General features: G+C 67.4%; 104 protein-coding genes and 1 tRNA gene (2 of these 105 running past the window's edge). 42 read left to right on the top strand and 63 right to left on the bottom strand.

Features of this window, described 5'->3' with window-relative positions; translation table 11 throughout:
- A protein-coding gene (locus DK26_RS26670; RefSeq protein ID WP_066479376.1) for an ABC transporter substrate-binding protein crosses the window boundary here: on the top strand, positions 1 to 297 show its 3' end. Its footprint begins 1,290 nt before the window's first position; only the last 297 of its 1,587 coding nucleotides appear in the window; its start codon lies beyond the left edge, outside the window; the stop codon is at positions 295 to 297.
- Positions 298 to 495: 198 nt separating this feature from the next.
- Here the strand turns inward: DK26_RS26670 and DK26_RS26665 are convergent, their stop codons facing one another.
- The 10 genes from DK26_RS26665 to DK26_RS26620 all read right to left on the bottom strand — a co-directional run bounded on the left by DK26_RS26665 (position 496) and on the right by DK26_RS26620 (position 11,918).
- Positions 496 to 2,097 (bottom strand): gamma-glutamyltransferase, encoded by a 1,602-nt coding sequence (locus tag DK26_RS26665; protein WP_066479374.1) that lies wholly within the window; start codon positions 2,095 to 2,097, stop codon positions 496 to 498.
- Between the two features lie 86 nt (positions 2,098 to 2,183).
- Complete coding sequence (locus DK26_RS26660; RefSeq protein ID WP_066479373.1) at positions 2,184 to 3,887, bottom strand: AMP-binding protein; 1,704 nt, start codon at positions 3,885 to 3,887, stop codon at positions 2,184 to 2,186.
- A 123-nt stretch (positions 3,888 to 4,010) separates the two neighbouring features.
- On the bottom strand, positions 4,011 to 5,297 hold the full coding sequence (locus tag DK26_RS26655) for a TRAP transporter large permease (protein ID WP_066479372.1): 1,287 nt from the start codon (positions 5,295 to 5,297) through the stop codon (positions 4,011 to 4,013).
- Positions 5,294 to 5,791, bottom strand: coding sequence for a TRAP transporter small permease (locus DK26_RS26650; protein WP_066479367.1), 498 nt, complete (start codon positions 5,789 to 5,791; stop codon positions 5,294 to 5,296). Before DK26_RS26650 ends, DK26_RS26655 begins: the two co-directional genes overlap by 4 nt.
- 158 nt (positions 5,792 to 5,949) lie before the next feature.
- Entirely contained in the window at positions 5,950 to 6,942 is a 993-nt protein-coding gene (locus tag DK26_RS26645) for a sialic acid TRAP transporter substrate-binding protein SiaP (protein WP_066479366.1), read from the bottom strand.
- Between the two features lie 72 nt (positions 6,943 to 7,014).
- Positions 7,015 to 7,692, bottom strand: coding sequence for a GntR family transcriptional regulator (locus DK26_RS26640; protein WP_066479364.1), 678 nt, complete (start codon positions 7,690 to 7,692; stop codon positions 7,015 to 7,017).
- A 10-nt stretch (positions 7,693 to 7,702) separates the two neighbouring features.
- Positions 7,703 to 8,599, bottom strand: coding sequence for a dihydrodipicolinate synthase family protein (locus tag DK26_RS26635; protein ID WP_066479361.1), 897 nt, complete (start codon positions 8,597 to 8,599; stop codon positions 7,703 to 7,705).
- Between the two features lie 79 nt (positions 8,600 to 8,678).
- A complete protein-coding gene (locus DK26_RS26630) occupies positions 8,679 to 9,497 on the bottom strand; it encodes a carbohydrate ABC transporter permease (protein ID WP_066479359.1) in 819 nt (272 codons plus the stop codon).
- A complete protein-coding gene (locus DK26_RS26625; RefSeq protein WP_066479357.1) occupies positions 9,497 to 10,426 on the bottom strand; it encodes a sugar ABC transporter permease in 930 nt (309 codons plus the stop codon). Before DK26_RS26625 ends, DK26_RS26630 begins: the two co-directional genes overlap by 1 nt.
- 139 nt (positions 10,427 to 10,565) lie before the next feature.
- Positions 10,566 to 11,918: a sugar ABC transporter substrate-binding protein gene (locus DK26_RS26620; RefSeq protein ID WP_066479355.1), complete on the bottom strand. Its 1,353-nt coding sequence runs from the start codon at positions 11,916 to 11,918 to the stop codon at positions 10,566 to 10,568.
- Positions 11,919 to 12,101: 183 nt separating this feature from the next.
- Here DK26_RS26620 and DK26_RS26615 point away from each other — a divergent pair, with 183 nt between their 5' ends.
- The 4 genes from DK26_RS26615 to DK26_RS26600 all read left to right on the top strand — a co-directional run bounded on the left by DK26_RS26615 (position 12,102) and on the right by DK26_RS26600 (position 14,728).
- Positions 12,102 to 13,124: an aldo/keto reductase gene (locus DK26_RS26615; protein ID WP_066479353.1), complete on the top strand. Its 1,023-nt coding sequence runs from the start codon at positions 12,102 to 12,104 to the stop codon at positions 13,122 to 13,124.
- Positions 13,125 to 13,128: 4 nt separating this feature from the next.
- Entirely contained in the window at positions 13,129 to 13,968 is an 840-nt protein-coding gene (locus DK26_RS26610; RefSeq protein WP_066479638.1) for an amidohydrolase family protein, read from the top strand.
- 1 nt (position 13,969) lies between these two features.
- On the top strand, positions 13,970 to 14,425 hold the full coding sequence (locus tag DK26_RS26605; protein WP_066479349.1) for an RbsD/FucU domain-containing protein: 456 nt from the start codon (positions 13,970 to 13,972) through the stop codon (positions 14,423 to 14,425).
- Positions 14,426 to 14,539: 114 nt separating this feature from the next.
- A complete protein-coding gene (locus DK26_RS26600) occupies positions 14,540 to 14,728 on the top strand; it encodes a hypothetical protein (protein WP_066479345.1) in 189 nt (62 codons plus the stop codon).
- Between the two features lie 91 nt (positions 14,729 to 14,819).
- On the opposite strand, the gene DK26_RS26595 is transcribed toward DK26_RS26600, so the two are convergent.
- Both DK26_RS26595 and DK26_RS26590 read right to left on the bottom strand, forming a co-directional pair.
- Positions 14,820 to 15,512 (bottom strand): methyltransferase domain-containing protein, encoded by a 693-nt coding sequence (locus tag DK26_RS26595; protein ID WP_184231729.1) that lies wholly within the window; start codon positions 15,510 to 15,512, stop codon positions 14,820 to 14,822.
- 530 nt (positions 15,513 to 16,042) lie between these two features.
- Positions 16,043 to 16,127: transfer RNA gene (locus tag DK26_RS26590), tRNA-Leu, on the bottom strand.
- Between the two features lie 178 nt (positions 16,128 to 16,305).
- Here DK26_RS26590 and DK26_RS26585 point away from each other — a divergent pair.
- Positions 16,306 to 16,971: a YqaA family protein gene (locus DK26_RS26585; RefSeq protein ID WP_066479339.1), complete on the top strand. Its 666-nt coding sequence runs from the start codon at positions 16,306 to 16,308 to the stop codon at positions 16,969 to 16,971.
- A 7-nt stretch (positions 16,972 to 16,978) separates the two neighbouring features.
- Positions 16,979 to 17,512: a disulfide bond formation protein B gene (locus DK26_RS26580; RefSeq protein WP_066479337.1), complete on the top strand. Its 534-nt coding sequence runs from the start codon at positions 16,979 to 16,981 to the stop codon at positions 17,510 to 17,512.
- A 111-nt stretch (positions 17,513 to 17,623) separates the two neighbouring features.
- On the opposite strand, the gene DK26_RS26575 is transcribed toward DK26_RS26580, so the two are convergent.
- From DK26_RS26575 to DK26_RS26545, 7 genes are all read right to left on the bottom strand, one after another.
- A complete protein-coding gene (locus DK26_RS26575; protein WP_066479631.1) occupies positions 17,624 to 18,181 on the bottom strand; it encodes an HNH endonuclease in 558 nt (185 codons plus the stop codon).
- Positions 18,182 to 18,406: 225 nt separating this feature from the next.
- The gene (locus tag DK26_RS26570; protein ID WP_066479335.1) at positions 18,407 to 19,288 is read right to left on the bottom strand and encodes a 3-hydroxybutyryl-CoA dehydrogenase; all 882 of its coding nucleotides are present in this window, start codon (positions 19,286 to 19,288) and stop codon (positions 18,407 to 18,409) included.
- A 183-nt stretch (positions 19,289 to 19,471) separates the two neighbouring features.
- Positions 19,472 to 20,419, bottom strand: coding sequence for an FAD-binding protein (locus DK26_RS26565; protein WP_066479333.1), 948 nt, complete (start codon positions 20,417 to 20,419; stop codon positions 19,472 to 19,474).
- Between the two features lie 3 nt (positions 20,420 to 20,422).
- Positions 20,423 to 21,172: an electron transfer flavoprotein subunit beta/FixA family protein gene (locus tag DK26_RS26560; RefSeq protein ID WP_066479331.1), complete on the bottom strand. Its 750-nt coding sequence runs from the start codon at positions 21,170 to 21,172 to the stop codon at positions 20,423 to 20,425.
- Between the two features lie 147 nt (positions 21,173 to 21,319).
- Positions 21,320 to 22,009, bottom strand: a complete 690-nt coding sequence (locus tag DK26_RS26555) for a rhomboid family intramembrane serine protease (RefSeq protein ID WP_066479329.1) — start codon at positions 22,007 to 22,009, stop codon at positions 21,320 to 21,322.
- 4 nt (positions 22,010 to 22,013) lie between these two features.
- The gene (locus DK26_RS26550) at positions 22,014 to 22,595 is read right to left on the bottom strand and encodes a cob(I)yrinic acid a,c-diamide adenosyltransferase (protein WP_066479327.1); all 582 of its coding nucleotides are present in this window, start codon (positions 22,593 to 22,595) and stop codon (positions 22,014 to 22,016) included.
- 66 nt (positions 22,596 to 22,661) lie between these two features.
- Complete coding sequence (locus DK26_RS26545; RefSeq protein ID WP_066479324.1) at positions 22,662 to 23,132, bottom strand: Lrp/AsnC family transcriptional regulator; 471 nt, start codon at positions 23,130 to 23,132, stop codon at positions 22,662 to 22,664.
- Between the two features lie 130 nt (positions 23,133 to 23,262).
- Between DK26_RS26545 and hppD the strand changes: the two genes are divergently transcribed.
- On the top strand, positions 23,263 to 24,396 hold the full coding sequence (hppD, locus tag DK26_RS26540) for a 4-hydroxyphenylpyruvate dioxygenase (protein ID WP_066479322.1): 1,134 nt from the start codon (positions 23,263 to 23,265) through the stop codon (positions 24,394 to 24,396).
- A gap of 122 nt (positions 24,397 to 24,518) precedes the next feature.
- Here the strand turns inward: hppD and DK26_RS26535 are convergent, their stop codons facing one another.
- Positions 24,519 to 25,385: a LysR substrate-binding domain-containing protein gene (locus tag DK26_RS26535; protein WP_066479320.1), complete on the bottom strand. Its 867-nt coding sequence runs from the start codon at positions 25,383 to 25,385 to the stop codon at positions 24,519 to 24,521.
- Positions 25,386 to 25,549: 164 nt separating this feature from the next.
- Between DK26_RS26535 and DK26_RS26530 the strand changes: the two genes are divergently transcribed.
- A complete protein-coding gene (locus DK26_RS26530) occupies positions 25,550 to 26,455 on the top strand; it encodes a DMT family transporter (RefSeq protein ID WP_157089864.1) in 906 nt (301 codons plus the stop codon).
- Between the two features lie 87 nt (positions 26,456 to 26,542).
- Positions 26,543 to 27,067, top strand: coding sequence for a hypothetical protein (locus DK26_RS26525; RefSeq protein ID WP_157089863.1), 525 nt, complete (start codon positions 26,543 to 26,545; stop codon positions 27,065 to 27,067).
- A 43-nt stretch (positions 27,068 to 27,110) separates the two neighbouring features.
- Here DK26_RS26525 and DK26_RS26520 read toward each other — a convergent pair whose 3' ends face one another.
- The 3 genes from DK26_RS26520 to DK26_RS29795 are packed head-to-tail and all read right to left on the bottom strand — an operon-like array spanning position 27,111 to position 32,475.
- Complete coding sequence (locus DK26_RS26520; protein WP_066479312.1) at positions 27,111 to 30,272, bottom strand: efflux RND transporter permease subunit; 3,162 nt, start codon at positions 30,270 to 30,272, stop codon at positions 27,111 to 27,113.
- A gap of 11 nt (positions 30,273 to 30,283) precedes the next feature.
- Positions 30,284 to 31,465 (bottom strand): efflux RND transporter periplasmic adaptor subunit, encoded by a 1,182-nt coding sequence (locus tag DK26_RS26515; RefSeq protein WP_066479310.1) that lies wholly within the window; start codon positions 31,463 to 31,465, stop codon positions 30,284 to 30,286.
- 20 nt (positions 31,466 to 31,485) lie between these two features.
- Positions 31,486 to 32,475 (bottom strand): TetR/AcrR family transcriptional regulator, encoded by a 990-nt coding sequence (locus tag DK26_RS29795; RefSeq protein WP_248310114.1) that lies wholly within the window; start codon positions 32,473 to 32,475, stop codon positions 31,486 to 31,488.
- Here DK26_RS29795 and DK26_RS26505 point away from each other — a divergent pair.
- Both DK26_RS26505 and DK26_RS26500 read left to right on the top strand, forming a co-directional pair.
- On the top strand, positions 32,437 to 33,174 hold the full coding sequence (locus DK26_RS26505; RefSeq protein ID WP_066479629.1) for a glutamine amidotransferase: 738 nt from the start codon (positions 32,437 to 32,439) through the stop codon (positions 33,172 to 33,174). The two genes, DK26_RS29795 and DK26_RS26505, sit on opposite strands and share 39 nt — an antisense overlap.
- Positions 33,171 to 34,409 (top strand): FAD-dependent oxidoreductase, encoded by a 1,239-nt coding sequence (locus tag DK26_RS26500; RefSeq protein WP_066479302.1) that lies wholly within the window; start codon positions 33,171 to 33,173, stop codon positions 34,407 to 34,409. The genes DK26_RS26505 and DK26_RS26500 overlap by 4 nt, the downstream gene beginning before the upstream one ends.
- Positions 34,410 to 34,557: 148 nt before the next feature.
- Here DK26_RS26500 and DK26_RS26495 read toward each other — a convergent pair whose 3' ends face one another.
- The 5 genes from DK26_RS26495 to DK26_RS26475 all read right to left on the bottom strand — a co-directional run bounded on the left by DK26_RS26495 (position 34,558) and on the right by DK26_RS26475 (position 39,242).
- Positions 34,558 to 35,343 (bottom strand): succinate dehydrogenase iron-sulfur subunit, encoded by a 786-nt coding sequence (locus tag DK26_RS26495; protein ID WP_066479300.1) that lies wholly within the window; start codon positions 35,341 to 35,343, stop codon positions 34,558 to 34,560.
- A 14-nt stretch (positions 35,344 to 35,357) separates the two neighbouring features.
- Complete coding sequence (gene sdhA, locus DK26_RS26490; RefSeq protein ID WP_066479298.1) at positions 35,358 to 37,190, bottom strand: succinate dehydrogenase flavoprotein subunit; 1,833 nt, start codon at positions 37,188 to 37,190, stop codon at positions 35,358 to 35,360.
- Between the two features lie 3 nt (positions 37,191 to 37,193).
- Positions 37,194 to 37,586 carry a succinate dehydrogenase, hydrophobic membrane anchor protein gene (gene sdhD, locus DK26_RS26485; RefSeq protein WP_066479296.1) on the bottom strand — a complete coding sequence of 131 codons (393 nt, stop codon included), beginning with the start codon at positions 37,584 to 37,586 and terminating at the stop codon, positions 37,194 to 37,196.
- A gap of 10 nt (positions 37,587 to 37,596) precedes the next feature.
- Positions 37,597 to 37,992: a succinate dehydrogenase, cytochrome b556 subunit gene (sdhC, locus tag DK26_RS26480; RefSeq protein WP_066479294.1), complete on the bottom strand. Its 396-nt coding sequence runs from the start codon at positions 37,990 to 37,992 to the stop codon at positions 37,597 to 37,599.
- Between the two features lie 188 nt (positions 37,993 to 38,180).
- On the bottom strand, positions 38,181 to 39,242 hold the full coding sequence (locus DK26_RS26475; protein ID WP_066479292.1) for a MaoC family dehydratase: 1,062 nt from the start codon (positions 39,240 to 39,242) through the stop codon (positions 38,181 to 38,183).
- A gap of 136 nt (positions 39,243 to 39,378) precedes the next feature.
- Between DK26_RS26475 and DK26_RS26470 the strand changes: the two genes are divergently transcribed.
- Positions 39,379 to 39,834, top strand: a complete 456-nt coding sequence (locus DK26_RS26470) for a hypothetical protein (RefSeq protein ID WP_157089861.1) — start codon at positions 39,379 to 39,381, stop codon at positions 39,832 to 39,834.
- A gap of 65 nt (positions 39,835 to 39,899) precedes the next feature.
- On the opposite strand, the gene DK26_RS30000 is transcribed toward DK26_RS26470, so the two are convergent.
- Positions 39,900 to 41,612: a serine/threonine dehydratase gene (locus tag DK26_RS30000; protein ID WP_083533624.1), complete on the bottom strand. Its 1,713-nt coding sequence runs from the start codon at positions 41,610 to 41,612 to the stop codon at positions 39,900 to 39,902.
- 84 nt (positions 41,613 to 41,696) lie between these two features.
- Between DK26_RS30000 and DK26_RS26460 the strand changes: the two genes are divergently transcribed.
- Entirely contained in the window at positions 41,697 to 42,566 is an 870-nt protein-coding gene (locus tag DK26_RS26460; protein WP_066479287.1) for a CoA ester lyase, read from the top strand.
- A 206-nt stretch (positions 42,567 to 42,772) separates the two neighbouring features.
- On the top strand, positions 42,773 to 44,533 hold the full coding sequence (locus tag DK26_RS26455; protein WP_083533623.1) for a methyl-accepting chemotaxis protein: 1,761 nt from the start codon (positions 42,773 to 42,775) through the stop codon (positions 44,531 to 44,533).
- Positions 44,534 to 44,635: 102 nt separating this feature from the next.
- Here DK26_RS26455 and DK26_RS26450 read toward each other — a convergent pair whose 3' ends face one another.
- The 6 genes from DK26_RS26450 to DK26_RS26425 form a co-directional block, all read right to left on the bottom strand.
- A complete protein-coding gene (locus DK26_RS26450; protein WP_066479281.1) occupies positions 44,636 to 45,049 on the bottom strand; it encodes a F0F1 ATP synthase subunit epsilon in 414 nt (137 codons plus the stop codon).
- A gap of 139 nt (positions 45,050 to 45,188) precedes the next feature.
- Positions 45,189 to 46,652, bottom strand: coding sequence for a F0F1 ATP synthase subunit beta (gene atpD / locus DK26_RS26445; protein WP_066479275.1), 1,464 nt, complete (start codon positions 46,650 to 46,652; stop codon positions 45,189 to 45,191).
- A 65-nt stretch (positions 46,653 to 46,717) separates the two neighbouring features.
- The gene (locus DK26_RS26440; RefSeq protein ID WP_066479270.1) at positions 46,718 to 47,587 is read right to left on the bottom strand and encodes a F0F1 ATP synthase subunit gamma; all 870 of its coding nucleotides are present in this window, start codon (positions 47,585 to 47,587) and stop codon (positions 46,718 to 46,720) included.
- 104 nt (positions 47,588 to 47,691) lie between these two features.
- Positions 47,692 to 49,221 carry a F0F1 ATP synthase subunit alpha gene (gene atpA, locus DK26_RS26435; protein WP_066479269.1) on the bottom strand — a complete coding sequence of 510 codons (1,530 nt, stop codon included), beginning with the start codon at positions 49,219 to 49,221 and terminating at the stop codon, positions 47,692 to 47,694.
- A complete protein-coding gene (locus tag DK26_RS26430) occupies positions 49,221 to 49,793 on the bottom strand; it encodes a F0F1 ATP synthase subunit delta (RefSeq protein ID WP_066479267.1) in 573 nt (190 codons plus the stop codon). The genes atpA and DK26_RS26430 overlap by 1 nt, the downstream gene beginning before the upstream one ends.
- Before the next feature lie 242 nt (positions 49,794 to 50,035).
- The gene (locus tag DK26_RS26425) at positions 50,036 to 51,427 is read right to left on the bottom strand and encodes a hypothetical protein (protein WP_157089860.1); all 1,392 of its coding nucleotides are present in this window, start codon (positions 51,425 to 51,427) and stop codon (positions 50,036 to 50,038) included.
- A gap of 406 nt (positions 51,428 to 51,833) precedes the next feature.
- Here DK26_RS26425 and DK26_RS26420 point away from each other — a divergent pair, with 406 nt between their 5' ends.
- Complete coding sequence (locus DK26_RS26420) at positions 51,834 to 52,205, top strand: hypothetical protein (protein ID WP_066479263.1); 372 nt, start codon at positions 51,834 to 51,836, stop codon at positions 52,203 to 52,205.
- A 12-nt stretch (positions 52,206 to 52,217) separates the two neighbouring features.
- Here the strand turns inward: DK26_RS26420 and DK26_RS26415 are convergent, their stop codons facing one another.
- The 5 genes from DK26_RS26415 to DK26_RS26395 all read right to left on the bottom strand — a co-directional run bounded on the left by DK26_RS26415 (position 52,218) and on the right by DK26_RS26395 (position 59,192).
- Positions 52,218 to 54,404, bottom strand: a complete 2,187-nt coding sequence (locus DK26_RS26415) for a primosomal protein N' (RefSeq protein ID WP_066479261.1) — start codon at positions 54,402 to 54,404, stop codon at positions 52,218 to 52,220.
- A gap of 166 nt (positions 54,405 to 54,570) precedes the next feature.
- Entirely contained in the window at positions 54,571 to 56,076 is a 1,506-nt protein-coding gene (locus DK26_RS26410) for a tripartite tricarboxylate transporter permease (protein ID WP_066479259.1), read from the bottom strand.
- Between the two features lie 4 nt (positions 56,077 to 56,080).
- Positions 56,081 to 56,575, bottom strand: coding sequence for a tripartite tricarboxylate transporter TctB family protein (locus DK26_RS26405; protein ID WP_248310113.1), 495 nt, complete (start codon positions 56,573 to 56,575; stop codon positions 56,081 to 56,083).
- An 85-nt stretch (positions 56,576 to 56,660) separates the two neighbouring features.
- Positions 56,661 to 57,593, bottom strand: a complete 933-nt coding sequence (locus DK26_RS26400; protein ID WP_248310119.1) for a tripartite tricarboxylate transporter substrate binding protein — start codon at positions 57,591 to 57,593, stop codon at positions 56,661 to 56,663.
- Between the two features lie 210 nt (positions 57,594 to 57,803).
- Positions 57,804 to 59,192 carry a trypsin-like peptidase domain-containing protein gene (locus DK26_RS26395; RefSeq protein WP_157089859.1) on the bottom strand — a complete coding sequence of 463 codons (1,389 nt, stop codon included), beginning with the start codon at positions 59,190 to 59,192 and terminating at the stop codon, positions 57,804 to 57,806.
- A 293-nt stretch (positions 59,193 to 59,485) separates the two neighbouring features.
- Here DK26_RS26395 and DK26_RS26390 point away from each other — a divergent pair, with 293 nt between their 5' ends.
- A complete protein-coding gene (locus DK26_RS26390) occupies positions 59,486 to 64,726 on the top strand; it encodes an alpha-2-macroglobulin (RefSeq protein ID WP_066479249.1) in 5,241 nt (1,746 codons plus the stop codon).
- 7 nt (positions 64,727 to 64,733) lie between these two features.
- A complete protein-coding gene (gene pbpC, locus DK26_RS26385; RefSeq protein WP_083533622.1) occupies positions 64,734 to 66,974 on the top strand; it encodes a penicillin-binding protein 1C in 2,241 nt (746 codons plus the stop codon).
- 77 nt (positions 66,975 to 67,051) lie between these two features.
- Here pbpC and DK26_RS26380 read toward each other — a convergent pair whose 3' ends face one another.
- Positions 67,052 to 70,135 carry an efflux RND transporter permease subunit gene (locus DK26_RS26380; RefSeq protein ID WP_066479246.1) on the bottom strand — a complete coding sequence of 1,028 codons (3,084 nt, stop codon included), beginning with the start codon at positions 70,133 to 70,135 and terminating at the stop codon, positions 67,052 to 67,054.
- Positions 70,132 to 71,244: an efflux RND transporter periplasmic adaptor subunit gene (locus DK26_RS26375; RefSeq protein WP_066479244.1), complete on the bottom strand. Its 1,113-nt coding sequence runs from the start codon at positions 71,242 to 71,244 to the stop codon at positions 70,132 to 70,134. Before DK26_RS26375 ends, DK26_RS26380 begins: the two co-directional genes overlap by 4 nt.
- Positions 71,245 to 71,379: 135 nt before the next feature.
- On the opposite strand from DK26_RS26375, the gene DK26_RS26370 reads away from it, so the two are divergent.
- The 5 genes from DK26_RS26370 to phnE (DK26_RS26350) all read left to right on the top strand — a co-directional run bounded on the left by DK26_RS26370 (position 71,380) and on the right by phnE (DK26_RS26350) (position 75,772).
- Positions 71,380 to 71,994, top strand: coding sequence for a TetR/AcrR family transcriptional regulator (locus DK26_RS26370; protein WP_066479242.1), 615 nt, complete (start codon positions 71,380 to 71,382; stop codon positions 71,992 to 71,994).
- 78 nt (positions 71,995 to 72,072) lie between these two features.
- Positions 72,073 to 72,891, top strand: coding sequence for a phosphonate ABC transporter ATP-binding protein (gene phnC / locus DK26_RS26365; protein WP_066479240.1), 819 nt, complete (start codon positions 72,073 to 72,075; stop codon positions 72,889 to 72,891).
- Positions 72,892 to 72,961: 70 nt separating this feature from the next.
- Positions 72,962 to 73,876 (top strand): phosphonate ABC transporter substrate-binding protein, encoded by a 915-nt coding sequence (gene phnD, locus DK26_RS26360; RefSeq protein WP_066479238.1) that lies wholly within the window; start codon positions 72,962 to 72,964, stop codon positions 73,874 to 73,876.
- Positions 73,877 to 74,039: 163 nt separating this feature from the next.
- The gene (gene phnE, locus DK26_RS26355) at positions 74,040 to 74,921 is read left to right on the top strand and encodes a phosphonate ABC transporter, permease protein PhnE (protein ID WP_066479620.1); all 882 of its coding nucleotides are present in this window, start codon (positions 74,040 to 74,042) and stop codon (positions 74,919 to 74,921) included.
- Positions 74,918 to 75,772, top strand: a complete 855-nt coding sequence (phnE, locus tag DK26_RS26350; protein WP_066479235.1) for a phosphonate ABC transporter, permease protein PhnE — start codon at positions 74,918 to 74,920, stop codon at positions 75,770 to 75,772. The genes phnE (DK26_RS26355) and phnE (DK26_RS26350) overlap by 4 nt, the downstream gene beginning before the upstream one ends.
- 128 nt (positions 75,773 to 75,900) lie before the next feature.
- On the opposite strand, the gene phnF is transcribed toward phnE (DK26_RS26350), so the two are convergent.
- Positions 75,901 to 76,650 carry a phosphonate metabolism transcriptional regulator PhnF gene (phnF, locus tag DK26_RS26345; protein WP_066479233.1) on the bottom strand — a complete coding sequence of 250 codons (750 nt, stop codon included), beginning with the start codon at positions 76,648 to 76,650 and terminating at the stop codon, positions 75,901 to 75,903.
- Positions 76,651 to 76,737: 87 nt separating this feature from the next.
- Between phnF and phnG the strand changes: the two genes are divergently transcribed.
- The 8 genes from phnG (at position 76,738) to DK26_RS26305 (ending at position 83,379) form a co-directional block, all read left to right on the top strand.
- Positions 76,738 to 77,178, top strand: a complete 441-nt coding sequence (gene phnG / locus DK26_RS26340) for a phosphonate C-P lyase system protein PhnG (protein ID WP_083533620.1) — start codon at positions 76,738 to 76,740, stop codon at positions 77,176 to 77,178.
- Positions 77,178 to 77,783 carry a phosphonate C-P lyase system protein PhnH gene (gene phnH / locus DK26_RS26335; protein ID WP_066479229.1) on the top strand — a complete coding sequence of 202 codons (606 nt, stop codon included), beginning with the start codon at positions 77,178 to 77,180 and terminating at the stop codon, positions 77,781 to 77,783. The genes phnG and phnH overlap by 1 nt, the downstream gene beginning before the upstream one ends.
- Before the next feature lie 37 nt (positions 77,784 to 77,820).
- Positions 77,821 to 78,951, top strand: coding sequence for a carbon-phosphorus lyase complex subunit PhnI (locus tag DK26_RS26330; protein ID WP_066479227.1), 1,131 nt, complete (start codon positions 77,821 to 77,823; stop codon positions 78,949 to 78,951).
- Positions 78,948 to 79,874 (top strand): alpha-D-ribose 1-methylphosphonate 5-phosphate C-P-lyase PhnJ, encoded by a 927-nt coding sequence (locus DK26_RS26325; RefSeq protein WP_066479225.1) that lies wholly within the window; start codon positions 78,948 to 78,950, stop codon positions 79,872 to 79,874. Before DK26_RS26330 ends, DK26_RS26325 begins: the two co-directional genes overlap by 4 nt.
- The gene (gene phnK / locus DK26_RS26320) at positions 79,871 to 80,677 is read left to right on the top strand and encodes a phosphonate C-P lyase system protein PhnK (protein WP_157089858.1); all 807 of its coding nucleotides are present in this window, start codon (positions 79,871 to 79,873) and stop codon (positions 80,675 to 80,677) included. Before DK26_RS26325 ends, phnK begins: the two co-directional genes overlap by 4 nt.
- A gap of 166 nt (positions 80,678 to 80,843) precedes the next feature.
- The gene (gene phnL, locus DK26_RS26315; RefSeq protein ID WP_066479224.1) at positions 80,844 to 81,542 is read left to right on the top strand and encodes a phosphonate C-P lyase system protein PhnL; all 699 of its coding nucleotides are present in this window, start codon (positions 80,844 to 80,846) and stop codon (positions 81,540 to 81,542) included.
- Positions 81,542 to 82,681 (top strand): alpha-D-ribose 1-methylphosphonate 5-triphosphate diphosphatase, encoded by a 1,140-nt coding sequence (locus DK26_RS26310; protein ID WP_066479223.1) that lies wholly within the window; start codon positions 81,542 to 81,544, stop codon positions 82,679 to 82,681. The genes phnL and DK26_RS26310 overlap by 1 nt, the downstream gene beginning before the upstream one ends.
- Positions 82,678 to 83,379: a DUF1045 domain-containing protein gene (locus tag DK26_RS26305; protein WP_066479221.1), complete on the top strand. Its 702-nt coding sequence runs from the start codon at positions 82,678 to 82,680 to the stop codon at positions 83,377 to 83,379. The genes DK26_RS26310 and DK26_RS26305 overlap by 4 nt, the downstream gene beginning before the upstream one ends.
- 18 nt (positions 83,380 to 83,397) lie before the next feature.
- On the opposite strand, the gene phnN is transcribed toward DK26_RS26305, so the two are convergent.
- Positions 83,398 to 83,997 carry a phosphonate metabolism protein/1,5-bisphosphokinase (PRPP-forming) PhnN gene (gene phnN, locus DK26_RS26300; RefSeq protein WP_248310112.1) on the bottom strand — a complete coding sequence of 200 codons (600 nt, stop codon included), beginning with the start codon at positions 83,995 to 83,997 and terminating at the stop codon, positions 83,398 to 83,400.
- Here phnN and DK26_RS26295 point away from each other — a divergent pair.
- Positions 83,996 to 84,616 carry a DapH/DapD/GlmU-related protein gene (locus tag DK26_RS26295; protein ID WP_066479219.1) on the top strand — a complete coding sequence of 207 codons (621 nt, stop codon included), beginning with the start codon at positions 83,996 to 83,998 and terminating at the stop codon, positions 84,614 to 84,616. The genes phnN and DK26_RS26295 overlap by 2 nt on opposite strands.
- 58 nt (positions 84,617 to 84,674) lie before the next feature.
- Here DK26_RS26295 and ppa read toward each other — a convergent pair whose 3' ends face one another.
- Complete coding sequence (gene ppa / locus DK26_RS26290) at positions 84,675 to 85,217, bottom strand: inorganic diphosphatase (RefSeq protein WP_066479218.1); 543 nt, start codon at positions 85,215 to 85,217, stop codon at positions 84,675 to 84,677.
- Positions 85,218 to 85,394: 177 nt separating this feature from the next.
- Between ppa and DK26_RS26280 the strand changes: the two genes are divergently transcribed.
- Positions 85,395 to 86,117 carry a sulfur transferase domain-containing protein gene (locus DK26_RS26280; RefSeq protein WP_066479212.1) on the top strand — a complete coding sequence of 241 codons (723 nt, stop codon included), beginning with the start codon at positions 85,395 to 85,397 and terminating at the stop codon, positions 86,115 to 86,117.
- Between the two features lie 35 nt (positions 86,118 to 86,152).
- On the opposite strand, the gene DK26_RS26275 is transcribed toward DK26_RS26280, so the two are convergent.
- The 3 genes from DK26_RS26275 to DK26_RS26265 all read right to left on the bottom strand — a co-directional run bounded on the left by DK26_RS26275 (position 86,153) and on the right by DK26_RS26265 (position 88,831).
- Positions 86,153 to 87,499, bottom strand: a complete 1,347-nt coding sequence (locus tag DK26_RS26275; RefSeq protein ID WP_066479211.1) for a hypothetical protein — start codon at positions 87,497 to 87,499, stop codon at positions 86,153 to 86,155.
- 427 nt (positions 87,500 to 87,926) lie between these two features.
- The gene (gene hutX, locus DK26_RS26270; protein ID WP_066479613.1) at positions 87,927 to 88,412 is read right to left on the bottom strand and encodes a heme utilization cystosolic carrier protein HutX; all 486 of its coding nucleotides are present in this window, start codon (positions 88,410 to 88,412) and stop codon (positions 87,927 to 87,929) included.
- Positions 88,413 to 88,483: 71 nt separating this feature from the next.
- Entirely contained in the window at positions 88,484 to 88,831 is a 348-nt protein-coding gene (locus tag DK26_RS26265; protein WP_066479209.1) for an antibiotic biosynthesis monooxygenase, read from the bottom strand.
- Positions 88,832 to 89,072: 241 nt separating this feature from the next.
- On the opposite strand from DK26_RS26265, the gene DK26_RS26260 reads away from it, so the two are divergent.
- The 4 genes from DK26_RS26260 to serA all read left to right on the top strand — a co-directional run bounded on the left by DK26_RS26260 (position 89,073) and on the right by serA (position 93,371).
- Complete coding sequence (locus DK26_RS26260; RefSeq protein ID WP_248310111.1) at positions 89,073 to 90,068, top strand: ABC transporter substrate-binding protein; 996 nt, start codon at positions 89,073 to 89,075, stop codon at positions 90,066 to 90,068.
- Positions 90,065 to 91,183 (top strand): iron ABC transporter permease, encoded by a 1,119-nt coding sequence (locus tag DK26_RS26255; protein ID WP_083533618.1) that lies wholly within the window; start codon positions 90,065 to 90,067, stop codon positions 91,181 to 91,183. The genes DK26_RS26260 and DK26_RS26255 overlap by 4 nt, the downstream gene beginning before the upstream one ends.
- A 16-nt stretch (positions 91,184 to 91,199) precedes the next feature.
- Entirely contained in the window at positions 91,200 to 92,039 is an 840-nt protein-coding gene (locus tag DK26_RS26250; protein WP_066479208.1) for a heme ABC transporter ATP-binding protein, read from the top strand.
- Positions 92,040 to 92,114: 75 nt separating this feature from the next.
- Entirely contained in the window at positions 92,115 to 93,371 is a 1,257-nt protein-coding gene (gene serA, locus DK26_RS26245; RefSeq protein ID WP_066479205.1) for a phosphoglycerate dehydrogenase, read from the top strand.
- A gap of 11 nt (positions 93,372 to 93,382) precedes the next feature.
- On the opposite strand, the gene DK26_RS26240 is transcribed toward serA, so the two are convergent.
- Entirely contained in the window at positions 93,383 to 93,712 is a 330-nt protein-coding gene (locus DK26_RS26240) for a multidrug efflux SMR transporter (protein ID WP_066479203.1), read from the bottom strand.
- Positions 93,709 to 94,383, bottom strand: coding sequence for an NAD(P)H-dependent oxidoreductase (locus tag DK26_RS26235; RefSeq protein ID WP_066479201.1), 675 nt, complete (start codon positions 94,381 to 94,383; stop codon positions 93,709 to 93,711). The genes DK26_RS26240 and DK26_RS26235 overlap by 4 nt, the downstream gene beginning before the upstream one ends.
- 110 nt (positions 94,384 to 94,493) lie before the next feature.
- Here DK26_RS26235 and DK26_RS26230 point away from each other — a divergent pair, with 110 nt between their 5' ends.
- Positions 94,494 to 95,384, top strand: a complete 891-nt coding sequence (locus DK26_RS26230; protein ID WP_066479199.1) for a LysR family transcriptional regulator — start codon at positions 94,494 to 94,496, stop codon at positions 95,382 to 95,384.
- Here the strand turns inward: DK26_RS26230 and DK26_RS26225 are convergent.
- The gene (locus DK26_RS26225; RefSeq protein WP_066479196.1) at positions 95,381 to 96,352 is read right to left on the bottom strand and encodes a KpsF/GutQ family sugar-phosphate isomerase; all 972 of its coding nucleotides are present in this window, start codon (positions 96,350 to 96,352) and stop codon (positions 95,381 to 95,383) included. The genes DK26_RS26230 and DK26_RS26225 overlap by 4 nt on opposite strands.
- A 147-nt stretch (positions 96,353 to 96,499) precedes the next feature.
- On the opposite strand from DK26_RS26225, the gene DK26_RS26220 reads away from it, so the two are divergent.
- Entirely contained in the window at positions 96,500 to 98,068 is a 1,569-nt protein-coding gene (locus DK26_RS26220; RefSeq protein WP_066479194.1) for an outer membrane beta-barrel protein, read from the top strand.
- Positions 98,069 to 98,186: 118 nt separating this feature from the next.
- Here the strand turns inward: DK26_RS26220 and DK26_RS26215 are convergent, their stop codons facing one another.
- Entirely contained in the window at positions 98,187 to 99,065 is an 879-nt protein-coding gene (locus DK26_RS26215; RefSeq protein ID WP_066479193.1) for a UTP--glucose-1-phosphate uridylyltransferase, read from the bottom strand.
- A gap of 327 nt (positions 99,066 to 99,392) precedes the next feature.
- Here DK26_RS26215 and galE point away from each other — a divergent pair, with 327 nt between their 5' ends.
- The 3 genes from galE (at position 99,393) to DK26_RS26200 (ending at position 102,990) form a co-directional block, all read left to right on the top strand.
- Positions 99,393 to 100,382 carry a UDP-glucose 4-epimerase GalE gene (gene galE, locus DK26_RS26210; RefSeq protein ID WP_066479192.1) on the top strand — a complete coding sequence of 330 codons (990 nt, stop codon included), beginning with the start codon at positions 99,393 to 99,395 and terminating at the stop codon, positions 100,380 to 100,382.
- A gap of 93 nt (positions 100,383 to 100,475) precedes the next feature.
- The gene (locus tag DK26_RS26205) at positions 100,476 to 101,714 is read left to right on the top strand and encodes a lytic murein transglycosylase (RefSeq protein ID WP_083533615.1); all 1,239 of its coding nucleotides are present in this window, start codon (positions 100,476 to 100,478) and stop codon (positions 101,712 to 101,714) included.
- 64 nt (positions 101,715 to 101,778) lie between these two features.
- Positions 101,779 to 102,990: an SGNH family hydrolase gene (locus DK26_RS26200; RefSeq protein WP_066479191.1), complete on the top strand. Its 1,212-nt coding sequence runs from the start codon at positions 101,779 to 101,781 to the stop codon at positions 102,988 to 102,990.
- Positions 102,991 to 103,006: 16 nt separating this feature from the next.
- Here DK26_RS26200 and DK26_RS26195 read toward each other — a convergent pair whose 3' ends face one another.
- From DK26_RS26195 to DK26_RS26150, 11 genes are all read right to left on the bottom strand, one after another.
- On the bottom strand, positions 103,007 to 104,161 hold the full coding sequence (locus DK26_RS26195) for a winged helix DNA-binding domain-containing protein (protein WP_066479190.1): 1,155 nt from the start codon (positions 104,159 to 104,161) through the stop codon (positions 103,007 to 103,009).
- Between the two features lie 84 nt (positions 104,162 to 104,245).
- Positions 104,246 to 104,515: a hypothetical protein gene (locus DK26_RS26190; RefSeq protein ID WP_066479189.1), complete on the bottom strand. Its 270-nt coding sequence runs from the start codon at positions 104,513 to 104,515 to the stop codon at positions 104,246 to 104,248.
- A gap of 5 nt (positions 104,516 to 104,520) precedes the next feature.
- Positions 104,521 to 105,528, bottom strand: a complete 1,008-nt coding sequence (locus DK26_RS26185; protein ID WP_066479186.1) for a hypothetical protein — start codon at positions 105,526 to 105,528, stop codon at positions 104,521 to 104,523.
- 191 nt (positions 105,529 to 105,719) lie between these two features.
- Positions 105,720 to 106,682: a GTP-binding protein gene (locus DK26_RS26180; RefSeq protein WP_066479185.1), complete on the bottom strand. Its 963-nt coding sequence runs from the start codon at positions 106,680 to 106,682 to the stop codon at positions 105,720 to 105,722.
- Between the two features lie 183 nt (positions 106,683 to 106,865).
- A complete protein-coding gene (locus tag DK26_RS26175) occupies positions 106,866 to 107,780 on the bottom strand; it encodes a metal ABC transporter substrate-binding protein (RefSeq protein WP_066479184.1) in 915 nt (304 codons plus the stop codon).
- Between the two features lie 36 nt (positions 107,781 to 107,816).
- Positions 107,817 to 108,647, bottom strand: a complete 831-nt coding sequence (locus DK26_RS26170) for a metal ABC transporter permease (protein ID WP_066479604.1) — start codon at positions 108,645 to 108,647, stop codon at positions 107,817 to 107,819.
- A gap of 216 nt (positions 108,648 to 108,863) precedes the next feature.
- Positions 108,864 to 109,589: a zinc ABC transporter ATP-binding protein AztA gene (gene aztA, locus DK26_RS26165; RefSeq protein WP_066479181.1), complete on the bottom strand. Its 726-nt coding sequence runs from the start codon at positions 109,587 to 109,589 to the stop codon at positions 108,864 to 108,866.
- Positions 109,590 to 109,603: 14 nt separating this feature from the next.
- Positions 109,604 to 109,747: a hypothetical protein gene (locus DK26_RS29200; protein WP_157089857.1), complete on the bottom strand. Its 144-nt coding sequence runs from the start codon at positions 109,745 to 109,747 to the stop codon at positions 109,604 to 109,606.
- A gap of 74 nt (positions 109,748 to 109,821) precedes the next feature.
- Positions 109,822 to 110,523, bottom strand: coding sequence for a DUF2161 family putative PD-(D/E)XK-type phosphodiesterase (locus tag DK26_RS26160; RefSeq protein WP_066479178.1), 702 nt, complete (start codon positions 110,521 to 110,523; stop codon positions 109,822 to 109,824).
- A 194-nt stretch (positions 110,524 to 110,717) separates the two neighbouring features.
- Positions 110,718 to 111,584: a hypothetical protein gene (locus DK26_RS26155; protein WP_066479177.1), complete on the bottom strand. Its 867-nt coding sequence runs from the start codon at positions 111,582 to 111,584 to the stop codon at positions 110,718 to 110,720.
- Between the two features lie 168 nt (positions 111,585 to 111,752).
- Positions 111,753 to 112,949, bottom strand: the 3' portion of a protein-coding gene (locus DK26_RS26150) for a glucan biosynthesis protein D (protein WP_066479175.1). Its footprint extends 426 nt past the window's final position; the window shows 1,197 of its 1,623 coding nt (coding positions 427–1,623); its start codon lies off the right edge, out of view; it ends in the stop codon at positions 111,753 to 111,755.

Raw genomic sequence — 112,949 nt, 5'->3', positions numbered from 1 at the left:
GGCGCGGCGGTCGGCTGGGGCAACCCGGCGCTCTCCAATCTCGTCCGCGGCCCGGGCGAGAAGGGCTGGTTCGGCTGGTGGACCAATGCCAAGGCTGAGGAACTGGCCGAGGAATGGCTCTATGCGCCGGACGAGGCCGCGCAGAAGAAGGCAGCCGTCACGCTGGGCCGGCTCGCACTCGAGGAATGCGCCACCATCCCGCTCGGCCAGTTCGTCATCAAGACCGCGTATCGCAAGAACCTGACCGGCATGCTGCCGGGCTCGGCACCCTATCCCTGGGGGCTGAAGCGGGTTTGATAGGGTGGCTGACCGTGACGCGTGAAACGCGGGGAACCCTCTCCTGTAAGGAGAGGGTAGGGTGAGGTGTAGGCCGTTCGACCAGTTGCGTGAGGCCTGACCGCGCGGTCGGACTCCGGCCAACGATTCAGCTTCCGAACACCTCACCCCTACCCCTCTCCTTCCAGGAGAGGGGTTTTGTGTCGCGGTTCTCGTGCCCTACGAGGCCGCGACCGCCGCCGACCAGGGCGAGGCGGCGTCGCTGATCCCCTCCGCCGCGCCCTTCTCCGCCCGGATGATGTTCGGGCAGGCGAAATTCAGCGGCAGCACGCCGTGCTCGACCACGGTGAGCGGCCCAACCGCCGCGAGCGCGTCCAGCGTTTCCTCCGGCAGGCGGGCATCGGCGCTGGTGCCGTCCGGGCCGGAGACGTCGATGCGCGGCTGATGCGCAGCATCCTCGAGGCTCATCCCGCTATCCAGTGTGAAGGCAAGCGTCTGGTAGACGCTGGCGAGGATGCGACGCCCGCCCGAGGCACCGGCGGCATGGCGCGGCCAGCCGCCATCGGTAGGGGTCACCACCACCGGGCACATATTGCACAAGGGCCGGGCTCCTGGCGCGATCGCATTGGCGCTACCGGGGCGCGGATCGAACCACATCATGCCGTTATTCATCAGCACGCCGGTCTCGGGCAGGACATAGCGGCTGCCCATCGAGGAGAGCAGCGTCGTGGTCAGGGCGACGAGATTGCCCTCGCCATCGACCACGGTGAGATGGGTGGTGCAGGTCTCGCCCGGCTCCTTCGCCATCTGCGCTGCGCCGAGACCTTCGAGCCGGCTCGAATAGGCCTCGCGCATCACCTTGGAGAGCCTGGCGAACCAGGCGGCATCGGGCCCGCCGGCCTTAGGCCGGCTCTCCGCCATCCCCTCGACCACCGCCTGCAGGGTCGGCGCCGCCGTCAGCCCGCCGGCGGTGTGGATCCGATGCGTGCCGCGCCAGTCGATCACCGGCGCCTCGCGCACGCTGGCGGCGCAATCGGCGAGGTCCTGCGCATCGACGACGCCGCCGGCCGCCGCGATGTCGGCGGCCAGCCGCCCCGCCAGTTCGCCGCGGTAGAAATCGTCGAGCCCGGCCTTGGCGAGCTGCTCCAGCGTCGCCGCGAGATTGCCGAGCGGCCGGAAGCCCGGCACACCCTGATAGGGCGGCACCGGCGGCAAACCGTCCGGCAGATAGATCCGGGCGCTCTCCTCATAGAGCCGCAGCACCGAGGCCGAGGAGGCGATCTTCAGCGTCGTGTACCAGTCCAGCGCCAGCCCGCGCCTGGCGAGCGCGATCGCCGGCTGGAGCAGTTCGGAGACCGGCATCGTCGTGCCGAAGCGCTCCTTCAGCGTCTTGTAGCCGGCGACGGAGGACGGGATGCAGAAGGACAGCGGCCCGTGGATGTTGCGGTCGCCGACCACGCCCGGCCAGGCGAAGAAGTCGAGCTTCATCTCGCCGGTCAGCGGATAATCGGCCGGGTCGGCCCGGCGCGGGGCGACGGGACCGAAATCGACGACCTGCGCCCGGCTCTCGCCCGCCTTCAGCACGACGCCGAAGCCGATGCCGCCGAGCCCGCTGTTCCAGGGCTCGACCGCGGCCAGGGCGAAAGCGGTCGCGACCGCGGCATCGGCGGCGTTGCCGCCGGCTTCGAGGATCGCGGCACCTGCTGCCGCCGCCTCATGGTTCTGCGAGACGACGATGCCGCCACGCCCACGCGCCGCGGGCTTTTCCAGCTTCCAGTTCTGCGTGCGATAGGCCTCAGTGCGGCGCGGTTCGGCGGTCATGCTCGGTCTCTCCGGACGGTCTCGCGGCCAAGGTGGCATGGCCGCCGGCCGTGGTCATCGGCCGTCGGCGAAGGGCTGCCACGCATTCACAGCGTGCGCAGTTCCTCCTTCTTGACCTTGCCGGTCGCAGTCATCGGCAGAGCCGGGACGATGCGGATTTCCGGCACCTTGTAGGCTGCCATCCGCGCCTTGCACCAGGCGATGAGCGCAGCCTCGTCCGGCTGCTCGGACGCCGCGGGGTTGAGGCAGATATAGGCGACCGGCACCTGGCCGCGCTCGGCATCCTCGCGGCCGATCACGCCCGAACCTGCGATCGCCGGATGCTGGCCGAGCAGCGCCTCGATCTCGGCCGGGAAGACGCTCATGCCCTTGACCTTGAGCATCTCCTTGCGCCGGCCGAGGAAGTGGAGATAGCCCTCGGTGTCGATCACGCCGATATCGCCGGTGTGCAGGAAGCCGCCGCGGATAGCCTCGGCGGTCGCCTCCGGCTTGTTCCAGTAGCCCTTCATCAGCGAGGGCGAGCGCATGCAGATTTCGCCTTCCTCGCCGAGCGGCTTCAGCGCGCCGGTCTCGAAATCGCAGATCTTGAACTCGGTCCCGGCCTGCGGCAGGCCGACGAACACCGGCTGCGACAAAAGGTCGAAATCGTCCTGCTGCATGCCGACGCTGAACGAATCCATGGTGTGCGTCTCGGTCATGCCCCAGGCGGCCTCGACCATGATGCCGCCGGTCAGCTCGCGCCAGCGCCGGCGGAACTCCGGGTTGAGCTTCTTGACGAAGGACGAGACCCGCACCCGCTTCAGCGACGAGAGGTCGAAATCACGCATACGCTCGTGCTCGAGCACCTCGACCGTGTTGTCGACGAGCAGATAGGAAAAGCTCGCTTGGTAGCGCTCGACCGCCGCCATGAAGCCGACCGGGTCCCAGCGCGCCATCAGCACGACGGTCGCCCCCGCGACGATCGGGAAGAGCAGGCCGGTATCCTCGCCGGCGATCCAGAAGATCGGCACGAAATTGACGACGACATCGTCCGGCGTCAGCGCGAAGCTGGTCGCGAGCGAGGTGCCAGCCGTGTAGAGCATGTCGGCTTGCGTATGGACGCAGCCTTTCGGCATGCCGGTGGTGCCGCCGGTATAGTTCAGCGCCGCGACCGCATCGAGATCGGGGACGATTTCCGGCACCTCGCCGCGGCAGGCATCCAGTGCCGGCATCAGCTCGATCTCGCCTTCGCCGGCCGGGAGGCGCGACTGCAGCACGGCGGCAGGCGCCGGAAAGCTCGGCTCGGCCGGCATGAAATCGGCAAAGCCGGTGACGAAGACCGTCTTCACCGAGGTTTCGCCGCGGACCTTGCGCAGCACCGGCAGCAGCGCGTCCAGGCAGATGACGACTTCGGCCGCGGTATCGTTGAGCTCATAGGCAAGTTCGGCCTCGCGGAAGAGCGGGTTCACCGGCACATGCACGCATCCGAGCTTCAGGATGCCGAAAAAGGCGATCATGAATTGCGGGCAGTTCGGCAGGAAGACCGCGATCCGATCGCCGCGGCGCACGCCATGCTCGTCGAGCAGCGCGGCGAAACGGTCGCTCAGCCGGTCAAGCTCGGCATAGCTGATCTCCCGGCCGTAGAAGATGCAGGCGGGCTTTTCCGGCTGGCGCCGCGCCCATTCCCTGAGATGCTCGCTGATCGCGATCTCGCCCAGCGGATAATGCGGCTTTCGCGGCAACTCGGGCGGCCAGGCCTTGTCCCAGAGCGCGTGCAACCCAGCCAGATAGGCGGCTTCCTGCAACTGCAAGCCCTTCCTCCCACTCTCCCCTGGCGCCCTCTGGGTGGCGCTGCGATGACCTTGAGAAGAATCGATCTTTCAGGGCGCCGCAAGTGCGCAGGCGCCCGGCTGGAGCCGGGCACCACGGTTCGTTCACCTGCCCAGGACGAGATTGGGCAGCCAGGTCGTGAGCGGCGGCCAGAGCGTGATCGCGGTGAGCACGGCAAGCAGGGGAAGCAGCCAGGGCACGATCGCCCGCGACATCGCCTCGAACGAGATCTTGGCGATCTTCGAGGTGACGAAGAGTACGACCCCGACCGGCGGCGTGATCGTGCCGATCATCAGGTTGAGCACGAAGATCAGGCCGAACTGGATGGGGTCGATGCCGAACTGCGCTGCCGCCGGCACCAGGATCGGGATCAGAATCAGCATCGCCGCCAGCGCTTCCATGAAGCAGCCGACGAAGAGCAGCAACAGATTGACGATCAGCAGGAAGACCAGCGGATTGCCGGCGAGATCGACGATCATCGGCCCGACCGTCTGCGGAATGCGCGAGATCGACAGGCACCAGCCGAGCGCCGCTGCCGTCATCACCAGCGCGAGCACGACGCCGGTCGTCTCGACCGTTTGCACGACGAGTTCCGGCAGATCGTTCAGCGAGAAGCTGCGATAGACGAAGAGGCCGAGCACGATCGCATAGGCGGTCGCGACCGCCGCCGCCTCCGTCGGCGTGAAGATGCCCAGCATCATGCCGCCGAACAGGATGACCGGCGTCATCAGCGCCCAGTGTGCCTCCTTGTAGGCGACCCAGAGCTGCGCCGTTCCCGGGAATGGATGACGCGGCAGGTCGCGCTTCTTGGCGACATAGACCACCATCGCCATCAGCGCGCCGGCCATCAGCAGGCCGGGGATGACGCCGGCGAGGAAGAGCCCACCGATCGAGACGTCGGCGGAGACGCCATAGATCACCATCGGCAGCGAGGGCGGGATGATCGGGCCGATCGTCGCCGAGGCTGCGGTGATCGCAGCGGCCGTCTCGGCATCGTAGCCCTCGTCCTGCATCGCCTTGATTTCGAGCGTGCCGACGCCGCCGGCATCGGCCACGGCCGAGCCCGACATGCCGGCGAAGATCACGCTGGCGAGGATGTTGGCGTGGCAGAGGCCGCCGCGCAGCCAGCCGACGCAGGCCGTAGCGAAGGCAAAGATCCGGTCGGTGATCCCCGCCGAATTCATGATGTTGCCCATTAGGATGAAGAGCGGCGCCGCCAGCAGCGGGAAGGAATTGGCGGACTGCGCGATCTTCTGTGGCACGATGCCGAGCGGAAAGCCGCCGAGAAAGGCGAAGGCGATGGCCGCCAGCCCCATCGAGACGAAGAGCGGCACGCCGAGCAGCAGCGCGGCGAACCAGACCGGCAGGATCTGCAGCATCAGCGTGCTCATAGCGGCTGCGTCCCCGGCTCGGCGGTTTCGATCTTGCGACCGGCGATGACGTCGCCGATCTCAGCCAGCGCCTGCAGGATCAGGGCGAGCCCGGCGAGCGGCATCACCACATAGAGCGCCGCACTCGACACCGGCAGCGCGATCGATTCGACATCCCAGTTCCGCTCGATCAGCCCGAAGGAATAGCGGACCAGGATCGCCGCGAAGAGGATGATCGCGGCTTGCGTCGCGACCTCCAGCACCCGCCCTGCCGCTTTAGGCAGGAGATCGGCGAAGACGGTGATGCGGATATGCGAGCGCCGTCTCGCCGCGATGATCCAGCCGACGAAGCCGGTCCAGACCAGGAGGTATTGCGCGAGCTCGTCGGTCCAGGCCAGCGGTGCGTTGAGCTGGCGCGAGGCGACGCCGAGCAGCACCGCGACGAGCAGCGAAAGCAGGAGGCCGACGGCGGCGGCGCGGACCAGGCGGTCGGTGAGGGCGACGAGGGATTTCAAACGCGGCTTCCCCGATGTCAGAGATCCGAAAGTCCGGGTAACGCCGTCATGCTCGCCCTTGTGGCGAGCATCCACGTCTCGGGCACCGCACTCGATTGGCGGAGCGAAGGCGTGGATGGTCGGGACGAGCCCGACCATGACGGCAGGGTAAAAGACCCTTACAGCGCCGCGAGCGCGTCCCAGGTGCCCTTGCCCCATTTGCCCTCGAACTGCTTCGGCAGGCTCGCCAGAACCGGCTTGCTGAAGCTTTCGAGGTCGGGCTCGGTGACGGTCATCCCGGCCGCCTTCAGCGTCGCGACGAGGCTGCCCTCCTGGCTCGAAAGCTCGGCATCCTGCCAGGCGACGCCATTGGCGATGGCGGCTTCGAGGATCGCCCGGTCGGCGTCCTTCAACCCCTTCCAGAAATCCTGGTTGATGACGATCAGCCGCGGCGTGATGATGTGGCCGGTCAGGATCAGGTGCTTCTGCACCTCCTGCAGCTTGGCGCTGTGGATCGTCGGCAGCGGGTTCTCCTGGCCGTCGACCGCGCCCTGGCTGAGCGCGAGGTAAAGCTCGTTGAAGTTGACGGGCGTCGCCTTGGCGCCCCAGGCCTCGACCATGGCGCGGAAGGTATCGACCGGCGGCACCCTGAGTTTCAGGCCGGCGACGTCGGCGGCGCTCTTCACCGCCTTGGAACCGGTCGTGAGATGGCGCTTGCCGTAATAGGTCACCGCGGCCATGCGCATGCCGCGCTTCTTGATCAGCTCCTCGTTCATCTGGGTAAAGACCGGAGCCTTGGCGACCTTCGCCATATGGGCGGGGTCGCGCCAGAGATAGGGCGCCTCGACCACCGAGAGCTGCGGCAGGAAGGAGCCGAGCGCCGCGGCGCCGTCCGTCGTCATGGTCAGCGCGCCCGAGGCGACCGCTTCCATCATGTCCTTGCCGGAGCCGAGCTGGCCGGCAGGGAAGGACTGGATGTCGACGCGGCCGGAGGTCTTCTCCTTCACCTCCTTGGCGATGCGGTCGACCATCTGCACCTGCGGATGGGTCGTCGGCAGCATCTCGCCCCAGCGCAGCACGGTCGCTTGGGCCCGCAGGACGGTCGGCATCGCGATCGCGGCACCGGCCGCGGCGGAGCCGGCGAGAAAGGCACGCTTGGTCAGCATCGTCATGATTGTCCTCCTCCCAACGCGGCCGGTTTTCCGGCTCACTTCATCCTTTAGGCCCTGTCATTCCTCGTCGTCTCAGTAGCTCATCGCCCGGGTCCGGGCGTTGTTGATGTGCTCGCTCATCGCCGCGGCGGCCGCCTCCGGATCGCGCGTTTCGATCGCCGCGATGATCTTCAGATGGTCCTGCATCACCGGCACGATGATGCTGTTGTGGATGCGGGTCTCGTATTGCCGGATCAGCCGGATCTTCAGCCAGGTGACGCGGAAAGCCTGGCTGACGATGTCGTTGTCGAGGTGATCGATGATCGCCTCGTGCATCAGCCGGTCGACATCCTCGGCCTCCTCGATCAGCGCCTGCCCCTCTTCGCCGGCCTCGGCGCGCCGCACGATCGCCTCGTGACGCTCGCGCTGCTCGGCGATCTCGGCGTCGCTGGCATTGCGCGCATAGGCCGCCGTCGCCTCCTTTTCGAGGAAGAGCCGGAACTGGAAGGCATTGCGAATCAGGTTGAGGTCGACATGCGCGACCTGCATGCCGCGCTGCGGCACGGTCTTGATCAGCCCTTCGGCTTCCAGCCGCGGGATCAGCTCGCGGATGGCCCCGAGCGGAAAGCCCGTCATCGCGACGAGCTCGCGCTGGGTGACGAACTGGCCCGGCTTGATCTCGCGCGCGAGCAGCCGCTCGGTGAAGCTGGCATAGGCCCGCTCCCTGAGCTTCAGCGGCTCGCCTTCGCGCTCCGGCTCGGACTGGCTCATCTCATCCCTTTCACGCCGCCTTGGCGCGTGTGATCTGGTCGAAGGCCGCGAAGAGCCGCTTGCGCTGGCCCTCGTCGAGCGCCGTCAGCGGCGCCCGCATCGCGCCATAGCCGGCATCGCCATGCAGATGGCCGACCAGCGCCTTCACCGCCGGCAACACCGGATAGGAGCAGATCTCGTCGACCAGCGCATTGACGACCGGGTTCTCGATGCCCTCATAGACCAGCGGCCGCAAGAGCTGCGGCACCAGATTGGCGACGCCGCAGATCGAGCCCTGCGCCCCGGCCCTGACCGCCCGCGCCAGGAGGCGCTCATCGCCGACCAGGATGGCGAGTTCGCCATGCGCCTTCAGGAAGGCTTCTGTCGTCGGGTAGTCGCAGGAGGAATCCTTGACGCCGGTGACGACGCCCGGAAACGCCTTCTTCAGCCGCTCGACCAGACCAACCGAGATGTTGACCGCCGTCACCGAGGGGATGTGGTAGAGGATCGTGTTGCGCGCCGACGGGCCGAGCTTCTCGAAGAACTGTGAGAACCAGGCATAGAGCCCCTCGTCGCTGACGCCCTTGAAGTAGAAGGGCGGCGCGACCAGCAGCCCCTTCGCCCCGATGTTCAGCGCCGTCTGTGCCTGCTCGACCGCCTCGTGCAGCGAGGAGGCGGCGATGCCGGCATAAATCTGCGTGGCCGGGTCGATGCCCGCACCGACCAGCGCGCCCAGCATCGCGGTACGGGCCGGGGCGCCGAGCGCAGCGCCCTCGCCGGTGGTGCCGAACAGAGTAACGCTGTCGCAGCCATTGGCCAAGACGTAGCGGGCGTGATGGACGAGCCGCGGCAGGTCGACGGCGCCGCCCTCCCGCATCGGCGTGGTGATGGCGCAGGAGAGGCCGAAGCGATTGGTGTCGAGAGCCATGGAGATCGTCTTTCCCAAAGCGTGTTAAACTGACATGTTAGATAGAGGTTAGCGCGCAGACAGTCTAGCGGCAAGCGGCTCAGCCATCCTTGAGTCCTCCGGCGGAGAGGCCGGCGACGATCTCGCGCTGGGCGAGCACGGTCAGCAGCAGCACCGGCAGCGTCACCAAGAGCGCGGCGGCCGCGAGAGGTCCCCAGGAGATCTGCTCGAAGGTCAGCGAGTTGTAGACGGCCGAGGGCAGCGTCCGGCTCGCCTTGCCGCCCAGCACCACCGAGAAGATGAAATTGTTCCAGGAGAAGATGAAGGCGAGGATACCACCGACGACGATGCCGGGCCGGGCCAGTGGCAGGGCCACATGGCGGAAGGCCTGCCAGGTCGTGGCGCCGTCGATGCGTGCGGCGTCCTCGAGCTCCATCGGAACGTTCTCGAAGTACCCGATCATGATCCAGACGATGATCGGAATGGTGATCACGAGATGGGTGATGACCAGCGCGGTGATCGTGCCGACGAGGCCGGTGATCTGGAACAGCAGGAAGAGCGGGATCAGATAGGACAGCGCCGGCGTCATCCTTGCGATCAGGATCAGGATCGCAAACTTGGTCGCCTTGCCGCGCGCGATGCCGTAGCCGGCCGGCACGCCGACGAGGAGGCCGACCAGCACGGCTCCGCCTGTGACCAGGATCGAGTTCCAGAGGTAGAGCGCGAAATTGTTCTTCTCGAACACGTCGAGATAGTTCGCCAGCGTCGGCGGGTTCGGGATGAAGACCGGCGGGAAGGCGGTGTTGTCGAGCTCGTTCTTCAGCGAGAGCGAGATCATCCAGAGGAAGACCAGCACCGCCGGCGAGACCAGCACGAAGACCGAGGCGTAGAAGCCGAGCTTCTTGGCGAGCCGCTTCATCACGCGTTCCACTTCGACTTCTGGCGCGCATAGAGCAGCAGCAGCGAGAGCATGATGATGATCACGAAGAAGATCACCACGACTGCCGAGGCGTAGCCGATCTTGTAGAACTGGAAGGCCTGCAGATAGAGGAAGATGTTCAACGTCTCGGAGGCCGTGCCCGGGCCGCCCTGGGTGATCACGAAGATCGTGTCGAACGCCTTCAGCGCATCGATGGTGCGGATCACGATCGCCACCATGATGAAGGGCCAGACCAGCGGCAGCGTGATGTGGCGGAACATGTGCCAGTCATTGGCGCCGTCGATCAGCGCGGATTCGTAAGGCTCCCGCGGCAGCCCGGCGAGGCCGCCGAGCACGATCAGCATGACCAAAGGCGTCCAGTGCCAGACCTCGACCAGGACCAGCGTCGGGATCACGGTGCTGGGCGAATAGACCCAGGGCTGCGGGCCGATGCCGATAAGCGAGAGCAGATAGTTCAGCACGCCGAGCTGCGGATGGAACATCATCGTCCAGACCAGCGCCACCGCGACCGGCGTCGCCATCATCGGCATCACGAAGATGGTGCGCAGCAGTCCGCGGAACGGGAATTCGCGATGGAAGACCAGGGCCGCGGCGGTCCCGAAGACGATCGGCAGCACCACGGCGAGCACCGTGAAATAGAAGGTGTGCCCCATCGACTCGATGAAGCGCGGATCGCGCAGCAGCTCGGCATAGTTCTGCAGGCCGACGAATTCCGGCCCGCCGCCGATCTTCCAGTCCTGGCTCGACATGTAGAGCGTGAACAGCCAGGGGAAGACGATCACGCTGGCGACGATCAGCACCGCCGGCAAAGAGAACAGCCAGTAGCGCGGCGTGAAATCCTTCGAATCCGCCGCAGGTGGCTGCGCCGGGTTCGCGAGGCCGGAAGCTGGCAAGGTGGTGCTGGTCATCTGCTGCTCTGGAAACTCGCGCCGTCATGCTCGCCCTTGTGGCGAGCATCCGCGTCTTGAACATCGCCCTGCCTAAGGGGAGGCGTGGATGGTCGGGACAAGCCCGACCATGACGCGTCCCGCGGCAGGCTGTTGGCCCTCAGCCCTGCTCGCTCTTCGCCAGCACCGGCGCGAAGGCCTCGGTCGCCTTCTTCAGCTCGGCCGCAACATCGGCCCCGCCGATCATGTTGGTCAGGCCGACGCCGAAGACGTCGCGGAACTCGGTGACCGGGACGATCTGCGGCAGCGCGGCGCGGGCGATCTTCGCCGAGTTCAGCAGGCAGTCGAAATACTGCTTGCCGAACTTCGAAGACTCGATCGTCGCCTTGTCGAGATAGGCCGAGGAACGGGCCGGGGCGCCGGCGCCGGCCTTCAGCATGGCGAGCTGCTGGGCCTTGTTGGTGATGAACTGGATGTAGAGCCAGGCTGCTTCCTTCTTGGAGGAGCCGCGCGAGATGCCAATGCCGTCGCCGAACATGCCGGCATGGTGCGCCTTCGGCCCCGGCGGAGTGACGCCATAGCCGACCTTGCCGACGATGCGCGACTTCGAGGGATCCTCGAGCGGGGTCGCGAAGCCGATGCCGTCGAGCCACATCGCGGCGCGGCCCTGCATGAAGGTGGTCTGGCATTCGTTCCAGTTGAAGCCGACCGAGCCGACCGGGCCGGTGTCCTTGTTCAGCTTCTTGTAGAGCTCGCCCGCCCAGATCGCCTCCGGCGTGTCGGTCAGGAGCTTGCCGTCGGACGAGGTGGTCTCGACGCCCTGGCCGAGCAGCAGGCAGGCCCAGACCGGGACGTTGGCGTTCTTCAGCCCGCGCGAGACGAAGCCGGCGACGCCCTTGGCCGGGTCATGTAGCTTGGCCGCGGCGACCGCCATCTCGTCCATGGTCTTGGGGTAGGCGACGCCCTTCGCGTCGAAGAGCTCCTTGTTGTAGTAGACCATCCAGTAGTCGACGAAATAGGGCAGCGTATCGAGCGCCCCGTCGGCCTGACGAGCATAGGCGACCGCGCCAGCGCCGAAATCCTCGAAATTGAAGTCGGGCGAGGTCAGCGAGGCGTCCTTGATGAAGGGCGAGAGATCGGCGAACCACTTGCCCTTGGCCGCCATGCGCTTCTGCACATGCAGCGAGATCGCGCTGACGTCGAAGCTCGGCTTGCCCGAGGCGAATTCGATCACGGCCTTCTGGCGCTGCTGCTGCTCCGGCACCTGCTCGGAGGAGACCTTGATGCCGGTGAGCTCGGTGAACTCCTTCTCGGCGGCCTGGAACAGGTCGGAGCGCGGGTTCTTGACCAGCAGCACGTCGATCGACTGGCCGGAGAAGCGCTTCCAGTTGAAGGCGGCCTGGGCATGCGCCTCGCGCAGCACCAGCGGCGAGGCGACCGCCCCGGTGGCGCCGAGCGCAGCGGCGCCGCGCAGCAGGGCGCGCCGGGTCGGCTTCAGAATGCTGTCGGTCATGGTCGTCCTCCCTGTGGACTTGAGAAGGCCGCTCCGGGCCCTTTGATCCAATGCCGGCAGGCCGCGCCCGCGAAGGGCCGGCCCGTGCCGAGGCAGCGACGCTAGTCCGGTTCAAAGCCGGTTGCAAGCTGACATGTTGGCGTGCACATAGTGTTGAACCTCCAGCAGGCAAGCCTCACGCCCATGACGGTTTCGACGCTCCCCTCAAGACCGCTCGGCCGCTCCGGCCTGATGCCGAGCGCGCTCGGTTTCGGCGGTGCTCCGCTCGGCGATCTCTATGCCCATCTCGACGAGGCAACCGCCATCGCGACCGTCGAGGCGGCGCTCGCCGCCGGCGTCAGCCTGATGGATACCTCGCCGCTCTATGGGCACGGCCTGTCGGAGCACCGCATCGGCGCTGCGCTCAGGCGCTCCGGCAGGAAGGACGTCCTGATCTCGACCAAGGTCGGCCGCGTCGCGGAGCCCTTCGCCGGGCGCGGTGACGGCTCGGGCTATCTCGGCGGCCTGCCGCACGGGCTGCGCTTCGACTACTCCTATGATGGCGCGATGCGCTCGCTCGAGCAGTCTGCGCTGCGCCTCGGTGTCGACCATCTCGACATCGTCCTGATCCACGACGTCGATATTTGGACCCATGGTGCCGCGCAGATCGAAACGCGCTTCGCCGAAGCCATGGACGGTGCCTACCGCGCCCTCGACGGGCTGCGCTCGGCCGGGGCGGTGAAGGCGATCGGCGTCGGCGTCAACGAGGCCGAGATGTGCGAGCGCTTCGCCCGCGCCGGCGATTTCGACGCCATGCTGCTCGCCGGGCGCTATTCCCTCCTGGAACAGCCGGCGCTCGCCTCCTTCATGCCGCTCGCCTTGGAGAAGGGCATCGGCCTGATGCTGGGCGGCGTCTTCAACTCCGGCATCCTGGCGACCGGCCCGGTGCTGGCCGCACGTTATAATTACCGGCCGGCCCCGCCGGAAATTCTCGCCCGCGTCGCCGAAATCGAGGCCGTCTGCGCCCGCCATGGCGTGCCCTTGCGCCGCGCCGCCCTGCAGTTCCCGCTCGGCCACCCCGCAGTTTCGAGCCTGGTGATGGGCGCCGTCAAACCCGCTGAGGTCGCTGACCAGCTCACCGAGCTTTCCGCTCCCATTCCCGCCGCCCTCTGGGCCGAGCTGAAGGCAAGAGGGCTGCTCGGCGCCGATGTTCCGGTTCCGGGGTGAGGCCATGCGGATCGACGCTCATCAGCATTTCTGGAGCCTCGCCCGCGGCGATTATGGCTGGCTGACCCCAGCGCTCGGCGCAATCCATCGCGATTTCGGCCCCGACGATCTCGAGCCGCTGCTGGCCCGCCACGGCATCTGCCGCACCATCCTGGTCCAGGCCGCGCCGACCGAGGCAGAGACGGCCTATCTGCTCGATCTCGCGGCGAGCACCCCCTTCGTCGCCGGCGTGGTCGGCTGGACCGATTTCGACGCCGGCAATGCCGCGGAGCGCATCGCCTCCCTCGCCGGAAACAGCCTGCTGCTCGGCCTGCGCCCCATGGTCCACGACATCGCCGATGAGGGCTGGCTGGCGCGCGCGAGCCTCGGACCGGCCTTCCGGGCCATGGCTGAGCACGGCCTCATCTTCGACGCCCTGCTGAAGCCCCGCCACATCGCGCCGATGCTTGCCGTGCTCGAGCGCCATCCCGAGCTTTCCGTCGTCATCGACCATGGCGCCAAGCCCGATCTCGCGCGCGGTGAGATCACCGCCTGGCGCACCGGCATGACCGCGCTTGCCGCTCACCCCCAGGTCTTCTGCAAGCTCTCGGGGCTCGTCACCGAGGCCCGCACCGACTGGACCCTCGCGACGCTACGGCCTGTCGTCGAGCATCTGCTCGATGCATTCGGGCCGGCGCGCCTGATCTGGGGCAGCGACTGGCCGGTGGTGACGCTGCGGGCAAGCTATGCACAGTGGTTCGGCGCCGCGGATGCCTTGCTGGCCGCCCTGCCGGACGCACAGCGCGAAGCCATCCTCGGTGGCAATGCCCGCCGGCTCTATCTCTCGCAGCGTGGACGCAACTGAGATGCTCAGGAACTTAGACCCCGTCCTCTCCGCCGATCTGCTCTGGGTTCTCGCTGCCATGGGCCATGGCGACGACCTCGCTCTGGTCGATGCCAACCATCCCGCCGAAAAGATCGCACGCGCCACCACGAGCGGACGCTTGATCCGTCTGCCCGGCCTCACCATGGCACGGGCGGCCAGGGCGATCCTCTCGGTGCTGCCAATCGACGATTTCGAGCCGGAGCCGGCCCGCCGCATGCTGGTCGTCGGCGATGCCGACGCGATCCCGGAGGTCCAGCGCCAGGTCGCGCACGAGCTCGCCAAGGCCCTCGGCCGCCCTGAGCCGCTCGCCGGGATCGAACGCTTCGCCTTCTACGAAGCGGCCAAGGCGAGCTTCGCCGTGGTCCAGGTCGGCGATCCCCGGCCCTATGGCTGCTTCCTCTTCCGCAAGGGCGTGATCGCCGGCGAACCGGGCTAGACTTTGCTCCGACTACCCCGTTCTCTCTCGCGCACTAAAAGACATATTTACAATACATCTTTCATCGCCTAGAAGCACTTGCAGTCGGAATGTCAGTTAAGGGCAGTCGGAACGATGATCGACCGAGCACGACAGGACGCCCTCGCCGCGCCGGGCTCCGCTGGCACGACACCCGCCGCCGCAAGAGCGGTTCGACCGACCAATCATCTGCCTGCCGAAGGTGACAGCACTTTGGTACCGATGCTGGTCAGCGGCCTCGTGCTGGTCGTCATCGCCATGGTCGGCGTGATGATGTTCGCCTGACGGAGGAGCGTCCCCGCCAACCTCATATCCCCGGCCCGAAAGCGCCGATCATGCGGGCTATGGCAGCAGGCCAGAGCCGCCGTCCCGGCCGTTATCCCCGCTTGCGCGCGTCGAGCCAGACATGCTTGCGCCAGGTCGGCGGCAGCAGCCGGTCGCCGAGACCGTGCCGCTCTTCCAGCCCGATCAGGAACCGCTGCGCGGTGTTCTTGGGTCTGCGGCTCTCATAGGCGGCGTTCACTGCGAACACCTCGACCGGGTCCAGCCCGAGCATGGCCGGCAGCGCCTGGAACTCCGACAGCGTGTATTCGCGATGGTGGCCGATGAACGGATTGCCGTCATGGAAGAAGGCTGAGAAGGATTCGTGCACGGTCTTTCCGCGCAGCAGCCGCATCCGCATGTCGATGCGGGCGACATTCGGCGTCGACAGGCAGAGGCGGCCACCCGGAACCAGCGCCTCGGCCATCGCGGTCAGCACCGGCTTCGGCGAATGGTCGAAATGCTCGATCGTTTCGAAGGCGACGGCGACGTCGAAGGTCGCGGCGGGCAGCGGCGTCTGGAAGACATCCGAACGCTGAATTTCGATGCCGAGCTTGTCGAACAGCTTCAGCCGGCGTCTGACCTCCTCCGGGAAGCCCTGCATGTCGCCGTCGATATAGGGCAGGGTATCGACGATGGTCACGGCAGTGCCGAGCACATGCGCGACGACGAGATAGGCCGAGGTGCTGCCGCCGATATCGCACAGCCGCCCACCGGGATGGGAAGCCAGAGCGGCCGCGATCTGCATGCGCGCGCTGATTGCCTTCTGGTCGCCGAGCAGACGGAGGGCTTCAGTAACCGCTGCATTGAAATCGGCTGCCAAAATATTGCGACGCCGCAGAATCCGCTCGACTGTGGGATGCATGGATCTAGCTGTTAGATACGATCGACAGGCAAAAAGTAATCATGCACGTCAATTCAAGCCCCGGATTGCTCTTTACGCAGAAGAGCTGCGGACACTCATTCGAGCTGCTGGCAGCAATATTCGTCCTGTAGCCGGCCTGTCAATCGCGCCGAAGATCGTCTCCGTACCGGCGCCGAAGCTCTCTCCTGAGGACTGCAGCACAGGAACGTCCCATCGGCGCACGACGGCCCACCGGACCGCCCAGGTCTCCGCGCCGTCCAGACGGACGAAAGCGCCGAAATGCAGGAAAGGACATGGTGCGCTTGTCCGCAGCGAGATCGAACCCGAAAGGCTCGGAAGGGCGACAGCCGCGGGCCGGTCAGGCCGCCCTATCGGAGCGGTGAGCGAAGCGAATTCGCGTGAGATATGGATAATGGTGCCCCTGGCCGGGATCGAACCAGCACTCCTTGCGGAACTCGATTTTGAGTCGAGCGCGTCTACCAATTCCGCCACAGGGGCCCCTTGCGGGCGGCGCGGACTATAGCTGTCGATCCCGTCCGGTCAATCTCGCGTGAGCGGCTTTTTCGCACGGTGCTCCGCGATGGACGCGACGGGCGGAGGCGGATAGCTAGAAGCGCATCCATTCCGGCGGGCTTCCCGCCGCTGAGAACACCGGCATCGACGAAAAGGCTGGAGCATGGCTACAGCGAATACGCCTCCCGCTCCCGCCAGCGCTCTGGACAGACCGGGAGCCTTCAAGCGCCTCTATCTCTGGACCCTGTCGCTAGCCGCACGACCGGCCGCCCAGTTTTGGCTTGCCCTCGTCGCCTTCGTCGAGAGTTCCTTCTTCCTGATCCCAGCCGATGTCCTGTTCGTGCCAATGGCGCTGGCCAACCCGCGAAAGGCCTATCGCTACGCCGTGATCGCAACCGCGTTCTCGACACTTGGCGGCATCGCCGGCTACGCGCTCGGCTACTTCGCCTTCGATGCACTCGCCCGGCCGGTCCTCGCTTTTTACGGCAAACTCGCCGCCTTCGAGGCTCTGCGTGCCTGCGCCGGCCCCGACACCACGCTGCTACTGCTGACCACCTCCGGCCTCGCCCATCTGCCGCCGATCAAGGTGGTGACGATCCTCGCCGGCGCCGTGCAGGTCGGGCTCGGCTTCTTCGTGATCTCATGCGTGCTGGCGCGCGGCGCCCGCTTCTTCGCCCTCGCCTTCCTGCTGCGCCGCCATGGCCCGGCGATCCGCCATTTCATCGAGCGGCGCCTCAAGCTCATCGCCTTCGGCGGCGCCTCCCTGGCGATCCTGCTCTATTTCGGCCTCAAGCTGCTGACAGGCTCTGGCCAACTCCTTTCCTGCTGAGCGACCCATGACCACTGCGCCTCTCGCCCAAGCCTTCGCAAATCCACGCCGCGTCATCGCCCTGATCGGGCTTGCCAGCCTCGCACTGATCGCCGGCGCCTGGTTCTTCGAGCTCGTCGTGCTGTTGCGGCCCTGCAAGCTCTGCCTCGAACAGCGCGTCCCGCATTACGCCGCGATCGGGCTTGCCGCCGTCGCGCTGCTTCTCGCCCGCTCGCGCCGCGCCCAGCTCGTCGCCCTTGCCGCCCTCGCTTTGCTGATGGCCTGGAGCACAGGGCTCGGCATCTACCATTCCGGCGTCGAATGGGGCTGGTTCGCCGGCCCGAACGATTGCGGCGGCGCCCCCGCCCCGCTGGCCGCCGGCATGCAGGACTTCATGAAACAGCTGCAGACGACCCGCGTCATCTCCTGCACCGAGGCCGCCTGGCGCTTCCTCGGTCTCTCGCTCGCCGGCTGGAACGCACTGGCATCGGCAGGGCTGCTGATCGCAGCGCTGCTCGGATTGAAGAGTGCCATGAGAGTGGCTGGCGGTTCGCCAGCGTGAGCCGATTGGCGTGACCGCCGAGAACCGGCGCGCAGCGGACCTATGTCCGTGAGCGCCGGAAGCGCAGCAAGTCGCGCTAGACGGCCGCGCCAGTAGAATTTGCGGGCTGGCTCAGGGCTCGAGTTCGGAATCCCAGTAGAGATAGTCGAGCCAGCTATCGTGCAGATAGTTCGGCGGGAAGAGCTTGCCGTTGCGGTGCAGGTCGTTGATCGACGGCGCGAACGGCTTCTGCATCGGAATCATCCCGACGGCTGTCGGCATCTTGTCGCCCTTGCGCAGATTGCAGGGCGAGCAGGCCGCGACAACGTTTTCCCAGGTCGTCATGCCGCCCTTTGAGCGCGGAATCACATGGTCGAAGGTCAGCTCATCGCGCCCGAGGCAGTACTGGCAGGCGAAACGGTCGCGCAGGAAAACGTTGAAGCGGGTGAAGGCGGGGGTACGGGAGGGCTTGATGTAGGTCTTGAGCGAGACCACCGAGGGCAGCTTCATGTTGAAGCTCGGACTGCGCACCACGGTATCGTATTCGGAGACGATGTTGACCCGGTCCATGAAGACCGCCTTGATCGCGTCCTGCCAGCTCCACAACGACAGGGGGTAGTAGCTCAGCGGCCTGAAATCCGCGTTGAGCACCAAAGCCGGACAGCCGTCCGGCGAAGCCATCGGATGCATCACATGCGCCGTCACCCGTATCGCGCCTCCGCTTAATCGAGCCGGACGAATCCCGTAGCCCGACAATGTAAGCGCGAGACGACAGGATTGTGAAGCGTCCGTTAAGAAGCAGGTGCGCAAGCGCCGTCATTCCCGCGGCCAACTTGGCGCGCTGGCGGAAATGACGGCGTCAAATAGGTGATGTCGGGAAGCGCCGCCCGGGAGTGCCCGGGCAGGTCGCGCGAATCAGCGGGTCGGGACCGGCTTCTCGCCGCGATAATCGTAGAAGCCGCGCTTGGTCTTGCGACCGAGCCAACCGGCCTCGACATACTTCACCAGCAGCGGGCAGGGCCTGTACTTCGAATCCGCCAACCCGTCATGGAGCACCTGCATCACGGATAGGCAGGTGTCGAGGCCGATGAAATCGGCGAGCTGGAGCGGGCCCATCGGATGGTTGGCGCCGAGCCGCATCGCGGTGTCGATCGCCTCGACCGAGCCGACGCCCTCATAGAGCGTATAGACGGCCTCGTTGATCATCGGCAGCAGGATGCGGTTGACGATGAAGGCCGGAAAATCCTCGGAAACCGAAGCGGTCTTGTGCAGCCGGGCGACGAAGTCCTTGGCGAGCTCGAAAGTATGGTCGTCGGTCGCGATGCCGCGGATCAGCTCGACGAGCTGCATCAGCGGCACGGGATTCATGAAATGGATGCCGATGAAGCGCTCCGGACGATCCGTCGCCGCCGCGAGACGGGTAATCGAGATCGAAGAGGTATTGGAGGCGAGCAGCGCGTCCGGCCGCAGATAGGGGCAGACCGAGGTGAAGATCTTGCGCTTGATCTCCTCGCTCTCGGTCGCCGCCTCGATCACCAGATCGCAGGCACCCAGGCCTTCGAGAGACGGCGCCGCCGCAATCCGCGACATGGCGTCGCGGCGGATCTCATCGGCGATGGCGCCCTTCGAGACCTGCCGGGCCATGTTGCCGTCGATCGTCGCCAGCGCCGCCTTGATGCGGTCCTCGGCGATGTCGTGCAGCTTGACCTCGAACCCGGCGACCGACGCCACATGGGCGATGCCGTTGCCCATCTGCCCGGCACCGATGATGCCGATCGTCCTGATCTCTTGGTCCATTTGACGCTTCTGTTTCCCGGTGGCTGGAGCCGGATACCTTCAAGGGAACGCACCGCGTTTGCCCCTCAAGGCTGCATCCATCTCCCAACGTGACGTTAGAGCGGAATGCGAAAAACCGGCCCCCGACTTTTTCGCATTCCGCTCTGGCACGGGCCGCAGCACTGCGGCCCGTGGTGGTTCAGCTTACTTGCCGATCTTGGCGAGCTCGGCCTCGAGCTCCGGCATGATCGTGAAGAGATCGCCGACCAGGCCGTAATCGGCGACCTGGAAGATCGGCGCCTCCTCGTCCTTGTTGATCGCGACGATCACCTTGGAGTCCTTCATGCCGGCGAGATGCTGGATCGCGCCGGAAATGCCGACAGCGACATAGAGATCGGGCGCCACCACCTTGCCGGTCTGGCCGACCTGCCAGTCGTTCGGGGCGTAGCCGGCATCGACCGCAGCGCGCGAGGCGCCCATGGCGGCGCCGAGCTTGTCGGCGACCGGCTCGATCACCTTGCCGAAATTCTCCGCCGAGGCGAGCGCGCGCCCGCCGGAGACGATGATCTTGGCCGAGGCGAGTTCCGGACGGTCGGACTTGGCGACCTCCTCGCCCTTGAAGCTCGAAATGCCGGTGTCGGCCACCGCCGCGACGCTCTCGATCGGCGCGGTCGCCGAACCGTCGCCGGCCGCCTGGAAGGAGGCGCCGCGCACGGTGATGACCTTCTTGGCATCGCCCGACTGTACGGTCTGGATGGCGTTTCCGGCATAGATCGGCCGCTCGAAGGTATCGGCAGATACGACCTTGGTCACCTCCGAGATCTGCATCACGTCGAGCAGGGCGGCGACGCGCGGCATCACGTTCTTGCCGGTCGTGGTGCCCGGCGCGACCAGCGCGTCATAGGCGCCGGCGAGCGAGACGATCAGCGCCGCCAGCGGCTCCGCAAGGCGGTGCTCGTAGGATGCGTCCTCGGCGTGCAGCACCTTCTCGACACCGTCGAGCTTGGCCGCGGCCTCGGCGACGGCCTTGGCGTTGTGGCCGGCGACCAGGACATGCACGGGGGCGCCGAGCGCCTTGGCGGCGGTCAGGGCCTTGCAGGTCGCTTCGTTGAGGGTCTTGTTGTCGTGCTTGGCGAGCAGCAGCGTCGTCATGGTTCAGAGCACTCCCGCTTCGTTCTTCAGCTTGGAGACAAGTTCGGCGGCCGAGGAGACCTTGACGCCGGCCGAGCGGCTCGGCGGCTCGGCGGTCTTCAGCACGGTCAGGCGCGGCGCGACATCGATGCCGAGCGCTTCCGCCGTGGTCTCGTCGAGCGGCTTCTTCTTCGCCTTCATGATGTTCGGCAGCGAAGCGTAGCGCGGCTCGTTCAGGCGCAGATCGGTGGTCACGATCGCCGGCAGCTTCAACCCGACGGTCTGCAGGCCGCCATCGACCTCGCGGGTGACGTCGATCGAGCCATCGCCGACCACGACCTTCGAGGCGAAGGTGCCCTGCGGCCAGCCGAGCAGCGCCGCCAGCATCTGGCCGGTCTGGTTGGCGTCGTCGTCGATCGCCTGCTTGCCGAGGATGACGAGCTCGGGCGTCTCCTGCTCGACGACCTTCTTCAGGATCTTGGCGACGGCGAGCGGTTCGACCGTGCCATCGACCTTGACCAGGATGCCGCGGTCGGCGCCCATGGCGAGGCCGGTGCGGATCGTCTCCGCCGCCTGCGCCGGGCCGATCGAGACAACGACCACCTCGGTCGCCTTGCCGGCTTCCTTCAGCCGCAGCGCCTCTTCGACCGCGATCTCGTCGAAGGGGTTCATCGACATCTTCACATTGGCCAGCTCGACGCCCGAGCCGTCCGCCTTCACGCGGATCTTCACGTTGTAGTCGACAACCCGCTTGACGGGGACGAGGATCTTCATGGGCGCTTCACCGTTCGGGAAAGAAGGACCGTGAACCGGTGCCGAACGAAATCGCGGCAGTTCGGCATCGCGGCCCGCGACTGGAATGCGCGGGGACCGTAGCGACGGGCATTTGCCGTTGTCAACGGCGTGAAGGTCGCGCCAGGCTCATGCCGGACGCCCGAACAGCGGCTGACCGCGCCGGATCATGAGCGGCGTCAGCGCCGCGCCGGCGCCGAGCCCGCCGAGATGCGCCCACCAGCCGACCGCCCCCTGCTGGTCGAACAGCGCCGAAACTAGCTGGAACAGGATCCAGGCGCCGAGCGCGTACATCGCCGGAATGTGGATCGGAATCCATTTGAAGGCGAGCCCCCAGACGCGCACGCGCGGGTAGAGCATCAGATAGGAGGCGATCACGCCCGAGATCGCGCCGGAAGCGCCGACCAGCGGCTGCTCCGATTCCGGATTCATCAACGCATGCAGCAGCGCCCCGGCCGTGCCGCAAAGCATGAAGAAAACGAGGAAGCGCAGATGGCCCATCGCGTCCTCGACATTGTCGCCGAAGACCCAGAGGAACAGCATGTTGCCGACGAGATGAGCGAAGCTGGCATGCAGCAGGATGCCGGTGATCAGCGTCAGCCAGGGCGGTGCCTTGAGCAGTTCCGGCGGCAGTTGCGCCTCGCCGAACAGAACGGCGGGGATCGTGCCGAAACCGGCGAGGACCGCGATCTCGCTCGCCTCGCTGGTCCAGTGCATCAGCACGACCCGCAGCAGGACGCAGATCGCGATCAGCGCATAGGTGACATAGGCGACGCGGATGAAACGCATCGGCACGCCATCATGCAGCGGCACGAACATCGGTTCAGCGGTTCTGCCCGGGCGTCCAGAGCACGTCGCCCCCGGCCCTGGCGTTGAGATAGCGGGAGGCGACGAAGAGGAAGTCGGAGAGCCGGTTGATGAACTTCAGCGCCGGCTTCGCCACGCTCTCGCCCTCGATACCGGCGAGCTCGACCATCAGCCGCTCCGCCCGCCGGCTGACGGTGCGCGCGAGATGCAGATGGGCGGCGGCCGGTGTGCCGCCAGGCAGCACGAAGGAGCGCAGCGTGCCGAGTCCCTTGTTCAGCGTGTCGATCTCGGCCTCGAGCCGGTCGACCTGCGCCTGCACGATGCGCAGCGGTTCCCATTCCAGCTTCTCGCCGGTATCGGGCGAGGCGAGTTCGGCACCGAGGTCGAACAGATCGTTCTGGATGCGGCCCAGCATCGCATCGACCGTCGCATCCTCGGAGGCGCAGTGCAGCCGCGCCATGCCGATGCAGGCATTTGTCTCGTCGGTGGTGCCATAGGCGGCGATGCGCAGGTCGAATTTCGGCCGGCGAGCCCCGGTGGCGAGCGCCGTGGTGCCGTCGTCGCCCGTGCGCGTGTAGATGCGGTTGAGAATGACCATGGCAGCTTTATAGCGCGCCGCCGCGCCGGCGGAAGGGGAGGTTTCGCTCGGTCATGACGAACCGGCTCAGCCGAGCCGCAGCGGCAGCAGCCCCGGCTCCTTCAGCGTCTCCAGCGCGATCTCGGAGCGCACCCGGGCGACGCTCTCATGCGGCAGCAGGACCTCATTCACCAGTCGAGACAGCTCCTTGAGATCGCCGACCGCGACTTTCAGCATGTAGTCGGCCTCGCCGGTCAGGGCATGGGCCTCGAGCACGGCCGGGGTGAGCTTCACCAGATCGCGGAAGCGCCGGGCATTGTCGCGCGAATGGGTGTTCAGCGCGACATGGATGAAGACGGTGACGGACAGCCCGATCGCCTCCGGGTCGATCAGGGCGCGATAGCCGCGCACTACCCCATCCTGCTCCAGCCGCTGGCGCCGACGCGAGACCTGGCTCGCCGACAGGCCGATCCTCTCGGCCAGCGCGCCATTGGTCAGCGAGGCGTCCTGCTGCAGCGCTTCGAGCAGGCGCCAGTCGAAAGCATCCAGGGCGGTCATTCTGTGAGCGATTCCATTGTTTGATGCACGTTCCATGCAAATGAAGCGCTCGGTCGGTCGATTTTGCAAGATCATCGCTACTGCGATGCGCGACCATGCACCATCCAGATCGACCCAGGAGGAGGATGCCATGGGCCCGTTTCCGCACGACACCGCCCCACCCGCGATTTCCGACGCCAATCCGATGGGCACGGACGGCTTCGAGTTCGTCGAATACGCCCACCCGGAGCCGGAGAAGCTCGGGGCGCTGTTCGAGACGATGGGCTTCACCAAGGTCGCGAAGCACCGCTCCAAGAAGGTGACGCTCTACCGCCAGGGCGACGTCAATTTCGTCGTCAATGCCGAGCCTGATTCTTTCGCCCAGGGCTTTGCCGCCGCGCACGGCCCCTGCGCCTGCGCCATGGCCTTCCGGGTCGTCGACGCCAGGCACGCCTTCGAGCGCGCCGTCGCGCTCGGCGCCGAGCCCTATGAAACCAGGGTCGGCCCCGGCGAACTGCAGATTCCGGCGGTCAAGGGCATCGGCGGCTCGCTGCTCTATTTCGTCGAGCGCTATCGCGAGAAGGGCTCGATCTGGGATGTCGACTTCGAATGGCTCGGCGAGCGCGACCCGCACCCCGAGCAGGCCGGCATGTATTATCTCGACCATCTCACCCACAACGTCATGCGCGGCCGCATGGACCATTGGGCCGACTGGTACGGAAAACTCTTCAATTTCCGCGAAATCCGCTTCTTCAACATCGAGGGCAAGCTGACCGGGCTGATCTCGCGCGCCCTGACCTCGCCCTGCGGCAAGATCCGCATCCCGATCAACGAATCCCTCGACGACAAGAGCCAGATCGAGGAGTACCTGCGCCAGTACAAGGGCGAGGGCATCCAGCATGTCGCGCTCGGCGCCCGCGACATCTATGCCAGCGTCGAGCAATTGCGCGCCAACGGCCTGCCCTTCATGCCCTCCCCGCCCGCGACCTATTACGAGAAGGTCGATGGCCGCGTGCCAAACCATGGCGAGCCGGTCGAGCGGCTGAAGGCCAACGGCATCCTGATCGACGGCGAGGGCGCGGTCGCACTCGGCGAGAAGGCCGGCCGGATGAGCAAGGTGCTGCTGCAGATCTTCTCGGCCACCGTGGTCGGGCCGATCTTCTTCGAGTTCATCCAGCGCAAGGGCGATGACGGCTTCGGCGAAGGCAATTTCCGTGCCCTGTTCGAGTCGATCGAGGAGGATCAGATCCGCCGCGGCGTGCTGAAGCCGCAGGCGGCGGAATAGACCGCGTTCCCATCATGGTCGGGCTTGTCCCGACCATCCACGTCTTCGCGTCGCCGACCCGATGCGACGTTCAGGACATGGATGCTCGCCGCAAGCGCGGGCATGACGGCGGAGGTCATCAGTCAGGCTGCGAGCTTCGGCGCCGTCATCGCCTCGCGCAGGGCCTGCGCGAAATGTCGTGCGGCGAGGCCGGCTCCCGGCGCGATCACCAGCCCGACCGAAAGCTCGAACAGCGCCGGCAGCCCGTCGGCCGGCGCCAGCCGCCGCAGCCCGGCCGGTATGGCGCTTTCGGTGATGGCAGTGACGCAAAGGCCCGCCTCCACCGCCGAGAGCAGGCCGGCCATATGCGAGGAGGAGAACACCAGCCGGTGCGGCCGCTCGGCCGCCTCGAGCGCCGCCAGGATGCGCGGGCGCGCCCGGCAGCCCTCGTTGAACAGGCCGAGCGGCAAGGTCTCCTCGAGCTCCGGCCGATGGCCGCGCGCCGCGACCCAGACCAGCGGCTCGCGCCTGAGGCGCTCGCCCTTGGGCCGACCCGGATCCTGCGTGATCACTGCAAGGTCGAGCTCACCGGCCGCGACCGCCGGCTCGATCCGCTTCGAAAGCTCGCAATGCACCTCGAGCTCGACACGCGGATGCTCGGCCGAGAAGCGCATGATCAGCGGGCGCAGATAGGCATCGACATAATCGTCGGGCACGCCGATGCGCAGGCGTCCCGAAGCCTTGTCGCCGGCAAGCTCGGCCCGCGCCTCGCATTCGACCGCGAGCAGGCGGCGCGCATGGGCGAGCAGCCGCTCGCCCGCCTCGGTCGGCGCGACGCCGCGGCGCGACCGCTCCAGCAGCTGCCGGCCGAGCGTCGCCTCGAGGTCCTGGATGCGCCCGGAGATTGCTGATTGCGTGCGCCCGAGCCTTTGCCCGGCCGCGGTGAAGCCGCCGGTTTCGGCGACGGCGACCAGCATGGCGAGCGCATCGAGATCGAGATGGGTGGACATGTCCGCGCTCCATCGGAAACGCCAATAGATAAATCAGAATAATCCGTTTTTCCGATTGTCGGAAGCGGCCTATAGCGGCAGGCATCAACACAGCCCTTCTCGTGAGCAGCCGCGGCGCCGCTGCTCACGAGAAGGGCTTGCATGCAGCGACCGAAAGCCGCCCGATGTCCGCCCCCGGCCTCAGCCTTTCCGACCGCCCGGCCTCGCCGGCGTTCGGCATGTTCCTCGTCCTGATGCTGGGCGCGACCTGCATCGGCTTCTCCGGCATCTTCGTGCGCTTCGCCGATGTCGGCCCCGCGGCCGCGGGCTTCTGGCGCATGCTCTTCGCCCTGCCGGTGCTCGGTGCCTGGATGGCGCTGGAGGGCCGCCGCGCCGGAACCGCGGGTGTCAGGTCAGGCGCACTCCTCCCGATCACGCTCGCCGGCATCGCCTTCGGCGTCGACGTCATCCTCTATAACGGCTCGCTGCTGCACACGACCATCGCCAACGCCTCGCTGCTCGGCAATCTCTCGCCGGTCGGCGTGATCCTCGGCGGCTGGCTGATCTTCGGCGAGCGTCCGACGCGGCGCATCCTCGGCGCCCTGCTCCTGGCGCTCGGTGGCGCCGGCATGCTGGTGCTGCCCAAATTCAGCGGCGCGCCCGCTGCCGGCTCCCTGCTCGGCGACACGCTCGCCATCGGCGCCGCCTTCTCCTATGCCGCCTATATCCTCGCCGTCCGTCGCGCCCGCAACCGCGCCGATGCCGGCCGCATCGGCCTGATCTCGACCGCGATCTGCGCCGTCTTCTGCTTCGCCGCCGCGCTCGGCCTCGGCGAGACCATCCTGCCGCAGACGCTGACCGGCTGGCTCGCCGTCGCCGCACTCGGCTTGGTCTCGCATGCCCTGGGCCAGGGCCTGATCACGCTGGCGCTCGGCCATTACGGGGCCAATGCGACCTCACTCGTGATGGTCTGGCCCTCGCTGGTCTCGGTGCTCGCGGCCTGGGCGATCTTCGCCGAGCAGCCGTCGCCGGCCCAGGCCTTCGGCGGCGTCGCGATCCTGGCTGCCGTGCTGATGGTCCGGAAGGGCTGAGGCCGGCTTCGCCCGGCTCGCTTCACGATTTCATCCACGAGCGATCCAAACGGCTCCTCCGGCGTTTAGCCGGCAGGAGGAGCTGTCATGGAACGACATCCGATGGCGAAAGCCTGCGTCGCAGCCGCCCTGCTGCTTCTGGCCAGCCCGGGCGCAGCCCAGACCGAGGCCGGCAATGGCGAAGCGGACTTCCTCAATGCGCTCGAAGGCCGCTTCAGCGGCGACGGCACGCTGCAGAGCGCCGGCGGCAGCAGCCGTTCGCTGAGCTGCGAGTTCAAGGGCGACCAGCAGGGTTTGCGGCTCAGCCTCGACGGCAGTTGCCGCACCGCCGCCATCTTCAGCGCGACGATCAGGATCGAGCTGCGGCACGATCCCAAGACCGGGCGCTATGCCGGCACTTTCCGGGAGAGCACCGGAACCGTCGCCGATCTCGGCGGCAGGCGGCAGGGCGAGCGGCTGACACCCGCCTTCAACGAGACTGCCGAGAGCGTGCGGCCGAACCCGCCGGCGACCCTGACGATCACCCGCCGGCAGGATGGCATCGGCCTGACGCTGCGGGGCAGCAAGCCGGGGCAGGGCCAGAATCTCGACCTGGCCTTGCGCGAGGACTGACGCGCAAAAAGGGCCCGCCCGAAGGCAGGCCCTTGGTTTTCTCTCACTCCGCCGCCAGTCGCGGCGGGGTGAGCTTTCCGGTCATCGCCTTGGCGCTGGCTTCGCCCGGCGTCTGCTCGGGATCATGGATCGGCTCCCAGGTCGATTCATCCTCGGCCTTGCTGAAGAAGCGGCCGAAAGCCCAGGCCAGAAGGCGCCCGAGATCGTCCATCACCGTGTAGAAGGACGGCACGAAGACGAGGCTGAGCACGGTCGAGACAATCAGGCCGCCGATCACCGCGATCGCCATGGGCGAGCGGAACTCGCCGCCATCGCCGACGCCATAGGCGGAGGGCAGCATGCCGGCCGCCATGGCGATCGTCGTCATCACGATCGGCCGCGCCCGCTTGCGGCCGGCCTCGATCAGCGCCGTCATCCGGTCCTTGCCGCGCCCGACTTCCTCGACCGCGAAATCGACCAGCATGATCGCGTTCTTGGTGACGATGCCCATCAGCATCAGCAGGCCGATATAGACCGGCATCGAGACCGGATTGTTGGTCGCGAGCAGTGCGATCACCACGCCGCCGAAGGAAAGCGGCAGCGAGAGCAGGATGGTGATCGGCTGGAAGACCGAGCCGAACAGCAGGATCAGCACCGCGAGCACCAGCATCAGGCCGGTGGTCATCGCGGTGATGAAGCCCTGCACGACCTCGCCCTGGATCTCGGCATCGCCGGTCGCGGCGATCCGCACGCCCTCGGGCAGGCCGACCTCCGCGACGATCTTGTTGAAGGTCTCCTGCGCCGTGCCGAGCTCGAGGCCGCGCTTCAGATCGGCGCCGATCGCGGCCCGGCGGACGCGGTCATAGCGGTCGATCGAGGACGGACCCTCGCCGAAGCCGATCTCGGCGACCGCCGTGAGCGGCACCGAGACGCCGTTGACATTGGTGACGCGCAGCGCCGCGATGTTGCGGATGTCGGTGCGCGCCTGCTCGTCGAGCTGGACGCGGATCGGCACCAGCCGGTCGCCGGCGTTGAACTTGGCGAGATTGGCGCCGATGTCGCCGATGGTCGCGACCCGGATCGCCTCCGAGATCGCCTCCGGCGTGACGCCGAGATTGGCGGCCTGTTCGAGCTTCGGCGTGACCCGCATCTCCGGCCGGCTCAGCGAGCCGGCGGTGGCGACGTTGAGATAGCCGTCGACCTTGCGCATGCGCGCCTCGATCCGCGCCACCGCCTCATCGAGCGCATCTCCGTCCTTTGAGAGGATCGAGAAGGCCATTTCGCGTTCGCCGCGCTCGTTGACATACCAGGCGCGGACATCGGGCACCGAGGCGAGCTTCTCGGCGATCGTGACCTTCAGCTCCTTCTGCGGGATCGAGCGCTCGGCCTTCGGCTGCAGCATGATGAAGACCGCGGCACGGCGGACTTCGCGCTGGCCGGTCGGCGACGCTCCGCCGAGCACGAATACGCGGGTCACCTCGGGGATCTCGCGCAGCTTGTCGACGATCTTGTCGCTGGTGATGCGGGTGTCCTCCAGCGTCGAGCCAGGCGGCAGCTCGACTGATGCAACGACGCGCGCGGTATCCTCCTCCGGGATGAAGCCGGTTGGCAGCAGCGCGGTCGCCTGGATCGAGCCCCAGAGGAAGATGAAGCCGATCACCAGCGTCAGGTAGCGGATCTTCAGCGTCGCCTTGAGCAGCCCGACATAGCCGCGCATCACGAACCCGTCCTTGGGCTCCTGATGGTCCACCGGACGCATAAGATAGGCCGCCATCATCGGCGTGATCAGTCGCGCCACCAGCAGCGAGAACAGTACCGCGACCGCGACCGTGAGCCCGAACTGCCTGAAGTACTGCCCGGCAACGCCGCCCATGAACGAGACCGGCGCGAAGATCGCGACGATGGTCAAGGTGATCGCGATGACCGCGAGACCGATCTCGTCGGCCGCCTCCATCGCGGCGCGATAGGGCGATTTGCCCATCTTCATGTGGCGGACGATGTTCTCGATCTCGACGATGGCGTCGTCGACCAGGATGCCGGTCACCAGCGTGATACCGAGCAGGCTGACGAGATTGAGCGAGAAGCCCATCATCTCCATCGCCCAGAAGGTCGGTATCGCCGAAAGCGGCAGCGCCACTGCGGTGATCAGCGTCGCACGCCAGTTGCGCAGGAACAGGAAGACGACGAGTACGGCCAGCGCCGCGCCCTCCAGCAGCGTCTCCATCGCCGCCTTATAGTTGCCATGGGTGTAGGCGACCGCATCGTCGATCGGCTTCAGCGCGATATCGGGATAGCGCTTGTTGAGCTCGTCGATCTTGGCGACGACGACGTCCTTGACCGAGAGCTCGCTTGAGCCCTTCGAGCGGAAAACCGCGAAGGAGACCACCGGCTGCTTGTCGAGCCGCCCGAAGGCACGCGGCTCCGAGTTCGAATCCTCGACGCGCCCGAGCTCCTTCAGGCGGACCTCGCGCCCACCCGTGAGCTGGATCTTGCTCTCGGCGAGCTCGGCGACGGTCTTGGCGCTGGCGAGCGTGCGGATCGCCTGCTCCTGGCCGCCGACCTCGCCGCGCCCGCCAGCGAGGTCGACATTGGTCGCGCGGATCTGGCGGTTGACCTCGCCCGCCGTGGTGCCGAGCGCCAGCAGCCTGTCGGGATCGAGCGAGATCCTGATCTCGCGATCGACGCCGCCATAGCGCTCGACCCGGCCAACGCCCTTCAGCCCCTGCAATTCGCGCGCAACGACGTCGTCGACATGCCAGGAAAGCTGCTCCAGCGTCATGCCGGCGGAGGCCGCGCCATAGGTCAGGATCGACTGGCCCTCGACGTCGATGCGCTGGATCACCGGCTCGTCGATCTGCCGCGGCAGATCGGCCCTGACCTTGGCGATCGCATCCTTGACGTCGTTGACGGCCCGGTCGGTATTGGTCTCCAGCCGGAACTCGATGAGCGTGGTCGAGGCGCCGTCTGTCAGCGTCGACATCACATGCTTGACGCCGGTGATGTTGGCGACCGCGTCCTCGACGCGCTTGCTGACCTGGCTTTCGAGCTCGGCCGGCGCTGCGCCGGACTGCGTCACCGTCACAGAGACCAGCGGCACGTCGATGTTCGGGAAGCGCGTCACCGGCAGCTTCGAGAACGAGAGCAGGCCGAGCACGCAGAGAACGACGAAAAGCAGGATCGACGGAACCGGCTTGCGGATCGACCAGGCTGAGAAGTTGAAGTTCATCGCCGGCCCCGTCAGTTCGTCGTGACTGGGGTGATGACGTCACCATCGCGCACGAAGGTGCCGGCACGGGCAACCACGCTCTCGCCCTCGGCGAGGCCGGAGACGATCTCGGCGCGCCCATCGCCAATCAGGCCGAGCTCAACCTTTTTGGTGGCGACCTTGCCGTCCTTGACCGCCTGCACGGTCGCGCCGGCGCGCGTATAGGTGATCGCCGAAAGCGGTAGGATCACATTGTTCTTGCGCCCGGTCTCGATCACCCCGCGGGCGAAGGAGCCGATCGCCACCGGCGGATTGCCCTTGAGCGCAATGCGCACCCGCCCGAGCCGCGACGCCTTGTCGACCTCCGGCGCGATTAGGCGGATCTCGCCTTCCAGCGCCTGCGTTGCGCCGGCCGGCGTCACTGCCACCTTTTGCCCGAGCTTCAGGCTGGGAAGCTCGACTTCGGCGACTTCCGCCTCGAGTTCGACGGCACCGTCCGCGATGACCTTGAAGAGCGGCTCAGCCGCGGCCATCGTCGCCATCGCCCCGAGACGGGCATTGCGCCGGCTGACGATGCCGGCCTTCGGCGTCTTGATCTCGGTGCGCGCCAGCTTGACGTCGATGTCCTTTCCCTGGGCTTTCGCCAAAGCGAGGTCGGCGGTCATGATCGCAAGGTTCTGCTTGGCCGAGTTCAGCCGCGCCTGTGCCGCCCGGGCGGCCGTGGCCCGCAGATCATAGGTCTCGACGCTGGCATTGCCGGTGTCGCGCAGCGATTTCGTCCGGTCGAAGGCGTTGTTGGCCTGCACCAGATTGGCTTCCGCCTCGACGATCTGCGCCTTGGCCTGGTCGACGCCGGCCTCGGCACGCTGGATCTGGGCATCGTTCTGGCTGCGCTGCACCTCGAGCGTAGTGCGCGAAAGCCGCGCCAGCACCTGGCCGGCGACGACGCGCTCGCCCTCCTCCGCCAGCAGCTCGGTGATCACGAAGCCGTCGATCTCGGGCGCCACCATGATCTCGTCGCGCGCGATCATCGAGCCGGAGACGACGACGCTCTGGACGATCTCGCCACGCTTGGCCGAGGTCACGGTGATCGCCGGGCCGGCGCTCGGCTGCTGAACGGCAGCGGCGGCCGTCCCCTGCGCCAGACCGGCCGCGGGCAAGCCGGCGAGAGCGAGGAGCGACAGGGCGACGAGGGTCTTGTGGGAGGTAGACATGGGTGAGGCTCTTTGCGCGTTCATGGTTGCTCGTCCGCGGCCGGCGGCAGCAGCATCACCGCTGCCAGCCCGCGCATCGCGGCGAAAAGGGTCTCGGCGCCGGCCACGGCGTCGAAATCGGGATCGACGGCACGACGGCAGAAGAAGCCGTCGGCCATCATGAAGATCGCCTGCAGGAAGCGCGCTTGATCGAGATTGACAGGTAGCTCGCCATTCTCGCGGGCGATCGCGACCGCGGCAGTCAACCCCTGCTCGACCGTGCCGTCGATGCCGGCGCACATCTGAGCCATCTCGGGATTGCGGGCCGCCTCCGCCCAGATCTGCAGGGCGATGATCGCCTTCTCGCGCGGCTTGCCGACGAGATGGAACCGGCCGAGCTCTTCGAGTTGGTCGAGCAGGCCGCCCTTCGCCGGATCGAGACCGGCGAAATCGGCAGCGATCTCGCTGCGGTCGCGCTCGGCAATGCCTTCTACGATCGCGTTCTTCGACGGAAAATAGCGATAGAGATTGCCGGGACTCATCCCGGCCTCAACAGCGACATCGTTCATTGTCGCGGCATGGAACCCGGAGCGCGCGAAGACCTGCTCCGCCGCATCGAGGATGCGGATATGGCGATCCGAAAGGCCGCGTTCGGCCTGATGCTGGTCTGCTGCGTGCGACAAGGCTCGGCCAAACAATGAGAATGAATGTTCATTCTCATTGCCTGAAGCCGGCTCTGCTGTCAACGCGGAATACGGCCACTGGTTGCATTCCTGGTAAATGGGTTCACCAGATTGCATGAAGTATGCGCAATGCGGTGCGCTGCCATACGCCACGGGCCCGATAATCCGCTTGCCGAGCGCAGCCCCTGCCCGCATTCTCCGGTGCGAGCAGGCACGCCAGATGTTCCGGGGGCGCAACCGACCGCCGCGATGAACGACCAGTCCTTCCGTTTTCCATACCGGCGCCGGCTTCGCACGCGCCTCGACCCTCTGCCTCCGCCGCGGAAACCCGTGCTGATCGTGCTGCATCAGGAGCATTCGACGGCCGGTCGCGTCGGCCGCCTACTGGCGGAACGCGGATATGCGCTCGATATTCGCAAGCCGCGCTTCGGTGACCCGCTGCCCCAGACCATGCAGGAGCATGCCGGCGCGGTGATCTTCGGCGGCCCGATGAGCGCCAACGACCCCGACGATTTCGTCAAGGCCGAGATCGACTGGATCGGGGTCTGCCTCAAGGAAAAGGCACCCTTTCTCGGCATCTGCCTGGGAGCCCAGATGCTGACCCGGCATCTCGGCGGCACAGTCTACACCCATCCACAGGGCCGCGCCGAGGTCGGATATTACCGGCTCGGCCAGACCGAAGCTGGCAGGAGCCACGCCGAGGCCGCCGGCTTCGCCTGGCCGGACACCGTCTATCAATGGCATCGCGAAGGCTTCAACTGCCCGACCGGCGCCGAATGCCTCGCCACCGGCGGCGACTTCCCGGTGCAGGCGATCCGCGCCGGCGAGAGCGCCTATGGCATCCAGTTCCACCCGGAGGTGACGCCGGCGATGATGTGTCGCTGGTCGGTGCGCGGGCATGAGCGCACGCTGATGCCCGGAGCGCAGCTGCGCCAGCAGCATCTCGACGGCTGGTATCAGTACGATCCGGCCGTCCGCAGCTGGCTCGACGCCTTCCTCGATCACTGGCTGAAGCAGCCGGCAACCAGCACAGGCCCGACCGCGTGAGCCGCACCATCCTCGTCCTCGGCGCCGGCATTGTCGGCGTCTCCTGCGCGCTCGCCCTGCAACAGCGCGGCTTCGCCGTCACCCTGCTCGACCGGCGCGAGCCCGGCCGCGAGACCTCCTATGGCAATGCCGGCGTGATCGGCCGCTCCTCGCTGGTGCCGCTGAACAATCCCGGGCTCTACGCCAAGCTGCCGGGTTATCTCGGCAACCGCCACCCGGCCCTGCATCTCGACTGGCGGCGCGCGCTCACCAGTCCCGGCTGGATGCTGCGCTTCCTCTGGGAAGGGCGTGCCTCGCAGGCCGCGGCCCGGATCGCGGCGATGGACGGGCTGACCGCGACGGCGGTCACGCGCCACCGCGCCCTGATGCGAGAGGCCGGCATCACCCATCGCCTGCGCGAGACCGGCACGCTCAAGCTCTGGCGCAGCGACGCCGGCCTCGCGTCGGCCCGCGCTGAGCAGGATCTGCTGAAGGCCCACGGCGTCGAATCCGAGATTCTCGACCGGCAGGGCATCTCGGCGCTCGAGCCGTCGCTGAACCCGATCTTTCCGACCGGGCTTTTCATTGCCGCAAATGGCTCGGTCGACTCGCCCGGCGCCGTCACCGCCGGCTACGCCGCCCTGTTCGTCGCCCGCGGCGGCACCCTGATTCAGGAGGAGGTCGGCTCTCTGCGCCGGGAGGGCGCGCTCTGGCGGGTCCAGACGGTGCAGCGCCTGTATGAAGCCAGCGACGTCGTGATCGCGCTCGGCCCCTGGAGCGCCGACCTGCTGCGCCCGCTCGGGCTAGATCCGAAGCTCGATGTCGAGCGCGGCTATCACCGCCATTTCGCGCCGGGCGACGGCGCCCGCCTTAGCCGCCCAGTCTACGATGTCGACGCGGCCTATTTCATGACGCCGATGGAGGAAGGCTACCGCGTCACCAGCGGCGTCGATCTCAGCCTCCGCGACGCGCCCGACCAGCTCCGCCAGATCGAGAGCGTCACGCAAAGCGCACGCGAGGCCTTCCCGCTCGGCGGCATGCTCGGCAAAACCTGGCGCGGAGCCCGGCCGACCCTGCCGGATTCATTGCCGATGATCGGCGCCGCGCCCCGGCATCAGGGGCTCTGGCTTGCCTTCGGCAACCAGCATCTCGGCTTCTCGACAGGCCCGATGACCGGCGAATTGCTGGCCGCGCTGTTCTGCGGCGAGACGCCGCCGATCGACCCGAGGCCCTACGCGCCGGGGCGGTATCTTTGACCTGATACGGAAAAGGACTCAGCGAAAATTCGCCAGCGCGAGTCGGCCGGCGTGATTGGCGAGAACCGGAGCGCAGCGGACTTCTGTCCGTGAGCACCGGAAGCGCAGCCAGTCGCGTAGGCCGGCCGCGCTCGCGGATTTTCGGCCCTCAGACCTGGCGGGCCACCATCATCTTCTTGACCTCGGCGATCGCCTTGGCGGGGTTCAGCCCCTTCGGGCAGGCATTGGCGCAGTTCATGATGGTGTGGCAGCGATAGAGCCGGAACGGATCCTCGAGATCATCGAGGCGCTCGCCGGTGGCCTCATCGCGCGAGTCGATCAGCCAGCGATAGGCCTGCAGCAGCGCGGCCGGGCCGAGATAGCGGTCGCCATTCCACCAATAGCTCGGGCACGAGGTCGAGCAGCAGGCGCAGAGGATGCACTCATAGAGCCCGTCGAGCTTCTCGCGGTCGTCCTTGGCCTGCGACCATTCCTTCTCCGGCGCCGGCGTCGTCGTCTTGAGCCAGGGCTCGATCGAGGCGTGCTGGGCGTAGAAGCGGGTGAGGTCCGGGACGAGGTCCTTGACCACCGGCATGTGCGGCAGCGGGTAGATCGCGACCTTGCCCTTCGATCCGCACTCATCGATGCCGGTGGTGCAGGCGAGCCCGTTCTTGCCGTCCATGTTCATGGCGCAGGAACCGCAGATGCCCTCGCGGCAGGAGCGCCGGAAGGTCAGCGTCGGGTCGACCTTGTTCTTGATCCAGATCAGCGCGTCGAGGACCATCGGCCCGCAATCCTCGCGATCGACATAATAGGTGTCGGTACGCGGATTGGCGGTGTCGTCGGGATTCCAGCGGTAGACCTTGAACTCGGTGACCTTCTTGGCGCCGGCCGGCTTCGGCCAGGCCTTGCCCTCGGTCAGGCGGGAGTTCTGAGGAAGATTGAATTCGGCCATCGTTCAGATCGTCCTCAATACACCCGCGCCTTGGGCTTGATGTACTCGATGTCGTTCGAGAGCGTGTAGGTGTGCACCGGACGGTCGTCGAGCGTGACGGTGCGCTTCTCGTCGTCGACCCAGGCGAGCGTGTGCTTCATCCAGTCCTTGTCGTCGCGGTTCGGATAGTCCTCGCGGGCATGGGCGCCGCGGCTTTCCGGACGGTTCAGGGCCGAATCCATGGTCACCACGGCCTGGGTGATCAGGTTCTCGAACTCCAGCGTCTCGATCAGGTCCGAGTTCCAGATCAGCGAGCGGTCGGTCACGGCGATGTCGGTGATGCCGCCCCAGACCTCGTGGATCAGCTTGTGGCCCTCTTCCAGCGTCTCGCCGGTGCGATAGACCGCGCAGTTGTTCTGCATGGTCCGCTGCATGCGGTCGCGCAGATCGGCGGTCGAGGTCCCGCCCTTGGCATTGCGGTACTTGTCGAGGCGCGTGAGCGACAGATCGGCCGAGTTCTTCTGCAGCTCCGGCTGCTTCTCGCCGGCCTTGACCGTCTCGGCGCAGCGCAGCCCGGCCGCGCGACCGAAGACAACGAGGTCGATCAGCGAGTTCGAGCCGAGGCGGTTGGCGCCGTGGACGGAGACGCACGCGGCCTCGCCGATGGCCATCAGGCCCGGCACCACCGCATCCGGATCGCCGCCGACCTTGGTCAACACCTCGCCATGGAAGTTCGTGGGAATGCCGCCCATGTTGTAGTGCACCGTCGGCAGCACCGGGATCGGCTCGCGGGTCACGTCGACGCCGGCGAAGATTTTGGCGCTTTCCGAGATGCCGGGAAGGCGCTCGTGCAGGATCTTCGGGTCGAGATGGTCGAGATGCAGGTAGATATGGTCCTTGTTCTTGCCGACGCCGCGCCCGCCACGGATCTCCATGGTCATCGAGCGTGAGACGACGTCGCGCGAGGCGAGGTCCTTGGCCGAGGGGGCATAGCGCTCCATGAAGCGCTCGCCCTCGGAATTGGTGAGGTAGCCGCCCTCGCCGCGCGCGCCCTCGGTGATCAGGCAGCCCGAGCCGTAGATGCCGGTCGGGTGGAACTGCACGAACTCCATGTCCTGCAGCGGCAGGCCGGCGCGCAGCACCATGCCGCCGCCGTCGCCGGTGCAGGTATGGGCCGAGGTCGCCGAGAAATAGGCGCGGCCATAGCCGCCGGTCGCCAGGATGGTCTGCTGCGAGCGGAAGCGGTGCAGCGTGCCGTCATCGAGCTTGAGCGCGATCACGCCGCGGCAATGGCCGTCATCGTCCATGATCAGGTCGATGGCGAAGTACTCGATGAAGAACTCGGTGTTGTAGCGCAGCGCTTGGCCATAGAGCGTGTGCAGCATGGCGTGGCCGGTGCGGTCGGCGGCGGCGCAGGTGCGCTGCGCCGGCGGGCCCTCGCCGAATTCGGTGGTCATGCCGCCGAAGGGGCGCTGGTAGATCTTGCCGCTCTCGGTGCGCGAGAAGGGCACGCCCCAGTGCTCGAGCTCGTAGACGGCGGCCGGCGCGTTGCGGACGAGGTACTCGATCGCATCCTGGTCGCCGAGCCAGTCCGACCCCTTGACGGTGTCGTACATGTGCCACTGCCAGGTGTCTTTGCCCATATTGCCGAGCGAGGCGGCGACGCCGCCCTGGGCCGCGACGGTGTGCGAGCGCGTCGGGAAGACCTTGCTGATGCAGGCGGTGCGCAGGCCGGCCTGCGAGCAGCCGACGGTGGCACGCAGGCCCGCACCGCCGGCGCCGACGACGACGACGTCGAAGCTATGGTCGGTGATGGGATAGGCCTGGCCGGTATAGGCCGGCCGCGAGGGGCCACGGGTGAGCGCCATGGTTCAGCCTCCGAAAGAGAGCTTGAGCAATGCGAAGGCGCAGGCGGCGCCGACCGCGATCGCGAAGAAGGTGTTGGCCATCACGGCCAGGATCTTCAGGCCCTCGCTGTGGATGTAGTCCTCGATGATGACCTGCATGCCGAGGCGCATGTGCACCGCGCCCGAGACCACGAAGAGCAGCATCAGGATCGCCACCAGCGGGTTCGCCAACGTCGCGACCGCGGCCGGATAGGGCTTGCCGATCAGCGAGATCACGACGAGCAGGAAGGCGACCGTGAGGAGAACGTTGGCGACGGCGGTGACGCGCTGCAGCCAGAAATGCCCGGTGCCGGACTTGGCCGAGCCGAGGCCGCGGACGCGGGCGAGCGGGGTGCGCATCGACGATTTGGAGAGCATCGGCGTTTCCTCAGCGCACGGCGTAGGCGACGATCCAGACCAGCAGGGTCAGGATGCCGGAGACCAGGCCGCTGAACTTGGCGAGGTTCATCCGGGTCTGCGGGTCGTAGCCATGACCCATGTCCCAGATGAAATGGCGCAGGCCACCGACCATGTGGTGGAGCAGGACGAAGGTGTAGCCGAACAGCACGAGGCGGCCGAGCACCGAGCCGGCGATCGCCTGCGCCGTATCGTAGGCTGCCGGGCCGGAAGCGGCCGCGATGAGCCAGAGCGCGACCAGCAGCGTGCCGCCATAGAGCGCCGCCCCGGTGGCGCGATGGGCGACGGACATCGCCATCGTCCAGGACCAGCGATAGATTTGCAGATGCGGCGAAAGCGGCCGCGCCGCCGGTTTGACCTCGGCCAAGTTGATGACTCCCGAACCTTCGAGCTCGCAGGCGAACGATCTCTTGGTATCGTTCTAGAGTGTATGGCTCTCTAACGAAACCCGATCTCTGCTGCAATGCGATAGCGTCAAGGCCAGGTTACAGAAATGCATTTCTGTAACTTCAGGCCGTCGGCACCCCCTTCCGCGAGCCGGCACACGAGCGCGCCTCAGCGCGGCAGCAGCGCCCAGTAGTCGAAGTCGAGGATCACGCCCTCGGCATATTGGTCGCCCTGCTTCAGCGGATGCTCGTTGCAGGGCAGGTTCTTGGTGGCGACAAGGCGCAGGCGCAGCGCGCCGACATCCTCGCGTCCCGGCAGCTCGGCCACCTCCAGCACCTCGCTCCAAGAATAGACAGTATCGCCGGCGAAGAGCGGCGCGACATGCCGGCCGGCATTGATCGCAGCGATGTGGAAGGCATTGCCGAGCCCATTGAAGGACAGCGCCCGCGCCAGGCTGATGACATGGCCGCCATAGATCAGGCGCTTGCCGAAGCGGGTCTCGCGCGCGCCATAGCCGTCGAAATGCACCTTGGCGGTGTTCTGATAGAGCCGCGTCGCGATCTGGTGCTCGGCCTCCTCGACGGTCATGCCGTCGACATGGTCGATGCGCTCGCCCGCCCTGTAGTCACCCCAGCGAAAGGGCGAGCCGGCGAGCGCGTCATCATAGCCGGCGAGCGAGAGCGCCGGGCAACTCTCGCCCAGGGCCTCCGGGAGCACCGCCTTGGGCAACTCGGGAACGAGTTCGAACGCGGCCGGCGTGCCGGGGCTGCGCTTGCGCACCAGCACCCAGCGGGCATAGCTCAGCACGATCTCGCCATGCTGGTTGCGACCGATCGAGCGGACATAGACGATGCCGGAATCGCCGCCCGAGGTCTGCTTCAGCCCGATGACCTCCGAAGTCGCGGAGAGCGTGTCGCCGGGATAGACCGGCTTCAGGAAGCGCCCGTCGGCATAGCCGAGATTGGCAACCGCATTGATCGAGATATCCGGCACCGTCTTGCCGAAGACGGTGTGGAAGACGAGGAGGTCGTCGACCGGAGCTCCGGGATAGCCGATCGCCTTGGCGAAGGCGTCCGAGGACTGCACCGCGAAGCGCGAGCCGTAGAGCGCGGTATAGAGCGCGACATCGCCGCTCGTGACGGTGCGCGGCGTTGCATGGACGATCGTCTCGCCCAGCCGGAAATCCTCGAAGAAGCGGCCGGGGCTGGTCTTGGGGGCGATTTCAGGCATGGGGGCTCTCGCTGCGGAAAGTCGATTGTGCGCCGCAGCGGCGGCGCCCGTAAAGCCGCGCGCTCATCGCGGCAGCCAATGCGTACCAGCTTGCCCATACGGCAACCAGAGCACTAGAATCGACAGGGTTGCCGGCATGACAGTCACGACAAGGGCCCACGCCATGCGCTTGCCGACAGCCTCCATCTTTCTCCTGGCCCTGGCTGGCGGTGCGCAGGCACAGCAAGGCCGGCAACTCGAGCCACTCAGCCGCAGCGGCGAAGCCGTCACAGGCAGGATCACGCTCAGTGCCGATAGCATTCGTTTCACCGGCGGCAAATCGCTCAAGCTCGCCCTCGTCGACGGCAAGGCTCGCGGCAGCTTCGACGCGGCCCGCCCCGGCACCGCGGTCACGGCGCGGCTCTATCGCGTCGTCACGCCTGCCGATCTTGTGCTGCGGAACGGCAACACGCTCTGCGGCCGGCCAGGGACGCATCTGGTCGTCTACGAGGCTTCGCCCGGCAGCGTGCACCTCAACTTCTACGAGGGCGCCGAGCGGCCGGGCGGACAGGGCAAGGACAAGCTCTGCTTCTTCTCCGTCTATGGAGGCTGACGGAGCTCAACCGAAGCGGCACGACGGGCAGATCGCCGCCGCGCGCCGCGATGGCCCTTTCTTGTTCAGGCCGTCAGTTCGGCGAGCTTGCCGAGATCGACATTGGCGCCGCAGACCAGGACGCCAAGGCGCTCGCCGGGCTTGGGCTTGTAGGCGCCGCAGAGAAGCGCGCCGAGCGCCGCCGCTCCGCCGGGCTCGACCGCAAGGCGGAAATCGCGCCAGAGCACGCGCTGCGCCTCGGTGATCGCCGCATCCGGCACGAGGGCGACATGGTCGACCGTGTCCTTGCTGACATCGTAGACCAGCTCGCCGACATTGCGGGCACCGAGAGAATCCGCCGCGACGGAGGCGACCTGCACGGTCACCGGCGCCTTGGCTTCCAGCGCCGCCTGCAGCGCCCGCGAGCCTTCCGGCTCGACGCCGACGACCTTGACGTTCGTGCCCGCAAACCAGGCGGCGATGCCCGAGATCAGCCCGCCGCCGCCAACCGCGACCAGCACCGTGTCGAGATCGGGCTCCTGCCTGTGCCATTCGCGGCCGAGCGTGCCCTGGCCGGCAATGGTCTCCCTGGCGGAGAAGGGGTGGATCTTGAGCGCGCCGGTCTCGGCCACGAACTTGTCGCAGGCGGCCTGGGCGTCGTCATATTGCGCCCCGCCGATGCGGACATCGGCGCCGAAGCGCCGGATCGCCTCGATCTTGGCCGCGGGCGAGATCTCCGGCACGAAGATCGTCGCCTTGACCCCGCGCTTGCCGGCGGCATAGGCCACCGCCGCGCCGTGATTGCCGCCGGAGGCGGCCGCCACGCCGGCGGCCGGCACATCGAGCGAAAGCAGGTTGTTGAAGGCGCCGCGCGTCTTGAACGAACCGGCATGCTGCAGGCATTCGAGCTTCAGCGAGACATCGGCGCGCGAGCCGAAGGCGCCGGTACCGAGCCGCATCACCGGCGTGGTGCGGGCATGGCCGGCGATGCGCTCGGCCGCGGTCTCGATCATCTGGCGGGGCACGGGCTGGTGAGACATGGCGGGTTCCTGCGAGGCGGGCCGATCCGGCACGAAACTCCAGATCGCGATGGGAAGATCGTGGCTATCGCGTCCCGGCGGATCGGGGAAGGGCTTTCCGCGCCCGGCTGCGATGTGCCGGGCGACGACCAGGGCTGCAAGCGCATCGAGCGCGTCATCGGCTGCAGCACCCCGTGGCGGTAAAACGGTGAGGCAGGTCCCGGGCAGACCCGCCGCCCGCAGCAGGGCGCGCCGCTCCGCCATTCCCGCGGGATTGATCGTGCCCTTGATCTTCTTGGGGTGCATAAGCGGCACGCCGCGCATCGTCGCGAAGGCGAGTTCCGGATGCGTCTCGAAGATGCGTTCGCGCCATTCCGGTTCAGCCCGCAGGAAGGCGTCGATCTCGCGGATCTTCGGGAACAGATGAAAGCCCTGCTGCGAGACCTTGCGTGGCGGGTTCGAGGTCGCGAGCGCGGTGCGGCAGGCATCGGCGTAATCGGATGCATGGACCGCGCCGCGTGACGGCATCGAGAACACCGAGGATTGCCGGTCGCCGAGCCGGCTGCGCACTGCCTGCTCCGGCCCGCGCCCTGAGCCTTCGATCCGGTCCGGCAGGCCGATCGGCATGTCGACGGCGATCAGGCTGCCCGGCGGCAGGCTGCGGATCAGTTCGCTCCAGCTGCGCTCGACCCGCAGGATCGGTGCCTCGGTGATCGAAACGTCACATAAGGCTGCGATCCAGCCGCCCTTGCAGCCGTCGACGCCCACGATCCAGCTCATTCTCGAATCCTCGCCCGTGGGGGTGACGTACCGGCGCCACAGTGGTTAGTGTGCACCGCAACAGGAACCGTCAGGAGTGCCGTCATGACCGCTATCCGACCGCGTCGCAGCGTACTCTACATGCCCGGTTCCAATGCGCGCGCCCTCGAAAAGGCCCGCGAGATCGCGGCCGACGCCCTGATCCTCGATCTCGAGGATGCCGTCGCACCCGACGCCAAGGAACTCGCCCGCAACCAGGTCTGCGAGGCCGTCAAGGCCGGCGGCTATGGCAGGCGCGAGCTGGTGATCCGCACCAACGGCCTCGACACCCCCTGGTTCGATGCCGATCTCGCCGCCGCCGCCGAGGCCGGGCCCGACGCGATCCTGATCCCGAAGGTCTCCTCGCCCGAGACGCTGGCCGAGATCGGCCACAGGCTCACCGGCCTCTGGGCCAAGCCCGAGACCCGCGTCTGGGCGATGATCGAGACGCCGGTCGCCATCCTCGACTGCGAGCGCATCGCCCGCGCCGCACATGACGCCAGCACCCGGCTTTCCTGTTTCGTCCTCGGCACCAACGACCTCGCCAAGGAGACACGCGCCCGCTTCGTTCCCGGCCGGGCGCCGATGCTGCCCTGGCTGACCACCGCGATCCTGGCGGCGCGCGCGCATGGCCTCGACGTCATCGACGGCGTCTACAACGACCTCAAGAACGAGGCCGGCTTCAGGGCCGAATGCGAGCAGGGCCGCGATCTCGGCTTCGACGGCAAGACGCTGATCCATCCCGGCCAGGTCGCGATCGCCAACGCCATCTTCGCGCCGGAGGAAGCCGAGCTCGTGCGGGCCCGCGCGGTCATCGCCGCCTTCGAGCAGCCAGAGAATGCCGACAAGGGCGCGATCCAGCTCGATGGCCGCATGGTCGAGCGCCTGCACGCCGATATGGCGCGCCGGGTCGTCGCGCTCGCCGAGGCGATCTGAACGCACCGGCACCGGACCGCTGCGCGACGCAGGTTGCGCAGCTGGGCCAGCTGCACGTATGACGTACAGTTATCGACAATGACGACTGCACAAGAGGCCAATTCGTCCTGCAGTAAGCAGTAACAAATGCCGATTTAATTCAGCTTTAACCAATATTTTATAGCCCCAGGACGGCAGAACATAAGCCGCAATATGGGGGAAGTATCTTGCTTGGATTGAGAACGCCGCGTCTTGGCGCCAGCTTTGGCGCCGACGAGGCCGCTGCCATTCGCCGCTCGCAGGCCGTGATCGAGTTCGACCTGGACGGCAACATCCTCACCGCGAACGAAAATTTCCTGCGTGTCGTCGGCTATGGCCTCGAGGAGATCAAAGGCCGGCATCACGCGCTCTTCGTCGAGCCCGGCTATGGCGGCTCAGAAGCCTACCGCGCGTTCTGGGCGAAGCTCCGGCAGGGCGAAGCGATCGACGCCCAGTTCCTGCGTCTCGGCAAGGGCGGCCGACAGGTCTGGCTGCAGGCGACCTACACGCCGATCCTCGACCGCGCCGGCAGGCCTCGCAAAGTCATCAAATTCGCGACAGACATCTCCGCGACCAAGGGCCTGATCGCCAACTTCGAAGGACAGGTCGCGGCGATCCGCAAATCGCAGGCGGTGATCGAGTTCGACCTCACGGGAACGATCCTCGACGCCAACGAGAATTTCCTGAAGGCGCTGGGCTACCGCCTGGACGAGATCAAGGGACGGCACCACGGCATCTTCGTCGATGCCGCGACGGGCGCCAGCGACGACTATCGGCGCTTCTGGGAGAAGCTCGGCCGCGGCCAATACGATGACGGCCAGTATCTGCGCATCGGCAAGGACGGCCGGCAGGTCTGGATCCAGGCAAGCTACAACCCGATCCTCGATGCACTCGGCCAGCCCTACAAGGTGGTCAAATACGCCACCGACATCACGGAAAGCCGGACGGCGCAGGAGGCGCTGCGGAGGGCCGTCGACGAGACCCGCGAGGTCGTCGAAGCTGCCATGGCCCGCAACCTGACGCAGCGCGTCGCGCTCGAGGGCAAGAGCGGCGATGTCGCCCTGCTCTGCGGCGGCATCAACGATCTCGTCGCCTCCGTCTCCGCCATCATTCAGGCCGTTTCGGACATCTCGGGCAAGGTGAGCCTCGGCGCCCAGCGTATCAGCCATGACAGCCGCGATCTCGCCCAGCGCACCGAGGAGCAGGCTGCGAGCCTCGAGGAAACCGCCGCGACCACCGAAGAGCTCGCCGCCTCGGTGAAGCAGAGTGCTCAGCGCGCCCGCGAGGCGACCGAACTCGGCGCCCGTGCGACCGATGCCGCCGAACGCGGCGGCGCCGTCGCCGCCGATGCCGTGGCCGCGATGGAGCGGATCGAGAAGGCGTCCGACGGCATTTCCGAGATCATCACCGTCATCGACACCATCGCCTTCCAGACCAATCTCCTGGCCCTCAACGCCGCCGTCGAGGCGGCCCGGGCAGGAGATGCCGGAAAAGGCTTTGCGGTCGTGGCTTCGGAGGTGCGCGCGCTCGCGCAGCGCTCCAGCGCCGCCGCCAACGACATCAAGAAGCTGATCACCAATTCCGGCGAGCAGGTCGCCGGCGGGGTCAGGCTGGTCAGGGAGGCCGGAACGGCCCTGGCCGAGATCGTCGTCGCCTCGCAGAGCGTCGCCGCCGCGCTCGCCGACATTTCCAGCGCTTCGCAGGAACAGGCCAACGGCATCGACGAGGTCGCCCGGGTCGTCGCCCATATGGACGACGTCACCCAGCGCAATTCGGCGATGGCCGAGCAGAGCGCCGCCATCGCCGGCGAGCTGGAACAGGCAACCGTGAAGCTCGGCGAGATGGTCGCCTCGTTCCGGTTGAGCGCGGCCGGTGGTGCGTCGGTCTCGGTGGCATCTGCCGGCACAGCTCAGGCCCGGACGCGGCGCGAACTCGGCCGCGCCGCCTGACGGAAGTCGCTCTCAAGACCGGCAGACACGAAAAAGGCCGCAGGCCCTCTCGCGAGGAAGCCTGCGGCCTTTTCGTTTGAGTACTTGGTCGGCAGCGCCGCGTCAGGCGGCCTTGCGGTCCTCGAAGACGCCGCGGAACTCGCGCAGCTGAACCAGCTGCTCCGCAATGCGCTTCTGCTCGGCCTCGTCCTGCGAGCCGGCGAGACGGGTCTCGGCGGTCACGATTTCCTGGTCGAGCACGGAAAGGTTGACGTCCTCGATGAAGCGGGCCTGCTCGGCGAGAATGGTCAGGCTCGCCGCGTTGACCTCGGCGAGACCGCCAGAAACGTAGAATTCCTTGCCATTGTTGGCGTCAGTCTGGAGCATCACGATGCCGGGCTTCAGCACCGCGACCAGCGGCGCGTGGCCGGCCAGGATCGTCATCTCGCCCTCGACCGAAGGAACGATGACGCTGACGACGTCGCCCGAGAACAGGATGCGCTCAGGCGAGACGAGTTCGAACTTGAAGGTGGCCATCGTAAAATCTCTCCGCCGTCATTCCGGCCGACGCGAAGCGGCGCGCCGAAATCCATCATAGAACGCGACGCCCTTCGATGGATCCCGGGGCGGCGCCGCAATGCGGCGCGCCCGGGATGACGGGCGCGTGTTGTTGACCTTACGCCGCTTCGGCGGCCAGACGCTGGGCCTTCTCGATCGCCTCGTCGATCGAGCCGACCATGTAGAAGGCCGCTTCCGGCAGGTGGTCGTACTTGCCTTCGACCAGACCCTTGAAGCCCTTGATCGTGTCCTCGAGCGAGACGAGCTTGCCCGGCGAACCGGTGAAGACTTCGGCGACGAAGAAGGGCTGCGACAGGAAGCGCTCGATCTTGCGGGCGCGGGCGACGGCGAGCTTGTCCTCTTCCGAGAGTTCGTCCATGCCCAGGATCGCGATGATGTCCTGCAGCGCCTTGTAGCGCTGGAGGATCTGCTGGACCTGACGGGCGATGGCGTAGTGCTCCTCGCCGACGATCGCCGGCGACAGCATGCGCGAGGTCGAGTCGAGCGGGTCGACCGCCGGGTAGATGCCCTTTTCGGCGATCGAGCGCGAGAGCACGGTCGTGGCGTCAAGGTGAGCGAAGGAGGTCGCAGGCGCCGGGTCGGTCAGGTCGTCCGCCGGCACGTAGATCGCCTGCACCGAGGTGATCGACCCCTTGGTCGTGGTGGTGATGCGCTCCTGCAGGGCGCCCATGTCCGTCGCCAGGGTCGGCTGATAGCCCACCGCCGAAGGAATACGGCCGAGCAGAGCCGACACTTCCGAGCCGGCCTGGGTGAAGCGGAAGATGTTGTCGACGAAGAACAGCACGTCCTGGCCGCGGTCACGGAAGTCTTCCGCGACGGTCAGGCCGGACAGCGCGACGCGCATGCGGGCGCCCGGGGGCTCGTTCATCTGGCCGTAGACCAGAGCGCACTTCGAGCCCTCGCCGCCACCCTTCTTGTTCACGCCCGACTCGATCATCTCGTGATAGAGGTCGTTGCCCTCGCGGGTACGCTCGCCGACGCCGGCGAACACCGAGTAGCCGCCATGGGCCTTCGCGACGTTGTTGATCAGTTCCATGATCAGCACGGTCTTGCCGACGCCGGCGCCACCGAACAGGCCGATCTTGCCGCCCTTGGCGTAAGGCGCCAAGAGGTCGACGACCTTGATGCCCGTGACCAGGATCTGGGCTTCCGTCGCCTGCTCGGCATAGCTCGGGGCCGGCTGGTGGATGCCGCGGGTCGAGGAGGTCATGATCGGGCCGGCCTCGTCGACCGGCTCGCCGATGACGTTCATGATGCGGCCGAGGCACTCGTCGCCGACCGGAACCGCGATCGGTGCACCGGTGTCGGTGACCGACTGGCCACGGACCAGACCTTCGGTCGAGTCCATCGCGATGGTGCGGACGGTGTTCTCGCCGAGATGCTGGGCGACTTCGAGAACCAGGCGGTTGCCGAGGTTATCGGTCTCGAGCGCGTTCAGGATTTCGGGCAGTGCGCCTTCGAACTGCACGTCGACGACGGCGCCGATGACCTGCGCGACGCGGCCGGTTCCGGTGTTGGCGGGCTTTTCGGCGGTCTTGGTCTTGGTTGCGGCTTTGGCCATGGTTTGAAACCTCGGATTCGCGTTCAGCGTGTCGGATGGCCGGCGAGCCGGCTTGATTCAGGCAGTTACAGCGCTTCCGCGCCGGAGATGATTTCGATCAGTTCCTTGGTGATCATCGCCTGACGCGAGCGGTTGTAGAGCTGCGTCTGCTTCTTGATCATCTCACCGGCATTGCGCGTGGCGGAGTCCATCGCGGACATGCGGGCGCCCTGCTCGGAGGCGGCGTTCTCGAGCAGCGCCCGCAGAACCTGGACCGTCAGGTTGCGCGGCAGCAGCGTCTCGAGGATCTCGCTCTCTTCCGGCTCGTAATCGTAGACCGCGTCGGTCGTCTCGGTACCGGCCGGAATCTCCGCCGGAATGATGCGCTGGGCGGTCGGGATCTGCGAGATCACCGACTTGAACTTCGAGAAGAAGATCGTCGCGACGTCGAACTCGTCGGCGGCGAAGCGCGTCAGGATGTTCTGGGCGATCGCCTCGGCATTGACGAAGCCGACCTGCTTGAACTCGCGCAGGTCGACGACCTGGATGATGTCCTTCTCGAACAACCGCTTCAGGGCGTCATAGCCCTTCTTGCCGACGCAGAGGATCTTGACCGTCTTGCCCTCGGCCTTGAGCGCCTGCGCCTTGTCGCGCGCCAGACGCGCGATCGACGAGTTGAAGGCGCCGCACAGGCCGCGTTCGGCGGTGAAGACCACGAGCAGATGGACCTTGTCCGAGCCCGTGCCGGCGATCAGGCGCGGTGCGCTGTCGCCCGAGATGCCCGAAGCCAGGTTGGCCAGCACCTTTTCCATGCGCTCGGCATAGGGGCGAGCCGCCTCGGCCGCCGACTGCGCCCGGCGCAGCTTCGCAGCCGCGACCATCTGCATGGCCTTGGTGATCTTCTGCGTCGCCTTGACCGAGGCGATGCGGTTTCTAAGGTCCTTCAGGGAGGGCATTCGATCTTTGTCCCCTACCCGTCATTGCGAGAAGCGCAGCGACGAAGCAATCCAGACGACTGGCGGAACGAGGCTGGATTGCCTCGCTCCGATCGCAGCAATGGTCAGGCGAACGTCTTGGCGTAGCCCGAGACGATGTCCTTCAGCTTCGCGGCATTCGCGTCCGAAAGATCCTTCGTCTTGCCGATCTCGCTCAGCAGATCGGCGTGCTTGCCGCGCACCAGCGAGAGCAGCCCGTCCTCGAAGGCGCGAACCTTGTTGACCGGCAGCGGGTCGAGATAGCCGTTGACGCCGGCATAGATCACGACCGTCTGCTCTTCCATCTTCAGCGGCGAGAACTGTCCCTGCTTCAGGAGCTCGGTCAGGCGAGCGCCGCGGTTGAGCAGGCGCTGCGTGACGGCGTCGAGGTCGGAGCCGAACTGGGCGAAGGCCGCCATTTCGCGATACTGGGCGAGCTCGCCCTTGATCTTGCCCGCAACCTTCTTGGTCGCCTTGGTCTGGGCGGCCGAGCCGACGCGCGACACCGAGAGGCCGACGTTCACCGCCGGGCGGATGCCCTGGTAGAACAGGTCGGTCTCGAGGAAGATCTGACCGTCGGTGATCGAGATCACGTTGGTCGGGATGTAGGCCGAGACGTCGTTGGCCTGGGTCTCGATGACCGGCAGCGCCGTCAGCGAGCCGTTGCCGGCTTCGTCGCCCATCTTGGCGGCGCGCTCGAGCAGGCGGGAGTGCAGATAGAACACGTCGCCGGGGTAAGCCTCGCGGCCCGGCGGGCGGCGCAGCAGCAGCGACATCTGGCGATAGGCGACGGCCTGCTTGGAGAGGTCGTCATAGATGATCACGGCGTGCATGCCGTTGTCGCGGAAATACTCGCCCATGGCGCAGCCGGCGAAGGGCGCCAGGAACTGCATCGGGGCGGCGTCCGAGGCGGTCGCCGCGATGACGATCGAGTACTCGAGCGCGCCGCGCTCTTCCAGCACCTTCACGAACTGGGCGACGGTCGAGCGCTTCTGGCCGATCGCAACATAGACGCAGTAGAGCTTCTGGCTCTCGTCCGTGCCTTCGTTCAGCGCCTTCTGGTTCAGGATCGTGTCGAGCGCCACGGCGGTCTTGCCGGTCTGACGGTCGCCGATGATCAGCTCGCGCTGGCCGCGGCCGATCGGGATCAGGGCGTCGATCGCCTTGAGGCCGGTCGCCATCGGCTCGTGCACCGACTTGCGCGGAATGATGCCGGGAGCCTTGACGTCGACGCGGGCGCGCTGGGCGGACTTGATCGGGCCCTTGCCGTCGATCGGGTTGCCGAGCGCGTCGACGACGCGGCCGAGCAGCTCCTTGCCGACCGGCACGTCGACGATGGCGCCGGTGCGCTTGACGGTCTGGCCTTCCTTGATCTCGCGGTCGGAGCCGAAGATCACGACGCCGACGTTGTCGCTCTCAAGGTTGAGCGCCATGCCGCGCACGCCGGACTCGAACTCGACCATCTCACCGGCCTGGACCTTGTCGAGGCCGTAGACGCGGGCGATGCCGTCGCCGACGGAGAGAACCTGACCGACTTCGGTGACGGACGCCTCGGACCCGAAATTGCTGATCTGGGTCTTCAGGATCGCGGAGATTTCAGCGGCGCGGATGTCCATCAGCCGACCTCTTTCATGGCAAGACGAATTGAATTGAGCTTGGTTTTCAGGGACGCATCGACCATGCGCGAGCCCATCTTCACGACGAGCCCGCCAATGATGGCCGGGTCAATCTTCACGGAAAGCGCGACATCCTGGCCGGCGACATCCTTGAGGGTCGCGGTGATGTCCTTGAGCTGCGCGGCAGAGGGCTCCTCGGCCAGCGTCACCTCGGCGCTGACGATGCCCTTGGCCTCGGCGACCTTGGCACGGTAGGCGCGGATCATGCCCGGCAGCGCGAACAGGCGGCGCTTGCTGGCCACGAGACTGATGAAATTCGCCGCGAGGCCGGAAATCCCAGCCTTGGCGAGCAGTGCCGTGACGGCCGCGACCTGGTCCTGCGCCGAGAAGGCCGGGCTCTCGATCAGCCGCTTCAGATCGGCGCTTTCGGCGATCAGCGCATTGAAGGATTCGAGATCGGTGGCGACGGCATCGACCGTCTTGGCCTCGGAGGCCAGCTCGAACAGCGCCGTGGCATAGCGCCCGGCAACACCCGAGACAGGGGACTGTTCCTGCGATCCGCCCTGGGCCACGCTTCGCTCTCTCTTCCAAGGGACCGCTCCGGCGACCTTCTGGCGAAGGTGGAGTGCATGGTCCCGACGCTGCGATGATCAAGCGCACGCCCGCCCGTTGCCAGGGCGCGCCGCGCTTGGATTGCGGCGGTGCACTAGCATGGGGATCGGGGGGCCGCAACCCGATGGAACGGGGTAGCGTGCGCTTTGGATGCGGTCAAAGGAAGCGCCCCATACGCGGGCCGGGGAACGCAGCGTCCGATTCAGCCCGCGGCACCATTCTGCGCGGCCTCACCGTCCTGCACGATAGGAGCCGGCGCAGGCGGAGTTACAGGCGGTGCCACCGGCCCCGCCGTCTCGACGGGCTTGAAGGCGACATAGCTGCTCCCGGCTATGCCCAGCATGATCAGGAGATTGGTGTCGAACTCGGTAAAGGCGAAACCCGTCAGCACGTTCCAGACGAAGATCACCCCCAGGAGCACCGACCAGGCCAGCATCTGCATGCGCGGCAACGTCGGCCCGGCCCCATCATAGAGAATGTCCCTGAAGAAGCTCTGGCTCTTCGGCGGCTCGGCTACCGGGGCGGGATCGCCGGCGGCAGCGGCCGGCGCCGCGCTGCGCGTCGGCATTTGCGTCGCGACCAGGCCGGTCGTGGCGGAAATGCCGAGCAGGACGAGAACGCTCTCGTTCAAGATGCCATTCATCCGGCCGAGGACCAGCCAGATGAAGACGAATCCGAAGAACACCAAGACCGCCCACATCGCCAGCTGTACTCGGGCGAGGCTGTACGGCGCGTCCGGTCGCTCTGCGTGATCGCGCAGCAGGGTCGTCGAGCGCGCAAGAAGCACCAGCGCGGCGATCAGGCACAGCGCGCCGACGCCGCCGAGCATCACCAGCGACATGCGATAGACCAGCACGTCGATGACGGGCTGGACCATCGGTTCAGGATTGTCGCCCTCAAGTCGAGACAGGCCAACCGGAAGCACTTTGTAACGTGCGTCCCAGAATCGAGCACCGGTGGCCCGCGTCGGTCCGGCGAGCAACGTACGCCAGAACTCTCCAGCCTGCGCGTCGGCCTCGGCTGCCGGCGCGAGAGCGACCGTCAGGTATTGGATCGCTGGCCCAGCCTCGGCACTAAGGGACAGGTGGTCGGCACGCTTGCCGCCGAGGAACAAGCTCAGCCGGACTGGCGCTTGACCTGTCTCTGCCGCGCTTCGGGCGCCCTCCAGCTCAACGAGCGCCTGACGATACTTCTGCTCCGCGGCCGCGACCGCATTTTCATCCGCAGACTTCTGTGCCGCCGCGGACCGGGCGTTCTGGAGCAATCTCGAACGGTCCGCTACCAGCGTCGTCATTTCGGAAACGGTACCTGCAAGGGCATCAAGCTTCGTCTGCGACGTGACCCCGGCCACGGCAATGCAGAGCGTGCTGCCGAGCTCGACCCGCGACGGTAGCAGGCCGACGATCCTGAGCCTGCCGGTATTGTCCTCCGGCAGCGCGGCTGCACCACTTAGTCTGGTCTTGCAGTCCGTTGCATTGATCGAGCGTTCGGTGCGATCCGAAAACCGGTCGGCGGCCAGGACGAGCCCGCAAAGCGCGAACAGGACCACGCCAGCCCCGGCAAAGTATTTCTCCCGCGAATGTTCCCCGGCCATGGTCGCCCCCCTTTGCGCGACCCAAATGTAACATGACCGCATAGGTCGTAAATTGCAACCTATGCGTTTCTATCTGACCTCTCGGTCGTTCGCACCATGTCCGGCATCCCTGTCGAGCCCTTCCCTCGCCAAATGCCCGCTTGACCCCGTTCGAGCGCTTGACCGAGTGTCGGCGGGCGAGCGATGCCGCCCGTGGGACGTGTCGTCGCATGCTGAAATCGACATCACTCGCGACGAAGCCGCCACTGGCGGGCACAGCCATAGTACTGGCGACTGCGAACTACCGGACGCAGTCGCCGAGCTTCTGTGTCGAGTAGAGCGACAGGGTCGCCTCTCGCTCGACCAACGACCGCGAGAGCTACCAGTACGTGTTCGAGCGGCCCCAAAGGGAAGGCAGCGCTCCGTCATGCTACGAATACTGATCTGCGCCCTGACGTTGCTGTTGGCGGATTCCGGCGCATCGGTGGCGACGGCGGCCTGCCGGATACGAGGCTATGGCTTCCACGTCGAGCAGAATGACAGGGCCACCTATGAGGTGACCGTAGACAGAAACGGCTGCCATCATGTCTACGGGGTCAGCGGATTTCTTACGATCCAGAAGACCGTGATCATGAACCAGCCCGCCAACGGCACGTTGTCACGCACCGGAGAGTTTTCGTTCTTCTACAAACCGAAGCCGGGATTTGTCGGCAAGGACACCTATGTGATCTATGTGTGCGGGACCAATCGTCGCGGCACGGGCTGCTCCAGACTCACCTACGACGCAATCGTCCAATAGGCTTCACGATGCTCACAGGAAGCTCTGCGGATCGACGTCGACCGCGACCCTGACCGAGCCCTTCGGCCGCGGCGCCCGCTTCAGCCAGGCGCGCAGGTAGCCCTGCAGATCGATATCCCGCGAAGTCCGCACAATCAGTCGCATGCGGTGGCGGCCGCGCAAGATGGCGAGCGGCGCCTCGGCCGGGCCGAGCACGGCGACACCGGCCGGCGCCTCGGCGCAGCGGGCGAGCGCCCTCGCATGCGTCTCGGCCTCGGCCTGCGTGTTGGCCGAGACGATCAGCGCCGCGAGCCGCCCAAAGGGCGGCAGGCCCGCCGCCTCCCGCGCCGCCGTCTCGGCGGCGTAGAAGCGCTCGGGGTCGCCGGAGATCAGCGCCTTCAGCACGGGGTGATTGGGGTCATGGGTCTGCAGCAGCGCCCGGCCCGGCTTCTCGCCGCGCCCGGCCCGGCCGGTGACCTGCCGCAGCACCTGAAAGGTGCGCTCGGCGGCGCGCGGATCGCCGGAGGTCAGGCCGAGATCGGCATCGACCACGCCGACCAGCGTCATCCCCGGGAAGTTGTGGCCCTTGGCGACGAGCTGGGTGCCGATGACGATGTCGAACTCGCCCTCGGCGACCGCCATCAGCTCCTGCTTCAAACGCTCGGTCCCGCCTGGAAAATCGCTCGACAGCACGATCGAGCGCGCCTCCGGAAACAGGGTCGCGACCTCCTCGGCGAGGCGCTCGACGCCGGGACCGCAAGCGGCGAGCGTCTCCGGCTTGTGACAGGCCGGACATTCATGCGGTCGGCGCTCGACATGGCCGCAATGATGGCAAACCAGCGCGCGGCGGAAACGGTGGTCGACCAGCCAGGCCGAGCAGTTCTTGCACTGGAAACGATGGCCGCAATCGCGGCAGAGGGTCAGCGGCGCATAGCCGCGCCGGTTGAGGAAGAGCAGCGATTGCTCCTTCGCCTCGAGATTGGCCTCCACCGCCTTGATCAGCGCGCCGGAGATCCAGCGCCCGCGCTCGGGCTTGTCCCGGCGCAGGTCGACCAGCCCGAGCGTCGGCAGATGCCTTCCGCCAAAGCGCTCCGGCAGTTTGAGGTGGAGATAGCGCCCCCGCTCGGCATTGACCCGGGTCTCCAGCGAAGGCGTCGCCGAGGCCAGCACCACCGGGGCGCTCTCGATCTTGCCGCGCACCACCGCCATGTCGCGGGCATGATAGGCGACGCCGTCCTCCTGCTTGTAGGCGGCCTCGTGCTCCTCATCGACGATGATCAGGCCGAGATCGCGATAGGGCAGGAACAGAGCCGAGCGCGCGCCCGCCACAACCAGCGCCTCGCCCTCAGCGATCGCCGCCTGCAGTCGCTCGCGCCGCCGCCCGCTCACCGCCGAATGCCAGAGGCCCGGCCGGACGCCAAAACGCGCCTCGAAACGATCGATGAACTGCGCGGTCAGCGCGATCTCGGGCATCAAGATCAGGCTCTGGCGCCCGAGCCTGATCGCCTCGGCCACCGCCTCGAAATAGACCTCGGTCTTGCCCGAGCCGGTGACGCCTTCGAGCAGCGCGACGCTGTAGGCCTGGCTGCGCACGGCGGCGACGAGGCTTTCCGCGACCTCCGCCTGCCCCTCGGAGAGTGCCGGCCTCGCATGGTCGGGATTGGGCCTCGCGGCGATCGCCTGCTGCGGCAGCGCCTCGACCGAAAAGGTCCCGGCATCCACCAGCGAATCGATCACGGCCGTGCTGACCGAGGCCGCCTCGGCCAGCGCCGCCTTGCCGATCAGGAGCCCGCCTTCGGCCGCGGCGATGGCGCGGGCGCGAGCCGGCGTCATCCGCGCCGGCGGGGCGCCGACGAGCCGGACGCCGAGCTTGGGACGCTCCGGCTTGTCATCGGGGGGGCGGCGCAAGGCGAGCGCCAGCACCGAGCCCTTGGCGGCGAGCGTGTACCAGGAGACCCAGTCGACCAGCTTCATCAGCGCCGGACCGAGCGGCGGCATGTCGAGCTTGCCGGCGATCTTTTTCAGATTGCCGCCACGGCCGGAGCCCAGCTCCCAGACGACGCCGACCGTCTCGCGCGGGCCGAGCGGCACCTGAACGACGTCGCCCGGCGCAAGGCTGAGCCCGGCCGGGACGGCATAGCTGTAGGCCTGGTCGAGGCCGAGCGGGATCAGCACCTCGACCGTGCCCCCTTCCCGTCCGTCCTCCTGCGCGTCGCTCATGCGCGCTCTCTAGAGCATTGCGCGGAAAAGTGGGAACCGGTTTTCCGCCGGAGCAATGCTCCAGATCTTGGAAACGAACAGGTCGCCTTCGGTCGAAGGCGACCTGTTCGAGCGCTGATTCGGCCAGCGAGCCGATCCGACGGGCAGCGCCGGGTCGGCCGAAGCGTCAGGCCATCGAGACCCGGCGCCGGGCCTGCATGCGCCGCCAGGTCCAGACGAAGACCGGCCAGAGCAGCGCGGTGATCGTCATCGCCGCCAGCACCATCGAGACCGGCCGGCTGAAGAAGGGCAGGATCGAGCCGTCCGACTTGATCAGCGACGTCACCAGGCTCTGTTCGACCATCGTGCCCATGACCACGCCGAGCACCATCGCTGCGACCGGATAGCCGTTCTTGTCCATGACGTAGCCGAGGCAGCCGAAGAAGGCGACGCACCAGACCGCGAACAGGTTGTTGCCGGCGGTGGCGAAGGCGCCGACGGCGCAGAACACCATGATCACCGGCATCACCGCCGAGCGCGGCGCGCCGACGACACGGCTCGCCATCCGGATCAGGATGATGCCGAGCGGGATCATGATGATGTTGCCGAGCAGGAAGATGATGTAGAACGCGTACATGCTCGAGGCCTGCTCGGTGAACAGGGTCGGGCCGGGGTTCAGCCCCTTCATGTAGAGCACGCCGATGGCGATCGCGGTGATCGTGTCGCCGGGAATGCCGAAGAGCAGCGCCGGCACCCAGCCAGAGGCGAGCGAGGCATTGTTCGAGGCGCCGGCTTCGATCAACCCTTCCGGGTGGCCGGTGCCGAACTTCTCGGGCGTCTTCGAGAAGCGCTTGGCCATCGCGTAGCTGACCCAAGCCGCCATGTCGGCGCCGGCGCCGGGCAGCACGCCGATGATGATGCCGACGATGTTGCCGCGGACCTGCTGCTTGGGATGCTTCTTGGTCAGCTCGATCTGACCCTTGAGAATGCTGCCGAGCTTGCGATGTTCCAGCTTCGGCGGCTCGCGTTCGGTCAGCGAGCGCATCACCTCGGAGAGCGCGAAGACCCCGACCAGCGCCGGGATGACCTCGATACCCCCGAGCAGATCGGTAGAGCCGAAGGTGAAGCGCGGCACGCCGCCGGGATTGTCGATGCCGATGCAGGTGATCAGCAACCCGAGCAGCATGGCCGCGATCGCCTTGATCGGCGAGGAGCGTGCGACCAGCGTGGCGCACATCAGGCCGAGCATCGCCAGCCAGAAGTTCTCATAGGTCGAGAAGGACAGCGCGAACTCGGCCAGGGTCGGCGCCAGCACCATCAGCGAGAGCGTGCCGGCGATGCCGCCAAGTGCCGAGAACCAGAGGCAGATGCCGAGCGCCGTCTCGGCCTCGCCCTTGCGCGTCATCGCATAGGCGTCGTCGACATAGGCGGCCGAGGCCGGCGTGCCGGGAATGCGCAGCAGGCAGCCGGGGATGTCGCCGGAGAAGATCGCCATCGCCGACGCCGTGATGATCGTCGCGATTGCCGCGATCGGCGAGAGATAGAAGGTGATCGGCACCAAGAGCGCCGTCGCCATGGTGGCGGACAGGCCGGGAAGCGAACCGACGACCAGCCCGTAGATCGCCGAGGCGAAGATGGCGATCATCACCTCGGGCGCGAAGACGAGCCCGAAGGCCTGGATCAGGGTGTCCATCGGTTCACCAAGGGAAAGGCAGCATGCCGCCGGGCAATGGCACCCGCAGCAGCTTCAGGAAGATCAGATTGATGACGAAGGGCGCGATCAGCGCCAGCGGCACGGCGAGCTTCGGCCTGGCACCGAAGGCCAGCGACGCGATCAGGACCATGATCCCGGCCGTCAGCAGGAAGCCGAGCCGCTCGGAGGCGAGCGCGTAGAACACAACCAGCGCCGGCGGCAGCAAAGCGAGCCAGGCCCGCCAGGCCGGCAGCGGCTCGAGATATTCAGGCGCGGTATGGCTGGCGAGATCAGCCTCGGCCACCTCCTCGAAATGCCGGCCGACGCCGAGCACGATCATCAGTCCGCACAGCACGAGCAGTCCGCCCACGACCATCGGGAAGGCCGCAGGGCCGACCTGCTGGCCGGGGACCGGCGGCAGTTTCGAGCCGTAGAGGAAGGCTATGGCACCGAGAGTCGCGATGGCCCCCCCGGAGATACGGTCGTTCAACGGTGTCACGGTCAATCCATGCAGACGGGTGTTTCGAGAGATGCAAACACCGGAGCCGCGGGCAAGCGGCCCCGGTGCGCAGGCATTCTTGGGATCAGGCCTTGGCCAAGCCAGCCGCCTTCATCGCGGCGGCCATAGCCACGTCGCCATCCGCCATGAACTTGGCGAAGCCGGCGCCGTCGGCGAACTTCATGCCGAAGCCGCGCGAGTTCATGAAGTCCTGGTATTCCTTCGAGTCGAAGGCCTTCTTCAGGGAGGCGGTGATCTTGGCCTGGATGTCCGCCGGCAGCCCCTTCGGGGCGCCGATGCCGCGCCAGGCGCCGACCGAGTAGTTGATGCCGAGCGTCTCGTTCAGGGTCGGCACGTCCTTGAACTGCGGGTTGCGGGCCGTCGCCATGATGGCGAGCGACTTCGCCTTGCCGGCATCGATCATGGCGCGAGCTTCCGGCACCGAGCAGGTGACGATGTCGACGCCGCCGGCGGCCAGGTCCTGCATGCCCGGCGCAGCGCCGTTCGACGGCACCCAGGCGACATGATCGGGCTTCAGGCCCATGGCGACGAGCCAGCCGACCAGCGCCAGATGCCAGATGCCACCCTGACCGGTACCGGAGGCCTTGAGCTTGCCGGGAGGCGCCGCCTTGATCGCGTCGGCCAGTGCCTTGATGTCCTTGTATGGGCCCGACGCGCTGACCTGCACGCCCGGGGGATCCTCATTCATCAGGCCAAGCGCGGTGTAGCTCGTCGACTTCAGGTCGGTCAGGCCCTGATGGTGCATCATGGTGATTTCCACCGTGAGCATGCCGATCGTGTAGCCGTCGGGCGCAGCGGTCGCGATCGCCGAATGGCCGACCACACCCGAACCGCCGGTGCGGTTGACGACGTTGACCGGCTGGCCGAGATCCTTCTCCAGCAACTGCGCGACGATGCGGGCGGTGGCGTCGGTGCCGCCGCCGGCACCCCAGGGGCAGACCATGGTCAGGGGCCGGTTCGGCCATTGCGCCTGGCCGATGGCCGGCCGCGCGATCAGGCCCGTCGCGCCTGCCGCAGCGGCGCCCTTCAGAATCGTACGTCTGCTGAATTTGCTCACGGTAGCGTTCCTCCACTTCAATCGATTTAGAAGGTGACGGCTTCTCCGCGCTGCAGGCGGGGCCGTCTTGATCTTCAACCGCTATCAGAACCGATTGCTGCCGTTGAGGCAACAGTTTTGCATGCAGTATGCACCGGCGTGCATACAATTTTACAAGACGCAGGAGACGGGCAGCACGGCCTTTCCGGAGGCCTCGACGATGGCGCCGGTGCTGCGGTCGACATTCTCGGCGCCCGCAGCCGGAAGCTTCGCCTCGGCCTTGGCCAGGACCGTCTGCAATGCGCCCACCCCGGCCATCGCATAGCTGCCCTGCGGCGCGACCCCCGCGACCAGCGTTTTCTCCGACGCGTTGGCGGTGATCACCCCCGCAAGCCGGCCCTGCCGGTCGAAGACCGGGCTGCCCGCGCCGCCGGGCTGCAACGGCGCGAAGACGGCGCCGGCCCTGAACTCCCCGGCGAGCGCGACCGCGCTGCGCGCCGCGCCATTGCCGTCGAAGCCAAGCACCACTGCCGCCTCGCCAGCTATCGGCGCCGCCTCGCGCAGGCCCGGGCCCGGCTGTGCCGCAAGGCCGGGCACGTCGAGCAGCGCGAGCCTGCTCGCCTGGTCCTGCAGCCGCAGCTTCGCGGGGCGCCCTCCGACCTTCAGCGCCTTGCAGCCGTCGACCGAGACCTGCGCCGCCAGCACCAGCTCGCGGCCGACGAGAAGTCCCACGCCGAGGCGCTCGGTCGCGGCTGCGACAGGCGGCACGATCGCAGTGGCCGCGGCAGCAACCGCGGCTCCGGCCGAGGGCGCCGCCGGCGCCGGCCCGGTCGGGAACGGTTCGAAGCTGTCGGCGATCGCTGTCACGACCTTGTCGAAGGTTGCCGAAACCGCCTTGTCGTAGCCGACCGAGAAGCCGCGCAGGCCGCCGGGGCCGCTCGCCTGCCGACGGAAGAACTTGCCGCCCGGCGTCTCGCCCGCGACCACGAAGAAGTTCGGCTGCAGCAGCTTGTAGGTGACGCGGCGCTGGATGTTGGGATTGACCGCGATCTGCCGCTCGAACAGCGCCCCCAGCGGCTCGCTCGCCGGCCCGGCACTGACATCGAGCGTGATCTTGCCATCGGCGCTCTGCCAGCGGCTGCCACCATTCGGCAAGGCCTCACGCTTCGGCAACAACCTCTGCGGGATGCCGATGCGCACGCCGGTGCGCTCGTCCGTGACCACCGTGAACCCTGCGGCCTCACGCGCGGTCCGGGCCAGCCGCACCAGTTCCTGTCGTTCCGCCGGGCTCAATTGGCCGTCCGGCTGGCCACGCCCGGCCTTGAAGCTGTTGACGGCGCGGAATGTCAGCGGCCCGAAATTGCCGGTTGCGGCGCTGTTCAGATGCCCGGTCCAGATCAGATCGGCCTGGATCGCCTTGCGTTCGGCCTCCGACAATCCCTCGAAGACGCGCGTCGCGGCTTCCAGTCGCGGGTCGGCAGGGCGCGGCTGCGCCAACGCCGCCCCCTGGCAGAGCAGCAGGGCTGCGACGAGGCCGGGAATCGACCGGAAACTGATCAAGGCGACCTCCCGTTCAGGCATGCAGGCCGTGCTGCTGGCCGGCTATTCAGCGCGAGCCTTGCCGTTGAGGCAAGGGGGGCGAGGCGCAGGGCGGGGTTGACGGACGATTTGACGAACCGCCCGGCGAAAACCGCTCAGACCTCGCCAAACGCACCGGTTGGCCCGGCCTTGCGAGTTGCACTGGCCGGGCCCGGTGATAGCCTCGTTTCGGCCACGGCGCGACGTTACGTCATCGCGTCGACGCCTGTTGCGGCTATCCTCGTGCCGCCTGCCGCCTTCCCGGAGACCGAGTCATGTCCCTCCTCGCCCGTCTCGCCCTCATCCTCGGTCTAACCGTCGCGGCGGCGCCGGCCTTCGCCCAGAAGGCCTATGTCAGGCCCGATCTCGCCAGCGACGGGCAGCGGCTGGAGGAGCGCCTGAAGCGCGAGGTCGGAGCCAGCCAGCGGCCCTTCACGACCCTGCTGCGTGACGGCAACGCCGCCCTCGCCCGCGGCGATGCCCGCGCCGCCCTGCCGCTCGCCAATGCCGCAGCCATGGCCGAGCCGGCCAACCCCGCCGGCTGGCGCCTGATGGCGCAGGCCGCGATCGGCATCGAGCCGCGCGATTATCGCGAGCGCTACGAACTGCGTGAGCGCGCCATCAGCGCCGCCTATCTCGCCTATCAGCGCTCGAGCGCGCGCGCCGACGAGGCGACCTCGCTCGGCGTCCTCGCCCGCGTCTTCGAGAAGAACGAGCTCTGGCGCCCGGCCCTGACCAGCTACCGCCTCAGCCTCGACATCGCCGACAATGCCGCGCTGCGCAGCGACTATGAGGCCCTGCGCGCCCAGCGCGGCTTCCGCCTGACCGGCAACAAGACCGATTCGGATGCCGCGAGCCCGCGCGCCTGCTTCGAATTCTCGGAACCGCTGGCGCGCGGCCGCGTCGACTTCGCGCCTTACGTGGCGATCACCGGCAAGGGCGATTTCGCGGTCAGCGCCGAGGAGCGCCAGCTCTGCGTCGACGGTTTGCGCCATGGCGAGCGCTATGGCTTCGTTATCCGCCAGGGCGTGCCCTCGGCCCTGCCCGACGAAAAGCTGCTGAAATCCGCCGATTACGAGGTCTATGTCCGCGACCGAGCCCCCTCCGTGCGCTTCACCGGCAAGAACTATGTGCTGCCGCGCACCGGCCAGCAGGGCGTCCCGGTCGTCTCGGTCAATGCCGACAAGCTCGATCTCGAGGTGATGCGCATCGGCGACCGCAACCTGATCAACTCGGTCCATTCCGAGGACTTCCTCAGCCAGCTCGGCAGCTACAGCGCCGGGCAGATCGCCGCCGACAAGGGCTCCAGGGTCTGGGCCGGCCAGATGGACGTGAAGTCCGAGCTCAACAAGGACGTCACCACCGCCTTTCCGGCGCTGGAGGCCGTCGGGCAACTCCAGCCCGGCGTCTATGTGATGTTCGCCCGGCCGAGCGGCACCACGGCAGCCAGCAGCTCGGATGGCGACTATGATTATGACGGCTCGACCCGCGCGACGCAGTGGTTCGTCGTCTCCGATCTCGGCCTGACCTCGTTCTCCGGCCCCGATGGCGTGCATGTCCTGGTGCGCTCGCTCGCCGACGCCTCGCCCGTCGCCAATGCCGAACTGCGCCTCGTCGCCCGCAACAACGAGGTGCTGGCGACGATCCGCTCCGACCGCAACGGTTATGCCCGCTTCGATGCCGGCCTCGCCAAAGGCCAGGGCGGCAATGCGCCCGGCCTCGTCACCGCGACGCTGGCCGAGGATTACGGCTTCCTCGACCTCAAACAGACCGCGTTCGATCTCTCCGACCGCGGCGTCAAGGGCCGCGTCGCGCCGGTCGGCCTCGATGCCTTCCTCTACACCGAGCGCGGCGTCTATCGCTCCGGCGAGACTGTCTACCTGACCTCGCTGCTGCGCGACGCCAAGGGCGCCGCCGTCACCGGCCTGCCGTTGACCCTGGTGGTCAAGCGGCCGGACGGCGTCGAGTACCGGCGCCGCCAGGTCGAGGATCAGGGCGCCGGTGGACGAGCTCATTCGATTCCGCTGATCTCCGGCGCACAGACCGGCACCTGGCGGGTCCAGGCCTATTCCGACCCCAAGGGCGCCGCCATCGGCGAGGTCTCCTTCCTCGTCGAGGACTATGTCCCGGAGCGGCTGGAGCTGACGCTCGCGCCGAAGAAGCAGGTGCTGCAGGCCGGCGAGCCGGCCGAGATCGACGTCACCGCCCGCTATCTCTACGGCGCGCCCGGCTCCGATCTCGACGTGACCGGCTCGATGACCGTGCGCGCGGCGAGCCAGAGCGCGATCCCCGGCTTCGCCGGCTACGAGGTCGGCCTCACCGACGAGGCCTTCGAGCCGCAGCAGTCGGAGTTCGAGGACACGGCCAAGACCGACGCCAATGGCAAGGTCACCGCGGTCAATCCGGTCGCCGAGCCCGAGGCCAATCGGCCGCTCGAAGTCGAGCTGACGGTGCGCGTCGGCGAGCCCGGCGGGCGCGCCATCGCCCGTTCGGTGACGCTGCCGATCGTGCCCAAGGGCGCCGCCATCGGCGTGCGTAAGGCGTTCAAGGACGGCGAGCTCGGCAATGGCCAGACCGCTAATTTCGACGTGATCATGGCCAATGGCGACGGCCGCCGGATCGGCCGGCAGGGCGTCAAGTGGACGCTCTCCAAGGTCACCCGCAACTATCAGTGGTTCTACCAGGACGGCCGCTGGAACTATGAGGGCGTGAAGTCGACGCGCCGCGTCTCGGATGGCGAGATTGCTGTGACCGAAGCTTCCGCCGCGCGCATCTCGGCCCCGGTCGAGTGGGGTAACTACCGGCTCGATGTCAGCGCCGACGGCGCCGATGCCAACGAGACCAGCGTCTCCTTCAGCGTCGGCTACGAGACCGACAAGACCGCCGACACCCCCGACGTGCTCGACGTCGCGCTCGACAAGGCCGCCTATGCCGATGGCGAGAGTATGCAAATCCGCCTGACCGCTCGCTTCACCGGCAAGGCGACGCTCGCCGTGCTCGGCGACGGCATCAACGAGATCCGCACCGTCGACGTCTCGCCCTCCGGCACCACGATCAACCTGCCGGCCAAGGCGGCCTGGGGCGCCAGCGCCTATCTCGTCGCGCTCGCCCATCGCCCGATGGACACCGCCGCGCAGCGCATGCCCGGCCGCGCCATCGGCCTCGCCTGGTTCAGCGTCGGCAAGGCGGAGCGCAATCTCGCCATCGATCTTGGCGCTCCCAATCTGGTGCGGCCGCTCTCGACCCTGTCGCTGCCGGTCAAGGTGACCGGAGCCAAGCCTGGAGAAGAGGCCTTCATCACGGTCGCGGCCGTCGATATCGGCATCCTCAACCTGACCCGCTTCGAAAGCCCCGACCCGAGCAGGTTCTTTTTCGGCCAGCGCCAGCTCGGTCATGAACTGCGCGATCTCTACGGCTATCTGATCGACGGCATGCAGGGCGCGCGCGGCGCGATCCGCTCCGGCGGCGATGCCGCCCCGCAGCTCAATGGCGAGGCACCGACCCAGGAGCCGCTGGCGCGCTATTCCGGCGTGGTCAAGCTCGGGCCGGACGGCACGGCCAAGGTCGATTTCGAGATGCCGGCCTTCAATGGCTCGGTCCGCGTCATGGCCGTCGCCTGGTCGGCCGGGAAGACCGGCCAGGCCAGCGCCGACGTCTTCGTCCGCGACCAGATCGTGGCGCAGGCGACGCTGCCGCGCTTCCTGGCGCTCGGCGACCAGTCTCGCTTCCACCTGCAGATCGACAATGTCGAGGGCCCGGCCGGTTCCTATCTCGTCGATCTCGACGTCAAGGGCCCGGTCGTCGTCGCCGCCGACGCGACCCGCCGCAACATGACGCTCGCCGCCGGCGCCAAGAGCTCGCTGACCATCCCGGTCACCGCGGCCGGGCTCGGCCGGGCGAGTTTCGACGTCCGGGTCACCGGGCCGAACGGTATCGGCACGGTGCAGAATCTCGCCGTGCGCGTGCAGCCCTCGACGCAGACGATCGCGCGGCGGATCGTCCGCCCGATCCCCGGCGGCGGCTCGCTCACGGTATCCTCCGACCTCCTGGCCGATCTCGTGCCCGATTCCGGCGCCGTCTCGGTCTCGGTCTCGCCGGTCGCGGCGCTCGACGTCTCGGCGATTCTCAAAGCGCTCGACCGCTACCCTTATGGCTGCACCGAGCAGACGATCAGCCGGGCGCTGCCGCTGCTCGTCGTCAACCGGCTCGCCTCGATGGAGCAGCTCGCCCTCGACGGCAATGCCGACGAGCGCGTCAGCGCCGGGATCGAGCGCGTGCTCGCCCGCCAGGGCGGCAACGGCTCCTTCGGCCTCTGGAGCATCGGCGGCGAGGATCTCTGGCTCGACGCCTTCGTCACCGACTTCCTGACCCGCGCCCGCGAGCGCCAGTTCGCGGTGCCGCAGATCGCCTTCAATCTGGCGCTCGACCGTCTGCGCAACCAGGTCGTCAACACCAGCGAGATCAACAAGGAGGAGGCGGCCGGCATCGCTTATGCGCTCTATGTGCTCGCCCGGAACGGGCGGCCGGTGATGGGCGATCTGCGCTATCTCGCCGATAACAAGCTCGCCGATTTCGCCTCGCCGCTGGCTCGTGGCCAGATCGGGGCGGCGCTCGCCCTGCTCGGCGACCGCACCCGTGGCGCCGCCGCCTTCGCCAGCGCGCTCGGCCGCCTGCAGCAGACCAGCGATGACGGGCTTTCGCGTGCCGATTACGGCTCACGCCTGCGCGACGGAGCGGCGCTGCTCGCCCTGATCGCCGAGAGCAATGGCGACCGGGCCGAGCTGAACCGCGCCGCCGATGTCGTGCAGAGCGCCCGCCAGAGCGCGCGCTACACCTCGACGCAGGAGAACATGTGGATGGCGATGGCCGCCGCCGCGATGGCGAAGGAGGCGGAGGGCATGGCGCTGACCGTCGACGGCGCCGAGCGCAAGGGCGCCTTCTACCGCACGGTTCCGGCCGGCGCGCTGGAGGGCAAGCCGCTGGTGATCGGCAATCCCGGCACCGCCTCGGCCAATGCGGTCCTCACCGTCTCCGGCATCCCGACCACGCCGGAGCCGGCCCTGAACCAGGGTTTTGCGCTGGAACGCACGCTCTTCACCATGAAGGGCGAGCGGGTCGATCCCGCGCGCCTGCGCCAGAACGAGCGCTATGTCGTCGCGCTCAAGGTCACAGAGCCGGCGGCGCGCTATGGCCGGCTGCTGCTGGTCGATCCCGTCCCCGCCGGGCTCGAGATCGAGAACGCCAACCTGACCGAGGGCGCCTCGGTCGAGGGGCTCAACTGGCTGAAGCAGGAGGTCGCGCCCGTCCACACCGAGGCGCGCGACGACCGCTATGTCGCCGCCTTCGAGCGCAGCGGCAGCAGCAACCAGCCGCTGAGCTACACCGTCGCCTATATCGCCCGGGCCGTCTCGCCTGGCCGCTATGTTCAGCCGGCGGCGGTGATCGAGGACATGTACCGCCCGGACCGCTTCGGCCGGACGGGGTTCGGCACCGTCGACATCTCGTCGGCGAGGTAGGGACGAAATGGGCTCCGAGCGAGACCAGCGGGACGCCTCTTCCTTCTCCCCTTGGGGGAGAAGGTGGCAGCGCGCCTGGCTGCGCCGCCTCGCCTATGCAGGAGCCGGCGTCCTCGCCTTGGCAGCCACTACGACCGGCGCACTGCTCTGGTACGCCTCCGCCCTCCCGCCGCTCGACCTCGCCGCCGCCGGCGACCGCTCGACCGTGGTGCTCGACCGCGAGGGCAAGCTGCTGCGTCCCTTCGTGACCGCCGATGGCCGCTGGAAGCTCCCGGTCGGCGCCACAGATGTCGATCCGCGCTACCTTGCCATGCTCAAGGCCTACGAGGACAAGCGCTTCGACGATCATCTCGGCGTCGACCCTCAGGGCATCATCCGCGCCGCCGGCCAGATGCTGGGCAATGGCCGCATCGTCTCCGGCGGCTCGACGCTGACCATGCAGGTGGCGCGCCTGCTCGAACCGCGCCAGGAACGCTCGCTCTCGGCCAAGCTCAGGCAGGCGGTGCGCGCGCTCGAACTGGAGCGGCGCTTCAGCAAGACTGAAGTTCTCGATCTCTACCTCACCCTCGCCCCCTTCGGCGGCAATCTCGAAGGGGTGCGCGCCGCGAGCTTCGCCTATTTCGGCAAGGAGCCGAAGCGGCTCTCGACCGCCGAGGCGGCCCTGCTCGTCGCGCTGCCGCAATCGCCGGAGACGCGCCGGCCCGACCGCTTTCCGGAAGCCGCGTTCAAGGCCCGCGAGCGCGTGCTCGCCCGGGTCGAGGCCGCCGGCCTCGTCACCCCGGGCGAGGTCGCGGCGGCCCGCGACGAGCCGATCGCGGCAGCGCGAAAGCCCTTCCCGGCGCTCGCTCCCCACACCGCCGAGCAGGTGGTCGCCGAAGCGCCCGCGCAGCGCAGTCACCGTCTCAGCCTCGATGCGCGCTGGCAGGCGAGCCTGGAACAGCTCGCCCGCGAGCGCGCCATCGGCCAGGGACCGCAGCTCTCGATCGCCATTCTCGTCGCCGACAACGAGACCGGCGAGATCCGCGCCTCGGTCGGTGGCGTCGACTATTTCGACGCCGGGCGCGCCGGTTCGCTCGACCTGACGCAGGCCCTACGCTCACCCGGCTCGGCGCTGAAGCCTTTCATCTACGCGCTCGCCTTCGACAATGGCCTCGCCCATCCCGAGACCATGCTGGAGGACCGGCCGACCCGCTACGGGCTCTACGTTCCCGAGAATTTCGACCTCGGCTTCCAGGGCATGGTCAGCGCCCGCAAGGCGCTGCAGCTCTCGCTCAACCTGCCAGCGGTCGAACTGCTCTCGGCGCTCGGACCGCAACGCTTCCTGTCGCGCTTGAAGGATGCCGGCGCCGGCATCGCCATGCCCAGGGAGAGCGGTGCTCCCGGCCTCGCCATCGGCCTCGGCGGGCTCGGCATCACGCTCTCGGATCTGACGCGGCTTTATGTCGGCCTCGCCCGCGGCGGCGAGGTCGTCCCGCTGAAGGTGAAGTCCTCCCGCCCTCATCCTGAGGAGCCGCGAAGCGGCGTCTCGAAGGATGTTTCACCGCCCTCTGGAACCATCCTTCGAGACGCGCCTGACGGCGCTCCTCACAATGAGGGCTCACAATCGATCCGCCTCGTCGAGCCGGTCGCCGCCTTCTATGTCGCCGACACGCTGCTCGGCGCACCGCCGCCGCTCAACGCCGCGCCCGGCCGGATCGCCTACAAGACCGGCACCTCCTATGGCTACCGCGATGCCTGGGCAGTCGGCTTCGACCGCCGGCACACCATCGGCGTCTGGGTCGGTCGTGCTGATAATGGCGCCGTGCCGGGCCTCGTCGGGCGGGCGGTCGCGGCGCCGATCCTGTTCGACGCCTTCGCCCGCATCGGCCACGATCCACGCCCCTTCCTCCAGCCGCCCGGCGTCATCGCCGCGACCAGCGCGACCCTGCCGCCGCCGCTGCGCCATCTGCGCCAGGACCTGCCGAAGACCGTCGCGGCGCTGGCGACGCCGGGGCTGAAGCTCGCCTTCCCGCCCGAGGGCGCCCGCATCGATCTTGCCGCCTCGAGCCCGGAAGGCGGCCGCCCGCAGCTCGGCCTCAAGGTCGCCGGCGGTGTCGCGCCCTTCACCTGGCTGGTCGACGGCGCGCCGATCACCGGTCCGGTCCGGCGCCGTGAGGCGGCCTGGCAGCCGCCCGGCAAAGGTTTCGTGCGGATTTCGGTGGTCGATGCCGCCGGCGCCAGCGAAAGCGTCTCAGTCCGGCTGCAATAAAGAAGGCGCGTCAGGTCCGACGCGCCTTCGGAAACGGAGTAAAAAAGGCCGGGCAGTCCCCCGGCCTTGCGAGGACCTCATTCTGCCGGCTGCGGATGGGCCTTTGCGTGGGCAGCCTCATCGCCATGCACCGGCCGCTGCGCCCGCGACATGTAGCTGTAGGCGACCGGCACGACATAGAGCGTGAGCAGCGTGCCGAAGGTCATGCCGCCGACGATCACCCAGCCGATCTGCGAGCGACTCTCGGCGCCGGCGCCGGAAGCGAGCGCCAGCGGCACCGCGCCGAGCACCATGGCGCCGGTCGTCATCAGGATCGGGCGCAGGCGCAATTCGGCGGCCTCGACCAGCGCGTCGAGCATCTCCTTGCCTTCCTCGCGCAGCTGGTTGGTGAATTCGAGGATCAGGATGCCGTGCTTGGTGATCAGGCCGACGAGCGTGATCAGGCCGATCTGGCTGTAGACGTTCATCGTGCCGCCGGTGAAGTACAACGCGGCCAGCGCGCCCGTCATGGAGAGCGGCACGGAAACCATGATCACCACGGGATCGATGAAGCTCTCGAACTGCGCCGCCAGGACGAGGTAGATGAAGCCAAGCGCCAGCAGGAAGACGAGCAGGATCGACGAGCCCGACTGCTTGAATTCGCGGCTCTGGCCGGAATAGTCGTTCTGGTAGGAAGCTGGCAGTATCCGCGCCGCGGCCTGCTCCAGCACGGTGAGCGCATCGCCCAGCGAATAGCCCGGACCCGGCACGGCGGTGATCGTCGCCGAACGCAGCTGATTGAAGCGGATCAACTCCTTGGGAGCGACGTTCTCCTCGATATGGACGAGGCTGGAGAGCTGCACCGCTTGGCCGCCCCGGCCCATCAGATAGATCGACTGCAGCCCCTGCGGCGTGTTGCGGTCCTGGCCCGCGACCTGCAGCATCACGTCGTACTGCTCGCCATTCATGTTGAAGCGCGTCACCTGGCGGCCGCCGAGCAGCGTCTCCATGGTACGGCCGATCACATCGACGCCGACGCCGAGATCGGCGGCGCGCTGGCGGTCGATCGAGACCTTGATCTGCGGCTTGTCGAGAATGAGGTTGGTCTCGATGTTGGTCAGGGCCGGGTTGCCCTGGACCTCGGCGATCAGACGATCGACGTTCTGCTTGATCTCGGCATAGGAATCCGAGGAGCGCAGCACGAACTCGACCGGCTTGCTGTTGGCGCCGCCCTGACCGAGCGAGGGTGGGTTGGTGGCGAACAAGCGGATGCCGGGGATCTGCGACAGACCCTTGTTGATCTCGGCGACAAGATCCTGCTGCTTGCGCTGCCGCTGCTCCCAGGGCTTCAACCGCGCGAAAGCGATGGCGCGCGTCACGTCCGGGAAGCCGACGATGACGAGATAGGTCTCGACCTCCTGGATCTTGCTGAAATAGTCCTCGACGCGCCGGGCGTAGTCGGCGGTGAAGGACATGGTCGCGCCCTCGGGGGCAACGCCGATCGAGGTGATGGTGCCGCGATCCTCGACCGGAGCGAGTTCCGAACGAAGATTGGTGAAGAAGTAGTAGCTGCCGCCGGCAACACACAGCGCCAGCAGCACGATCACCGGCCGGACCGACAGCGCAAAGCGCAGCGACCGGCGATAGCCGCTGGAGAGCGCCTCGAAGAAGCGCTCGAGCGCATTGTAGAGGAAGTTGTGCTTGTGCTCGTGCCGCAGCAGCTTGGCGCACATCATCGGCGTCAGCGTCAGCGCGACGAAGCCGGAGACCAGCACGGCGCCGGCCAGCGTCAGCGCGAATTCGATGAAGAGCTTGCCGGTGCGGCCGGTGGAGAAGGCCATCGGCGCATAGACTGCGACCAGGGTCAGCGTCATCGCGACCACGGCGAAGGCGATCTCGTTGATGCCCTTGATCGCCGCCTTGGTCGGCTCCATGCCGTCCTCGATATGGCGGTGGATGTTCTCCAGCACGACGATGGCGTCGTCGACTACGAGGCCGATGGCGAGCACCATCGACAGCAGGGTCAGCGTGTTCACCGTGAAGCCGAGCGCATACATCAGCGCGAAGGCGCCGATCAGCGAGACGGGAATGGTGACGAGCGGGATCAGCGTCGCGCGCAGCGAGCGCAGGAACAGGAAAATGATCAGCACGACGAGCACGACCGCCTCGGCGATCGTGGTGTAGACCGCCTTGATCGAGCGATCGATGAAGATCGAGGTGTCGTAGGAGGTCGCGATCGACATCCCATCCGGCAGATCCTCGATGATGCCGGGCAGGGCCAGCTGGACACCGGACGAGACGGTCAGCGGGTTGGCAACCGCCTGCTTGACGATGCCGATCGTCACCGAGGGCGTGCCCTTGAACCAGGCCGCATTGCGCTCTTCGCGCGCCCCGAGCTCGACCTTGGCGACGTCGCGCAGGCGAACCGGGAAGCCGTTCGCGTCCTTAACCGTGATCTGCTCGAACTGCTGAGGCGTGTTCAGGCTGGTCTGCGAGAGCACAGTGAATTCGCGGTCATTGCTTTCGATGCGGCCGGACGGGATCTCGACGTTCTGCGCCCGTAGCGCCGCCTCGATCTCCTGCACTGTGATGGCGTAGGCCGCCATCCGGGCGCGATCGAGCCAGATCCGCATGGCATATTGCCGCTGGCCGAGAATGCGGACCTCGGCCACGCCGGTTATGTTCTGGACGCGGTCTGCGATGAAGCGGTCGGCGAAATCGGTCAGTTCCAGCGGCGAATGGCGCGAACTGGTCAGCGACAGATACATCACCGGCTGGGCGTCCGCCTCTACCTTGGCGATGATCGGCTCGTCGATCTCGTCCGGCAGGCGCCCGCGCACGCGGCTGACGCGGTCGCGGACATCGGAGGCCGCGACATCGGGGTCGACATCCGGGCGGAAGCGCACCGAGATCTGGCTGCGCTCCTGGCGGCTGGTCGAGGTGATCGTCTCGATACCTTCGATACCGGCGATCGAGTTCTCGAGAATCTGCGTGACCTGCGTCTCGATGATCTCGGCGCTGGCGCCGCGATAGGTCGTCTGCACCGAGACGATCGGCTCGTCGATGTTCGGGTATTCCCGGACGGTGAGCCGCGTATAGGAGACGAAGCCGATCAGGACGACGAGCAGGCTGAGGACGGTCGAGAGGACCGGCCTGCGGACGAAGAGTTCGAACAGGCTCATTGCACGCTGCCCGGAGCAGCGCCGGACAATGCGCTCGTCTGGACGCTCGCCTTCTGCTTGATCGAAACGGTCGAGCCATCGCGCAACCGCATCTGCCCGGCCGTGACGAGCTGCATGCCGGGTTTGAGACCGCTCACGATCTCGACCTTGCCGGGAAGGCGCTTGCCGAGCTCGACCGGAACGCGCTTGGCCTTCCCGTTTTCGATGATGAAGACCATCTTGCCGATGCCGTCGGGCACCACGGCGGTCTCCGGCACCACCAGCGCATTGTCGCGTTTGTTGACGACGATGGTGATGCGCGCGAACAGGCCGGGCTTCAGCACGAGGTCGCCATTGGGCACCTTGGCGCGCAGCCTGACCGCGCGGCCGTTGATGTCGACCACCGGATCGATCGCGAAAATCTGGCCGGCGAACGGCTTGTCGGGCACCGCATCGACCTTGAGTTGGACCGGCTGGCCGACCTTGAGCTGGGTCAGGAAGATCTCGGGCACCCGGAAGTCGACCTTGATCGGGTCGATATTGGTGAGCGCGACCAGCGGCTTGCCGACCGAGATGTAGTCGCCGACGCCAACCGAGCGCAGCCCGACCACGCCGGTGAACGGCGCCTTGATCGTCGCCTGGGCGAGTTTCGACTGGACGAGCTGGACACGGGCTTCCTGCGAGGCGAGCTGCGCCGTCGCCTGTTCGAGCGCCACCTGCGTGCCCGCGCCGCGCGAAACCAGCGAGCGGTTGCGGTCATGCGTGTCGCGCGCCAGCGAAAGATCGGCCTGCGCCTGCTTCAGCTCGGCGTCGAGGATGGCGGTGTCGAGCTTGACCAGCTCCTGCCCCTCCTGAACCCGTTCGCCCTCGCGGAAGCCGAGGTGAATCACGCGGCCGGCGATTTCGGAGGCGATGATGATGGATTCATCGGCGGCGAGCGTGCCGAGCGCCTCGACCTCCTCGTTGACGGTCATGCTCTCGACCGCGCCGACCTCGACGGGAACGCCCGGATTCGGCGAGGTCGCGGCGGCCTGTGCCGGCTGACCTACGGCCCGGAAGTGCTTCTGGTAGCCGTAATAGCCGCCACCAGCCAGCCCGGCGATCAGGACGAGAAGGAAGAAACGCTTCATGAGGCTGGACGCTCCGGTGCCGCGCGCTTAACTTAGACTGGACGGTCTAGTTTGATAAGGTCTCAAATAGGCGGAAGAATGTCGGATATGTCGATTGAGGGCCCTATACTCCCCGCAACGACGGAAGCAAGGTCGATGCCGGCCGAGAAATCACGGCCGGATAAACATGACGCGATCACCCGCGCCGCTTCGGAGATGTTCCTGGCCGAGGGCTTCGACCGCACCAGCCTCGACCAGATCGCGCAGCGCGCCGGCGTCTCCAAGCAGACCATCTACAGCCACTTCGCGGACAAGGAGGCGCTGTTCAAGGCGATCTGCGCCGAACTGACTGAAAAGCTGACGATTCCGCTGCGCCAGCAGCCGAAACAGAAGGCCGATCTGCGCAGCATCCTGATCCGCTTCGGCGAGGATGCGCTGGCGATGATGCTGCATCCGGCCTCGCTCGACCTGCATCGCCTGATCGTCAGCGCCTCCGCGCGCTTCCCGGAACTCGGCCGAGCCGCCTATGGGGCCGGCGCCAGCCGGATGATCGAGGAGCTCGGAGCCCTGATCGCCGAGCGTTCACGATCCGGTGATGGCTTTGCCCGGCCCGTCGCGGAGGAGCGCTCCCGCGTCCTCGCCGAGCAGTTTCTCGGCATGATCCGCGGCCTGCATCAGGCGCGTGGCTTGCTCGGCATCGATCCGGCCCCAGCCGCGGCGCTGAAGGCTTATGTCGCCGACTGCGCCGATCTCCTGCTGCGCGGCGCCTGAATCCATAACTGCCGGCGTCACGGCACTGTCATCTGGCGTCGATACCGGTCCCCTCGCTGAATTCGAGGAGACCCGGCGATGCTGCGCATCGAAGGCCTGACCAAACGCTTCGGCGGCAAGGCCGCCGTCGACAATGTCACCCTTTCGATACCGAAGGGCGAGATGGTCGGCGTCATCGGCCGCTCCGGCGCCGGCAAGTCAACGCTGCTGCGCATGCTGAACCGCCTCTCGGATCCGAGCGACGGGCGCATCCTCAGCGGCGAGCGCGACGTCACCTCGCTGCGCGGCGCCGCGCAGCGGGCCTGGCGGCGCGACACCGCCATGATCTTCCAGCAGTTCAATCTGGTCGGCCGGCTCGACGTGCTCACCAACGTGCTGCTCGGCCGCCTGAACCATCGCTCGACGGCGCTGACCCTGGTCAAGAGCTTCTCGCAGGACGACAAGATCCGCGCCATCGCCGCGCTCGAGCGGCTCGACATGGGCCATCTGCTCGCCCAGCGCGCCGAGACCCTGTCCGGCGGTCAGCAGCAGCGCGTCGCGATCGCCCGCGCTCTGGTCCAGGAGCCGCAGATCATCCTCGCCGACGAGCCGATCGCCTCGCTCGACCCGCGCAACTGCCAGATCGTCATGGATGCACTGTTCCGCATCAACCGCGAGGACGGCATCACGGTCATCTCCAACCTGCACCATCTCGATATAGCGGCGAAATACTGCGACCGGCTGATCGGCATGGCCGCCGGCAAGGTCGTGTTCGACGGCCCGCCCCACGCTTTGACCAGCGAGATCGCGGCCGAACTCTACGGAATCGAAGCCAAGGACGCAGGCGCCGAAGCCCTCGATGCGCTCGACGCAATCGCGACCTCGGAAGCCAGGCGCGCCCGACAGAACGTCGCCTGAGCGGACCTGCCGCCGGCTACGCCTACCCCGACCACCCAGCCCACTTAAACGTCCCCTAAGGAGCACTCTCATGCTGACCCGTCGTCATACCCTGACGCTTGCCGCCGGCCTCGCCGCGACGCTGGCGACCCCGGCCTTCGCCCAGGACTGGAAGGCCAAGTATCCTGAGATCGTCTTCGCGATCATCCCGGCCGAGAACGCCTCGGGCGTGACCGAGCGCTACACCCCCTTCGTCAACTATCTCGCGAAGGAACTCGGTACCAAGGTGACGCTGCGCATCGCCAACGACTATGCCGCGATCATCGAAGGCCAGCGCGCCGGCAACATCCACATCGCCTCCTACGGCCCGTCCTCCTTCGCCCGCGCCCGGATGACCGGCGCCAAGGTCGATGCCTTCGCCATCGAGACCAATCTCGACGGCACCAAGGGCTATCATTCGGTCTTCTACGTGAAGAAGGATTCGCCCTATCAGAAGGTCGAGGACCTGAAGGGCAAGAATCTCGGCCTGGTCGACCCGAACTCGACGTCCGGCAACAATGTCCCGCGCTTCGCGCTGAACGGCATGAAGATCGAGCCCGAGACCTTCTTCGGCAAGGTCGTCTATACCGGCAGCCATGAGAACGCGATCATCGCCCTGCAGCAGGGCACGGTCGACATCGTCGCCAACTGGTGGAACGACGAGCAGGAGTCGAACCTGCAGCGCATGGTCCGCAAGAACATGGCCAAGGCCGACGATTTCCGGATCATCTTCAAGTCCGAGCAGATCGTGAACTCGCCGATGGCCTATCTCACCGACCTGCCGGACGAGCTGAAGGCCAAGATCCGCGACGCCGTCCTCAACATCACCACCAAGGACAAGGCCGCCTTCGACAAGATCTATGAAGGCAAGCAGGGCCCGCTCGTCGCCGTTGACAACAAGGCCTACGACCCGATCATCGAGCTGAACAAGTTCGTCGACGAGCTGCGCAAGAAGAAGTCTTCGTAAGCTTTCTCACCCGCTACCGGTCATGGTCGGGCTTGTCCCGACCATCGACGTCTTCGCTTCACTGATCGCGTGCGGTGTCCAAGACGTGGATGCTCGCCACAAGGGCGAGCATGACGGCCGCGGCGCGCACTCGCCGCCCATCCTTCGGCGACGGACTCAGGCAATGACACTCGCGATCGACCGCAACGACACCGCCATCGCCGCCCATGCCGATCTCTACCGGCGCGAAATGGCGACCAAGCGCCTGCAGACCCTGCTCGGCCTCGCGATCTTCGCCATCTGCGTCGTGCTCGCCGGCATCGGCGCCGAGGTCGATCTGAAGAAATTCGCTGACAACGCCTGGCGCTTCCCGAAATACATCCTCGAGACCATGCCGACGCTCCGGCTCGCCACGTTCGGCGCCGATCTCAAGGAATGGTACTGGGGCATCAATGGCTGGCTGAAGCTGCTCTGGCAGACCATCGTCATCGCCTATGTCGGCACCGTGCTCGGGGCCGCCGGCGGCTTCCTGCTCTGCTTCGCCGCCGCCAGCAATCTCGGCCGCTCGACCGGGCTGCGTTGGGTGACGCGCCGCTTCCTCGAATTCTGCCGCACGGTGCCGGAGATCGTCTTCGCGCTGATCTTCGTCATTGCCTTCGGCCTCGGCCCGCTGCCGGGCGTCCTCGCCATCGCCATCCACACCATGGGTGCGATGGGCAAGCTCTTCTCAGAAGTCGTCGAGAACATCGACATGAAGCCGGTCGACGGCCTCACCGCCACCGGCGCCGGCTGGTGGCAGACCGTACGATTCGCCGTCGTACCGCAGGTTCTGTCGAATTTCGCGAGCTACACGCTGCTGCGCTTCGAGATCAATGTCCGCGGCGCCTCGATCATGGGCTTTGTCGGCGCCGGCGGCATCGGACAGGACCTGATCGAGGCGATCCGCAAATTCTACTTCACCGATGTCAGCGCCATCCTGCTGCTGATCATCGTCACCGTCATGCTGATCGACTACGGCACCGAGCGTCTGCGCCACGCCTTGCTGAGCCTGGAGCATCGCACATGAGTCTTGCCCTCTCGGCCGCCGACCGCGCCGCGCTCGTCGCCCGCCACAAGACCGCGATCGACGGCTCGCTTCGGACGAAAATCATCACGCTCGCCGTCATCGGCGGCCTCGTCGGGCTTTTCGTCTACGGCCTGACCACGCTCGAGACCTCCTTCGCGCGGATCTTCGCCGGCTTCGCCAATCTCGGCACCTTCGTGGTGCTGATGTTGCCGCCCGATCCCGGCTCGCTCGCCCGGGCGATCATCTTCGTGAAGGCGCTGTTCGAGACCATCGCCATCGCCTTTCTCGGCACCATCCTGGCGGCGATCCTCGCCTTCCCGCTCGGCTTCCTCGCCGCCAAGAACGTCGTCGCCAACCGCGTCGTGCACTTCTTCGCCCGGCGCTCGATGGATACGGTGCGCGGCGTCGACGCGCTGATCTGGGCGCTGATCTGGGTCAATGTCGTCGGCCTCGGCCCCTTTGCTGGCATGCTCGCGATCATGACCAGCGATCTCGGCGCCTTCGGCAAGCTGTTCTCTGAGGCGATCGAGGCCGCCGATCGCAAGCCAGTCGACGGCGTCGCCTCCGTCGGCGGCGGCAAGCTGCACGAAATCCGCTTCGGTCTTATCCCGCAGGTGCTGCCGGTCATCGCCAGCCAGGTGCTGTACTACATCGAGTCCAACACCCGCTCCTCGACCATCATCGGCATCGTCGGCGCCGGCGGCATCGGCCTCTACCTCGCCGAGACGATCCGCACGCTCGAATGGCAACAGGTCTCCTTCCTGATCCTGCTGATCCTCGCGGCGGTCACGGCGATCGACTTCCTCTCCGGCAAGCTGCGCTTCGCCATCATCGGCAAGCGGGCGGTGTGACACTCTCCCCGTCATGGTCGGGCTTGTCCCGACCATCCACGACTTTGCTTCGCTGATCGAACACGGTTTTCGAGACGTGGATGCTCGCCACAAGGGCGAGCATGACGGAGACGGACAAGCTGCGCCGTTCACTCCCCGAAGGGTTCGACCACCATCTCCATCCGCTCGCCGGCGAAGGCGCTGTTGACAATGTGGATCGGCGTCAGGTCCGGCAGGGCGTCGAGCCCATGCGTCTGCAGCACCGCCAAGCCCGGCGCGAGTTGCAGAAGTTTCGCCTCGCGCTCGCTCGCCAACCGCGCCGCCAGCCGCGTCGAGCTCCGGACATAGTCGGGGATGCCGCAGGCCTTGAAGGCGGCGGTGATCGAAGCGCCGGCCTCGGTCAGGATCGCGTCGAAACCAGGAAAACGCTCGGCCGACAGATAGTGGATGCCCGTGCCGACCGGCGTCCCTCCCGCGCGGCTCAAGGTTTCTATCGCCCAGAGCGGTGAGCCCTCCGGCAGTCCCAGCATCGCGCAATGCTGCGCTTCGCCGCTGACGATCTCAGCCGACAGCACCGAGCTCGACACGGCAATACCGGCTGCGCCGAAATTGGTACGCATGCTGACCCGGCGGCCGAGCCGATAGGGAAAGCGCGGCGCCGTCACCTGCGTGCCCCGGCCGCGCGACACCGTGACGAGCCCGCATTCGGCGAGATGACGGAAGGCCTGGCGCACGGTGTGGCGGTGCACGCCATATTGCTCTGCGAGCGCCACCGAGGCCGGTAACGTATCGCCCGGCCGGTACTCGCCCTGCTCGATCGAGGCCGCCAGCGCATCGGCGATCCGCCGCCAGGCCGTCCCCGCTTCGCCGGCCGCTGTTTCGGAAGCTGTATCCGTCATGAAAACTTCATCTGAAATGTATAGACCTTTTGCGGGTTCAGATCCATGATAGTCTAGACATTAGAGATTGGCGAGAGGCCGCACCGGATGACTCAAACCGCAACACGGCAGCATTGGATGGCCGTGCTGGCCCGCGCCTCTCATCGCGAGATCGAGGCGCTTCTGGCACAGGCTGGCCCCCTGCCGGCCCATGAGATTCTCAAGGCGCCCGAGACCGGCACCGTCATGGTCGAGGGCCGCGCCGGTGGCGCCGGGCAGCGCTTCAATCTCGGCGAGGCGACGGTGACACGCTGCGTCGTCCGGCTCGGCGGCGGCACGATGGGCTTTTCCTATGCGCTCGGCCGCGATGGCGCCAAGGCGCGGCTGGCGGCAATCACCGACGCGCTGCTCCAGAGCGAGACCGAGGCCGGCCCGCTGCGGCGTGGCGTCGGCGCATTGGCCGAGAAGCAGCAGGCGGCCCGCGAGCTCGCCTCGCGCAAGGCGGCCGCGACCAAGGTCGATTTCTTCACGCTGGTCAGGGGCGGCTGATGGCAACGAACGAAACCCTGATCGGCGCCGGTTTTTCAGACCCGGTCTTCCAGTCGCAAACGGCCTTCCGGGCCCTGCTGGCGGCTCTCTCCGAGCCCGGCCAAGTCTGTGAGCTCGCCATCGCGGTCGAGCCGCCGGCCGGGCTCGCGCGCGCCACCGCCCTCGCTCTCTTGACCCTCGCCGACTACGAGACGCCGATCTGGCTACCCGCCTCACTGCGCGACGGGCCTGCCGGCGCCTGGCTGCGTTTCCATTGCGGCGCGACCCTCGTCGAGGATCCCGCCCGCGCCGCCTTTGCCGTCATCGACGGCGCGTCGCCGGAGCCGAAGCTTGCCGCCTTCAATCCCGGCGACGATCAGTTTCCCGACCGCTCGACCACGGTGATCGTGCAATGCGCCGCGCTCGCCGGCGGAGAAACGATGACGCTCGAGGGCCCCGGCATCGCCGGGAGCTGCGCGATCGCTCCGTCCGGCCTGCGTCCCGGCTTCTGGGACGAAGTCGCCGCCAATGGCGCGCTCTATCCCTGCGGCGTCGATCTCATCCTGAGCCATGGCGCGCATCTCATCGGCCTGCCGCGCTCGACGCAAATCCAGGAGACCCGCTGATGGGAGACCCGCTGATGCCCCGCCGGGAGCTTTACTGATGTATGTCGCGGTCAAGGGCGGCGAAGCCGCCATTCTCGCCACCCATGATCTCGTCGCCGAGGCGCGCCGCGGCGACGAGAGCGTACCGGAACTCGCAGTCGCCCAGATCCGCGAGCAGATGGGTCTCGCCTGCGGTCGCGTGATGAACGAGGGCTCGCTCTACGATCCCGATCTCGCCGCGCTGGCGCTGAAGCAGTCGCAGGGCGATGCGATCGAGGCCGCCTTCCTGATGCGGGCCTATCGGACCACCTTGCCGCGCTTCGGCTCTTCCGAGCCGCTGGATACGGCCAAGATGGCGATCCGTCGCCGCGTCTCGGCGACCTATAAGGACCTGCCGGGCGGCCAGGTGCTCGGCCCGACCTATGACTATACCCACCGGCTCTTCGATTTTTCGCTGATGGGCGAGGCGACGCCGGGCGAGGCGCAGGCCCGCCCGGCCACGCATCCGCTCGACGCTTCGATGCCGCGTGTGCCGGATATTCTCGGCGCCGAGGGGCTGATGGAGGAGGAGGCGCCGCCGGAAGGCGATCCGCGCCCCTTCGACCTGACCCGCGAGCCGGTTTCCTTCCCGGCCGAGCGCGATGTCCGCCTGCAGGCGATGGCGCGCGGCGACGAGGGCTTCCTGCTCGGCCTCGGCTATTCCGTCCAGCGCGGCTTCGGCAACAGCCATCCCTTCGTCGGCGAGGTCCGGGTCGGGGAGGTCTCGGTCGAATTCACGCCCGAAGAGCTCGGCTTCGCCGTCGATCTCGGCGAGATCACCCTGACGGAATGCCAGATGGTCAACCAGTTCGCCGGCTCGAAGGACGTGCCGCCGCAATTCACCCGCGGCTACGGGCTCTCCTTCGGCCATAGCGAGCGCAAGGCGATGTCGATGTCGCTGGTCGACCGGGCGCTCAAGGCGCGCGAGTTCGGGGAAGCGGCGACCTATCCGGCGCAGCAGGACGAGTTCGTCCTCTACCACTCCGACAATGTCGAGGCGGCCGGCTTCGTCGAGCACCTCAAGCTTCCGCACTATGTCGACTTCCAAGGCGAGCTCGAACTGATCCGCCGTATCCGCAGGGAGCGGCAGGAACGCCAGGACAAGCTCGCCGATCAAGCGGGCGAAGCGCTGCCGGAGGCCGCGGAATGAACACGCATCTGAATGTCGGCGAAGATACCAAGCCGGCTTACAATTACGCCTATCTCGACGAGCAGACCAAGCGGATGATCCGCCGGGCCCTGCTCAAGGCGGTCGCGATTCCCGGCTACCAGGTCCCGTTCGGCTCGCGCGAAATGCCGCTCGCCCGCGGCTGGGGCACCGGCGGCATCCAGGTCACCGCCGCGATCATCGGCCCGGAGGACCGACTCAAGGTCATCGACCAGGGCGCCGACGACACCACGAATGCCGTCTCGATCCGCCGCTTCTTCGAGCGCACCGCCGATGCGCGCACGACCGAGGCGACCGACGAGGCGACGATCATCCAGACCCGCCACCGCATCCCGGAGGCGCCGCTGAAGGCCGGCCAGATCATGGTCTATCAGGTGCCGCAACCCGAGCCGCTCAGAAAGCTCGAGCCGCACGAGGCCGAGACGCGCAAGATGCACGCCTGGGGCGAATACGGGCTGATGCAGGTCAAACTCTACGAGAACATCGCCCGCTTCGGCGAGGTGACGACGACCTATGACTACCCGGTCATGGTCAATGGCCGCTATGTCATGGCGCCCTCGCCGATCCCGAAATTCGACAATCCGAAAATGCAGATGTCCCCGGCGCTGCAGCTCTTCGGCGCCGGGCGCGAAAAGCGCATCTATGCGGTGCCGCCGCATACCAGCGTGCGCAGCCTCGATTTCGAGGATCACCCCTTCCGCATCCAGAGCTGGGAGCAGCCCTGCGGCCTCTGCGGCGCCGCCGATTCCTATCTCGACGAGGTGGTGATCGACGACCAGGGCGGGCGCATGTTCGTCTGCTCCGACAGCCATCATTGCGAGACGCGGCGGGCGGAAGGCCACCGCGGCGCCATGCTCGCCGACGCCTCGGCGCTGCATCTGGTCGAGGACGAGGCCAAGTCATGAACATGCAGGTCAATCCGCAGGAACTCGCGCTCGATCCGCAGCCGCTGCTCTCGGTCGCCGGCGTCTCACGCTTCTATGGCGAGCGCATCGGCTGCGCCGATGTCGCCTTCGATCTCTGGCCGGGTGAAGTGCTGGGCATCGTCGGCGAATCCGGCTCCGGCAAGTCGACCCTGCTGCGCTGTCTCGCCGGCATCGACAAGCCCGATCGGGGCGAAGTGCTGTTCCGCGGCGGCGCCGAACCGCTCGACATCTATTCGGTCGCCGAGCAGGAGCGACGCCGGCTGATGCGCACCGCCTGGGGCATCGTCCACCAGAATCCGCGCGACGGCCTGCGCATGGACGTCTCGGCCGGCGGCAATGTCGGCGAGCGCCTGATGGATAATGGCGCGCGCCATTACGGCAAGATCCGCGAGACCGCGCTCGACTGGCTGCAGCGCGTCGAGATCGCCGCCGGCCGCATCGACGACCGGCCGCGCCAGTTCTCCGGCGGCATGCAGCAGCGCCTGCAGATCGCCCGCGTGCTGGTCTCCGAACCCAAGCTCGTCTTCATGGACGAGCCGACCGGCGGCCTCGACGTCTCCGTCCAGGCGAGGCTGCTCGACCTCCTGCGCGTGCTGGTGCGCGATCTCGGCCTCGCCGCGATCATCGTCACCCACGACCTCGCCGTCGCGCGCCTGCTCACCGACCGGCTGATGGTGATGAAGGATGGCCGCGTCGTCGAGCAGGGCCTCACCGACCAGGTCCTCGACGATCCGCACCACGCCTATACCCAGCTCCTCACATCTGCGGTGCTGACGGTATGAGCCTCTCGTCGCACTCGCTCCCGTCATGGTCGGGCTTGTCCCGACCATCCACGTCTTCGTTCTTCAAGAGCGGTGTTCAAGACGTGGAGGCTCGCCACAAGGGCGAGCATGACGGTCGGGCTTCCGTCACATCCTCGTCACCGCGCCGGCACAAGGCACTGATCCCATGACCACGATGATCCAGGTCGAGAACGTCGCCAAGGCATTCACCCTGCACAATCAGGGCGGGGTGCGCCTGCCCGTGTTCGACAACGTCAACTTTTCGGTCGCTGCCGGCGAGGCGCTCGTGCTGGCCGGTGCTTCCGGCGCCGGCAAATCGAGCCTGCTGCGCATCCTCTACGGCAATTACCGGCCGACTTCGGGCCGGATCGCCGTCACCCATGCCGGCAGGCCCATCGACATCGTCACCGCCGTGCCGCGCACCGTGCTCGACATCCGCCGCCGCACGCTCGGCTTCGTCTCGCAGTTCCTGCGGGTCATCCCGCGCGTCTCGGCGCTCGACATCGTCCGCGATCCCCTGCTGGCCCGGGGCGCCAGCGCCGAGGAAGCGAGCGCGCGCGCGAAAGCCATGCTGGCGCGGCTCAACCTGCCGCAGCGGCTCTGGGACCTCGCGCCGGCGACCTTCTCCGGCGGCGAACAGCAGCGCGTCAACATCGCCCGTTCCTTCGTCGATCCCTCGCCGATCATGCTGATCGACGAGCCGACCGCCTCGCTCGACGCCGGCAACCGCAATGTCGTGGTCCAGCTGATCGCCGAAGCCCGTGAACAGGGCTCGGCCATCGTCGGTATCTTCCATGACGAGGCCGTGCGAGAGGCAGTCGCAACCCGCTATCTCGACATCACCGATTTCCGGAAGGCCGCCTGATGACCACCATCCTCACCAATGCCAGGCTGATCCTCGAGAACGAGATCGTCGACGGCACCATCGCCTTCGACGAGAGCGGCATCCTCTCCATCGACCAGGGCCGCTCCTCGCTGCCGGCCGCGATCGACGTCCAGGGCGACTATGTCGCGCCCGGCCTCGTCGAGATGCACACCGACAACATGGAAAAGCACTTCATGCCGCGCCCCAAGGTCTTCTGGCCGAACGGGCTCGCGGCGGCGCTGGTCCATGACGCGCAGATGGCGGCCGCCGGCGTCACCACCGTCTATGACGCAATCTGCGCCGGCACGCCCTTCTCGGCCAAGGACTATCGCAAGGATATCTTCGCCGACGTGATGGAGGCGCTCCGGCTCGGCACCGCCGAGGGCGTCTTCCGCATCGACCACCGCATCCATATGCGCTGCGAATTGACCAGCCCCGACCTGCTCCGGGATATCGAGCCCTATCAGGACGACAGCCTCGTCCAGCTCGTCTCGCTGATGGACCACACGCCCGGCCAGCGGCAATGGCGCAACCTGGAGGATCTGCGGACTTATGCGCTGGGCACCGGCAAGACCCAGGCCGAGTTCGAGGAGGATGTCGTCGTCCGCCAGCGCGAGGGCGGCGCGAATGTCGCGCGCAACTGGAGCGCCGTGGTCGAGATGTTCCGCTCCCGCGGCATCCCGATCGCCACCCATGACGACACCACGCTCGACCATGTCGAGGCGGGCATCGCCTCGGGCGCGGTGATCTCGGAATTCCCGACCACGATCGAGGCCGCAGAGGCTGCCAAGCAGCACGGCCTCGCCACCATTGCGGGTGCGCCGAACGTCGTCCGCGGCGGCTCCCATTCCGGCGGCGTTTCGGTCTCGGAACTGGCCGAGAAGGGCCTGCTCGACGGGCTCTCCTCCGACTATGTGCCGGCGAGCCTGCTGCAGGCCGTGCTCAAGCTCCACGCCGCCCATGGCGTCGCGCTGCCGGAGGCGATGGGCATGGTCACCTGGAAGGTCGCCGACATTCTCGGCCTCCGCGATCGCGGCCATCTCAAGCCGGGCCTGCGCGCCGACCTGCTGCGCTTCCGGACGCTGGGCGCGACGCCAGTGCTCAATGCCGTCTGGTCGCAGGGCGAGCGCGCGTTTTGACCGCAACCGCGCCGCGCTACGCCATCTATTTCGCGCCCGCCGCCGATAGCGCCCTCTGGCGCTTCGGCAGCACGACTCTGGGTTATGACGCCATCACCGGCGGTGAGGTGCCCCATACGGTACCGCCGGGCTGCGAGGCGCTGGATTGGCCGGCTCTCACCGCCGAGCCACGCCGCTACGGCTTCCATGCGACGCTGAAGGCGCCGTTCGAGCTCTCGCACGGCCGCAGCGAGGGTGCGCTACGCGCCTTCGCCCGCAATTATGTCGCCGGCCGCGCCCCGGTCGCGCTCGCCGGCCTCTCCGTCAACGCCCTCGGTCACTTCATCGCCCTGACCCCGGCCGAGCCGAGCCAGGCGTTGCAGGACTTCGCCTTCGACGTCGTCCAGGCCTTCGAGCCGTTCCGGGCACCGCTCTCGGAAGCCGATCTGGCGCGCCGGCTGCAGAGCCCGCTGACTCCGGCGCACCGGGCCTATCTCGAGGCCTTCGGCTACCCTTATGTCGGCGACGCCTTCCGCTTCCACATGACGCTGACCGGCGCCCTGCCGCAGGACCTCGTGTCCCCCGTCAAAGCCACGCTCGCCGCCGCGCATGCGCAGGCGGTCCCGCCCGGCGAGGTGCTGCTCGACCGGATCGCGATCTTCAAGCAGGCGGACCGCTCGAGCCGCTTCACCCTGCTCGACGCCCTGCCTTTCGGCTGAAGCGCGAGGCGGGGCGTGTCAGGCGGGCTCGGCCAAGGCGCGCAGCAAGCCGACCAGTTCGTCAGCCCCTTCGGCGATCGTCCGGTCGTTGACGATCCGCCGCAATGCGGCGCGCCCCGTCAGCAGTGGCGCCTCGCGAGCAAGCCGGGCCGCGATCTCGGCCTCGCTTTCGCGCCCGCGCGCCGCGAGACGCTTCGCCAGCACCGCCGCCGGCGCGGTGATCTCGATAACGACGACACGCTCCGCCAACGCTTCGGCCTGCGAGATCGCGCCGCGCGAGATATTGGCGATCACCACCTGCCCGCCGGCGATCCCGGCGAGCTCGCGCGCCGGGATGCCGTAATGCAGGCCATGGGCGGCCCAGCTCAGAGCGAGCTCGCCGCGCGCCCGCGCAGCCGCGAAGGCAGCCTCGTCGCAGCTGTCATGGTCCTCCGCCCCGGCCAGCGCCGGACGGGTGATCAGGCGGCGCGCAAAGCGGAAGCCTTGGTCGTCGGCGAGCGCGCCGCGAGCGCCCTCCATCAGCGCATCCTTGCCGGCTCCGGACGGGCCAACCACCAGCACCAGCACGCCGGTTGCGACCGGCGCTGCAATCATCGTTTCAGCAAAGGAATTCGTCATGGTGGCCAAGAAGCTCGGGCTTGAACCGGTGATCGACCCCACCGCCAGGGTTCGGCAGGCGGTGCTCGGCCGCTATACCGAGATCGGCGCCCGCACCGCCTTCGCCGAGTCCAGTCTCGGCGACTACTCCTATGTCGTGAACGACGCGGATGTCATTTACACGACAATCGGCAAGTTCTGCTCGATCGCCGCCCATACCCGCATCAATCCGGGCAACCACCCGATGCAGCGGGCGAGCCAGTCGCATTTCAGCTACCGCTCATCGGCCTATTTCGAGGATGCAGAGGACGATGCCGATTTCTTCGCCTGGCGCTGCTCGACCCCGGTCAGCATCGGCCATGATGTCTGGATCGGCCATGGCGCCATCATCCTGCCGGGCCGCAGCATCGGCACCGGCGCCGTCGTCGCCGGCGGCGCGGTCGTCACCAAGGATGTACCGGACTACACCATCATCGCCGGAAACCCGGCCCGCATCATCCGCCGGCGCTTTCCGGAGGCGATCGCCGAGCGGCTGAAAGCGCTCGCCTGGTGGGACTGGGAGCATGCGCGCCTACGCGCTGCGCTCGCCGACTTCCGGGTGCTCAGCGTTGAGGACTTCCTCGAGAAATACGGGGTGTAACGGCAAGCGCGCGTCATGCTCGGGCCTGCCCCGAGCATGACGCGGCAAAAGCACAGCCTTAGCCCTTGGCCTTGGCGGCCTTGGCGCGCTCGATTGCTTCGACGATCAGTTGCTTGGCCTTGGCGGCGTCGCCCCAGCCGGTGAGCTTCACCCATTTGCCGGGCTCGAGATCCTTGTAGTGCTCGAAGAAGTGCTGGATCTGGTCGAGCGTGATCTGCGGCAAGTCCGTGTAGTTCGTCACGTGCTCGTAGCGCTTGGTCAGCTTCGGCACCGGCACGGCAATGATCTTCTCGTCGCCGCCCCCCTCGTCCTCCATCATCATCACGCCGATCGGGCGGACAGCAATGTAGGACCCAGGCACCAGCGGGCGCGTATTGGCGACCAGCACGTCGCAGGGGTCGCCATCCTCGGAGAGGGTGTGCGGGATGAAGCCGTAGTTCCCGGGATAGCGCATCGGCGTATAGAGGAAGCGGTCGACGAAGAGCGTGCCGGCCTCCTTGTCCATCTCGTATTTGATCGGTTCGCCGCCGATCGCGACCTCGATCACGACATTGACTTCGTCGGGGGGATTCTTGCCGATGGAGATGGCGTCGAGGCGCATGAACTTGACCTGTCTATGGACGATACTGGCGCGCCTTATGCCGGCTTGTGTCGCAAAGGCCAAGTCCGACCTTCAGCCCGCCTTGCAAGCGGGGCTGCAAGTCCGCAACTCCCTGCGAGATTTGCGCGCCGCCTCCGGCACTGATATCGGGCGGGCTATGGACGAAAGCAGGACGAGATGCTGAACCGCTTGCGGCGGGACGAGGACCGCTATGCCAGGCGCATGGCACGGATCGCGCGCTGGGACCGCCCGCTCGGCGGCCGGCTCGACCGCCTGCGCGCCTGGACCAACATGCTGCTGGTCGACCACGGCATCTTCCGGCTCGCCTATCTCAACGCCCATCGCGTCACGCCGCGGCTCTGGCGGGCGGCGCAGCCAGCGCCGGGCGACATCGCCTGGTTCGCCCGCCAGGGCGTGCGCACCATCGTCAATCTGCGCGGCGGGCGCGAGCACGGCTCCTGGCAGCTCCAGCGCGAGGCCTGCGAGCGCCACGGCATCGCCCTGATCGACTTCGTGCTGCGCTCGCGCGGCGCCCCCGATCGCGAGACCATCCTGTCGGCGCCGCAGTTCTTCCGGGACCTGCCCCTGCCGGCGCTGGTACACTGCAAATCCGGCGCTGACCGCGCCGGCTTCTTCGCCGCGCTGTATCTACTGGTCCACGAGAAGCGCCCGCTCAAGGAGGCGATGGCCGCGCTCTCCTCCCGCTACGGCCATTTCCGCTTCGCCAAGACCGGCATCCTCGATGCCTTCTTCGAGGCCTATGAACGCGAGGGCGAAGCCAAAGGCATCGCCTTCCTCGACTGGGTCGCCGATTACTACGATCCGGAGCGCCTCGAGCGCGAGTTCAAGCCGGGCTTCCTGTCATCGCTGCTCGCCGACCGGCTGATCCGGCGCGAATAGGGCCGGAACTGCGGGCGCCGCGCCCCGTCCCGCGTTCAGATGCGCGAGCCCTGAGGCAGCCTCCCAGCCGCACCGCGGCCGCCGAAGCCGGTCCAGGTCAGGCAGGCATGGGCACCCATCCGCAGCAGCGACATGACGCCGACCGCGCAGAGCAGCGCTGGCGACAGCTTGCCGAACCAGGCGATGATGGCGACGGTCGCGACCGCGGCGACGGCGTTGATGACCATCGGGTGCTGCGGGTCGCGCGACAGCGTGCCGATCTCGTTCAGCGGCGAAACCAAAGCGATGCCGGCATAGAACAGGCTCAGGATCGCCAGCACGGCACCGATGCCATGCCACTGCGTCTCCTCGAGCCAGGGATCGAGGATCAGTGCGAAACCGGCGGCGCCGGCGAAGAGTGCGAAGGCGACGACGACCAGACCGACCGTCAGGATGCGGGCCCAGCGGCGGCGCGCCGGGCCTTGCCGGCGGCGCAGGCTGCTCATCACCAGCGGCAGCGTGACTGCACCGAACATCTGCGTGGGAACGTCGAGCAGGCGCATGGCGAGCGCGACATGCGCGGCGAAGATCGGATCGGACGTGAATGGCAGCGCGAATAATGGCGCCACCGAGAAGCCGAAGGAAAGCAGGGCAGAGGGCAGCAGGAAACGCGGTGCCGCGCTCCATTGCCGGGCCGAGCGCCGCAACTCCCGCAGCGACCACTCGGCGCGCAGGGCAAGCTGCTGGAAGGCGAAACGCCGGCGCCAGCTGAGATAGGTGGCTGAGACGGCATGGCCGATCGCATCGGCGGCGAACAGCGCCAGCGAGGAAGCACCGAACGGCAGGATCAAGGCCAGCATCGCACTCGGCTGGATCAGGGCCTGCACCAGGCCGGCATTGCCGATCGCCCGGAAGTCGCCCTCGGCCGTGGCCTCCGCCGTCGCCAGCCGGATCGCCGCCCGGCCGGCGAGGGACAGCACGAAGAGGGCGGCATGGCCGGCCAGGACGAGGCCCAGGCCCGAGGAGACGAACGCCGCCAGCGCGACCAGAGCCAAGAAGCCGCATCCGGCGACCAGCGAAAGCCGGAAGGCGCGCCCCAGCCGATCCGGATCGCTGTTCTGGAAGAATACCGTTTCGAAGCGCAGCAGGGCCGCTATCGACAGGAAATTGGCGAGGGCCGAATAGATCGCAAAATCGGCGAACATCTGCGGCGGGCAGAGCAGGGCCGCGATCAGCAGCCCCCAGACCGAAAGGAAACGCGCCTGAACATAGCGCAACGCCAGCATCAGCCCGGCCGCGCCACCGCCGCCCGGGCGCAATGTGCGCAGCGCGTTCTGTGCCAGCTCCGGCCGTACGGCCGAGAGCGGCGCCAGCGCCCGCTCGAAAGTCACATGCGCAGCCATGCCTACGGCCTCGCTCGGGATACTCAGGGACTGTTTCCCCGCCACTTTCCCGGTTCCAGCGGCGGCCTTGCGAAAGCGGGACGAAACTCGGCGTGCCGACCTTCGCATTCCGCGCCGCAACATCGAGAGTGCGCTCACGTAGTTAATAGATCCTTGACGAAACCCCGCGAGTTCCGACTGCGGCCCTCCGTTTCAGGGCAGCGCGTGGCGACAAGATGGCGGCAGCTTTCCCTACGTCGTTCACCTGACGTTTGGGCGTGCCGATAAAGCCGTCGCTTGCGGGCCTTCGCGAGCCAGACGCGACAAGGCGACGCGCCATGCTTGTGCCGCAATGAAAATGCCTCCGGCCGAATCCGGACGGAGGCATGGGTGGTGGTGGCCCGGAAACAGCGGCCTTCCCGGTCACCTCACCGCGACCGGGACCGGCTCAGGCGAAATCGCGCTGCAGGGCTTCGAACTTGGAAACCTGGTCGGCGAGCAACTCGCGCTTCTCGTCGCGCCGGACGAAGACCTTGAACATCGCCTCGCCGGCGCCGTTGAAGAACTGCACCGAGCAGGAACGGCGACCATGGAACTGCCGGTCGACCAAAGCGATGGTCTGGCAATTGCCTGCCTTGATGTGGCCGCCGATCGGGCTGTCGCCATGGATGTTGTAGTAGCCGTGGCCGAAGGAGCCGACCGGCAGCGAGCCCTCGCATTCGAGCACGATGTCCGGCGTATGCACGATGAAGAGCACCGTGCCCCAGCTCGAGAGCTCCAGCCACAGCGCCTCGAAGCGCTCGGCCGGGATGAAGCGGCGCTGGTCCTCCGGCGCCGCCTCGAGCACTGCGAGCGTCGACACGCCGACCTCGCGGGCGATCGCCTCGATGACGCCATCCGGCTTGGCGGCGAGCGCCTGCCTGACGCGTTCCATGGGGTCGGTGACCGGCGGTTCCTGGCCTGCCGGAGCAAGCGCCTGCGAGATCGGCATGTCCGCCCTCCCCCTTATTCCGCCGCCTGGAGCGGCAGATGCGGATTGTGCTCGGTCAGCACCGTCTCGAAGCCCTCGAATTCGGGATGGCCGAGGAAGACCGGCTTCGGCCGCGCCTGGCCGGCCTTGCTGTGCGACTCGCGGAACTGCTCGGACTTGGTCCAGGCCGTGAAGTCCTCCTTCGAGGCCCAGGTCGTGTGCGAGGAATAGAGCGTATGGTCCTCCTTCTCCGGCCCCTTGAGCAGGTGGAAGGCGACGAAGCCCTTCATCTCGTCGAGCCGGGTCTTGCGCGACGACCAGATGGTCTCGAACGCCGCCTCCTCCCCCTTGATGACCTTGAAGCGGTTCATGGCGATGAACATGGGTTTTCCTCGATAGGCTGACGGAGAAAGACAAGCGGGTGGCGCGGACGCGCGGAACCGCGCCGAGCCGGCGACCGCACTTGACCCCTCTTAGTAAAACTGAATATCACCGTCAACAATGGCTCAGTAATCGTAGTTTTTAATGATTACAAAGAGAGCCTATACTTTGGAATCACTGTAAGCAGACGATGCCAACCGCGGCCCGGTGGCGTCGCGCTGCGGCACCCGACGAGACCGAGCCATGCAATACATGCCATCGCCTGCGCCCGCCCCGCTCGCCGGACTCAAGGCCAAGCGCCTCGGCCGCGAATTCGTCGCGGCCATCGGGCTGACGCTCTTCGCCGCCGCCGGTTTCGCCGGAAGCGATTCCTGGCCGGGCCGGGCCGCAGAGACGGCCTTCGGTTTCGTCGCCAGTGCCCAGGCGCAGACCCCGCAGCGCATCGTCGCCGTCGGCGGCGTCGTAACCGAAGTGCTCTATGCGCTCGGACTGCAGGACAGCATCGTCGGCGTCGACACCACCAGCCTGTGGCCGCCCGAGGCCATGAAGGAGAAGAAGAATGTCGGCTATGTCCGGGCACTCTCGGCCGAGGGCGTGCTCTCGCTGAAGCCGTCCCTGGTGATCGCGGTCGAAGGCGCCGGCCCGCCCGACGCGCTGGCGCTCGTCCGCGAGGCCGGCCTGCCAATGGCGCCGGTCCCCGAGGCGCTGACGCCCGAAGCCGTGGTCTCGAAGATCGAGATCATCGGCAAGGCGGCGGGCGCCGCGGAACCGGCGCGACAGCTCGCCGCCGGCGTCAAGGCCCGCTTCGCCGAGCTCGACAAGCTGCGCGCCGGCCTGCCGGCGAAGAAGCGCGTGCTCTTCGTGCTCTCGCTGCAGAACGGCCGCACCATGGTGGGCGGCCGCAACAGCACCGCCGACGCCATCATCGCGCTCGCCGGCGGCGTCAACGCCGCGGAGGCTGTCGAAGGCTTCAAGCCGATGACCGACGAGGCGATCATCACTGCCGCCCCGGACTATGTGCTGATGATGCGCCACAGCGCCGCTCCCTCCCAGACGCCCGAGGAGCTCTTCGCCATGCCGGCCTTCTCGCAGACCCCGGCCGCCAAGACGAAGGGCCTGATCCGCATGGACGGGCTCTATCTGCTCGGCTTCGGTCCGCGCACCCCGGATGCCGCCCGCGACCTGATGGCCGCCCTCTACCCGGAGGCCAAGATCGCCCAGCTTCCCGGAGCGAAATGACCCTCGCCGTGAAGCCAGCCACTGTGCCCGGCGCGACCGCGCTGGCGCGGCTGACAGCCAGCCGCCGGCAGCGCAACCTCGTCGCCGGCGGCATCCTGCTCGGCCTGTGCCTGCTGCTGATGCTGCTCTCGCTCGGCGCCGGGGCCTTCGCCATCGCGCCCGGGCGCGTCGCCGAGATCCTGCTGGCGCGCCTCGGCAGCGGTCCGGCCGAGTTGCTCGACAGCCGCGAGGCGCTGGTCGTGCTCAACATCCGCATGCCGCGCCTGCTGCTCGGCGCGCTGGTCGGGGCGGCCCTGGCCATTTCCGGCGCCCTGATGCAGGGCCTGTTCCGCAACCCGCTCGCCGATCCCGGGCTCGTCGGCGTCTCGGCCGGCGCCGGCCTCGCCGCCGCCGCGACGATCGTGCTCGGCGACCGGCTGCTCGCGGGCATGGGTATGGGCATGAAGCTGCCGTTCGCCGCCCTGCCCTTCGGTGCCTTCTTCGGCGGGCTGATCTCGACGCTGGCGCTCTACCTGATCGCGACACGCGAGGGACGCACCTCGGTCGCCACCATGCTGCTGGCCGGTGTCGCGCTCGGAGCGCTCGCCGGCTCGCTCACCGGGCTGCTCGCCTACATCTCGGACGACCGGCAGCTGCGGGACCTGACTTTCTGGTCGATGGGCAGCCTCGGCGGGGCGAGCTGGAGCAAGCTTTCCGTGGTCGCGCCAATCGTGCTGCCGCTGCTGATCGCAGTGCCGTTCCTGGCGCGCGGCCTCAACGCGCTGATGCTCGGCGAGGCCGAGGCCTTCCATCTCGGCATCCCCGTGCAGCGCATCAAGGCGACGGCTGTAGTGCTGGTCGCCCTCTCGGTCGGCGCCAGTGTCGCCGCGGCTGGCGTGATCGGCTTCGTCGGCATCGTCGTGCCGCATCTGATTCGTCTCCTGATCGGCCCCGATCACCGCCTGCTGCTGCCGCTTTCGGCGATCGGCGGTGCGACGCTCCTCGTCGGCGCCGACATCGTCGCGCGCCTGATCGTCGTCCCGGCCGAGCTGCCGATCGGCATCGTCACTGCCTTCATCGGCGCACCCTTCTTCCTCTGGCTGCTGCTGCGCCGCGGCCGTATCGCCGAAAGCTGAGAGGGGAAGCTCAATCATGGCCACGATCCTCGAAGCCCGGGACCTGCATTTCCGCGTTCGCGGCACCGCTTTGGTGCGCGATGCATCGCTGCAGCTCGATGCCGGCACGACCTCGATCATCGTCGGCCCCAACGGGGCCGGAAAATCGACCCTGCTCAAGCTCCTGACCGGTGAATTGACCCCGGCCCAGGGCGAGGTCCGGCTCGACAGCGCCCCGCTCGCCGGCGCGCCCGCCTGGAAACTCGCCTGCCAGCGCGCCGTGATGTCGCAGAACCAGCGGCTCGCCTTCCCGTTCAGCGTCTACGAGGTCGCAAGGCTCGGCCTCGAAGGCGTCGGCCGGTCCCAGCCCCGCGGCCGCAGCGAGCAGATCATCGCCGAGGCGCTCGAGACCGCCGGCGTGCTCGGTCTCGCCAGCCGCGAGTACCAGACGCTCTCCGGCGGCGAGCAGCAGCGCGTGCAGTTCGCAAGGGCGCTCTGCCAGCTCGAGGCCGGCCGCTCGGTCGCCGAGCGGCAGATCCTCTTCCTCGACGAACCGATCGCCAGCCTCGACCTCTGCCACCAGCTCGCCCTGCTCGATGCCGCCCGCGCCATAGCGACGCAAGGGGCGGCAGTGCTGATCGTGCTGCACGACCTCAACCTTGCAGTGACCTACGCCGACCGGCTGCTGGTGATGCATGAGGGGGCGATCGTCGCCCAGGGCGCTCCGGCCGCGATTCTCGACGATGCCCTGCTGCGCGGCGTCTTCCGCGTCGATCTCGCCTTCAGCCGTCTGCCGCCGACCGGATTGCCCTTCCTGCTGCCGCAGCAGCATCTGCGAGCGGCGAGCGGCCCGGCCTTGCGCGCCGCGGGCGCCTGATACCCGCAAGAAAGCGTTGGTCGGCCGCTCCAGCGGGTCTATAGCCAAGCCCTCCCGCCGCTTTGCGACCGTGCCATGACCGAACAGATCGACCGCCTGTCCTTCCCGAAGGATCGCATCCGCGTCCTGCTGCTGGAAGGCATCAACGATTCCGCCGTCGCGATCCTGCAGAACGCCGGCTACACCAATCTGACTCGGCTGCCCAAGGCGCTCGACGAGGCCCAGCTCGTCGAGGCGATCGCCAAGACGCATGTCCTCGGCATCCGCTCGCGCACCCAGCTCACCGGCACGGTGCTGGCGGCGGCGCAGCGGCTCTTCGCGGTCGGCTGCTTCTCGGTCGGCACCAATCAGGTCGATCTCGACGCGGCGCGGCTGCGCGGCATCCCGGTCTTCAACGCGCCCTTCTCGAACACCCGCAGCGTCGCCGAACTGACCATCGGCGAGATCGTCATGCTGCTGCGCCGGATTCCCGACCGTTCGCGCTCTGCCCATCAGGGCGGCTGGGACAAGTCGGCCAACGGCTCCTTCGAGGTCCGCGGCAAGACGCTCGGCATCGTCGGCTACGGCAATATCGGCAGCCAGCTCTCGAACATCGCCGAGGCGATGGGCATGCGGGTGATCTATTACGATCACACCGACCGGCTGCGCCACGGCAACACCGAGCCGGTCGACAGCCTCGCCGCGCTGCTCGCGGGCAGCGACATCGTCTCGCTGCACGTGCCGGAGACGCCGGCCACCCATGGCATGATCGGCAAGGCCGAGATCGCCCTGATGAAGCAGGGCGCCTATCTCATCAACAATTCGCGCGGCACGGTCGTCGATCTCGAGGCGCTCGCCGAGGCCCTGAAGAGCGGCCACCTCGCGGGCGCTGCCGTCGACGTCTTCCCGAAGGAGCCGGCCTCCAACAACGACCGCTTCATCACCCCGCTCCAGGGCCTGCCCAACGTCATCCTGACCCCGCATATCGGCGGCTCGACCGAGGAGGCGCAGGAGCGCATCGGCGCCGAGGTGGCGCGCAAGCTCGTCGACTACTCCGATGTCGGCTCGACCGTCGGTGCCGTCAATTTCCCGCAGGTCCAACTGCCGGCACGGCCGGCGGGCACGCGCTTCATCCAGGTCCAGCGCAATGCGCCGGGCATGCTGCGGCGCCTCAACGACGTCTTCGCCAGCCGCAACATCAACATCGCCGCCCAGAACTTCCAGACCGATGGCGAGATCGGCTATGTCGTGATGGAGGCCGACCCGGTCGGCGAGGTCGCGCGCGAGATCATCGAGGAAATCCGCAGCCTCGACGGCACGATCCGCGCCCGCCTGCTCTACGAGCGCGGCTGAGCGCAGGCCGCTCAGCCGGCCTGCAGTTTCAATCCGACGATCCCGGCGAGCACGAGCGCGATCCAGAACAGCCGCCCCGCACTTGCCGGCTCGCCGAAGATCAGGATGCCGACGGCGACCGAGCCGGCGGCGCCGATCCCCGTCCAGACCGCATAGGCGGTCCCGAGCGGCAGCACTTCGAGCGCCTTGATCAGCAGGGCGACGAAGACGATGAGCAGCGCGACCGAGACCAGCGCCCAGGGCAGATCGCGAAAGCCGTCCGCCTTCTTCATGCTGAAGGCCCAGGCAACGTCGACGATGCCCGACGCGATCAGCGCAAACCAGGCCCATCCGGTCGTCATGACACCCTCGCGACGCTGGTCCCTGGTTGCAGCAACGTAGCCGCAAAGCTGTCCGCAATCTGGCTCAGCAGGGCATGCGCCCGGTCACGCGCCGCCGCAATCGCCGGCTCCGGCCCGATTGTCGGTCCCTGCCCGACCACCTCGATCTCGCCGAGCCCGATGAAGCGCAGCGCTGCCTGAAGATAGGGCGTCACCAGATCCGGCCGCCCCCAGCTCGGCCCGGCACTATAGTCGCCGGCGCTGGCAACGATCGCCAAGGTCGGGCGTGACCGCAGCAGCGGCGAATAGCCCGTCGCCGGGTCGAAGCGAAAGGCGAGTCCCGGCTGCGTCACCAGGTCGATCCAGTGCTTGAGCTTGTATGGAATGCCGAAGTTCCACATCGGCGTCGCGATCAGCACGAGATCGGCGTCGGCGAGCCGGGTGACCATCGCCTCGATGGTCTTCCAGGCTTCCGCCTCACGTGGCACCAGCACTCGACCGGCGAGCCGAGTATATTTCGCCGCTAGCGCTGCCCCATCGAACTCGGGCAACGCCTCGCGCCAAAGATCGAGCTCATCGATCTCGAATTCCCCCACCCGTTCGCGCAGGCTGGCGAGAAAGACGGCCGCGGCCGCACGCGAGGCGGAATCGCCCTGGCGCGGCGAGGCCTGAACCAGAAGCAGTCTCGGCATGGTCGGCTCCGTTGCGGGCGTCCCGGAATGACGCGTCGCAATCGAGATGCATCGCAACTGCGCGAATAAAAATGCTTGCGATGCGATTACGATTCGCATGAATGCGAAGCATGCTGACCCATGACGACCTTGCCCTGGTCCTCGCAATCGCCCGTACCGGGCGCATGAAGCCGGCAGCCGAGGCGCTGCAGGCGCATCCGGCGACGGTCTATCGCCGGCTGGAGGCGCTCGAGCACCGGCTCGGCGGCAAGCTTTTCGAGAGGATCGACGGCCGCCAGGCGCCGACCGGGCTCGCCGAGGAGATCGTCGGCGAGGCCAAGGCGATCGCGGAGCGGCTCGACGCTCTCAATCGTGCCGTCGCCGGGCGCGATGCCCGCCTCACCGGGCCTCTTATCGTGACGACGACCGACACATTGCAGGCCCTGGTGATGCCGATCGCCGCCGCTTTCGGCCGCCTGCACCCAAGGCTGGAGCTGCGGCTCGATGTGTCCAGCGCCATGGCGGACATGCGGCGCAACGAGGCCGAGATCGCTATCCGGCCCACCCGCACCCCGCCCGAGACTCTGATCGGCAGCAGGCTCGGCGGCTTCGACTATGCCATCTATGCAGGCGGGGCAGCCGCGGGACAGGCGAGCCTCGCCACGCTCGTCGCCGCCAATGGCTGGATCGGCCTCTCCGGCGAGATCGCCCAGACCCCGGCGGCGCGCTGGCTCGACGTGCATGTCCCGCAGGCGGCGCGCATCGCCTCGGTCAATCTGATGCTCGGTGCCGCGCTCGCGGCGCGGTCAGGGGCCTATGCGCTGCTGCCAACCTATCTCGGCGATGATCCGCTCTTCGGACTTGCACGGATGAGCCCGCCAGTGCCGGAGCTGCGTTCGCAAATCTGGCTGCTGACCCACCCGGATCTGCGCTACGCCGCCAAGGTCAGGGCCTTCATGGCCTTCGCCGGCAAGGCACTGCGTCGGGCCCTGCGGGAAGACCCGTCCCGCGATGAGCCTTAGGCGACGCCGAGATTCAGCAAATCGTGCACATGCACGAGGCCGACAGGGCGCTCGTCCGCATCCGCCACGATCAGCGCTGTCACCCGCATCCGGTTGACCATTTCCAGCGCCTCGGCCGCCAGTGCGTCCGGCGCGATCCGGCGCGGGTTCGCCGTCATCACATCGCGCGCCAGCCGCCCGCCCCAGCCCGCGCCAAGCTTGCGGCGCAGGTCACCGTCGGTGACGATCCCGGCGAGCTTGCCGTCGGGGTCGATGACGATGGCGCAGCCAAAGCTCTTGGCGGAGATCATCTCGACCACATCGGCCATCGCCGCCGTCGCGCCGACGATCGGCAGGCGCTCGCCCCGATGCATGATGCTGGCGACGGTCTTGAGCTGCGCGCCGAGCTTGCCACCGGGGTGGTAGACATAGAAGTCCTGGCGCGAGAAGCCGCGCGCCTCGAGCAGCGCGACCGCGAGCGCGTCGCCGAGCGCCATCTGCATGGTCGTCGAGGTCGTCGGCGCAAGCCCGTTCGGACAGGCCTCCTCCGCCTTGGGCAGGACGAGCGCGACATCGGCCTCGCGCCCGAGCGCGCTGTCGGCATTGGCGGTGATCGCGATCAGCCCGACCCGGAAGCGGCGCGTATAGGCGACGATCGCCGAGAGCTCGGCCGCCTCGCCGGACCAGGACAGCGCGACGACGACGTCCTCGGGCTGGACCATGCCGAGATCGCCATGGCTGGCCTCGGCCGGATGGACGAAATGCGAGGGCGTCCCGGTCGAGGCCAGCGTCGCGGCGATCTTGCGCCCGACATGGCCGGACTTGCCCATGCCGGTGACCACGACGCGGCCGGCAGCGGCGCGGATCATCTCGACGGCAGCGGCGAAGGGCGCAGAAAGCCCGTTGCCGATGGCGGAATGGAGCGCATCGAGGCCGGCGCGTTCGGTGGCGATGGTGCGGAGGGCGGAAGCGCTGATGGTCGCGGTCATGCGGCGGGCTCTACCACGACGAGCCGTCGGCTGGCCACCACCCCGCCCGCGTTGACGGGCCATTAACCCTCTTCGTTCTAACTCCGTTAACCATGCGCGCCATCCCGGTGCGCCTCGTCCTGTTTATGCCGGAGCCTCGGCCTGCCCGTGACCCGTTTCGCCAAGATCTGCTGGCTTGCCGGCGTCGCGAGCTGTTGCGGCGTCGCCGGGCTGCTGGCCTGGCCGCGGCACGGCCTGGCGCAGGCGCTGGACGAGCCGGCGCCGCGGGCGCGTTCATCCGGCCTGCGCACCGGCACGCCGCAATATGTCGCGCAGCAACGCGCGCCGGAAAACGCCGAGATCGGTGCTGGCCCGGTCTCTGCCGCGCCCGAAGCGATCAGCGATCCCGCCGCACTGGTCCAGCGCCAGCAAGGCACGATCTCGCAGCGCCAACCGCCGCGCGCGGCCCGGCCGGTCCAGTCGCCGGCCCTACGCGGCGTCACCCAGCGCCAGTTCCGCGCGCCGCAGCCCGTCGTCACCGGACTGCCGCCGGTGCCGGCCGCCGCGCCTCCTCCGCCGCGCCGCCGGGGCCCGGAGGAAGACCCCTATGCACCGCTCGGCATACGGCTCGGCGCCGTCACCTTGCGCCCCGCCATCTCCGAATCGATCGGCTACGACACCAATCCCTCGCGCGTCCCAGGCCCGAGCAAGGGCTCGGCCTTCAGCCGCACCGAGGGCGAGCTCGGCATCCAGTCAAACTGGAACGTGCACGAGCTGGCCGGTTCGCTGCGCGGCGGCTACAGCCACTATTTCCGCGACGACAGCGCCTCGCGCCCGGATGCCCAGGGCAACATGTCGCTGCGCCTCGACGCGACGCGCGACACCCGCATCCTGCTCGAATCCCGCCTGGTGCTCGATACCCAGCGCCCGGGCTCGCCAGATCTCACCGCCGCCGTGAAGGGCCGGCCGATCACCTGGGCCTATGGCGGCTCTGCCGGCGTCACCCACGACATCAACCGGCTGCAGCTCACCTTGCGCGGCTCGATCGACCGCCAGGACTACGAGAATGCCGAGCTCACCAACGGCCGCACACTCAGCCAGGCCGATCGCAACCAGACGCAGTACAGTCTGCGGCTGCGCGCCGCCTATGAGGTGACGCCGGGCTTCCGACCCTTCCTCCAGGCCGAGGTCGACACCAGGCAATTCGACGAGAAGGTCGATTCGAGCGGCTATATGCGCTCCTCCGACGGCTATACCGCCCGGCTCGGCTCGACCTTCGAGATCAGCCGCATGCTCACCGGCGAAATCTCGGCCGGCTATCAGGATCGCAAATACGAGGATGCGCGCCTCAAGAACCTGCGCGGCATGGTCGGCGACGCCGCGATCCTATGGACGCCGACGCCGTTGACCACCGTGACCTTGCGCGGCACTGCCGAGCTCGGCGACACCACCATCGCCGGCTCGAGCGGCACCACGGCACGGCGCGTCAGTCTGGAAATAGCGCATGCGCTGCGGCGCAACCTCACCGTCACCGGCTTCACCACTTTCCAGCGCACCGATTATGAGGGGCAGGGCCTGCGCGAGGACCTCTCCACCATCGGCGCGCGGCTCGACTACAGGCTGACCCGCACCTTCTCGGTCCGCGCCAGCTTCACCCATGAGCGTCTGAACTCGACCCAGCCGGGCTCGGACTACACCGCCAATGTCTCGCTGGTCGGCCTCAGGATGCAGTTCTGACAGCGCGTCATTCCCGGGCTAAGCGCAGCGCAAACCCGGGAATCTCAGGCCTTTTAGAACGAGACCGTCCTGCAAGAGATGCTCGGGCCAAGCCCGAGCATGACGGCCGAACTTGGCACTACCGCTTCAGCAGACGCCCGATCTCCTCCCGCAGTTGCGGGCCGAGATCGCCGCGGTCCAGTGCATAGGCGAGGTTGGCGGCAAGGAAGCCGATCTTCGAGCCGGTATCGTAGATGTCGCCATCGAAGCGCACTGCGAAGAATTTCTCGCGCTCGGCCAAAGCGATCATCGAATCGGTCAGCTGGATCTCGCCGCCGGCGCCCTTCTCCTGCCTGGCGAGCAGGTCGAAGATCGTCGGCTGCAGGATGTAGCGCCCGGTGATGTGCAGGTTCGACGGCGCCGTGCCCTTGGGCGGCTTCTCGACCATGCCGGTAATCTGCGAGACCTTGGCCTTGGCGTCGTGCACGCCGACAATGCCGTATTGATGGGTCTGGTCCTCCGGCACCGGCGCGACCGCGATATGGTTGCCGCCATGCTCGGCATGGGCCTCGATCATCTCGGCGAGGCAACCCTTGCCGCGGGTATGGTGCAGCATGTCGGGCAGGAGCAGCGCGAAGGGCTCGTCGCCGATAATGTCGCGGGCGCACCAGACGGCGTGGCCGAGGCCGAGCGGGCCCTGCTGGCGCGTGAAGCTCGCCGCGCCGGCCGCCGGCAGATCCTGCTTCAGCGCCTCGAGCTCCTTGAGTTTGCCGCGCTTGGCGAGCGTGTCGTCGAGCTCGTAGGCCATGTCGAAATGGTCCTCGATCACGCCCTTGTTGCGACCAGTGACGAAGACGAAATGCTCGATGCCCGCCGCGCGCGCCTCGTCGACCACATGCTGGACGACCGGACGGTCGACAATGGTCAGCATCTCCTTCGGGATCGCCTTGGTGGCGGGGAGGAAACGCGTGCCCAGCCCTGCGACCGGAAACACCGCCTTGCGGATCTTCTTGCTCATGCGCATCCATCTCGCGCGCCAGGGAGCGCGCGCCTGCTAGATCGGAGGGCTTTGGGAAACCGGCTTCGCCCCATTCAACGCCGGCTTCGGAAGGCTGTCGTCCAATTCTGGCAAAAAGACGGGCCGCCCCCGAACGATCAATACCAATAGCGCCTTGCCGGAACGTCAATATCCTCGCACGAAGAACGTCGACAGGCCGTCGCCGGATCGTCGCTTTTGCGCGCTCTCTTGCCAGTGATTCGCCCCTCTCGTGCCGATGACGGCGGATGGGCTAGTCCGGGCGCACGCAATCGCGTTCTATGCTGCCGGTATGACAAGGAGACGATGATGGCGATTCTGGTTTCGGGCGGTGCCGGCTATATCGGCAGCCATATGGTGCTGGAGCTGCTCGACCGCGGCGAGAAGGTCGTGGTCCTCGACGATCTCTCCACCGGTTTCTGGTGGGCGGTGCCGCCGGAAGCGATTTTCGTCAAGGGCGACATGGGCGATCAGGCGCTGGTCGAGCGCACCATCGCCGAACACGGCATCACCGAGATCGCCCATTTCGCCGCCAGGATCGTCGTGCCCGATTCGGTCTCCGACCCGCTCGGCTACTACCTTAACAACACCGTGAAGACCCGGACCCTGCTGGAGAGCGCGGTGCGGGCCGGCGTCAGGCACGTGATCTTCTCCTCGACTGCCGCCGTCTATGGCGAGCCGCCGGTCTCGCCGGTGCCGGAGGAGATCGCGCTTAACCCGATCAACCCCTATGGCCGCTCCAAGCTGATGAGCGAATGGATGCTCGCTGACACCGCCAGAGCCCATGGCCTGAGCTATGTCGCCCTGCGCTATTTCAACGTCGCCGGCGCCGATCCGCGCGGCCGCGCCGGCCAGTCCTCGGCCGGTGCCACCCATCTGATCAAGGTCGCGAGCCAGGCCGCGCTCGGCCAGCGCGCCGGGCTCGAAATCTTCGGCACCGACTACCCGACGCCGGACGGCACCTGCGTGCGCGACTACATCCACGTCACCGACCTCGCCCGCGCTCATCTGGCGGCGCTCGACCACTTGCGCGCCGGCGGTGACAGCCTGACGCTGAACTGCGGCTATGGCCGCGGCTATTCGGTGAAGCAGGTGGTCGAGGTGGTGAAAAAGGTCTCGGGCGTCGACTTCCCGGTCAAGCTCTCGCCGCGCCGCGCCGGCGACCCGGCCTCGCTGGTCGCCGGGGCTGATCGGATCCGCAGCGAGCTCGGCTGGCAGCCGCAGCACGATGATCTCGAGGAGATCGTCACCCAGGCGCTCGCCTGGGAGGAGAGCCTGCGCAAGCGCAATGCGAGCTGACGCCCGGGATTTTCCGCGGCCTTAACCTATGGTTAACCTCGTTCAGGCGCTGTGTCGGGAAAGCCCGTCCAGCGACCGTGCCAGGGAACCGACATGCGCCGCCTTTCCGCCTTCGCCATCGCAGCCATGCTCGGCCTCGGCCCCGCCCTCGCGCAGACGACGGGGTCGATCAACCCGGCCCGCGCCCAGGCTCCGAAGCCGGCGCCACGGCCGGCGGCGAACGCCGGCTTCGACGGCTTCCTGAAGACCCTCTGGCCGCTGGCGCAGGCCCGCGGCATCTCGCGAAAGACCTTCGACATCGCCTTCCAGGGCGTCGTGCCCGACCCTTCCATCATCGCCCTGACCCGCAAGCAGTCGGAATTCGTCGCGCCGATCTGGAGCTATCTCAACAGCGCCGTCGGCGGCGCCCGGATCTCGCGCGGCCGCGAAATGCTCGCCGCCCATGCCGGCGTGCTGGCCCAGGCCGAGTCCCGCTATGGCGTGCCCAAGGAGATCATCCTCGGCATCTGGGGGATGGAGACCAATTACGGCTCGTTCAAGGGCGACAAGGACGTCATCCGCTCGCTCGCGACCCTCGCCAACATCCGCTATCGCGGCGACTTCTTCCGCGACGAGCTGCTCACCGCGCTGGAGCTGATCGAGAAGGGCTATGCCGAGCGTGGCGAATTGCGCGGCTCCTGGGCCGGCGCCATGGGCCACACCCAGTTCATGCCATCGAGCTACATGAAATATGCCGTCGACCAGACCGGTGACGGCCATGCCGACATCTGGACCTCGACCAGCGATGCCATCGCCTCGACCGCCAACTACCTGAAGAGCTTCGGCTGGGTGCCCGGCCTGCCCTGGGGCATCGAGGTCGTGGTGCCCGAGGGCTTCGACCACAATCTCTACCGCGCCAGCTTCTCGAGCTTCCGCTCGGCCGGCCTGCGCCGCGCCGATGGCGGTTCGCTGCCGTCTTCGGGCGAGGCAAGGCTGTTCTATCCGGCGGGGCATACCGGCCCGGCCCTGCTGCTGACGGCGAATTTCGACGTCATCAAGAAGTACAATTCCTCCGACGCATATGCGCTCGCCGTCGGCCATCTCGGCGACCGAATCGCCGGTCGCCCGGCGCTGCAGGGCGAATGGCCGGTCAAGGCGCCGCGGCTCGACAAGAACGGCGTGACCGACGTCCAGCGCCGGCTGAAGAGCCTCGGCCTCTATTCACATGACGCCGATGGCCGGATCGGCACTGGCACCCGCGACGCCGTACGCCAGTACCAGCAGCGCGCCGGCATGCTCGCCGATGGCTGGCCGACGCCGGCGCTGCTCGCCCGGATGAAGGCCGCGCGCTGACTTCCGACCCGGCTTCTGCTATGGGAAAGGGTGGTCGGACTGACCGACGCCGGGTAGCCGAGCGATGCGTCTACGCTCCTTCGCCGTGATCCTCGCGGCCTCCGCGCTCCTGCTGCTCACCGGCGGCCCCTCGACCTTCGCCCAGGGCGAACCCCAGCGCCGCAGCCTTTTCAACCTGTTCTGGCAGGTGCCTGAGCGACCCGTGGTCCAGCCGCGGCAGCGTATCCGGCCGGCGCCGCAGCAGACCCGGCGCCGGCCGCCCCAGATGGTCCGCGACGATCCCGTCATCCCCAAGGTGGACGTCAACCACCATGTCCTCGTCGTCGGCGACACGCTCGGCGACCAGATCGCGATCGGCCTGGCCGATAGCCTGAACGACCGCGCCGACGTCGCCGTGCAGCGCAAGGCCAAGGCCGATAGCGGCCTGGTGCGCACCGATTTCTACGACTGGCCGAAGGCGGTGGTGGAGCTGCTCGCCGCCGACCCCAAGATCATGGTCGGCGTGATCTCGCTCGGCCCCAACGATCGCCAGGCGATCCGCGAGGGCGAGGTCACGCATGAGCCGCTGAGCGAGCGTTGGCTGCAGATCTACCGCTCCCGCGTCGAGGCGGTTACGGCAGCCTTCGCGGCAAGGCGGGTGCCGCTGATCTGGGCCGGTGCCCCGCCAATGCAGAATACCCGGCTCTCGACCGATCTCACCGTGCTGAACGACGTCTTCCGCAAGGGCGTCGAGGCCTCAGGCGGGCAATTCGTCGATCTCTGGACCCCCTATCTCGACGCCGAAAACCGCTACAGCGCGATGGGGCCCGACGTCGACGGCCAGACCACCAGGCTGCGCCTCGGCGACGGCGTCCACTTCACCAAGGCCGGCGCCCGCAAGGCCGCCCATTTCGTCGACGTCCTCATTCGGCGCATCCTCGACCGCACGCCCAGCGAGAACGTCATCGCCCTGCCTGCTGATCCCGGCGCAGCCGATCCATCGGCGCCGGAGCCACAGCCGGGCGCCATCGAGCGGCTGATCGACCGCATGGTCAGCGGCCGGACGGATGACCTCACCTTCGTCCCTGTCATCCCCGTCAGGCCGCTCGCGGGCCCGATCCTGCCGTTGACCGGGGCCGCGCCGGCGGCCGGCGAGACCGCACTCCTGGCCTCGATCCAGGACGCGCGCGGCCGCGGCGACACCGCGACCCAGCTCGACCGCATTTTCGGCGACGGCGTCGCGCCCGAGCCGAAACCGGGTCGGGCCGATGATTTCCGCTGGCCGAGGCCGAACTGAGCCGCCCTCTGGGGCTTCAGCCGAGCTGGAAACGCTCGAACCGCTCCATCTCCGCGTCGACGCGCTGGCGCAGCTCCGCCGATGGCATCGGCTCGAGCCAGGTCCATTGCTGGATCAAGAGCTTGCGCCCGGCCCGGTCAGCCTTGAGGTCGGCGACGGCCACGACCCGGTCCCCCACCAGCACCGGCAGGCCGAAATAGCCGAAAACGCGCTTCTCCTTCGGCAGATAGGCCTCGAACAGGTGGTCGTAGCCGAAGAACAGCTTCAGCCGCTTGCGCTGGATGATCAGCGGATCAAAAGGCGACAGGATGTGGACGAGTTCGTCGCCCGCAGGCGCGCCCGGCTTCAAAGCATCCGGCGTCGCCCAATGCGGCGACGTCGAAGCCCCCTCGATCGTGACCTCGACCAATTGCTTGCGCTTCACCCTGGCGGCGATGAGTTCGGCCACGGCCTTCTTGCTGGGCGCGTCGAGATGGCAGATCGAATCGAGGCTGACGACGCCCTGCGCGCGCAGGGCCCGATCGAGCTTGTAGGCAACGACCTGCCGTTCCGAGGCCGGCGTCGGCCGCTTGTCCCAGCCGAAATGCCGGTCCACCAACTCATAGGTCTTGAGCATGCCGGCACGGGCCGAGATGACGAGCTCTCCGTCGTAGAAGGCCCGCTCCAGCAGGCCCTTCGAGGGCTTCTTGCTCGCCCAGAGATGCGTCTTCTCGACGAGGACGTCGGTGTCGATGTCGCGGATGGTGAGCGCACCCTCCTTGCGGATGCGGGCGAGCAGCTTGCGGGCTTCCTCACTTCCGCCGACCGAGGACCAGCGCTTCGGTTCGGCCCTGTGCGCCTTCATCGCCGGCAGGAAATAGCGGATATCGGCGGCCGGTACATAGGACAGCGCATGGGTCCAGTACTCGAACACCGATCTGTCCTGCGACTGCGCCTGCACGAGGTCGGCCCGGCGATAGTCCGGAATCCGGCTGTAGAGGATGTGGTGATGGCAGCGCTCGATCACGTTGATCGTGTCGATCTGGACATAGCCGAGATGCGCGACTGTGGCCTCCGTCGCCGCAGGACCGGCACCGAAGGGCTCTGCCCTGTCGAGGCGCTGGGCCCTGAGCCAGATGCTGCGGGCCTCAGCCTTGCTGAGTTCTGGGATTTTTCGTGGTCGAGTCGCCATTCGACGCAAGCTAGCGAGGCTGTCCAGGAAGGTTAAGGCGGCCGGTGCGCCGCTCCTGACAGTCCATGTCGGCGGCGAGCCGCGTCAGGGCGCCAGCGCCGCGGCGAGCGTCTCGAGCGTCAGCTCGGCCAGGGCGCTCTGCACCTTGTAGGCCCTGGTCTTCTCGCCGGGATTCATCACGAGGATCACCGTCTCCGTCCCCGGGCAGGCCGGATCGGCGCAGAGGATCTCGTTGACGGCGATCACCGCATTCTCCGGCAGGGCGAGCAGCGCGCGCACCTGTCGCTTCACTTCGGCCGCGGCGTCTGTGCCGCCAGCCTCGCGCTTGCCTCTGCAGAACAGGCCGAAGCGCATCGCGCTCAGCCCGGCAGGGTCAGGACGCCGGCAGCCCCGTCCTCGGCGCCGAAGGCGAGCCGCTTGCCGAGCTTGTCCCAGGCAAAGGCGGTGATGCCGCTGCCGCGCTGGGCCGCGCGAACCAGCAGCTCCGAACCGTCGACCAAGCGGATCATCAGGATGCAGCCATCGTCATAACCGACGGCGAGCACCAGCGCCTTCGGATGGAAGGCGACCCGGGTCACCTTGGCATGGCGGGCCCCGCATTCGCGCGGCGCCTTGCCGGTCGGCCCTTCGCCCTGGAAGGGCCAGACGATCGCGGCATCCGCCCCGCTAGAGGCGAGCCAGAGCCCGTCATGCGACCAGGACAGCGATCGCGGTTTGGCCGGGTAACCGGTCATCCGCATATGGGTCGGCTTGTCGCCGAGCCGCCAGCCATGCAGGGCATTCTCCTGCATCGAGGTGACGACGAAGCGCCCGTCCGGCGACCAGGTGACGTCGAGATGCGAGCCCTTCCATTCCAGGAATTCCGGCTTCGCCTCGGTGTTCGGATACCAGAGCGACACCCCGTTCATCTGGGCGATGGCGAGCCGGTAGCCCTTCGGCGCGAAGACCACGCCTTGCGGCGTCGAGGCGACGTCGAGCGACTTGACCTTGCCCTTGTCGTCGCGGGCATGGACCGAGCGGCCGACATTCCAGGCGATGCTGCCGGAGCTCGACAACGTCACCGCGTCGACCCAGCGCCGCTTCGGATCGGCGGCGAGTTCCGTCGGCTCGCCTTCGGCTGATGTCGCGACCACGCGGCCATCGTCACCGCCGCTGATCAGGCGCTCTGCGTCCGAGCAGGCGCTGAGGATGCCGCCGCGATGCGCCGTGACACTCTCGACCGCGCCGTCGCGCCAACGCAGCACGCGCCCGTCAGAGAGCGCCAGAGCCAGGGTCTGCTTCAGCCAGGCGACGGCGACGACATGCTCGCCGGCTTCGACGGGAACGACATGCTCGCGCAGCGAGACGGGTTTGCTGATGGTGTCCATGCAGTGGCTTTAGCAAAGAAGAGAATAGTGCGCGACGCCGTCATTCCGGGGCGCCGCGAAGCGGCGAGCCCGGAACCCAGAACCAATCGCGGTTTCCGCAAAGGTTCGGCGTCCGCGAGCATCGCCGGATATGGCATCGGCTCTGGGTTCCGGGCTCAGGCCTGCGGCCTGCCCTGGAATGACGGAGGTGTTCAGGCCGCGCAGGCCAGAAATCCCTCGCGCAGCGCCTTCTCGTCGAGATCGCGACCGATGAAGACCAGCCGCGACTGCCGAGCCTCGCCCTCCTTCCAGTCGCGCTGCAGGTCACCGTCGAGGATCATGTGCACGCCCTGGAAGACGAAGCGCCGCGGCTCGCCCTTGAAGGCGAGGATGCCCTTGGAGCGCAGGATGTTCGGCCCCTGCGCCTGGCTGAGATCGTTGATCCACGGCATGAACTTGTCGGGGTCGACATCGCCGGGAATGGTGAAGGACATGGAGCGGACGTCGTCCGCATGATGGTGATGGTGTCCCGCCTCGAGGAAGTCCGGCTCGATGTCGAGAATGCGATCGAGATCGAAGGCGTTGCGGTCGAGCAGGTTTTCGATCGGCAGTTCGCAGCGCGTGGTCTTGTGCAGCTTGGCATAGGGGTTGATCGCGCGGATCGCGCTCTCGACATCGGCCAGTTCCGCCTCGGTGACGAGATCGGTCTTGTTGAGAATGATGACGTCGGCGAAGGCGATCTGGTTCTTCGCCTCCGGCGCATCCTTGAGCCGGTCCTTCAGCCACTTGGCATCGGTCACGGTCACGACCGCGTCGAGCTTGGTGGCGTCGCCAACATCCTGGTCGACGAAGAAGGTCTGGGCGACCGGGGCGGGATCGGCGAGGCCGGTGGTCTCGACGATGATCGCGTCGAACTTGCCCTTCCGCTTCATCAAGCCGTCGAGGATGCGGATCAGGTCGCCGCGCACCGTGCAGCAGATGCAGCCATTGTTCATCTCGAACACTTCCTCGTCGGCGCCGACGACGAGGTCGCCATCGATGCCGGCCTCGCCGAACTCGTTGACGATCACAGCGAACTTCTTGCCGTGGTCCTCGGTGAGGATGCGGTTAAGGAGCGTGGTCTTGCCAGCGCCGAGATAGCCGGTGAGCACCGTGACGGGAATCTTTTCGGACATGGGTCGATCCTGATTCTTTGACAGGCGGGCAAGCACCCGACTTCGGTCTTCATCCTCGGCCCTCATCCTGAGGAGCGAGCAAGGCCCGCCTCTCGAAGGATGCTTCCAGCATACTCGGGATCATCCTTCGAGACACCGCTCGCGCGGCTCCTCAGGATGAGGGCTGGAGGTGAGGGCCGACGACTAGGCCGGGCCGGCGGCGAGCGCCTTTTCGATCACGCTTATATTGTGTTTCATCATCGCGATGTAAGTCCCGGCGGGACCATCGCTGCCCGAGAGCGCGTCCGAATAGAGCCGCCCGCCGATCCTGGCGCCGCTTTCGCGCGCGATCTGCTCGGCGAGGCGCGGATTGCTGATGTTTTCGAGGAACACCGCCGGCACTTTCTGCGCCTTCACCTGCCGGATGATCCGCCCGACATCGCGGGCGGAGGCCTCAGCTTCGGTCGAGACGCCCTGTGGCGCGACGAAGGCGATGCCGTAGGCCTTCGCGAAATAGGCGAAGGCGTCATGTGAGGTGATCGCCCTGCGCCGGTCGGCCGGAATCCGGGCGACGGCGGCCTTGATCTCGCCTTCCAGCGTATCGAGCTTCGCCAGATACGCCGTGGCGTTGGCCTCGTAAGTCGCTTTGCCGGCCGGATCGGCCGCTACCAGCGCATCGCGGACATTTCCGACATAGAGCCTTGCATTGGCGATGCTCTGCCAGGCATGCGGATCCTCGCCGCCATGGGCGTGACCATGGCCGTGGTCGTCGGCCATCTTGAGCGGTTCGATGCCGGTCGTCGCCGTCGCGACCGTCGCCTTGGTGCCGGATGAGCGCACCAGCCGCGTCAGCCAGCCCTCGAACTTCAGCCCGTTGACGACGATGAGCTTCGCCGCCGCCACCGTCTTGGCGTCGGCCGGGCTCGGCGAATAGACATGGGCGTCGCCATCGGGCCCGACGAGCAGCGTCACCGCGACCCGCTCGCCGCCGACCTCTCGCACGAAATCACCGAGGATCGAGAAGCTCGCGACGACCGGCAGTTTCTCCTGGGCGAGCGCCGGAAGCGGCAGGGCAATGCCGGCGGCTAGGCCAAGAAGGACGGAGCGGCGGTTCAGCATGGTGGTTCTCGCGCTATATGAAACAGTATAACATAACTAGCGCTGGAGATGGGCCCGAGGCAAGAGCCGTCGCATGAGACCGCCCTGCGAGCCGAACAGCAGCGAACCGAGATAGAGCGCTCCGGCCGCGAGAATGACCGCCGGTCCCGCCGGCAGATTGCTGCCAGCGGCATAGGACGCCACCAGCCCGGCATAGCCGGAGAAAATGCCGAAACCGCAGGCGGTGAGGATCAGCCGGGTGATGTCGGCCGTCCAGAACCGCGCCGCGGCCGCCGGCAGCATCATCAGCCCGACCGCGAGCAAGGTGCCGAGCGCGTGGAAGCCCGCGACGAGGTTGAGCACGACGAGGCCGAGGAACGTGAGATGCACGAAGCCGCCCGAGCGGCTGACCGAGCGCAGGAAGCCGGGATCGACGCATTCCATCACCAGCGGCCTATAGACCAGCGCCAAGGTCGCGAGCGTGATACTGGCGACCGAGGCGAGGAGCAGCAGCACCTCATCGTCGAGCGCCAGCACATTGCCGAACAGGACATGGAAGAGATCGACGGCCGAGCCGCGCAGCGAGACCAGCGTGACGCCGAGCGCCAGCGAGATCAGGTAGAAGGCGGCGAGCGAGGCATCTTCCTTCAGCACCGTCAGGCGCGCCACGGCACCGGCGGCGAGCGCCACCGCAAACCCGGCCGCGAGCCCGCCCAGCGTCATCGCCGGCAGCGAGAAGCCGGCGACGAGATAGCCGAGCGCCGCGCCCGGCAGGATCGCATGGGCCATGGCGTCGCCGGTCAGGCTCATTCGGCGTAGCATCAGGAAGACGCCGACCGGCGCCCCCGAAAGCGAGAGCGCGACAATGCCGACCAGCGCCCGGCGCATGAAGTCGAACTCGGCGAAGGGGCCGATCAGGAGGTCGTAGAGCACGTGCGTGGCTTCTCTCAGCCTAGGGCAAATTCGGCCCTCTTCCTGAGGAGCGATCCAAAGGATCGCATCTCGAAGGATGCTTCAGCGCGCGCTGGAGCATCCTTCGAGACACCGCTGTCGCGGCTCCTCAGGATGAGGAACTGTGGTTGTCTATTCCGGCATCAGGCGGCGTCACGCCGCGCAGGCCGGCGCGTGGCTGTCGAAGGCCTCGACCATATGGCGGGCCTTGAGCAGGTTGCCGGCGGTCAGGACCTCGCCGGTCTCGCCCCAGGCGACCGTCTCGCGCGCCAGCAGCAGCGTCTGCGGGAAGGCGCGCTTCACCGTCTCGATGTCGTGGAGAACGGCGATGACGGTGCGCTTCTCGCCATGCCAGCGCTGCACCAGCGCCAGCAGATCGGCGGTGGTGCGGGCATCGATCGCGGTGAAGGGCTCGTCGAGCAGGATCAGATCGGCATCCTGCAGCAGGAGCCGCGCGAACAGGGCGCGCTGCATCTGACCGCCCGACAAGGTGCCGATGCTCCGGCGCTCGAAGCCGGTGAGACCGACGGCCGCGATTGCCGCCTCGATGCGGCTGCGCTGGCCGAGCCCGATGCGGCCAAAGATGCCGGCGCTGGTCCACAGCCCCATGGCGACGAGATCATAGACATGGATCGGGAAGGACCGGTCGAGCTCGGCCGATTGCGGCAGATAGGCGAGGCGCTGGCCCTTCTGCAGCGCGATCGCGCCGCCGAGCGGCGAGAGCGCCCCGGCAATGCCCTTGAGCAGGGTCGACTTGCCGGCGCCGTTGGGGCCGACGATCGCCGTCAGGCTGCCCTGCGCGATCTCGCCCGAGACGTGATGGACGGCCGGGTGCCGGTCGTAGCCGAGCGTCAGATCGGTGAGACGGATGGCGGGCATGACAGCGTTACTCTTCACGCGATGACGGCGAGCGTCGCCGCCCAGAGCACCATGATCGCAGCGAACGCCAGACCGAGCCGGGCCGCCGCCGACAGGCGCAGCAGCGACCAGCCGGGACTTTCCGAGACAGGGTGGTGATGGGAATGCGCGCGGGCCATGAGGAATGATATAATGTTACGCCAGACTGATGGCAAGCACGCCGAAGGCCGGCCCCCAACTCATCGACAGGACCTCAGGCGACGGGTTCGGCGGGCTCGCGCTCCGGCTCCACGGCCATCGCGACCGACGGTGCCAGCCAGGCCGCGACCGCGGTCCGTCCCGTCGGGGTCAGCGCATAGAGGCCGCGCTCCGCCCGCTCGAACCAGCCATAGACGTTCCGGTGCAGGATCTTCTGCGCATCGGGACAGGATGGCTTGAGGTCGCGCGGCCGGCGCGGCTCTTCCGTCATCGCCGCGGCGCAGGCGAGCGCCTGCTGGCGATAGGCGGTCATGATCGGCGTTCGGGTGCTGCCGCCGGCAGCGGGGTCGCCCTGGCGGCGCCGGTGCTCGTCGACCAGCCGCGAGCGCCGGCGCGCATCCTTGCGCGGCGTCGGCGCGACCGGGGAGACCAGCACCGCGACCTCGCCCATCTTGCCGACCCCGAGCAGGCCGAAGCCGAGACGCCGGCAAAGATTGCGATAACGGGGGTCGCTCTCGCGCCCCTTGCCCCGGGCCGAGAGCGGCGCCGCGAGCCAGATCTCGTCGCCGGCGCTCATCCGGTCGACACCCTGCAGGATCAGTTCGAGATTGAAGCTGAGCTTCAGCTCGCCGATCACCACCACCGGCGGATCCTCGCCATGGAGCGCGACGAGGTCGCAATTGCCGACCTCGCCCTTCACGCTGTAGCCGAGCCCTTCGAGGAAGCGCTTGACCGGGAGATAGAGCGACGTTTCCACCAGAGCACCTTCCGCCCGACCGATGGGCCGATATGCCCTGAAAGTGGTTTCCGGGAGGCAAACGCCTCCGGCATCAGCCCGGCGGATACTGCTACGGTCTGGTCTCGGTCAGCATCTTACACTCCTTGCCCTTGTACGGGAGTCGGCTCGTTGACGGGAGCGAACCAGGCCCGCTCCCGCCAGCCTCGCAGGGTTCAGCGCGAAACGGTCTTGCCAGACGCGACGTCCAGCACCGTGCCGTTGTCGAGATCGATGCGGTAGATTTCGCGGGTGACGTTGCCCGAGAAGCCCAGCTCGACGATCGAGACCGTCTTGAAACTGGCAGGCATGCCTTCCGGCAGGATCTGGTTGAACTGCCCGGCGAGCTTGGTCATCGCCGCCTCCAGCTCGGGGGTGTAGGTTTTGGTGCTGTAGACCAGCGTGTTGTGCGGATTGTGGGAGCGCAGCTCCTTGCCGTCCTTCACCACATTGACGCCGCTGACGCCGAGCGTCTTGACGAGGTCCTTGCCGGCATCGCCCATCTTCGCGAAGACCGGACCGGTGACGCGCGGCAGCGGCCCGTCGCGCAGCGGCGCCAGGGCGGCGGTCGCCTGGGTGTTATAGGCCATCATCGCCTCGAAGCCGGGGCCTTCCTTGACGACGCCCAGATCGAGCCACCAGGGCTGCCCGGCGCCCTTGGCCGCTTCGGTCATGTAGAAGCGCTGCAGCGTCGCATTGATCGGCGCCGGCGGTTTGGGCAGCGCCTTCAGCATCTTCGCGGGCGTCGTCGGGTCGGCATTGTGAATATGGACGACGGTGATGTGCGGGATGTTCGAGCGCAGCGCTTCCGTATCCAGCCCGAGCACCAGGAGCTGCTCCTTCAGCGGCCCGGCAATGGTGGCGTTCAGCTTCTCGTTGATCTCCGCCGGCAAGGTGTAGACCAGGCCGAAAGTGCGCTCATGCGGCCGGAACTGCGCACTATCCAACGCGCTGTTGTCGATGCTCCCCTGGGCGGCGGCGAGCTGCGGAACGCAGGCGGCAAGCGTGATGGCGGCAGCGCGGATCAAGATGCTCTGGAACACGAGGAACCTCACCTGTCGGGATTGCCGGCCCGTGCGGCAGCGAGCGCTGCGCGGGCCTCGGGCACAGCGGCACGGTTGCGCGCCGGCGGCCTCCCCGGAGGGCCTCGTGCAACGGGGCCATGATGACGCCCCGTATTCCCTTACGTCAATCTATCCGTCCGGGGCCCGTCAGCCCGGCAGGTACTGGTAGAGCCAGGTCTCGGTCAGCACCTTGTCGCCGCCGCGCAGGAAGCAGCGCATCTCGACCGGATCGGTCCCTTCGACGGTCAGGTCGAACTGGGCGCGCCAATGGCCGGGCACGTCGTTCGGCACCGCCTCGGCGAAGATGTAGGAGAAGCTGCCGCGCGAGCTCGAGAGCACGACCTCCGGCTTGACGCCGAAGGGGATCGTCTCCAGCGCCGCGCCCTTGAACTCGACCATGAACTTGCGCACGCCCTTCGGCCTCGTCGTGCCGGGCTGGCCGCCATTGCCCATCCTGGTCGCGACGACGCGGCCGAGCGGCGAGGGGAAGGGCTCGTCGGCGAGCCAGTGCAGGCGGTAGTGGAAGCTGTAGGCATTGCCGGCCTTGGCCGGCGCCTGCGGCACCCACATCACCACGATGTTGTCGTGGATCTCGTCATCGGTCGGGATCTCGATCAGCTGCACCGAGCCCTTGCCCCAGTTGCCGATGGTCTCGATCCAGAGGCTCGGCCGGCGCTCGTAGAACACGCCGTCCATGTAATGGCCGAACTCGCGGTCGCGCTGCATCAGCCCGAAGCCGCGCGGGTTCTCGTCGACGAAGGCCGAAGCGATCGTCCGCGACGGGTTGTTGAGCGGCCGCCAGGCGCGCTCGCCGCTACCGGTCCACAGAGCGAGCCCGTCGGAATCATGCACTTCCGGCCGCCAGTCGACGGCCGTCGCCTTGGCCTTCTCCGAATACCAGTACATCGAGGTCAGCGGCGCGATGCCGAGACGCTCGACATCCTTGCGCAGGTGCAGCTCCTTCTCGATCTCCATCACCACGCCCTTGCCGCGATGCATGCGGAAGCGGAAGGCGCCGGCGACGCTGGGGCCGGAAAGCAGGGCGTAGACGACGACCTGTTCGGCGGCGGCGGCAGGTGTCTCCAACCAGATATGGGTGAAGTCCGGGAACTCCTCCGCCTTGCCGCCAACGGCGGGGTCGATGGCGAGACCGCGCGCCGACAGCCCGTACTGGTAGAGCTCGCCGATGGCGCGGAAATAGGAAGCGCCGAGGAAGGCGACCCAGTCGTTCTTCTGCCAGTCGAGCTTCTCGCCCTTGCGGCCGGGATGGCCCGAGCGGCTCTCCTGGAAGCGGAAGCCGGCGAAGCCGGCGCCCGGCGGCAGCTGCTTGGCCGGAGAATCCGC

Source organism: Allobosea sp. WAO (assembly GCF_001509835.1).
Classification (GTDB): Bacteria; Pseudomonadota; Alphaproteobacteria; order Rhizobiales; family Beijerinckiaceae; genus Allobosea.
The sequence above is the reverse complement of the archived record's forward strand: the minus strand, read 5'-3'. Positions and strand labels throughout refer to the sequence as shown.

Bases quoted from the DNA above. Each gene is read 5' to 3' on its own strand.
- DK26_RS26205 (WP_083533615.1), top strand. From the start codon at position 100,476: ATGCGCCGCCTTTCCGCCTTCGCCATCGCAGCCATGCTCGGCCTCGGC.
- DK26_RS26240 (WP_066479203.1), bottom strand. From the start codon at position 93,712: ATGACGACCGGATGGGCCTGGTTTGCGCTGATCGCGTCGGGCATCGTC.
- DK26_RS26645 (WP_066479366.1), bottom strand. From the start codon at position 6,942: ATGACGATGCTGACCAAGCGTGCCTTTCTCGCCGGCTCCGCCGCGGCC.
- DK26_RS26310 (WP_066479223.1), top strand. From the start codon at position 81,542: ATGACCACCATCCTCACCAATGCCAGGCTGATCCTCGAGAACGAGATC.
- phnC (WP_066479240.1), top strand. From the start codon at position 72,073: ATGCTGCGCATCGAAGGCCTGACCAAACGCTTCGGCGGCAAGGCCGCC.
- DK26_RS26575 (WP_066479631.1), bottom strand. From the start codon at position 18,181: ATGCATCCGATGGCTTCGCCGGACGGCTGTCCGGCTTTGGTGCTCAAC.
- DK26_RS26200 (WP_066479191.1), top strand. From the start codon at position 101,779: ATGCGTCTACGCTCCTTCGCCGTGATCCTCGCGGCCTCCGCGCTCCTG.
- DK26_RS26610 (WP_066479638.1), top strand. From the start codon at position 13,129: ATGCGGATCGACGCTCATCAGCATTTCTGGAGCCTCGCCCGCGGCGAT.
- DK26_RS26495 (WP_066479300.1), bottom strand. From the start codon at position 35,343: ATGGCCGAATTCAATCTTCCTCAGAACTCCCGCCTGACCGAGGGCAAG.
- phnE (WP_066479235.1), top strand. From the start codon at position 74,918: ATGAGTCTTGCCCTCTCGGCCGCCGACCGCGCCGCGCTCGTCGCCCGC.
- DK26_RS26535 (WP_066479320.1), bottom strand. From the start codon at position 25,385: ATGTCCACCCATCTCGATCTCGATGCGCTCGCCATGCTGGTCGCCGTC.
- phnK (WP_157089858.1), top strand. From the start codon at position 79,871: ATGAACATGCAGGTCAATCCGCAGGAACTCGCGCTCGATCCGCAGCCG.
- DK26_RS26530 (WP_157089864.1), top strand. From the start codon at position 25,550: ATGTCCGCCCCCGGCCTCAGCCTTTCCGACCGCCCGGCCTCGCCGGCG.
- DK26_RS26190 (WP_066479189.1), bottom strand. From the start codon at position 104,515: ATGCGCTTCGGCCTGTTCTGCAGAGGCAAGCGCGAGGCTGGCGGCACA.
- atpD (WP_066479275.1), bottom strand. From the start codon at position 46,652: ATGGCCAAAGCCGCAACCAAGACCAAGACCGCCGAAAAGCCCGCCAAC.
- DK26_RS26390 (WP_066479249.1), top strand. From the start codon at position 59,486: ATGTCCCTCCTCGCCCGTCTCGCCCTCATCCTCGGTCTAACCGTCGCG.
- hppD (WP_066479322.1), top strand. From the start codon at position 23,263: ATGGGCCCGTTTCCGCACGACACCGCCCCACCCGCGATTTCCGACGCC.
- DK26_RS26525 (WP_157089863.1), top strand. From the start codon at position 26,543: ATGGAACGACATCCGATGGCGAAAGCCTGCGTCGCAGCCGCCCTGCTG.
- DK26_RS26460 (WP_066479287.1), top strand. From the start codon at position 41,697: ATGACCGCTATCCGACCGCGTCGCAGCGTACTCTACATGCCCGGTTCC.
- DK26_RS30000 (WP_083533624.1), bottom strand. From the start codon at position 41,612: ATGAGCTGGATCGTGGGCGTCGACGGCTGCAAGGGCGGCTGGATCGCA.
- serA (WP_066479205.1), top strand. From the start codon at position 92,115: ATGACCGAACAGATCGACCGCCTGTCCTTCCCGAAGGATCGCATCCGC.
- ppa (WP_066479218.1), bottom strand. From the start codon at position 85,217: ATGCGCCTCGACGCCATCTCCATCGGCAAGAATCCCCCCGACGAAGTC.
- DK26_RS26415 (WP_066479261.1), bottom strand. From the start codon at position 54,404: ATGAGCGACGCGCAGGAGGACGGACGGGAAGGGGGCACGGTCGAGGTG.
- DK26_RS26630 (WP_066479359.1), bottom strand. From the start codon at position 9,497: ATGAAGCGGCTCGCCAAGAAGCTCGGCTTCTACGCCTCGGTCTTCGTG.
- DK26_RS26230 (WP_066479199.1), top strand. From the start codon at position 94,494: ATGCTGACCCATGACGACCTTGCCCTGGTCCTCGCAATCGCCCGTACC.
- DK26_RS26450 (WP_066479281.1), bottom strand. From the start codon at position 45,049: ATGGCCACCTTCAAGTTCGAACTCGTCTCGCCTGAGCGCATCCTGTTC.
- phnD (WP_066479238.1), top strand. From the start codon at position 72,962: ATGCTGACCCGTCGTCATACCCTGACGCTTGCCGCCGGCCTCGCCGCG.
- aztA (WP_066479181.1), bottom strand. From the start codon at position 109,589: ATGCCCGCCATCCGTCTCACCGATCTGACGCTCGGCTACGACCGGCAC.
- DK26_RS26375 (WP_066479244.1), bottom strand. From the start codon at position 71,244: ATGAAGCGTTTCTTCCTTCTCGTCCTGATCGCCGGGCTGGCTGGTGGC.
- DK26_RS26635 (WP_066479361.1), bottom strand. From the start codon at position 8,599: ATGGCTCTCGACACCAATCGCTTCGGCCTCTCCTGCGCCATCACCACG.
- DK26_RS26250 (WP_066479208.1), top strand. From the start codon at position 91,200: ATGGCCACGATCCTCGAAGCCCGGGACCTGCATTTCCGCGTTCGCGGC.
- DK26_RS26655 (WP_066479372.1), bottom strand. From the start codon at position 5,297: ATGAGCACGCTGATGCTGCAGATCCTGCCGGTCTGGTTCGCCGCGCTG.
- sdhD (WP_066479296.1), bottom strand. From the start codon at position 37,586: ATGCTCTCCAAATCGTCGATGCGCACCCCGCTCGCCCGCGTCCGCGGC.
- DK26_RS26585 (WP_066479339.1), top strand. From the start codon at position 16,306: ATGGCTACAGCGAATACGCCTCCCGCTCCCGCCAGCGCTCTGGACAGA.
- sdhA (WP_066479298.1), bottom strand. From the start codon at position 37,190: ATGGCGCTCACCCGTGGCCCCTCGCGGCCGGCCTATACCGGCCAGGCC.
- DK26_RS29200 (WP_157089857.1), bottom strand. From the start codon at position 109,747: ATGGCCCGCGCGCATTCCCATCACCACCCTGTCTCGGAAAGTCCCGGC.
- DK26_RS26475 (WP_066479292.1), bottom strand. From the start codon at position 39,242: ATGCCTGAAATCGCCCCCAAGACCAGCCCCGGCCGCTTCTTCGAGGAT.
- DK26_RS26515 (WP_066479310.1), bottom strand. From the start codon at position 31,465: ATGTCTACCTCCCACAAGACCCTCGTCGCCCTGTCGCTCCTCGCTCTC.
- DK26_RS26370 (WP_066479242.1), top strand. From the start codon at position 71,380: ATGCCGGCCGAGAAATCACGGCCGGATAAACATGACGCGATCACCCGC.
- DK26_RS26185 (WP_066479186.1), bottom strand. From the start codon at position 105,528: ATGGACACCATCAGCAAACCCGTCTCGCTGCGCGAGCATGTCGTTCCC.
- pbpC (WP_083533622.1), top strand. From the start codon at position 64,734: ATGGGCTCCGAGCGAGACCAGCGGGACGCCTCTTCCTTCTCCCCTTGG.
- DK26_RS26275 (WP_066479211.1), bottom strand. From the start codon at position 87,499: ATGGCTGCGCATGTGACTTTCGAGCGGGCGCTGGCGCCGCTCTCGGCC.
- DK26_RS26640 (WP_066479364.1), bottom strand. From the start codon at position 7,692: ATGAGCCAGTCCGAGCCGGAGCGCGAAGGCGAGCCGCTGAAGCTCAGG.
- DK26_RS26620 (WP_066479355.1), bottom strand. From the start codon at position 11,918: ATGACCGACAGCATTCTGAAGCCGACCCGGCGCGCCCTGCTGCGCGGC.
- galE (WP_066479192.1), top strand. From the start codon at position 99,393: ATGGCGATTCTGGTTTCGGGCGGTGCCGGCTATATCGGCAGCCATATG.
- DK26_RS26615 (WP_066479353.1), top strand. From the start codon at position 12,102: ATGACGGTTTCGACGCTCCCCTCAAGACCGCTCGGCCGCTCCGGCCTG.
- DK26_RS26380 (WP_066479246.1), bottom strand. From the start codon at position 70,135: ATGAGCCTGTTCGAACTCTTCGTCCGCAGGCCGGTCCTCTCGACCGTC.
- DK26_RS26555 (WP_066479329.1), bottom strand. From the start codon at position 22,009: ATGTTCGTGCCGCTGCATGATGGCGTGCCGATGCGTTTCATCCGCGTC.
- DK26_RS26580 (WP_066479337.1), top strand. From the start codon at position 16,979: ATGACCACTGCGCCTCTCGCCCAAGCCTTCGCAAATCCACGCCGCGTC.
- DK26_RS26440 (WP_066479270.1), bottom strand. From the start codon at position 47,587: ATGCCCTCCCTGAAGGACCTTAGAAACCGCATCGCCTCGGTCAAGGCG.
- phnL (WP_066479224.1), top strand. From the start codon at position 80,844: ATGACCACGATGATCCAGGTCGAGAACGTCGCCAAGGCATTCACCCTG.
- DK26_RS26180 (WP_066479185.1), bottom strand. From the start codon at position 106,682: ATGTCCGAAAAGATTCCCGTCACGGTGCTCACCGGCTATCTCGGCGCT.
- DK26_RS26565 (WP_066479333.1), bottom strand. From the start codon at position 20,419: ATGACGACGCTGCTGCTCGCCAAGCACGACAACAAGACCCTCAACGAA.
- DK26_RS26410 (WP_066479259.1), bottom strand. From the start codon at position 56,076: ATGGACACCCTGATCCAGGCCTTCGGGCTCGTCTTCGCGCCCGAGGTG.
- DK26_RS26520 (WP_066479312.1), bottom strand. From the start codon at position 30,272: ATGAACTTCAACTTCTCAGCCTGGTCGATCCGCAAGCCGGTTCCGTCG.
- DK26_RS26260 (WP_248310111.1), top strand. From the start codon at position 89,073: ATGCAATACATGCCATCGCCTGCGCCCGCCCCGCTCGCCGGACTCAAG.
- DK26_RS26295 (WP_066479219.1), top strand. From the start codon at position 83,996: ATGGTGGCCAAGAAGCTCGGGCTTGAACCGGTGATCGACCCCACCGCC.
- atpA (WP_066479269.1), bottom strand. From the start codon at position 49,221: ATGGACATCCGCGCCGCTGAAATCTCCGCGATCCTGAAGACCCAGATC.
- DK26_RS26215 (WP_066479193.1), bottom strand. From the start codon at position 99,065: ATGAGCAAGAAGATCCGCAAGGCGGTGTTTCCGGTCGCAGGGCTGGGC.
- DK26_RS26605 (WP_066479349.1), top strand. From the start codon at position 13,970: ATGCTCAGGAACTTAGACCCCGTCCTCTCCGCCGATCTGCTCTGGGTT.
- DK26_RS26600 (WP_066479345.1), top strand. From the start codon at position 14,540: ATGATCGACCGAGCACGACAGGACGCCCTCGCCGCGCCGGGCTCCGCT.
- DK26_RS26265 (WP_066479209.1), bottom strand. From the start codon at position 88,831: ATGTTCATCGCCATGAACCGCTTCAAGGTCATCAAGGGGGAGGAGGCG.
- DK26_RS26665 (WP_066479374.1), bottom strand. From the start codon at position 2,097: ATGACCGCCGAACCGCGCCGCACTGAGGCCTATCGCACGCAGAACTGG.
- DK26_RS26330 (WP_066479227.1), top strand. From the start codon at position 77,821: ATGTATGTCGCGGTCAAGGGCGGCGAAGCCGCCATTCTCGCCACCCAT.
- DK26_RS26550 (WP_066479327.1), bottom strand. From the start codon at position 22,595: ATGGTCATTCTCAACCGCATCTACACGCGCACGGGCGACGACGGCACC.
- DK26_RS26225 (WP_066479196.1), bottom strand. From the start codon at position 96,352: ATGACCGCGACCATCAGCGCTTCCGCCCTCCGCACCATCGCCACCGAA.
- DK26_RS26545 (WP_066479324.1), bottom strand. From the start codon at position 23,132: ATGACCGCCCTGGATGCTTTCGACTGGCGCCTGCTCGAAGCGCTGCAG.
- DK26_RS26470 (WP_157089861.1), top strand. From the start codon at position 39,379: ATGACAGTCACGACAAGGGCCCACGCCATGCGCTTGCCGACAGCCTCC.
- DK26_RS26420 (WP_066479263.1), top strand. From the start codon at position 51,834: ATGCTACGAATACTGATCTGCGCCCTGACGTTGCTGTTGGCGGATTCC.
- DK26_RS26235 (WP_066479201.1), bottom strand. From the start codon at position 94,383: ATGCCGAGACTGCTTCTGGTTCAGGCCTCGCCGCGCCAGGGCGATTCC.
- DK26_RS29795 (WP_248310114.1), bottom strand. From the start codon at position 32,475: ATGCAGCACGATCAGCACGGGTTTCCGCGGCGGAGGCAGAGGGTCGAG.
- DK26_RS26595 (WP_184231729.1), bottom strand. From the start codon at position 15,512: ATGCAGATCGCGGCCGCTCTGGCTTCCCATCCCGGTGGGCGGCTGTGC.
- phnF (WP_066479233.1), bottom strand. From the start codon at position 76,650: ATGACGGATACAGCTTCCGAAACAGCGGCCGGCGAAGCGGGGACGGCC.
- DK26_RS26560 (WP_066479331.1), bottom strand. From the start codon at position 21,172: ATGAAGATCCTCGTCCCCGTCAAGCGGGTTGTCGACTACAACGTGAAG.
- DK26_RS26425 (WP_157089860.1), bottom strand. From the start codon at position 51,427: ATGGCCGGGGAACATTCGCGGGAGAAATACTTTGCCGGGGCTGGCGTG.
- DK26_RS26570 (WP_066479335.1), bottom strand. From the start codon at position 19,288: ATGGACCAAGAGATCAGGACGATCGGCATCATCGGTGCCGGGCAGATG.
- DK26_RS26195 (WP_066479190.1), bottom strand. From the start codon at position 104,161: ATGGCGACTCGACCACGAAAAATCCCAGAACTCAGCAAGGCTGAGGCC.
- phnE (WP_066479620.1), top strand. From the start codon at position 74,040: ATGACACTCGCGATCGACCGCAACGACACCGCCATCGCCGCCCATGCC.
- hutX (WP_066479613.1), bottom strand. From the start codon at position 88,412: ATGGAACGCGTCAGGCAGGCGCTCGCCGCCAAGCCGGATGGCGTCATC.
- phnG (WP_083533620.1), top strand. From the start codon at position 76,738: ATGACTCAAACCGCAACACGGCAGCATTGGATGGCCGTGCTGGCCCGC.
- DK26_RS26325 (WP_066479225.1), top strand. From the start codon at position 78,948: ATGAACACGCATCTGAATGTCGGCGAAGATACCAAGCCGGCTTACAAT.
- DK26_RS26625 (WP_066479357.1), bottom strand. From the start codon at position 10,426: ATGACCAGCACCACCTTGCCAGCTTCCGGCCTCGCGAACCCGGCGCAG.
- DK26_RS26170 (WP_066479604.1), bottom strand. From the start codon at position 108,647: ATGCGCCGGGCGCTGGTCGGCATTGTCGCGCTCTCGCTTTCGGGGGCG.
- DK26_RS26255 (WP_083533618.1), top strand. From the start codon at position 90,065: ATGACCCTCGCCGTGAAGCCAGCCACTGTGCCCGGCGCGACCGCGCTG.
- DK26_RS26175 (WP_066479184.1), bottom strand. From the start codon at position 107,780: ATGCTGAACCGCCGCTCCGTCCTTCTTGGCCTAGCCGCCGGCATTGCC.
- phnN (WP_248310112.1), bottom strand. From the start codon at position 83,997: ATGACGAATTCCTTTGCTGAAACGATGATTGCAGCGCCGGTCGCAACC.
- phnH (WP_066479229.1), top strand. From the start codon at position 77,178: ATGGCAACGAACGAAACCCTGATCGGCGCCGGTTTTTCAGACCCGGTC.
- DK26_RS26280 (WP_066479212.1), top strand. From the start codon at position 85,395: ATGCTGAACCGCTTGCGGCGGGACGAGGACCGCTATGCCAGGCGCATG.